This window comes from Sanguibacter biliveldensis (assembly GCF_033798665.1).
GTDB classification, from domain to species: Bacteria; Actinomycetota; Actinomycetes; order Actinomycetales; family Cellulomonadaceae; genus Sanguibacter; species Sanguibacter inulinus.
In genome coordinates this window covers 3501446-3616788 of record NZ_CP138359.1, presented here as the reverse complement: position 1 = coordinate 3616788, position 115343 = coordinate 3501446, and the positions used below count along the sequence as shown (strand labels likewise).

Genomic DNA, 115343 nt, shown 5'->3' with positions numbered 1-115343 from the left:
GAGGTCTCGACGGGCCAGGACGTCGACCCTGCACAGGATGTCGTGGACGAGACGGTCGACGTCACCTCGTCGGCCGCTGCACCGGACGAGGCCGAGGTCCCTCCAGCACACGAGGGCCTCGAGACCGACGAGAGCGCTCCAGCCGCTGGTGATGCACCCGCCGTGGACGAGCGAACCGTCGGCACGACGGGTGAGGAGCCTGCGGCGACCGAGCGTCCTGGCGGGCGTCAGCCGAGTGCCGCCTTCTTCGCCGCGGCGAGCGCCGCGGTCCTCAACGCGAGCCGTGAGCGCGCCCCGCTGAGCTTCGAAGAGCTGCTCAACCCGACTGCTGCCACAGCCCCGTCGGAGGTCGCGGCCTCGGAGCAGGCTCCGGATGCAGCCGCAGATGCAGCCGCGTCCCACCGGGACGAGAGCTCTGCCGGGGAGCCGACCCAGGTGGTGCAGACGGCACCTGCCGACGAGGACGGCCCCCGCGACGACGCAGCCGACGAGGCTGACCAGGAGCACGGCGCTCCGACAGGTGCTGCGGCGGGTCTCGTCTCCGCGGACGAGGGCGATGCAGATGCCGAGACCGCCCACGGCGAGCCTGTTCACCACGAGACCTCGCACGACGAGACCTCGCACGACGAGACTGCGCACGACGAGACTGCGCACGACGAGACTGCGCACGACGAGACTGCGCACGACGAGACTGCGCACGACGAGACTGCGCACGACGAGACTGCGCACGACGAGACTGAGCACGACGAGACTGCGCACCACTCCGCTGGTCTCGACGGATCGTCGCACTCTAGTGCGACGGCTGAGGAGACGGTCGTCGGCTCTGCACCTGGAGACGTCGGCACCCCGCCCTCCGAGACCGGAGACAGCCCGCGGCTCGACGAGACCCAGGTCATGGCCCCGGTCCGCGACGAGCACGTGAGCGCACCGGTCGTCGAGCAGGACGGTGATGGCGACGTCTACGCCCCTGACGACGAGCGCGCCGAGCAGGTCACGTCTCCTGCCTCGGAGGACGACGCACCGTACGTGCCGGAGTTCGCCCTGGCGCCGCTCGCCCCGTTCACCCCGCCGACCGCGGTCGTTCCGACCGAGGCTGAGCAGCAGACGGTGCCCGGGTGGACGCCTGAGCACAGAACTGACGAGACGCAGGCCGATGCGCTCGACACCGACGAGGGCCCGGCCGGAACCGACGACGCCCTGACCGGCGCCGGTGAGGCGTGGTCCGACGATCTCGGCTCAGACCGGACGATAGGCGACGAGCACAGTGCCAGCCGCCCGAGCGTCGACGAGACGGCAGTCCTCGAGCCTGTCGTGCCGGACGCGCTCGCCCCGGAGACGGCGGTCGTCGACACCTCCACGTCCTCCCTCGTCGGCGACCCTGCTGCGCACACCGAGGTCAGCGAGCACGGCGAGCACCTCGACCGCACCGAGGACGCCGGAGACGAGGACAGCGCAGACGGCGAGGACGGTCACCTCGCCGCTGACGACTCTTCCCCGGCGGAGGCGTCCGAGCCCGAGCCCGAGCCCGAGCCCGAGCCCGAGCAGACCGGGAGCGGTCCTGTGCCCGAGGCTCCCGCCGTCGACCACGAGTCAGCCGTAGACCAGCTGACGACGCCGACGGCGCCGGTCCCCGTCGTCACGGCGACCTCGGGCGAGGGCCTGCCGACGGACGAGACCGGTGCTGCGACCTCCGTACCGACAGGTGTCCCGAGCCTCGGTCTCGGTACCCAGACCGTCGCCGGTCCCTTCGGCGACCTGTCCGAGCCCGAGGACGCGCACCAGATGCCGCTCCAGCTCGACCGCATGGACGCGCGGCCGGACGAGCCTGTCGACGCCGTGCTCGCGCTCGGCGCCAACCTGGGCGACGCCCAGGGCACGCTGCGTCGCGCGGTCGCCGAGCTCGGGACCCTCACCGGGGTCGACGTGGTCGAGGTCGGACCGCTCGCCCGCACCGCCGCCGTCGGCGGGCCCGAGCAGCCTGACTTCCTCAACACCGTCGTGATCGTCCGCACCACCCTCTCGCCGCGCGAGCTGCTGCTCGGCTGCCAGTCGGTCGAGGCCGGCAACGGACGGGTCCGTGACGTCCGTTGGGGCCCGCGCACCCTCGACATCGACATCGTCGTGTACGGCGACGTCATCGGGTCTGCCCCGGACCTCGAGCTCCCGCACCCTCGCGCCAACGAGCGCGCCTTCGTGCTGGCGCCCTGGGCGCACCTGTCGCCCGACGCGCACCTGCCTGGCCTGGGTGGTGGACCTGTCGCTGCCCTCGCTGCCACGGCCCACGACCGCGAAGGGATCCGCTGGCTGGCCCTCGACTGGTTGCACGACGCCGAGGTCCCCACGGCGGCCCAGGTGCGGCGTCCCGCGACGGTCGCCCCGGCGCTGACCGCCGTCCAGGTCGTCTCGGTCCCTCAGCCCGAGACCGACCAGGACGTCGACCAGGAGCCCGCCGGCGAGGACGCCGGGCAGACGGGGTACCTGCCCGAGCCCGCAGAGCCCGCCGGTGCCGCCGAGACCGATCCCGCCAGCGCCGACCACGAGCACACCACGGACGGTCTCCCCGCCTCTTCTGACGAGGACGTCGCGCCCTCTGACGAGGGCTTCGGCTGGCCCGGGGGCCCGCCCGTGATCGAGCACCCCGAGCTGCAGGACGACGACAGCCCGGCCTCGCCGGACCGCCCGGTCTGATGGGGCGCACCCGGTCGTCGACCCTCGCCCTGGTCGCCGCGGCCACGGGTGCTGTGACCTGGGGCGTGCTCAGCCTCCTCGACTCACGCGGCACCCATCTGGCCCCTGTGCTCTGGGTGGTGGCCCCTGTCCTCGTGGTGGTGGCCGCGCTCGTGCTGTGGGCGGCGAGCGCGGTCCGCTCGTACCTGCGTGGGCGACGTCCCGCGCTCGACCCGATCCGGGCGGCACGGACCGCCGCGCTCGCCAAGGCGTCGTCGCTGACCGGGGCGCTGCTGGCCGGCTGGTACGCGGGCCAGGCCCTGCTGACCCTCCCGCACCTCCAGGTCGAGGCTCAGCAGGGTCGAGCCTGGAGCGCTGGCGCAGCTGCGGTCGGTGCCGTCGTCCTCGCGGTCGCGGGGCTCGTCGCCGAGCGGTTCTGCGAGCTCCCGCCGCCCGGAGACGGCGAGCCGACGCAGATGCGAGAAGATGGTGCCCATGACTGACCAGACAGGACCTCGGGGCGTCTCGCCCTTCGACCCCGACGGCATCGAGTGGCAGCGTGTGTCGAGCAGGCTCGCGACGGCGCGTTTCGTGCTGCTCGGGATCTTCCTCGGCCTGCCGCTGGTCGCCCTCGTGGTGCTCGCGGTCCTGCTGCCCCAGGCGGGCCCGTGGCTGTGGGCCTCGGCGGCGGTCGTCGCCGTGGTCGTCGCATGGTCGGCCGCCGTCGTCTCGCGCCAGGTCCGTGCGATCGGCTACGCCGAGCGCGACGACGACCTCCTCATCCGCAAGGGCGTGATGTTCCGCAGCCTCGTCGTGGTGCCCTACGGGCGCATGCAGTTCGTCGACGTGACAGCCGGTCCGCTCGCCCGTCGTCTCGACATCTCCTCAGTCCAGCTGCACACAGCGTCCCCGGGCACCGACGCGACGATCGACGGCCTCCAGCCTGCCGACGCGGCCCGCCTGCGCGACCGCCTGGCGTCGCGCGGCGAGGCCCGGCTGGCGGGGCTGTGACGAGCGTCGGACCGAGCGCCGACGACCGCCCGGACGCACCAGAGACCGAGCCTGCGGTCGAGACCGGCGCTGACGCCGTCCCGCCGGCCGAGCTCGAGTGGCGGCGCCTGCACCCTGTCACCCCGCTCGTGCGCGGCTGGGCCGTGCTCGCTGTCATCTTGTTCATGGTCGGGCGGCAGTCGATCGAGAGCATGCCCGAGGGCGACATGAGCCTGGCGACCGACCACTGGGGCTTCGTCGTCCTCGGCATCCTCGGGGTCGGGCTCGTCGGCGGGGTCTGGGCCTGGTTGTCCTGGCGCATGACTCGCTACGCCTACGACCGTGACGCCGTCTACGTGCACTCCGGCATCCTCTTCAGGCAGCAGCGCAAGGTCCGCCTCGACAGGCTCCAGGCCGTCGACATCGTCAAGCCTCTGCTCGCACGCTTCTTCGGCCTGGCCGAGCTCAAGCTGAGCGTCGCCGGGGGCGGCGACTCGGGCGCTCGTCTCGGGTTCTTGCGGGACGCCGACGCGAACCAGCTCCGCAACCTGCTGCTCGCCCGTGCGGCCGGGGTCGAGACCGCCGACGGCACGGACCCCGTCGAGGAGGCTCCGGAGAACGCCGTGCTCGAGGTCCCCGTGGGCCGGCTCGTCGGGTCTGTGCTGCTCAACGCCGCGACGATCGTCCTGCTCGTGGGGGTCGTGGCCGCCGTGACGACAGCGATCGTCATCCGTCAGGTGGCCCCGCTGTTCACGGTCCTGCCGATCGTCTTCGGTCTCGGGGCCTACGTGTTCTCGCGCTTCTCCGGCGGCTTCGGCTTCACAGGGGCGATCTCGCCCGACGGGATCCGGCTCCGGCACGGGCTGCTCGAGACGAGGTCGCAGACCATCCCTCCGGGGCGGGTCCAGGCGATCCGCATCCAGCAGGGGCTGCTGTGGCGCGCGGCCGGCTGGTGGCGCGTCGAGGTCAACGTGGCCGGCTACGCGGAGTCGACCGACGGAGAGCAGGCCGGTGCCGTCCTCCTGCCCGTCGGCAGCCGCGACGACGCGCTGCGTGCCCTGTGGCTGGTGCTCCCCGACCTCGGCGTCGACGACCCGACGGCCGTCCTCGACGCGCTGCTGAGCGGGTCCGGGGACGATCTCGGCTTCGTCACGAGCCCACGACAGGCGCGCTGGCTCGACCCCCTCGCGTGGCGTCGCAACGGCTATGCGGTGACAGGTCGCGCGCTCCTGATCCGACGTGGGCGCCTCGTGCGCACTGCGGAGGTCGTCCCGCACGAGCGCACGCAGTCCCTCGGCCTCGACCAGGGGCCGCTGCAGCGTCGCCTCGGCCTGACCAGCTTCGTGCTGCACTCGACCCCCGGGCCCATCGGTCCGCGCGTCGTCCACCTCGGCGACGACGAGGCCTCGCGCCTGCTCGCCGACCAGGCCTCGCGCGCCCGTGCCGCCCGCACGTCGGCCGGACCGGAGCGATGGATGCAGGCCCTCGGATGAGCGAGACCACAGGGGCCCGGCGCCCCGGACGGCTCGGTGTCGGGATCGTCGGCGCAGGCCGGGTGGGAGCCGTGCTGGGCAACGCGCTCCGCTCGGTCGGCCACGCCGTCGTCGGAGTCTCGGCGATCTCCGAGGCGTCCCGCGAGCGAGCCGGGGCCATGCTGCCCGGTGTCCCGGTCCTCGACGTCCGTGACGTCGTCGAGCGCTCCGAGCTCGTGCTGCTCACGGTCCCGGACGACGCTCTCGCGCCGCTCGTGTCGGGTCTGGCCGACCTCGGGGTCTGGCAGCCCGGCCAGATCGTCGTGCACACCTCAGGCCGCTACGGCACCGACGTGCTCGCGCCGGCCCGGGCCCAGGGCGCGATCCCCGTGGCGATCCACCCCGCGATGACCTTCACAGGGACGTCCCTCGACCTCGGCAGGCTCGAGGGGACGACCTTCGCGGTGACGGCGCCGGGACCTGTCCAGCCGATCGGCCTCGCGCTCGTCGTGGAGATCGGCGGTGAGCCTGTGGTCATCGCCGAAGAAGACCGTGGGCTCTACCACGCAGCCCTCGCGCACGGCGCGAACCACCTCGTGGTGCTCGTCGCGCAGGCGGCGCAGGCGCTCCAGGTCGCCGGGATCGACGACCCGGGCCGTGCGCTCGCGCCGCTGCTGCACGCCGCGCTCGACGGCGCGCTGCGCGCGGCGGACGGTGTGGGAGACCCCGTGCAGACCCTCACCGGGCCCGTCGTGCGCGGCGACGCCGGCACCGTCGAGACGCACCTCAACGAGCTCGCGTCCCTGGCCGCGCACCGCGACGCGACCGACACCGTCGACAGCTATCGCGCCCTCAGCAGGGCAGCCACCGTGCGTGCGCTCGCCGCAGGCCGGATCAAGGACGGGCAGGCGCAGTCCCTGCTCGACGTCCTGAACGCCCCCCAGAAGGAGAACTGATGCTCAGCGGCCACCCCAGGCCAGTCGTGACCACCACCCGCGCGGACCTCGCGCAGGTGCTCGCCCGTCCGTCCGACGCCCCGCAGCGCCGCCGCGCCGTCGTCATGACGATGGGTGCTCTGCACGCGGGGCACCTCGAGCTCGTCCGCGAGGCCCGGCGCCTCGCCGACGAGGTGGTCGTGACGATCTTCGTCAACCCTCTGCAGTTCGGCCCGGGGGAGGACCTCGACAGCTATCCTCGGACCCTCGACGCAGACGTCGCGCTGCTCGCCTCCGTCGGCGTCGACGTCGTCTTCGCACCGGCCCTCGACGAGATGTACCCCGACGGTCGCCCGATCGTCAGCGTCACCGCCGGCCGCATCGGCACGGTCCTCGAGGGCGCGTCCCGGCCCGGCCACTTCGACGGGGTGCTGACCGTCGTCCTCAAGCTGCTGCACCTCACCGCGCCCGACGTCGCGGTCTTCGGCGAGAAGGACGCGCAGCAGCTGCTCGCCGTCCGCAGGCTCGTGCACGACCTCGACGTGCCCGTGACCATCCACGGCGTGCCGATCGTCCGCGACGACGACGGCCTCGCGCTGTCCTCGCGCAACGCCTACCTCTCGGCCGAGGAGCGGGCCCGCGCGCTCGCGCTGTCCTCGTCGCTCGCCGCAGGACGGGACGCTGCGCTCCGTGGCGCACCGGCCGACGAGGTCCGTGAGACGGCCCGGGGAATGCTCGGGGCTGCCGAGGGCGTTGACGTCGACTACCTGGTGCTCGTCGACCCCGCTACCGTGGACGACGTGCCCCCGGACCACACAGGTCCCGCCCTGCTGCTCGTCGCGGCTCGCGTGGGCACCACGAGGCTGATCGACACCATGGCGGTCGAGGTCGGCGGCGCGGTCTCCGACGGCGCCGGCACCGGCCGCACCGGGGCCGGCCGAACCGGCGCCGACGGCACTGACACCACAGCCGGCACCACCACCCAGCACCGCACCACCGGAGGAACCCCGTGACGTCTCTGCAGCGTCCGATGATGATCGGCAAGATCCACCGCGCGACGGTGACCCAGGCCGACCTGCACTACGTCGGCTCGATCACGATCGACAACCTCCTGCTCGAGGCGGCCGACCTCTACCCGGGCCAGCAGGTCGACGTCGTCGACGTCACCAACGGCTCACGCCTGACCACCTACGTCATCCCCGGCGAGCCGGGCTCCGGCCAGGTCTGCATCAACGGCGCCGCGGCCCACCACGTGCACCCCGGCGACACCGTCATCATCATCGCGTACGGCATGCTCGCCGACGCCGAGGCCCGGCACTACCTCCCGCACGTCGTGTTCGTCGACGAGGACAACCGGGTCGTCGAGGTCTCCGACGAGCCCGGTCTGGTCCCGGCAGGCTTCGACCTCGAGCCGAGCGGGCTCGCGATCGCGCCCTTCCAGCAGCCGCACGGCGCGCAGGGGTGACCACCCTCCTCACCACGCTCGCCGCCCCCGACCCCGGGTGGACCACCGAGGCGGACGTCGTCGTGGTCGGCTCGGGCATCGCCGGTCTGACAGCAGCGCTCGAGCTGAGGACCCGCGTCCCCCGCGTCCTGCTCGTCACCAAGGACGCGCTGTCGTCAGGCTCGACGGTCTGGGCCCAGGGTGGCATCGCTGCGGCCCTCGCCCCCGGAGACTCGCCCGCTGCCCACCTCGAGGACACCCTGGTGGCCGGCGCGGGCGTCTGCGACCCCGCAGCCGTCGAGGTGCTCGTCACCGAGGGGCCGGCGCGCGTGCGCGAGCTCGTGGCGCTCGGCGCGCTCTTCGACACCGACGGCGGCGGCGAGATGTCCCTGACCCGCGAGGGCGGCCACCACGCCGACCGCATCGCGCACGCGGGCGGAGACGCGACGGGTGCGGAGATCTCCCGCGCTCTCGTGGCCCAGCTCGAGGCCGTGCGCAACGACCCGGGCATCGAGGTGATCGAGCACGCCCTCGTCATCGATCTCCTGACGAGCGCCGGTCCTGTCACCCCGACGAGCCCCGACGGGCTGCGGCGCTCCGTCTGCGGCGTCACCCTGCACGTCAAGGGTGCGGGCAGCCGAGACGGCGTCGGCGCCGTCCGCAGCCGTGCCGTAGTGCTCGCGACAGGGGGGATCGGGCAGTCCTTCATGGCCTCGACGAACCCGCCTCAGGCCACGGGCGACGGCACCGCAGCGGCCCTGCGCGCCGGCGCGACGCTGGGCGACATGGAGTTCGTGCAGTTCCACCCGACGGTGCTCTGGCTGGGCTCCGGCGCCAAGGGGCAGCTGACGCTCGTGTCCGAGGCCGTGCGCGGCGAGGGTGCGTACCTGGTCGACGTCTTCGGTCACAGGTTCATGCCCGCGGTCCACCCCATGGCCGAGCTCGCGCCGCGTGACGTCGTCGCCCACGCCATCGTCCGGCAGATGGCCGCGACAGGCTCCGACCACGTGCTGCTCGACGCCCGCCACCTCGGTGCGGACTTCTTGCGGCGCCGGTTCCCGACGATCACCGAGCGTCTGCTCGAGCAGGGCTTCGACATCACCGAAGAGCCCGTCCCTGTCGCGCCTGCCCAGCACTACCACTCGGGGGGTGTGGTCACGAACCTCGACGGTCGCTCGGCGGTGCGCGGCCTCTACGCCGTCGGCGAGGTCGCCTGCACAGGCGTGCACGGCGCCAACAGGCTCGCGTCCAACTCCCTGCTCGAGGGCCTGGTCTTCGCGCACCGCGCCGCCGAGGACATCGCGAGCAGGATGGCGGCCGGTGAGCTGCCGCTGCTCGAGCCGGTCCCGCGCCCAGGGCCCACGGGCCTCGTCATGGCCGCGAGCCGGACCCGGATCCAGCGTGTCACCTCGACGGGCAGCGGCGTGATCCGCTCGGCGGAGAGCCTCGCCGTGGCCGCCGAGAAGCTGGCCTCGGTCCGCACCGACGCGAACCTCCCCGAGGCCGTGGCCGGGGACCTCAGCGCGCAGCCGCAGACCGCCGAGTGGGAGACGAGCAACGTGCACCAGGTGTCGACGGTCCTCACCGCGACGGCAGCACGCCGCGAGGAGAGTCGCGGCGGGCACTTCCGCTCCGACTTCCCCGAGCGCGACGCGGCCTGGGAGCGGCGCGTCGTCGCCTCGCTCGCCGAGGACGGGACGCTGCTGGTCGACTGACGCTGGTGCGCTGACCAGCGTCGGCTACCGTGGGCGCGTGACTTCAGCAGCCCCCGAGAACCAGCCCACCGTCGGCGCCGAGAGCGCCACCGTGCCCACCTCCGCAGCTGCTGTGCAGCCTGCGGTGGTCCCCGGCCTCGACCACGCGTGGGTCGTCGACGTCGTCCGACGGACCCTCAGCGAAGATCTCGGGGGAGACCCCGGCCGCGACGTGACGAGCCAGGCGACCATCGCGGTCTCCTCGGGTGCTGTCGCCCACCTCGTCGCCCGACAGGCCGGTGTGGTCGCCGGGCTGGTCGTCGTGCAGGAGGTCGTCGACCAGGTCTCAGCACGCTTCGGCCTGGGTCAGGTGACCGTCGACCTCGACGTCCAGGACGGAACGCGGGTCGAGGCAGGGCGGCGGCTTGCCGTGCTGACAGGTCCGGTCCAGGTCCTGCTGATGGCCGAGCGATCGCTGCTCAACCTCGCGAGCCGCGCGTCGGGTGTCGCGACCGCGACCCGGGCGTGGGCCGACAGGCTCGACGGGACCGGTGCGACGGTCCTCGACACCCGCAAGACGACACCGGGCCTGCGCGCGCTCGAGAAGTACGCGGTCCGGGCCGGTGGTGGGACCAACAAGCGCATGGGGCTGTACGACGTCGCGATGGTCAAGGACAACCACGTCGTCGCCGCAGGATCGGTGACCGCGGCGGTCGCGGCGGTCCGCGCGGCCTTCCCCGACGTCCTCGTCCAGGTCGAGGCAGACACCCTCGACCAGGCCCTCGAGGCTGTCGCCGCGGGCGTGACCTTCTTGCTGCTCGACAACATGCCCACCGACGTCCTCGCGTCGACTGTCGCAGCGGTCCGGGCGGGTGAGGCGACGACAGGTCGGATCGAGCTCGAGGCCACGGGCAACCTGACGCTCGACCGTGCCGCCGAGGTCGCCCGCACGGGTGTCGACTACATGTCTGTCGGCGGGCTCACGCACTCGGCGCCGATCCTCGACCTCGCGCTCGACCTCGTCGCACGCTGACCATCCCGTCGAGAACCGCCGGGTGACCAGGGTCTCGACCGTGCCCGCTCCTGGAGCCCTCCGCGGCGGTCTGCGGGTCGCGCGGCTCCACTAGGATGGCGGGGTGACTTCTGAGCAGACTCCCGCGCCCGCAGACCCGACCGTGACGACCGGGGAGTCTGACCTCCCCGAGCAGCTGCGGGTGCGTCGCGAGAAGCGCGACAGGCTGCTCGAGCGGGGCGTCGAGGCCTACCCCGTCGAGGTGCCCCGCACCCACACGATCGCGCAGGTCCGCTCTGCGTACGCGCACCTGGAGACCGGGGAGGAGACCGACGACGTCGTCGGTGTCGCCGGGCGTGTCGTGTTCCTGCGCAACTCCGGCAAGCTCTGCTTCGTCTCGCTGCAGGACGGCGAGGGCAACCGCCTCCAGATCATGCTGAGCCTGGCAGCCGTCGGCGAAGAGTCCCTCGCCGCCTTCAAGTCGGACGTCGACCTCGGCGACCACCTGTTCGCGCACGGCCGGGTCGGCAGCTCGCGCCGCGGTGAGCTGAGCATCTTCGCCGACTCCTGGCAGATCGCCGCCAAGGCGCTCCGCCCGCTCCCGGTCCTGCACAAGGACCTCTCCGAGGAGGCCCGCGTCCGCCAGCGCTACGTCGACCTCATCGCGCGCCCGGCTGCCCGTGACGCAGCGCGCCTGCGATCCGGCGTGGTCCGCTCGCTGCGCGAGAACTTCCACGAGCGCGGATTCATGGAGATCGAGACCCCGATGCTCCAGACGATCCACGGTGGCGCGGCTGCGCGCCCGTTCACGACCCACATGAATGCGTTCGACATCGACCTGTTCTTGCGGATCGCGCCCGAGCTGTTCCTCAAGCGGGCCGTCGTGGGCGGTATCGAGCGCGTCTTCGAGATCAACCGGAACTTCCGCAACGAGGGGGCCGACTCGACCCACTCACCCGAGTTCGCGATGCTCGAGGCGTACGAGGCCTACGGCGACTACAACACGATGGCCGTGCTCACCAAGAATCTCGTGCAGAAGGCGGCTCTCGACATGTTCGGGACCACTCTCGTGACACTCGCCTCGGGTGAAGAGTACGAGCTCGGCGGTGACTGGACCGAGCTCACGATGTACGGCTCTCTGTCCGAGGCTGTCGGTGAGGAGATCACCCCGGAGACCTCCGTCGAGAGGCTGACCGCACTTGCTGACGCAGCAGAGATCTCGCTCGACCCCAAGCGCGTGAGCCACGGAAAGCTCGTCGAAGAGCTCTGGGAGCACCACGTGGGTGATTCTCTCTACGCGCCGACCTTCGTCCGTGACTTCCCTGTCGAGACCTCGCCCCTCACCCGCGACCACAGGACGGTTCCCGGCCAGGTCGAGAAGTGGGACCTCTACGTCCGCGGATTCGAGCTCGCGACGGCCTATTCCGAGCTTGTCGACCCGGTGATCCAGCGCGAGCGCTTCGAGGCTCAGGCTATCTTGGCGGCTGCCGGTGACGACGAGGCGATGGTCCTCGACGAGGACTTCCTCACCGCGATGGAGTACGCGATGCCCCCGAGCGGTGGCATGGGGATGGGTGTCGACCGTCTGCTCATGGCGCTCACCGGGCTCGGGATCCGCGAGACGATCCTGTTCCCGCTGGTCAAGCCGCAGCGCTGACGAGGGTGACCGGAACCGTGCAGCACCGTCGTAGGCTGGTCCTGTGAGCACCTTCTGGACTTCTGTCGCCGCCCTCGTCCCCTCGATCGGGGTGGGCGTCCTGTTCTACTTCGCGATGCGATTCATCATTCGCGCCGACAGGAACGAGCGGGCGAATCTTGCACGGCTCGACGCCGAAGAAGATGCGCGCGAGGCCGCTGCCACGGCGTCCAAAGAGCCTGGCGTCGCCCCGTAAATCCTCCGGATATCTGTTCTCCAGTTGACGTGCAATCAGAAATGATGCGAGCATGAAGTCCCCTGCAGTGAAACAGAAGCGTGAGGTATCTCAGATGGCACAGAAGGTCCAGGTAATTCTGGTCGACGACCTCGACGGCGGAACAGCCGACGAGACGGTGACGTTCTCCCTCGACGGCGTCTCCTACGAGATCGACCTCTCGACCGACAACGCGTCGGCATTCCGTGACTCGCTGGCGAGCTGGGTCGGTCACGCACGCAAGGTCGGGCGTTCCGCTGCTCGTCCGGCAAAGCGTTCTACCCGTTCTTCCTCGGGTGGCACGTCCGCGAACGACATCCGCGAGTGGGCTCGTGCCAACGGGCACACCGTGAACGAGCGAGGCCGTATCTCGGCCGAGATCAAGGCTGCCTACGAAGCAGCTCACTGACGTTCTTCGGCGTATGCCGCTGACGCCTCACGGCGCGGTCGGCCAGCGTCGCCCGGCGGTGCGAGGCTCGATCTCGCAGCACCGGTCAGAAGGGCGGTGGACCTCAGGGTCCACCGCCCTTCTGGCGCCTCCGGGAGCGGTGCGGCATCGCTAGGCTGAGGGCGTGACCACGGACACCGCACCCCAGCAGCGACTTCTCGTCGGAACATACCCAGCCTCGGGAGAGCCAGGGTCGGGTGAAGGGATCTGGTCCCTCGAGCTCGACCTCGGTTCCGGGGAGCTCTCAGGAGCCCGGCAGCTGGTCGAGGCCGTGTCACCGTCGTTCCTCGCCCTGAGCCCGGGCCGCGACGTCGTCGTCGCGGTGTCCGAGACCGCCCAGGGGCGCGTACGGACCTTCGCCGTCGACGGAGACGAGCTGGTCGCCACCTCCGACGCCTCGACGGGCGGAGAAGACCCCTGTCATCTCGTCGTGGGTCGAGGTGACGTCCTCGTCGCGAACTACAGCACGGGGAGCCTCGCGGTCCTGCCCACCTCCGCCGACGGGCGGCTCGGTGGATCGGTGGCGACCTTCGCGCACACCGGTTCCGGGCCGGTCCGTGACCGGCAGAGGTCACCCCACGCGCACTTCGTCCTGGAGGTCTCGGAGCGGTTCGTGTGGGTGAGCGACCTCGGCACCGACGAGATCCGCCGCTACCGCAGGACGTCGACACCGGGGGTCCTGGTCGCCGACGGGGTGGCTGTGACCTTCCCGCCCGGCACCGGCCCCCGTCACATTGCGCTGGGGGCCGACGGTACCGCCTTCGTCGTCGGTGAGCTGGACTCCCAGGTGCACGTGGTGCGCACGGCAGCTGACGGGAGCGGCACCCTGGTCGCCAGCCTCCCGGCGTGCTCGACCCCCGCGACCGAGAAGGGCAGCTTCCCCTCGCACATCGCTCTCTCGCAGGACGGCACCCGGCTCTACGTGGCGGTCCGCGGTCCTGACGTCCTGGCAGCCTTCGCGGTCGAGGCTGGCGACGGTGAGGTCCCTGTCGTGCGGCACCTGGCGGACTCACCCTCCGGTGTGGTCTGGCCGCGGCACCACGCCGTCATCAGCTCGTCCGCCGCTCGGGCCGAGGGCGAGGAGCCGGACCGTGGCCCTGTCTGCGACCTCGTCGTGGTCGCCGGGCAGACCTCGGGGGACGTGACAGCGCTCAGGGTCGACCGGGAGACGGGGATCGCCGACCTCGTGTCGTCTGTGCCGCTGCCAGCACCGGCCTGCATCGTGGCGGTCTGACGGTCGCCTGCTCGTCTGCAGGCCTCTCGCCTGCGCGTGACTGAGCCCGTCCCGTACACCACTGGTCCGGTGGCCTGGTGCTCCACAGGCCCCGAGCCCTGGCCTGCCGCGCCCCGCATCGTCCGCCCCGCGTGCTCGGTCACGCTGCTCAGGTGAGGATGACCGCGACGCCGTGCGCACGCAGGGCGCTGACGAGGCTGTCCGGCGCGTCTGCGTCGGTGACGAGGGTGTCGACCTGCGCCAGGCCGGCGAAGCTGACGGTCGCGTCTCGGCCGAGCTTGGTCGAGTCGGCGAGCACCACCACGTGCCTCGCGGCGCGGACCAGAGCGGCCTTGACCGCTGCCTCGTCGGCGTCAGGGGTCGAGAAGCCGTGGTCGACGCTGATGCCGTTCGCGCCGAGGAACGCGACGTCGACCCTGAGCCGTCCGATCGATCGCACGGTCTCGGCGCCGACCGCAGCCTGGGTAGGGGTCCGCACCCTCCCGGGCAGGAGGTGGAGCTGCACGTGCGGCAGGACCGCGACCCGCGACGCGACGGGTACCCCGTGGGTGAACACGGTGAGTCGCGCGTCGCGGGTCAGGAGGGCCGCGAGCCTGCTGGTGGTGCTGCCCGCATCGAGGACGACGCTCCCGCCGGAGTCCGGGAGAAGGTGCGTCGCCGCTCGGGCGATGCGTTCCTTCTCGCCCGCACGTGTCAGGTCTCGCTCGTCCAGCCCGCTCTCGACGACCGTCGGGACGGGCGTGAGGACCGCACCTCCGTGGACACGACGCACGACCCGAGCCGCAGCAAGAGCACTGAGGTCGCGCCGGACCGTCTCTGTCGTGACGGCGAACTCGAGGGCGAGCTCGGCGACGGAGGCCCGTCCAGACGACCTCACGAGATCGGCGATAGCCTGCTGGCGTTCTTCTGCGTACACAGGCCCTCCTCGGTGAGTCTTCTCGTCTGCCTGGCGGGCGATGCCGTCGACCGGACTCAGGGGTTGACGGTCACCTTGATCGCCGTGCCGCTGCGCACCAGGTCGAGGGCGCTGAGTGCGTCCTCGAGGGGGATGCGGTGGGTGATGAGATCGGCGACAGGTACCTGCCCTGTCGAGATGTACTCGAGCGCCCGCTTGTTGTGCTCGGGCGCAGAACCGTTCGCCCCGTGGATGTGCAGCTGGCGGTAGTGGACGACGTTCGAGTCGCAGCCGATCACAGGGTCGGTCTTCGGGAGCCCTCCGAAGAAGGAGATGCGACCGTTGCGTGCAGCCATCGCGATGGCCTGCTCCTGTGCGACCTTCGCTGCCGTCGCGGTGATGACGACATCGGCTCCGCGGCCGCCGGTCAGCTCCATGACGCGGGCGACGACGTCGACCTCGGAGCCGTCGATGACCTCGTCCGGGCGTGCGACGGCCGCAGACATGGTGAGGCGGTCGGCGTTGACGTCGACGAGGTACACGGGCCCGCAGCCGTGGACGCCGCGCGCGACGCGGATGTGCATGCACCCGATCGGGCCGGCGCCGAAGACGACCACGACGTCACCCTTCTCGATGCCGAGCTGCTCCTGGGCGTTGATCGCGCAGGCGAGCGGCTCCGCGGCCGAGGCCTCGTCGAGGGTGATGCCGTCGGGCACGCGGTTGAGGCCGTCGACCTTGAGGACCTGACGGGGGACGACCATGTACTCGGCGAACCCGCCCTCGTACTGGTAGCCCATCGAGGTCTGGTTCTCGCAGACCGCCATCCATCCCCTGCGGCACTCGTAGCAGTCCCCGCACGGCACGGCGGCGATGACCTGGACACGGTCACCGATCTCCCAGTGCTGGTCGAAGGTCGTCGCGACCGCTGAACCCACCTCGACGACCTCGCCGGCGATCTCGTGGCCGATCGTTCGCGGAGGGGTGAGGTTCTGGTGGCCGTTGTGGAAGATCTTGACGTCCGTGCCGCAGGTCGAGCAGCTGCGGACCCGGATCTTGACCTCGTCCGGTCCGCACTCGGGCTCGGGCCGCTCCTCCAGGCGTACATCTTCGGGCGCATAGAAACGTAGAGCCTTCATCGGTCCTCCTCGTGGCGGGTGGGCGCCGACCTCCGAAGGTCGACTTCTGCATCATAACCACAAGATCGGACATGTACGACCTCCGAGGTAGTTGGCATCAGTACCGTTTGTCGGCTTTACTGTGGGGAGTCGTGCTCGACCGCCGTCACTGCCCAGGCAGCCTCGTGCGGCGGCCACCCGTCTCAAGGAGGAGATATGCCCGAAGACCTCGACCTGCGCCCTGCCAGGGGAGGAGTGAGGGTCACCGTGCAGAAGCTCGGGACCGCGCTCTCGACGATGGTGCTGCCCAACATCGGTGCCTTCATCGCCTGGGGGCTCATCACCGCGCTCTTCATCGAGACCGGGTGGGTGACGCTCGTCGGAGACGCCCTCGGCTACGACGGCGGCTACGGCCTCGTCGAGCACTTCGGCGGGTGGGGAGCCGGGGCGGAGGGCACGGGGATCGTCGGACCGATGATCAGCTATCTGCTGCCGATCCTCATCGGCTACGCGGGTGGCCGGATGGTCTACGACGACACGGTCCGCGGCGGCGTCGTCGGAGCCATCGCGACGATCGGTGCGGTCACCGGCGCCGACGTGCCGATGTTCCTCGGCGCGATGGTCATGGGGCCGCTCGGCGGCTGGTCGATGAAGCGCCTCGACCTGCTCTGGCAGGACAAGATCCGACCCGGCTTCGAGATGCTCGTCAACAACTTCGCCGCAGGCATCTGGGGCATGGTGCTCGCCATCGTCGGCTACGTGGTCGCAGGACCGTTCGTCGAGGCCTTCTCCACGGCCGCCGAGAAGGTCGTCGACTTCCTGGTCGATAACAGCCTCCTGCCGCTCACCTCGGTCTTCGTCGAGCCGGCCAAGGTGCTGTTCCTCAACAACGCGATCAACCACGGGGTCTTCACCCCGCTCGGCACGGCTGAGGCGACCCGTGACGGCGAGTCGATCTTGTTCCTCATCGAGGCGAACCCGGGTCCGGGCCTGGGGCTGCTCCTCGCCTTCGCGGTCTTCGGCTCAGGTGTCGCGCGCGCCTCCGCGCCCGGCGCCGCGATCATCTCCTTCGTCGGGGGGATCCACGAGATCTACTTCCCGTACGTCCTGATGAAGCCGAAGCTCATCCTGGCTGTCGTCGCCGGCGGCATGGCAGGCGTCGCCACCAACCTGGTCTTCGGGTCAGGATTGCGTGCCCCGGCTGCTCCAGGCTCGATCATCGCGGTGCTCATCCAGTCACCCGTGGGCAGCCTGGTCGGGGTCATCGCCTCTGTGGTCGCCGCCACGGGTGTGACCTTCGCCGTGGCCGCGGTGCTGCTCAGGCTCGACAGGTCAGGTTCTGACGACCTCGCCGCAGCCACCGCAGACATGGAGTCGAGGAAGGGCCGGTCGTCAGTCGCCTCTGCTGTGCTCGGACGCACCCCGGCTGCACCGACAGGCACCGGTCAGATCCGGAGCATCGTCTTCGCCTGCGACGCCGGGATGGGGTCTTCGGCGATGGGCGCCTCCGTGCTGCGCAAGAAGGTCCGGGAGGCGGGCTTCGACTCGGTCACGGTCGTCAACAAGGCGATCTCCAGCCTCACCGACACCGTCGACCTGGTCGTCACGCACCAAGACCTCACCGAGCGCGCGATGCAACGCACCCCGAGCGCGATCCACGTGTCCGTCGACAGCTTCATGGCGAGCCCGCGGTACGACGACGTGGTGGAGATGCTCCGGCAGGGGGCGGCCGGTGCAGGCTCGCCGGCGCCGGCACCCTCGACGGGGATCACCGACGAGGCTGGGCCGACCACCGGACGTGACGGGTCACGGCACACCGACGACACGTCCAGGGTCTCCGCCCCGGCCGTGCTCGCTCTCGACTCGATCGTCCTGGAGGGCCGGGCGGCCACCCGAGACGCGGCGATCGAGGAAGCAGGACAGCTGCTGGTCGCCGAAGGTGCTGTGCCAGACGCCTACGTGCTCGCGATGCACGACCGGGAGCGCTCTGTCTCGACCTACATGGGCAACGGCCTGGCAATCCCGCACGGGACAGACGAGGCGAAGAGGCTCGTGCTGCGCACGGCGATCTCCTACGTGAGGTACCCCGCGAGCGTGACGTGGGACGGCGAGCGGCGTGCCGAGTTCGTCGTCGCTGTCGCCGGGACGGGGGACGACCATCTCCGCGTGCTGTCCAGGCTCGCGAAGATCTTCGTGGACCCCGAGCAGGTGGAACAGCTGCGCCTGGCCCAGACCCCGGAGCAGGTGCACGCGCTGCTCGACGGTGTGAGGCCCGGCTAGACCAGCAGAAGACCAGGTGCCCCGCGCTCGCTGAGCCGCGTGTCACCTGGTCTTCTGGTCGGCACCGGCACCGGCACCGGCACCGGCACCGGCACCGGCACCGGCAGCCGCACCGGCACCGACAGCCGCGCCGGCACCCGAGGTCGTGGGGGCCGGCGCTCGTTCCGATGCGCAGAGCTGCGTGCGCGCCGTCGCTCGAGCAGGCAGAGACCCGCAGAGAAGGACTCAGCAGCCGCCGCGAAGGTTCAGCAGCCGCCGCGAAGGTTCAGCAGCCGCCGCGGCGGGCGAGGGCGACCTCGACGAGGCCGGCCACCGTGGGCAGGCACGAGCCGCAACCTCCGCCGGCACGGGTGAGGACCTGGACGTCGTCGAGGCTGGAGCAGGCACCGCCGCAGACGACACCACGGATCTCACCAGCGCTGACGTTGTTGCACGAGCACACGAGGGTGTCGTCGGTGATCGCGTCGCAGGCCTCCGCGTCGAGCGGGACCACGGGGACGGCGTCTGCCGGGGTCTCGTCGAGCATGAGACGCAAGGCCGCCAACGGGTCCAGGGTGCCCGAGGTGACAGGTGCGCCAGAGACGACAGGGGTGTCAGCAGCGGGGTGGGTCGGTGCCTGGTTCTCCATGCCTCCATCGTCCCGGACAGGCTGTCAGATCAGGTGGGACCTTAGGCCTCGCGCGCTCGCGTGAGCGGCGCGGCGGAGCGGCCCGCGCGATGGCAGACTGGTGGGATGGCAGAACGCAGGTGCACATGAGCAGCGACACCCTCCGGGTGGCGATGCTCTCCGTGCACACCTCCCCGCTCGAGCAGCCCGGCACGGGCGACGCCGGTGGCATGAACGTCTACGTCACCGAGCTGTCCCGTGCGCTCGCCGCGAGCGGTGCGGAGGTCGAGATCTTCACGCGGCGCACCTCGTCCGCGCAGCCTGCCGTCGTCGAGGTGGGTGAGGGGATCCTCGTCAGGCACATCACGGCCGGGCCCTTCGAAGGGCTCGACAAGAACGACCTCCCCGGGCAGCTCTGCTACTTCTCCGCGGGTGTCCTGCGGACCGAGGCGGCGCGGACCGAGGGCTGGTACGACGTCGTCCACTCGCACTACTGGTTGTCCGGCCAGGCAGGGATGCTCGCGGCCGACCGCTGGAACGTCCCTCTCGTGCACTCGATGCACACGATGGCCCTCGTGAAGAACGGGGCCCTCGCCCCGGGTGACCAGCCCGAGCCCTCGGGCCGCGTGATCGGCGAGGAGCAGGTCGTCGAGGTCGCCGACGCCCTCGTCGCCAACACGGCGGCCGAGGCCGAAGACCTCGTGTCGCACTACGCGGCCGACCCGACCCGGGTGCACGTGGTCAGCCCGGGGGTCGACCTCGAGACCTTCAGCCCGCACGGCCCTGCGGGGAGCGACGGAGCGCGGCCCTCACCCGCCGCTGAGCGTGCCGCGCTCGGTCTCCCTCTCGACCGCAAGGTCGTGGTCTTCGCAGGTCGGGTCCAGCTGCTCAAGGCGCCCGACGTCCTCGTCAGGGCCCTCGGTGTCATGGCCGACCACGGCGAAGACCTGCCCCTGCTCGTCGTCCTCGGGGGAGCGAGCGGCCGGCCGACGGCGCTGCGCGAGCTCGAGGCGCTCGCCTACCAGGTGGGCGTGAGCGAGGACGTGCTGTTCCACCCTGCCGTCTCCAGGGCTGAGCTGGCCCGCTGGTTCCGGTGCGCCGACCTCGTCGCCGTGCCCTCGCGCAGCGAGTCCTTCGGGCTGGTCGCCGTGGAGGCCCAGGCCTGCGGGACCCCTGTCGTGGCCGCCGACGTGGGCGGGCTGCGGACTGCTGTCCAGGACGGACGGTCCGGTGTGCTGGTGCCCGACCACGACCCGCACCTGTGGGCGGCGGTCCTGCGCGACCTCCTGCGGGACCCGGAGCGGCTCGCTGCGCTGTCGCGCGGAGCGGTCGAGGTGGCGGCAGGCTTCAGCTGGGAGACGACCGCCGAGCAGACCATCAAGGTCTACGAGCAGTCGCGCAGGGCCTGACGTCCACGGGCCGAAGGGCCCGAGCACCTGTCGCCGAGATGCGGCAGGATGGACTCATGACATACACCCTTGTGCTGCTCCGCCACGGCGAGAGCGAGTGGAACGCGAAGAACCTGTTCACCGGCTGGGTGGACGTGAACCTGTCCGAGAAGGGCGTCGCCGAGGCCAAGCGCGGCGGCAAGATGCTCACCGACGCCGGGATCCTCCCCGACGTCGTGCACACCTCCCTGCTGCGCCGCGCGATCACGACCGCGAACCTTGCGCTCGACGCCGCCGACCGTCACTGGATCCCGGTCAAGCGCAGCTGGCGCCTCAACGAGCGCCACTACGGTGCGCTCCAGGGCAAGGACAAGAAGCAGACGCTCGCCGAGTTCGGCGAAGAGCAGTTCATGCTGTGGCGCCGCTCCTTCGACGTCCCGCCGCCCGCGATCGAGCTCGGCTCTGAGTTCTCGCAGGACACCGACCCCCGCTACGCCGACGCCCCCGTCGTCGCGACCGAGTGCCTCAAGGACGTCCTCGAGCGCGCCCTCCCGTACTGGGACGGCGAGGTCGTGAGCGACCTCCGCGCCGGCAAGACCGTCCTGGTCGCCGCGCACGGCAACTCGCTCCGCGCGATCGTCAAGCACCTCGACGGCATCTCGGACGAGGACATCGCCGGCCTCAACATCCCGACCGGCATCCCGCTCGTCTACGAGCTGGACGAGAACTTCGTGCCGACCGTCAAGGGCGGCACGTACCTCGACCCCGACGCCGCAGCCGCTGCTGTCGCCGCGGTCGCCAACCAGGGTCGCTGACCCTCGAGCAGGCCAGGGTCGCTGACCTTCCAGCAGGCCAGGGCCGCTGACCCTCGAGCACGCCCTCCGGGGCCGGTCCACGGACCGGCCCCGGACGCACAGACAGGTGTGGGCGCCTTCCCCGCGGGGAAGGCGCCCACACCTGTCTGTGTCGACGGCCGCGCCTGAGCGTGTCCGTCAGCGCGCAGGACGATCAGCGCAGCTCGGTCGGCTCAGCGCAGGACGATCAGCGCAGCTCGACCCAGCCCGCGGGTCAGGACGCTGTCGCCGGGCGTCCGCGTTCCTCGGCGAAGTCACCGGTGACGAGGTACACCACGCGGCGCGCGACAGAGACACCGTGGTCGCCGAAGCGCTCGTAGTAGCGGCCGACGAGCGTGACGTCGACGGTCTCCTGCGTGGTGCCGTCCCACGAGTCGGAGAACAGCGACTGGAACGTGTCCTGGTGCAGCTGGTCGAGCAGGTCGTCGTCACGCTGGATGTTGCTCGCGACCTCGAGGTCGCGCGTGGTGAGCAGCGTCGTGGTGCGGCGGGCGACGCGGGTCGCGGCGTCCTGCATCGCTGCGAAGGTGCCCTCGACCAGCGGCGACATCGCGTGCTGCGGGAAGCGTCCGCGGGCCACCTGCGCGATGTGCCGTGCGAGGTCGCCCATCCGCTCGAGCGACGCGCTCATGCGCAGCGCGGACACGACGACCCGCAGGTCGGTCGCGACGGGCTGCTGCTGGGCAAGGAGCAGCACGCAGCGCTCGTCCAGGTCTCGCTCGAGCTGGTCGATCCGGCGGTCGTCGGCGATGACCGACTGCGCCAGCTGCAGGTCGGCAGTGAGGAGCGCGACCCCAGCCCTGCTGATCGCTGACTCGACCAGCCGGCTCATGTCGGCCAGGTCGTCACCGATCTGCTGGAGCTCGGCTTCGAAGATCTCACGCATGTCGTCCCTCTCGTGGTGTGATGGACCACGGTCCCAAGCCCAGGTGTGGCCGCGGGGTCCGACGGGTGAACGCGCCGGAGCCGCAAGATGAACACTGCGTGACGCGCCGGCTCGCGAACCGCAGGATCTAGCCCTCCGTGCCGACGCGGCGCACCGAGAACCCCGCGACCTGACCGTACCCTGAGCACGTGGATGGGTACGAGGTCGTCGTCGTAGGGCTGCTCGGTCTGCTGACCGGGCTGATCGCTGCGCTCGCGTTCCGCTTCAGCGAGCACCAGCAGCGCACCGTGCCGGAGCAAGAGCCGGGTGAGCTGGATGCCGGGGTGGTCCGGGTGCTCGCCGTGCTGCGCTCTGCCGCGATCGTGCTCGGCCCCGACGACAGGGTCGTCCGGGCGAGCGCCCCGGCCTACGCGCTCGGGGTCGTCCGGGACGACGCGATCGTGCACGCCGCGATCCGCGACATGATCGCCTCGGTCCGTCGGGACGGGGTGATCGCCGACGACGAGCTCGAGCTGCCGCGCGGCCCGATCGGCCGAGGACGCGTCATGCTCCAGGTCCGGGTCGCCAACCTCGACAGCAACCACGTCGTCGTCCTCGCGGAGGACCGCACCGAGGCGCGCCGCATCGAGGCGATCCGCCGTGACTTCACGGTCAACGTCTCGCACGAGCTCAAGACCCCTGTCGGTGCGATCGCGCTCCTCGCCGAGACCATGCAGGACGCCGCAGACGACCCCGACGCCGTCAGGCACTTCGCCGGGCGCATGCAGAAGGAGTCCATGCGCCTCGGTGCGCTCGTCCACGAGATCATCGAGCTGTCCAGGCTGCAGGTCGCCGGTGCGCTCCAGGAGGTCGGGGTGATCTGCGTCGACGACGTCGTGCGCGAGTCGGCCGACAGGTCCCGGGTCGTCGCGCAGGCGAAGGAGGTCACCCTCACCGTCGGCGAGGACACCGGCCTGACCGTCTACGGGGACCACGCGCTGCTCGTCACCGCAGTCCGCAACCTCCTCGACAACGCCGTGGCCTACTCGGACGCCGGGACGCGCGTCGGCATCGGGGTGTCCTCCCACGACGGGCTCGTCGAGATCGCCGTCGTCGACCAGGGGATCGGCATCTCCGAGGCTGAGCAGAGCCGGGTCTTCGAGCGCTTCTACAGGGTCGACCCCGCACGCTCCCGCGACACCGGCGGCACAGGCCTCGGCCTGAGCATCGTCAAGCACGTCGCCGCCGACCACGGCGGAGACGTGAGCATCTGGTCCGAACCGGGCCGGGGCTCGACCTTCACGCTGCGGATCCCCGCGGCACACGTCCCGGCGACTGCCGAGACGTCGACGGCCGGCGACGCCGGCACCCCGGACAAGGAGGTGGATGCGTGACCCGCATCCTGGTGGTCGAGGACGAAGAGTCCTACCGCGAGCCGCTCACGTACCAGCTGACCCGCGAGGGCTACGACGTCGTGGCGGTCGCCGACGGCACGGCGGCCCTCGCCGCCTACGACGACGGCGGCGCGGACCTCGTGCTGCTCGACCTCATGCTGCCCGGGCTCTCGGGCACCGAGGTGTGCCGCGAGCTCCGTCAGCGCGGCGACGTCCCGGTGATCATGCTGACCGCCAAGGACGGTGAGATCGACAAGGTCGTGGGACTCGAGCTCGGGGCCGACGACTACGTGACCAAGCCGTACTCCTTCCGCGAGCTCCTCGCCCGGGTGCGCGCGGTCCTGCGCCGCAGGCAGCCTGCCTCGACCGTCGAGGACGAGGACTCCCCGGAGCTCTTCGGTGCTGGTCCGGTCCAGATGGACGTCGACCGCCACGTCGTCACCGTGCGCGGCGAGCTCGTCTCCCTCCCGCTCAAGGAGTTCGACCTCCTCGAGTTCTTGCTGCGCAACGCGGGGCGGGTGCTCACCCGGGGTCAGCTCATCGACAGGGTCTGGGGCTCGGACTACGTGGGGGACACCAAGACCCTCGACGTGCACGTCAAGCGTCTGCGCGCCAAGATCGAGGTCGACCCGGCCTCGCCCGAGCTCCTCCAGACCGTCCGGGGCCTGGGCTACAAGCTCGTCGACGACTGACCGCTACGACGCGTCGCAGACGGGGCGAGTGTGGTCGCACTGTTCACCTCCCGTTCACCCGGGCACCCTCCTCGCGTCATCCTCGGTCCTTAGCGTCTGTCTCGTCAGCAGAACAGACTGCAGACCACAGACTTTGAGGATGGGTAAGACAGTGAAGCGTGTGAACAACCGCAACCTCGCCGCCGTCGTGCTGGCCGGGGCGCTCGCCGCGACCCTCGCCGCCTGCGGCGCCGACGCCACGACGCCCGCCGCGACCGGCTCCGCCGGTGACGGTGCCTCCTCCGACGCCGCGACGGACCTCTCCGGCAACCTCGCCGGAGCGGGCGCGAGCTCGCAGGAGAAGGCCATGGGTGGCTGGATGGCCACCTTCACGCAGACCGCACCGGACGTGGCTGTCAGCTACGACGCCGTCGGCTCGGGCGGTGGCCGCGAGCAGTTCCTCTCCGGCGGCGTGCTCTTCGCCGGCTCGGACGCCGCTCTCAAGCCCGAAGAGGTCACCTCCGCGCAGGAGCGCTGCTTCGGCGGCGAGGCCATCGAGCTCCCGCTGTACATCAGCCCCATCGCGGTCGTCTACAACCTCCCGGGCGTCGACACCGACAACATCCAGATGTCCGCCAAGACCATCGCGAACATCTTCAACGGCACCATCACCTCGTGGAACGACCCCGCGATCGCGGCCGAGAACGAGGGCGTCGAGCTCCCGGACACGGCGATCATCCCGGTCAACCGCAACGACGAGTCGGGCACCACCGAGAACTTCACCGAGTACCTCTCGGCGGCGTCTGAGGGTGCCTGGACCTACGAGCCGAGCGGCGACTGGCCCATCTCGGGCACGCAGTCCGGCTCCAAGACCTCGGGCCTCATCGACACCGTCACCGGTGCCGAGGGTGCGATCGGCTACGCCGACGCCTCGCAGGCCGGAGACCTCGGGACCGTCGCCCTCAAGGTCGGCGAAGAGTACGTGCCGTTCTCGCCCGAGGCTGCGGCCAAGGTCGTCGACGCCTCGCCGCGTGCCGAGGACGCGACCGACAACCGTCTGGTCGTCGAGCTCGACCGCACCACCACCGAGGCCGGCGCCTACCCGCTCGTCCTCATCTCGTACTCGGTCGCCTGCTCGCAGTACGACAACGAGTCGGACGCCGCGAACGTGCGTGCCTTCTTCAACTACATCGCGAGCGAAGAGGGTCAGGCTGTCGCCGCTGACCCGAGCGTCGCGGGCTCGGCCCCGATCTCGGACACCCTCCGCGAAGAGGTCCTGGCAGCAGTCGACACGATCACCGTCGCCGGCTGACCAGCGCTGACCCACAGGCCGCGTCCGGTGCGAACCGGACGCGGCCACGGTGCGCTCAGGAGGTCTGAGCGCACAGGGCCCCTGACGGGGCTGGCATGAGACAGCGACACCCTGCACCGACCACCGGGGCCCACGGCCCCACCAGCTGACGGAGATCCCGTGGCCGTTCTGAGCCCCGCACCGACCAAGAAGTCCCCTGAGGAAGAGCCCGCCGTGAAGCAGAACAGGGGTGGGTTCGCAGGTCGGCTGTTCCAGTTCCTGTCGACAGCGGCAGGCGTCACCATCTTGGTGACCCTCGCGGCCGTCGCCGCGTTCCTGGTGATCCGCGCCTGGCCCGCACTCACCGCGTCGCCCGAAGAGCTCCAGAAGATCTCGTGGTTCAACTCCGACTCGATCCTCGGGTACACGGGGCCGCTGATCTTCGGCACGCTCCTCGCCTCGGTGCTCGCCCTCGGTATCGCCGTCCCGCTCGCCCTCGGCATCGCGCTGTTCATCTCGCACTACGCCCCTCGCCGCCTGGCGCAGGGGCTCGGCTACGTGATCGACCTGCTCGCCGCGATCCCCTCGGTCGTCTACGGCCTGTGGGGCGCGCTGTGGCTCGCGCCCGTGCTCGACCCGGTGTTCCGGTGGATGACGGACTTCCTCGGCTTCATCCCGCTCTTCGCCGGCTACCAGCCGCCCGCCAAGAACATCCTCACGGCGTCGGTGGTGCTGGCAGTCATGATCTTGCCGATCATCACCGCGGTCGCCCGCGAGGTCTTCCTCCAGACGCCCCGCCTGCACGAGGAGGCCGCCCTGGCGCTCGGCGCGACCCGCTGGGAGATGGTCCGCATGGCCGTCCTGCCCTTCGGCCGCTCCGGCCTCATCAGCGCCTCGATGCTCGGTCTGGGCCGCGCGCTCGGCGAGACGATGGCCGTGCTGATGATCCTGTCGCCCGGTTTCCTGTACTCCTTCCACCTGCTCAAGCCGGGTCAGCACCAGTCGATCGCCGCGAACATCGCCTCGAAGTTCCCGGAGGCCTCGGGCCTGTCGGTCAACGCACTCATCGCGACGGGTCTGGCGCTGTTCGTCATCACCCTCGCGGTCAACATGCTCGCCCGCTGGATCATCTCTCGCCGCAGCGAGTTCTCAGGAGCCAACTGATGACCACCGCCCCCCTGATCTCGACCCCCGCCCCGCTGCCCGAGGGTCCGCGGCCCGGAGCCCTCGACGCCGGACGTCGACGATCCCGCCTCGCGTCCTGGGTCCCGTGGGCCGTCGCCGGCGGCTCGGTCGTCGTGTCCTTCCTCGTGGTGCTCGTCCTGGGGACCCCGACGGTCGCCTCGGTCGTCGCGCTCGCCGCGGTGCTCTACGCGGTGTCGATCAGCATGGTCTCCCGCATCGTCGAGGGCCCGCGCTGGGCCGCCGACCGTGTCGCGACCACCCTGGTGACCTTCGCCTTCGGCGTCGCGCTCATCCCGCTGGTGTCGCTGCTGTGGACCGTGCTGCAGAAGGGCTCGACGCTCTTCTCCTTCACCTTCCTCAACACGAACATGCTCGGCGTCTTCGGAGACATGACCGAGGGCGGTGTCTACCACGCGATCGTGGGCACCGTGCTCATCACGACGGCGGCCGCGGTGATCTCCGTCCCGGTCGGCATCCTCACGGCCGTCTACCTCGTCGAGTACGGGCGCGGGCCGCTCGCCAAGGGCATCACCTTCCTCGTCGACGTCATGACGGGCATCCCGTCGATCGTCGCAGGGCTCTTCGCCTTCGCGCTGTTCACGCAGGTCTTCGGCCCGGCCTACCGCGCCGGGATCATGGGTGCTGCGGCGCTCTCGCTGCTCATGACCCCCGTGGTCATCCGCTCGGTCGAGGAGATGCTGCGCCTGGTCCCGAACGAGCTGCGCGAGGCGTCGTACGCGCTCGGTGTGCCCAAGTGGCTGACCATCGTCAAGGTCGTGCTCCGCACGGCTATCGCCGGGATCGTCACGGGTGTCATGCTGGCTGTGGCACGCGTCATCGGTGAGACGGCGCCCCTGCTGCTCACTGTCGGCATCATCACCCAGGTGAACTGGGACCTGTTCGACGGTCGCATGACCACGCTTCCCGTCTTCGCGTACAACCAGTACTCGCAGGGCGGTGTCGGGGTCGACCGCGCCTGGGCCGCAGCGCTCACCCTGATCCTCATCGTCATGCTGCTCAACGTGCTCGCACGCCTGATCAGCCGCTTCTTCTCCCCGAAGGCTTCTCGCTGAGACTGCCCTCTCGGGAGTCCGCACAGAAAGGCACCACATGTCCAAGCGCATCGAGGTCAACGACCTCAACGTCTACTACGGGGACTTCCTCGCGGTCGAGGACGTGTCGATGACGATCGAGGCCAGGTCGGTCACGGCGCTCATCGGCCCCTCAGGCTGTGGCAAGTCGACCTTCCTGCGGACGCTCAACCGCATGCACGAGGTGATCCCGGGGGCGCGCGTCAAGGGCAAGGCCGTCATGGACGGGCAGAACCTCTACGCCGCCGACGTCGACCCCGTCGAGGTCCGACGCCAGGTGGGCATGGTCTTCCAGCGCCCGAACCCCTTCCCGACGATGTCGATCGCCGAGAACGTGCTGGCCGGCGTCAAGCTCAACAACAAGCGGATCTCGAAGTCCGACGCCGAGGACCTCGTCGAGCAGTCGTTGAGCAAGGCGAACCTCTGGAAAGAGGTCAAGGACCGTCTCGCCCGTCCGGGCTCCTCGCTCTCCGGTGGTCAGCAGCAGCGTCTCTGCATCGCCCGGGCGATCGCGGTCAAGCCTGACGTCCTGCTCATGGACGAGCCCTGCTCGGCCCTCGACCCGATCTCGACGCTCGCCATCGAAGACCTCATGGCCGAGCTCAAGGACGACTACACGATCGTCGTGGTCACCCACAACATGCAGCAGGCCGCGCGCGTGAGCGACCGGACGGCGTTCTTCAACATCGCCGGTACGGGCAAGCCCGGCAAGCTCATCGAGATGGACGACACCTCGACGATGTTCTCCTCGCCGACGCAGCAGGCCACCGAGGACTACATCTCGGGCCGCTTCGGGTGATCGTCGCTCCTGGTCCCGCTGCCAGGCGCTCTTCGGGGGGAGAGCGCAGGGCGGCGGGACCAGGCTCTGGCCCCGCGTGAGCTGCACGGGACCAGGGCGTGGTCCGTGCCTCGTGCAGGGCGGGCAGCGTGCAGCACGCAGAAGGGCGCCGACCACGTGGTCGGTGCCCTTCTGCGTGCTGCGAGCCGCTCCTCTGAGCCGTCGCGCTGCTGTCTGCTGCTGGTGGTCGGGAGACCTCAGGGCATCTGGGGGGAGGGGATCGAGGAGATCACGTCGCGGTACTCCGGCAGCGTGCCGTCGAGGACGGGGACGGCGACCGAGGTCATGACACCGCTCGGGTCGGTGATCGTCATGGGCAGGTTCGAGCCCGGGGCGACGGGGACGGCCTCGAAGAAGGTCGCGGTGCCGTCAGCGAAGAAGTTCACGGTGTCGCGGCCGTCGATCGGCACGCCGAGCGACGCCGTACCGTCGGCGGTCGCGAGGAGCAGCTCTCCCGGCTCGGCGCTCGAGTTCGTGGCGCCGCCCAGCAGCCGGCCCGGCTCGCCCTCGCCCTCGGTCACGAGCATGAGGTTCTCGACAGTCATGGTCCCGGCGACGGCCCGGACGCCGTCCGAGGCGGCGTACGGCTTGTCCGTGGTCACGGGGGAGCACGCGGACAGCACGAGCCCGAGGCCGACGACGCCGGCGGCCAGTGCTGCGCGGGACTTCTTGGTCTGACGGATCACTCGTACTCCTGTGTCGGTGTGCGGACAGCGCGCCTGGCGCGCGAGCACGCCGGCAGTCTGCCGCAAGCCTAGTTCGTCTGCCGATCCCCAGGAAGTCAAGGGCCTATGGTCCGTGCCACAGATCTGACGTCTCGCGCTGCGACGTCGTCTCGCGGGGTCGACGGGTGCCTCCTGGCGCGCGGCCGGTGGCGTGCGCCGACCGCGCGGCGACCACGCGGCGACCACGCGGCGACCGGGCTGCGCGGGGTGCTCGTGCGGACCGCTGCCCAGGTCGAGGACCGGCTCCGCGTTCAGGGGACCTCGCGACGGGCGCGGAATTTCAACGTTCTGCCGTGGTAAGATGGATATCCGCGAAAGGGGACTGCCACAGATGACGTTCACAGTTGGGGAGACCGTTGTCTACCCGCACCACGGTGCCGCTCTGATTGAAGAGATCAAGACTCGCACCATCCGCGGCGAGGACAAGCTCTACCTGAAGCTCAAGGTAGCGCAGGGGGACCTGACCATCGAGGTCCCCGCTGAGAACGTCGACCTCGTCGGCGTCCGTGACGTGGTGGGCCAGGAAGGTCTCGACCGCGTGTTCGAGGTCCTCCGTGCCCCGTACACCGAAGAGCCCACGAACTGGTCTCGCCGGTACAAGGCCAACGTCGAGAAGATCGCCTCGGGCGACGTCATCAAGGTGGCCGAGGTCGTCCGCGACCTCTCCCGTCGTGACGCCGACCGTGGCCTCTCCGCAGGCGAGAAGCGCATGCTGGCCCGGGCCCGCCAGATCCTCGTGTCTGAGCTCGCTCTCGCCGAGCACACCGAAGAGGAGAAGGCCGAGGCCATCCTCGACGAGGTCCTCGCGTCCTGACGGACCGCGTCGACCACCCTGGAACCCGTCCCATGACACCGTCGGCCGTCGCGGTCCTCACCGCGGCCGGCTCCGGCGCCCGTCTCGGTCTCGGGTGCCCCAAGGCACTGGCAGAGCTGGCGGCGTGCACCCTCGTGGGGCACGCCGCCAGTCGTCTGTCCGCCTCAGGTCAGATCACCCAGATCGTCGTGACAGCGCCTGCGGCGCACCACGCCGCGGTGAGCGAGGCGCTCTCCGCCACCCCGGGCATCACCGTCCCGTGGCGGGTGGTCGAGGGCGGACCGAGCAGGCAGGCCTCGGTCGCCGCCGGCCTCGCCGAGCTCGCCCGCACCATGGACCCCGCGGCCCCCTACGACGTGGTGCTCGTGCACGACGCAGCGCGACCGCTCGCCTCGGCGGCGCTCGTCTCACGAGTTGTCGCGGCTGTCCGTGAGGGCGCGGGTGCTGTGGTGCCTGGACTGCCCGTGACCGACACGATCAAGTCGGTCGCGGTGTCGGCCGACGGGCCTGAACGCGTCACCGGGACCGTGGACAGGTCGGTGCTCCGGGCCGTCCAGACCCCCCAGGGCTTCGCGTGGGAATTGTTGCTGCGGGCCCACGCGGCCGGCGCTGACCGCGCGCAGGACGAGTCGACGGCTGCGACCGACGACTCCTCGCTCGTCGAGGCTCTCGGCGAGGCCGTCCACGTGGTGCCGGGTGAGGCCGAAGCGCTGAAGATCACGACCACCTACGACCTCGCCGTCGCCGGGCTGCTGCTCGCGGAGACTGTCGCCGGCGCAGACGCGGCTGACACCGGGAGCCCGGTCACGAGCCAGCCCACGACCGCCGTGCCGACGACCGGCGCGTGACCACCCCGTCCGACGACCGGAGCAGCAGACCGATGACCAGCGACCAGCCCGTCCCCCTCCCACGCATCGGCACGGGCACCGACGTGCACGCCTTCGCCGACCCCGCCGACGGGCGCGAGCTGTGGGTCGCCGGTCTGCACTGGCCGGGGGAGAACGGGCTCGCCGGGCACTCCGACGCGGACGTGGTCGCCCACGCGGCGGCCGACGCGATCTTCTCCGCGACAGGCCTCGGCGACCTCGGGTCCAACTTCGGCACGAGCGCCCCCGAGTGGGCCGGGGCGAGCGGCGCAGCCCTCCTCGCGGAGGCCGCAGGGCGTGCTCGTGCCGCAGGGTTCCGGATCGGGAACGTCGCGGTCCAGCTCGTCGGGAACCGGCCCCGCCTCGGTGCCCGCCGTGCGGAGGCAGAGCGGGTGCTCAGCGAGGCCGCCGGAGCGACCGTGACGGTCACCGCCACGACGACCGACGGTCTCGGGCTCACCGGACGCGGAGAGGGCGTCGCGGCGCTCGCGACAGCCCTCGTCGTCCACGAGGGCTGACCGCCCCGGGGTCTGTCCTGCGCGCAGCGCCAGGTCTACGCTGGGTGGCACCCGCCCGACGACGCGCACCAGGAGCCAGCCGTGCAGAAGATCTTCCCGTGCCTGTGGTTCGGCGACCAGGCAGAGCAGGCCGCCGAGTTCTACGTCTCCGTGTTCGAGCGCTCCAGCATCCTCGAGGTGTCGCGCTACGGGCCCGGAGCGCCCCTGCCCGAGGGCACAGCGCTCGTCGTCACCGTCGAGATCGACGGCTCGGTGGTCCGCGCCCTCAACGGCGGTCAGGACATCCCCTTCTCCGACGCCACGTCCCTGGTCGTGCAGGCCGAGACCCAGGACGAGGTCGACAGGCTCTGGGAGGCGCTCACCGCAGACGGCGGCGCCCCGGGCCGCTGCGGCTGGCTCAAGGACAAGTTCGGCTTCTCGTGGCAGATCGTGCCCGAGCGGCTCGGCGAGGTCATGCAGCAGGCCGACCCAGCCGCCGCGACGAGAGTCATGGAGGCGCTCATGGCGATGGACAAGATCTCGCTGCCGGACCTCGAGGCTGCCGCGCGCGGCTGAGGTCAGACGGACGGGTGGCTGAGGCCAGCCGGACGCTCGATACCGCCGCGAGCCGTCGCGCCCAGCCGCGAGCCGCCCCCAGCCGTCGCGCACAGCCGCGAGCCGCTACGCACCGCTGCGAGCTCAGCCGAAGAGACGTGTCGTGTAGGCGTTGGCGAAGAGCCGACCGGGGTCGTAGGCGTCGCGCACCGCGCAGAAGTCCTCGAGGCGCGGGTAGAGCCCGACGAGGTCGTCCCTGCGCAGGGAGTGCAGCTTGCCCCAGTGCGGGCGCCCTCCTGCGGCGCGGAAGATCTGCTCGACGCCCTCGAAGTACCTGTCGCGCGGCATCCGGGCGTACTGGTGCACAGCGACGTAGGCCGACTCGCGACCGTAGGCCGTCGACAGCCAGACGTCGTCGGCCGCGGTGAACCTCACCTCCACGGGGAACGGCACGTGCACGCCCGAGACCGTGATCCACCTGTCGACCTCCCGGAGCACCTCGACCACGTCGGCCCTCGGGAGCGCGTACTCCATCTCCGCGAAGCGCACCCGACGCCGTGACACGAAGACCTCGTGCGACGCCGCCGCGTAGGTGCGGGGGGCGAGAGCTCGTGAGGCGACCGCGTTGATCTGCGGCGTGAGCCGGGGCGCGGCCGTGGCGATCTCGTTCGTCAGCCAGAACACCCCGTTGGAGAGCAGCTCGTCGTCGACCCACCGTCGACCCGAGGCCCACGTGTCTCGGGCTAGCCGGGCGATCTGCCCGGTCACGCCGTGAGCTGACGACGACGACGGCGCACTGACGCCCGAGCCGCCGTCCCACAGGAGATCGGCGCCAGCCCCTGCGGGCCCGCCCAGCCTGTCGTTGCGCTTGGTCAGGGCCCTGCGGGTGTGCGGGAACCAGTACATCTCCATGTGGTCGTGCGCGTCGACGAGGTTCCCGGGGCCGTCGAGGCGCTCGAGCACCTCGTCGAGGGGGCAGGGCTCCTCGCGGGCGACCAGCCAGAAGGCCGGGACGGCCAGGATCGTCACGGCCAGCACCACCCCGACCGCGCCGAGGCCTAGGCGTGCGGCCTCGAAGAGGTCTGGGGAGGACTCAGGGCTCGCCTCGAGGACCTCACCTGCCGCCGTCATGACGCGCACACCCTGGACCCGTGCCGCCAGGCCGGTGAACCTGACGCCTGTCCCGTGCGTCCCAGTCCCGAGGGCGCCCGCGACAGTCTGCCGGTCGATGTCCCCGAGGTTCTCGAGGGCCAGGCCCCGCCGGGCGAGGGCCAGGTTGAGCGCGCCCAGCCGCATGCCGGCGCGCACGGTGACGAGCGCTCGACCGTTCCCGAGCGGGAGCACACGCTCGACCTGCTCGTGGTCGTGCCCGTCGGCCGCCCGGACCGACCGTCGGTCGAGCCGGGCGAGGTCGACCATCGTCCCCGACGTGGTCGCGGCGCCCGTGAAGGAGTGGCCGCTGCCCACGACCCGCAACCCCTCGCCGCGCTCGGCGGCGCCGGCGAGGGCCTCGCGGAGCTCGTCGGTCGAGCGTGGCACGACGACGGCCCGCGGCCGGCACTGCGCAGTGCCGCCCCACGTCGTCCAGAGAGCGGGACGCCTGCCAGGCGGGATCCTCATGCTGAGCACTATGGAGCCCGTGCAGACCATGGTCAAGCATCCAGATGGTGCACCATGATGGTCTGACGTCTCACGGCGAGCGCGCCGAGGACGACGCACGACGGACCAGCAGAAGAGGAGCGCGGCGCGATGGGTTGGTCACTCGAGGAACGGCGCGGGCGCATCGTCGACGCCGCCGTCCAGCTCGCCACCGACCGTGGGATCGAGCACCTCACCCTGCGCGCCGCGGCGGACGTCGCCGGGATGTCGTGGGACACCGCCCGCGAGAGCTTCGACGACCACGCCGACCTGCTGCGTGCCGTGAGCACAGCGGTGACCCGGCTCAACGTCCCCGTCGACGACGTCGACCTCACGGCAGTCCCCGCGGGCAAGAGCTTCGAGGACCGGGCCCTCGCGGTCGCCCACGGGTTCTGGGACCGGCTGACCTCCGACCGCGAGCTCCAGCTGGTGAGCTTCGAGATCTTGGTCCTCGCGCTGCGGCGCACGGCACTGCGTCCGCTCGCCGCCGGCCAGCAGGAGGACCAGCGGGACCTCGCCGCGCAGGTCCTCACCGAGTTCGCCGAGAGGGACGGCGTCACGTGGGACCGTCCGGTCGCCGAGGTCGCGCGCTTCGTGGCGACCTTCCTCGACGGCCTCACGACCTCGTGGATGATCGACGGCGACGACGACGCGGCCGCAGCCCAGCTCGAGCTGCTCGTGCGGTCCCTGGCACTCTTCGTCGAGGACCCGTCCTGACCGGCGGGCAGCTCGTCGCGCGGCTCGACGCCGCGACCGCCGGGCTGCCCGCTCCTCTCGCCGTCGTCGACCTCGACATCTTCGACCGCAACGCCGCCGCGCTGGTCGCCAGGGCGCCCGGGACCCCGGTGCGCCTGGCCACCAAGTCCGTCCGTGCCCGTGCCCTGGTCGAGCGCGCGCTCGCGGTCCCGGGCTTCGCAGGGCTCATGGCCTACTCGCTCCGCGAGGCGCTGTGGCTCGTCGAGACCATGCCCGCCGCGGCGACCGACGTGCTCGTCGCCTACCCCTGCGTCGACCCGGTCGCCCTCACCGAGCTCTGCAGGTCACCCGAGGCGCTCGCGCGCATCACGCTCGTGGTCGACGACCCGGCGCACCTCGACCGCGTCGGCGCGGCCTGGCGCGCCGCAGGGGGCCCGGACACCCCGGTCCGGCTGTGCCTCGACGTCGACGCCTCGTTGAGGGTCGGACCCAGGCGCTGGGCGCAGGTCCACCTCGGGGTCCGGCGCTCGCCCGTGCACACCCCCGAGGAGGCCGCGGCCTTCGCCGCGCGGGTCGCGGCGACGTCAGGCCTCCGGCTGGTCGGGCTGATGTTCTACGAGGCGCAGGTCGCCGGTCTGCCGGACACGAGCCCAGCCGTCCGGCTGGTGAAGCGGCTCTCTGTGCGGGACCTCGACAGGCGCCGGCCTGCCGTCCTCGCGGCAGTCGAGCGGCACGTCGGGACGCTCGAGCTGGTGAACTCCGGGGGTACGGGATCGATCGAGACCTCCGCGGCGGACCCTGTCGTCACCGAGGTGGCCGCCGGCTCGGGGCTCTACGCGCCAGGTCTGTTCGACGGGTACAGGGCGCTCGGCGTCGAGCCCTCCGCCTTCTTCGGTCTCGACGTCGTGCGACACCCCTCGCCGCGTGTCGTGACGGCCTTCGGCGGCGGGTACGTCGCCTCCGGGCCGCCGTCGGTCGTCCGCCAGCCGCGACCGGTCGGTCGCGGGCTGAGGCTCACCGCGCGAGAGGGGGCGGGCGAGGTGCAGACACCTCTCGAGGTCGCCCGCGGGGTCCGGGTCCCCGCGATCGGCGACCGCGTGTGGTTGCGGCACGCCAAGGCCGGGGAGGCTCTCGAACGCTTCGACCAGGTGCACCTCGTCCGCGGGGACGCCGTCGTCGAGACCGTGCCGACGTACCGCGGCGAGGGCCGGAACCACGGCTGAGCCCGCCGACGACCGCCCCGAGCCGGCGTCTTGGAGGGTGGACACCGCCGTCCAGGTGCGGCGATGCCACGCTAGCGTTCCCGCCCCGGTAGCCTGGGGCCTGTGAGCCTCCGCCTGTATGACACCGCTACGCGTGACGTGCGCGACTTCGTCCCCCTCGTCGAGGGTGAGGTCGGCGTGTACGTCTGCGGGGCGACGGTCCAGGGGATGCCGCACATCGGGCACATGCGCTCGGCCGTCGCCTTCGACGTGCTCGCCCGCTGGCTCGGACGCACGGGCCACCGGGTGACCCTGGTCCGCAACGTCACCGACATCGACGACAAGATCCTCGCCAAGTCCGCCGCAGCCGGCGAGCCCTGGTGGGCGTGGGCCGCGACGCACGAGCGCGCCTTCACGCACGCCTATGACGCTCTCGGCAACCTCCCGCCGACCTACGAGCCGCGGGCCACCGGCCACGTGACCGACATGGTCGCGCTCATGGAGCGACTCGTCGCCGCCGGGCACGCCTACCAGGCGGGCGAGGGCGACGTGTACTTCGACGTCCGCTCCTGGGAGCCCTACGGCTCCCTGACCAACCAGCGCCTCGAAGACCTCACCCCGGCGACCGAAGAGGTCGACGCGGGGGTGAAGAAGGACCCGCGCGACTTCGCGCTGTGGAAGGCTGCCAAGCCCGGTGAGCCCACGACGGCGTCGTGGCCCACGCCCTTCGGCCGTGGGCGCCCCGGCTGGCACCTCGAGTGCTCGGCCATGGCGCAGCGCTACCTGGGTGACACCTTCGACATCCACGGGGGCGGGCTCGACCTGCGCTTCCCGCACCACGAGAACGAGCAGGCCCAGTCGCGCGCGGCCGGGTACGACTTCGCACGGCTGTGGATGCACTCGGCCTGGGTCACCCAGGGCGGGGCGAAGATGAGCAAGTCGCTCGGCAACGGGCTGCTCGTCACCGAGGTGCTCGGCCGGACCCGTGCGGCCGTGCTGCGTTTCGCGCTCGCGGGCGTGCACTACAGGTCGATGCTCGAGTGGACGGCGGAGACCGTCGCCGACGCGGACACCACGTGGGACCGCTTCGTGGGATTTGTCGACAGGGCGTCCGAGCGGGTCGGTACGGTGACCGTCGACGAGGTCGTGGCAGCCGATCTGCCGTCGGCCTTCGTCACGGCGATGGACGACGACCTCAACGTCTCGGCGGCCCTCGCGGTCGTGCACGAGCACCTCAAGGCCGGCAACACAGCGCTGGCCGGGGGCGACGACACGGCAGCCCGCACCGAGCTGGTGCTCGTGCGCTCGATGCTCGACGTGCTCGGCCTCGACCCGGACGCATGGTCGACCTCGTCGACCACGAACAGCTCAGCGACGGCGCTCGACGCGCTCGTCACCTGCGAGCTCGAGGCACGTGCGCAGGCGCGCGCGGCCAAGGACTTCGCCACCTCGGACGCCATCCGGGACCGCCTCGCGCGGGCCGGGATCGTCGTCGAGGACTCGACTCTCGGCGCGCGATGGACACTCGCGGCCACGACTACGGAGGACCAGGACTGATGGCAGGCAACTCACAGCGCCGCGGAGCGGTGCGCAAGCCCGGTTCGAAGAAGGGCGCGAAGACAGGTTCGGGCGGATGGGGACGGCAGGCCCTCGAGGGCCGCGGCCCGACCCCCAAGGCCGAAGAGCGTCCGTACCACGTGGCGGCGAAGCGCAAGGCTGGTGCCGAGCGCGCTGGCGCGACGGGCACGGCTCCGCGCTCGAACGGCCGCCCGAGCGGCGGCAGCCGTCCGACCGGACGTGGCAAGGGCCCGAAGAAGTCGGGTTCGGCTACCCACGAGATGGTCTCGGGGCGCAACGCCGTCCTCGAGGCGCTCCGTGCCCGCATCCCCGTCACGACGGTGTACATCGGCACGCGCCTCGAGGCTGACGACCGCACCCGCGAGATCCTGCAGATCGCCTCAGGCCGCGGTTACAACCTCCTCGAGGTGACCAAGCCCGAGCTCGACAGGCTGACCGACGACTCCGTGCACCAGGGTGTCGCCATCCAGGTCCCGCCCTACGAGTACCGCGACCCCGAGGACCTCCTCGACGCCGCCGCCGAGCTCGACCAGCCTGCGCTGATCGTCGCCCTCGACGGTGTCACGGACCCCCGTAACCTCGGCGCGGTCCTGCGCTCGGCGGGTGCCTTCGGCGCCCACGGCGTGCTGGTGCCCGAGCGTCGCTCCGCAGGTGTCACAGCCTCGGCGTGGAAGGTCTCGGCCGGTGCCGCGGCCCGCGTGCCCGTGGCCCGTGCCACGAACCTCACGCGCACGCTGCTCGAGTACAAGTCGGCGGGCTGCTTCATCGTCGGTCTCGACGGGGGCGGGGAGGTGTCGGTCGGAGACCTCGCCTTCTCGGTCGACCCGATCGTCCTGGTCGTCGGCTCCGAGGGCAAGGGCCTCTCGCGCCTGGTCCGCGAGACCTGCGACGCGATCGCGTCGATCCCGATCGCCTCGGCTGTCGAGTCCCTCAACGCCGGCGTCGCGGCGGGCATCGCCCTCTACGAGGTCGCGAAGGTCCGCGCCGAGGCCTGACGACCACAGACAGCACGAGAGAGGCCGACCCCAGGACCGCGCGGTCCCGGGGTCGGCCTCTCTCGTGCTGGGCTCGCTGAGGGGCCCTGCTACTCCTGCTGGTCTGCGGACTCTGGGGGGAGGCCGAGGATCGCCATCTCGTCGGGGCGGTCGCGCAGGACGTTGTCCACGTAGCTGGCGACGGCCTCGGAGAGCGGGACGTCCCGGCCCTGCTTCTCGGAGATGAACCAGCGGTGGTCGAGGACCTCGTGGAACAGCTGGGCGGGCTCGAGCTTGCGGCGCTGGTCGCGCGGTACGGCGCGGACGGTCGGCTCGAAGACCCCTGACAGCCAGTCGTGCGCGACGAACTCTTCTTCGTCGTTCTGGCGGTCGGTCGCGGCCCTGTAGGAGTCGAGGTCGTTGAGCAGGCGCCGGGCCTGGTTCTCCTGGACGTCGAGCCCTGTCAGGCGCAGCAGACGGCGTGAGTGGTGACCGGCGTCGACCACCTTCGGCTGGATCTGCACGCTCGTGCCGTCGATGTCTGTCGTGATCTCGAGCTCGCCGACGTCGAAGCCCAGGTGGTTGAGGCGCTCGATCCGGGCAGCCACGCGCCAGCGGTCCTCGGAGTCGAAGGACTCCTCGTCGGTGAGCGCGCTCCACAGCTCGTTGTAGCGGTCGACCAGGGCGTCGCCGATCGCGATGGTGTCGACGTCCTCGTCGAGGAAGTCGCCGGCGGCGAGGTCCATGAGCTCGCCGATGATGTTCGTCCGTGCGAGGTCGACGTCGTAGTTGCGCTGGCCGTCGGTCAGCTGGGGGTGCAGGTCGCCGGTCTCGGCGTCCACGAGGTACGCGGCGAAGGTCTCGGCGTCGCGGCGGAACAGCGTGTTGGACAGCGACACGTCGCCCCAGTAGAAGCCGATGAGGTGCAGACGCACGAGGAGCACGGCGAGGGCGTCGATGAGACGCGTCGCGGTGTCGGGGCGCAGGGTCTGGCTGAAGAGCGAGCGGTAGGGCAGCGAGAACTGCAGGTGCTTGGTGATGAGCACGGCCTCGAGCCGTTCACCGTTCGCGTCCTGGCGACCGGTGATGACCCCGACGGGCTCGACGCTCGGCACGCTGATGCGGCTCAGCTGCCGCAGCAGCTCGTACTCGCGGTAGGCGACGGACTCGCCGATCTCCTTGACGGCGATCACGCCGCCGGACATCTTGACGAAGCGCACGATGTGCCGCGAGATACCGCGGGGGAGCGCCGCGAGGACCGACGAGGGCCACTGCTCGAGCGGGACGTCCCACGGGAGGTCGAGCAGCGCCGGGTCGGGCGAGGCAGCGGTGATCTGGAGGTTGTGCGCCACGGGTGCGGTCCTTTCCGTGGTGGGAGCCGCACGCGGGCGCTCCGACCGTGGGGTCGCGGTGCGCCGTCGACCGGCGCGCAAGAGTGTCAGCAGTCAGTGGACCACATGCGTGGCCCGGCACGGAAAGCGACGGGACGAGACGAGGAGCACAGCAAAGGGCGGGTACCGACCAGCTGGTCCGTACCCGCCCTCGCTGTCACGTCACTGGCTGGAGAGACGCAGACCCGTGCTGGGCGAGAAGACGTGCTCCTGGCCCTGGCGGATCGAGACGTAGATGCGCTCGCCCTTGGCGGGTGCGGTCCGCGGGTTGATGCGGACGATGACCTCGTGGTCGCCGGCACCGGCCGACGAGAGGTCGGCGCCGCCGAGGTCACCCTTGAGGGTGCCGTAGACGAACGCGTCGGAGCCGAGCTCCTCGACGATGTTGACCTGGACCTCGAGGGCAGCCGGGTCGGTCTCGCTGACGATGTCGAGGGCCTCGGGACGGAAGCCGAGGGTGACCTTGCCCTTGTCCTCGGCCGTGAGACCAGCAGCAGCCTCGCGGGACAGCGGGATGCGAGCCTTGCCGATCTCCGCGACGCCGTTCGTGACCGTGAAGGTGCCGAGGTTCATGGCCGGGGAGCCGATGAAGCCTGCGACGAACACGTTCTTGGGGGAGTCGTACATCTCGCGCGGCGTGCCGACCTGCTGGAGGAGACCGTCCTTGAGGACCGCGATGCGGTCGCCCATGGTCAGCGCCTCGGTCTGGTCGTGCGTGACGTAGACGGTCGTGACGCCGAGACGGCGCTGGAGCGACGCGATCTGCGTACGGGTCTGGACACGGAGCTTGGCGTCGAGGTTCGACAGCGGCTCGTCCATGAGGAACACCTGCGGCTGACGCACGATGGCACGGCCCATGGCAACACGCTGACGCTGACCACCCGAGAGGGCCTTCGGCTTGCGGTCGAGGTACTCGGTGAGGTCGAGGATCTTCGCGGCCTCTTCGACACGGCTGCGGATCTCGGCCTTCGGCTTGCCGGCGATCTTGAGCGCGAAGCCCATGTTGTCGGCGACCGACATGTGGGGGTACAGCGCGTAGTTCTGGAACACCATCGCGATGTCGCGGTCCTTGGGCTGCACGTCGGTGACGTCACGGTCACCGATGAGGATGCGGCCCGCGTTGACGTCCTCGAGGCCTGCGAGCATGCGCAGCGAGGTGGACTTTCCACAACCCGAGGGGCCGACGAGGACGAGGAACTCGCCGTCTTCGACGTGGAGGTTGAGCTGGTCCACCGCAGGACGCTCGGTCCCGGGGTAGATGCGGCTTGCGTGGTCGTACGTGACCGTAGCCATGGCGATACATCCCTTCACCGGCAGGTACGTGCCGGACGATCCGTTGTGAAAGGTGTCAGAAGCGTCTTCGCTGACACACCCACACCTGCGACGGTGTGAGCCAGGACTCATCCTGCCACAGAATCTGGGGGGTGGTGTCTCGGACGGGTCTCGGTCTCACGAGGCGCTCGTGCGCGTGGGCCCGGGACCCGTCCGGAGGTGTCAGGAGAGCAGGTCCGCCACTGTCGCGAGGACCTGCGCGGCCTCGTCGACCGAGGCCACCCGGAACCGCGCAGCGGTCTCGCCCGCGCCGACCTTGACGGTGACGTCGGTCGGTGCGAGCACCTCGAAGGCCCGTTCGTCGGTCACGTCGTCCCCCATGTAGAGGACGGCTGCCGCGCCGAGCTCGTCGCGCAGCCGGGTGAGCGCGAGCCCCTTGGAGGTGTCGAGCACGGCGATCTCGACGACGTCCTTGCCGGTCATCGTGTGAGCGCCGTAGCGGGCGCCGACGGCGCGGGCGGCGTCCCCGGCGCGCTCGGCCGCTCCGGGCTCCGTCCGGCGGGTGTGCAGCACGGCGGCCGAGGGCTTGTCCTCGACCCAGGCACCCTCGGCCTCGGCGGCGACGGCCTCGAGCCCGGCGCGCACGCCGTCGAGGGTCGCGCGCTCGTCGGTCGTGAGGGCGAAGGGGTGCCGCTCGACCGACGACGTGCCGGCAGCACCGGGGGTCTCGGTGCCGGCGTCGGCTGACGCGGCGACCACGTGGCCCTGCTCGGCCCCGTGGCTGCCGACGAGCGACGTGCCCACCGGGGCACCCGACAGCTGCGCCAGCGTCGCGAGGTCGCGCCCCGAGACGAGTGCCAGGCGGACGTCTGCCTGGGGGAGAGCGGCGAGCCTCTCGAGCGCCGCAGCAGCGGCAGCCGTGGGCGCGGACGCAGACGGGTCGTCGAGCAGCGGTGCGAGCACCCCGTCGAAGTCGCTCGCGACCAGGACGGGGTGACCGGCGGAACGCGCCGCGACGAAGGTCGCGAGCGCTGAGGTGAGGTCCTGCTCGAGCGTCATCGTCATCCTCGGTCGTGGGACGCGAGGTCCCGTCGGTGCGCCGCTGCGGTCGCGTCGCCTCGGGCGTCGTCAGAGTGGGTCTGGTCGCCGTCCTGCGGGATCGCGAGGGTGTCGAGGAACCGGCTCGACCACTTCGCGACGTCGTCGGTGAGGACCCTGCGGCGCAGCCGGCGCATGCGCTTGCGCTGCTCCTTGGGGTCCATCGTGGCGGCGCGCAGGATCGCGTCCTTCATGCCGTCGATGTCGTGCGGGTTCACCAGGACGGACCCGGCGAGCTCGTCGGCGGCCCCGGTGAACTCGGACAGCACGAGCACGCCCGCGTCGTCCGAGCGCGCGGCGACGTACTCCTTGGCGACGAGGTTCATGCCGTCGCGCAGGGAGGTGACGAGCATGACGTCGGCCGCGAGGTACAGGGCCGCCATCTCCTCCGGAGGGTAGGAGTGGTGCAGGTAGTGGATCGCGCTGTGGCCGATCTCGCCGTACTCGCCGTTGATGCGCCCGACGAGGACCTCCACGTGCTCGCGGAGCTCCTGGTACGCGCCGACGTTCTCGCGGCTCGGGCTCGCGACCTGCACGAGGGTGCAGTCGGCCGGGTCGAGGCTGCCGTCCTGCAGGAGCTCGCCGTAGGCCTTGATGCGGTGGCGGATTCCCTTGGTGTAGTCGAGACGGTCGACACCGAGCATGACGATCTTCGGGTCGCCGAGGTCGTGCCGGATCTCACGGGCGCGGGCCTGCACCTCGGGGGAGCGGGCGAGCTCGTCGAAGCGGCGCGAGTCGATCGAGATCGGGAAGGGCGCAGCGCGCACCGTCCGGGCCGGGGCCCCGTCGGTCGCGGGGACCTGGATCATCTGGCCGCGCGTGGTGAGGTCGGTCAGGCGGCGCACGGCGCGCGAGAAGTTCGCGGCGTCGCCGGCGCGCTGGAAGCCGATGAGGTCGGCGCCGAGCAGCCCCTCGACGACCTGGCGGCGCCAGGGGAGCTGCTGGAAGATCTCGAGCGGGGGGAAGGGGATGTGGTCGAAGAACCCGATCCGCAGGTCCGGGCGGATCTTGCGGAGCATGCCCGGGACGAGCTGCAGCTGGTAGTCCTGCACCCACACCATGGCACCGTCGGCAGCCTGCGCGGCCGCGGCCTCGGCGAAGCGCTGGTTCACCTTGCGGTAGGTGTCCCACCACTGCCTGTGGAAGGCAGGGGGTGCGATCACGTCGTGGTAGAGCGGCCAGAGGGTGTCGTTGGAGAACCCCTCGTAGTAGCGCTCGACCTCGCCCGCGCTCAGGGTCACCGGGACCAGGCGCATGTCGTCGGCGTCGAAGGGGTCTGCCTCGAGGCCTGGTGAGCCGGCCCAGCCGACCCAGGCACCGTCGGCGCTCTGCATCACGGGCTCGAGCGCCGTGACCAGGCCTCCTGGAGATCTCTGCCAGCTGACGGTCCCGTCGTCGTCGACAGACATGTCGACCGGGAGGCGGTTCGCCACCACAACAAGGTTGAAGCCATCTTTACCCACGCGTGATCAACTCCTTGGATGTGGTCCAAGGGTATAGACACTGTGCGCACGGTGCTCAATGAGCCCGTGTGAGGCTGCTCTCCAGCGTACGGTAGCCCGATGGAGCGGATCGGACTAGAGCCCGGGACCGAGGTCGGCGGGTACAGGATCGTCTCGCCCCTCGGGGCGGGCGCGATGGGGGCTGTGTACCGCGCTGTCGACGGCGGCGGGAACGTCGTCGCCTTCAAGGTCCTCCACGCGCACGTCGCAGCAGACGCCGACATGCGGGCCAGGCTCGGTCGCGAGATCGCTGCGCTGCGCCGCGTCGACCACCCGGCCGTGGCCCACCTGCTCGACGCTGAGCCTGACGCCTCCGACATGTTCATCGTCACCGAGCTCGTCGACGGCCCGACCCTCGAGGCGGAGATCGCCGACGGCGGACCCCTCGGGCCGACAGACCTCTACGAGCTGGCCGACCAGCTGGCCGACGCCCTCGTCGCCGTGCACGCCGCCGGGGTGATCCACCGCGACCTCAAGCCCAGCAACGTGCTCATCAGCCCGGAAGGGCCCGTGCTCATCGACTTCGGGATCGCCCACGGCCTCGAAGACGCCCGCATGACCTCTGTCGGCTTCGTCATGGGCACCCCCGGGTACCTCGCGCCCGAGCTGATCGACCGCGGCGACCCCTCGCCCGCGAGCGACTGGTGGGGCTGGGCCGCGATGCTCGTCTACGCGGCGACAGGCCGTGCGCCCTTCGGTGTGCGACCCCTCGACGCCGTCATCGCCCGGGCCCACTCTGGCGATCCCGACACCGCAGGGCTCGGGCCCGTCACGACAGCCGCGCTGCGCGGCGCCCTCGACGCGAACCCGGCCCGCCGGTGGTCGGCCGACCGTGTCGTCGAGGCGCTCCGGGTGGCCGCCGACCGCGGCGACACCCCGGGCACCACGTGGTCTGGGCTCGGCGGCTACGGCTCTCTCGCCCCGGGTGCGGCAGCAGCCGCCGGTGCCACCCAGGTGCAGGGACCGCCGCCCGCCGGGACCGAGGTGCTCGGCGCACCCGTCGGCGCACCGGCCGCTGGGGCCGAGCGCTACGGCTCCTGGTCCGACGACGGCACCCAGGTCGCGTCGGTGGCGGCGCGCGAGGGGACGGGCACAGCGATCATGCCCGTCACCTTCGACAAGGAGCCCTACCCGTCCCAGCCGATGCCACCGTCGTACGGCCCGGGCGGTGACGGTCAGTCCCGCTCCGCGGGCCAGCCCGGTCCTGCCCAGGGCCAGCCCGGTCAGCCGCAGGGCTTCGACCCTGTCCTCCCCGGCTACCAGGGCGGACCGGAGCGCGGATACGTCCCGCCGCCCGTGCCGCACCGGCCGCTGGCCGTGTTCGCGCTCGCGGTGCCCTTCGTCCTCGCCGCCGCGACCTTCCCCGGGCGGGCGCTCGTCGCGCTCCTCGCCGTCGTCCTGGTGTGCCGCGTCGTGGGGATCAGCCACTCGAGCCTGCACGGGCGGCGCGAGCAGCGTGGGGTGCGGGCCTCTGACACCGCTCAGGCTGTCCTGCGGGCCCCGTGGCACGTGGTGCGCGCAGTCCTCGCGACGATCCCGTCCGTGCTCGTCGCGGCGAGCGCCGTCGTCGTGCTCTGCGGCCCGGTGTGGTGGTTGCTCACCACGGACAGGCTCGTCATCGGGTCGAACGGCTCGGGCGGAGGCACAGCCCCGGACGGGGGCAACGAGCCCTGGGTGTACGCGACGCTCCTCGGGGCCGCTGCGCTCCTCGCTGCCGTCCTGCTGTGGTTCGGACCCGTGACTTCGCTCGCCCGGCACGGGGCCAGGGTGGTCCTGCGCACCGTGGCACCGGGCTGGATCGGGACCCTCGTGATCGTGCTCCTCGCGGCGCTCGTGAGCTGGTTGTTCCTCGGTGCTGTCCTCGACGGGAGGGCTGTCGAGTGGGCGCCCCTCCAGGAGCCGCCCAGGTTCGATCGGTAGTGTCGGGGGCTGACACAGACCCCGGCGCACCCCCATCCCCCACGCTTCGCCCCGAGAGTCCTTCATGCTCAGCACCCACCCCCAGAGGTCCACGGCGGACCGCCGCGCCCAGGCGCAGGCGAACGCCGACCAGGCCGCGCGCGACCAGGCGCGGCGAGACCGTCGTACCCGCGTCGTCCTCGGGGCAGCCGCAGCGCTCGCCGTCCTCACCGTCGCGCTCGTCGTGTGGTTCGTGCTCGGACGCGGTGGCCCTCAGGTCGAGGGGATCAGCGAGCTGCCTGAGGGCGTCGACGCGCCCTCGGTCTCCGACGCCCACGGTGGCATCTCCTTCGGGGCCAGCGGCGAGGCCGGGTCGACCTCGGGCGAGGACGCCGTGCGCGTCGACGTCTACGTCGACTTCCTCTGCCCGGCGTGCGCCCAGCTCGAGGACGTCAACGGCGCCGACCTCGAGAGCCTGCGGTCCGAGGGGTCGGCGACGGTGGTGCTCCACGCCATCAGCTTCCTCGACGCCAAGTCCGACGGCGGCAGCTATTCGACCCGCGCCGCGGCAGCCTTCGCCTACGTCGCCGACGAGGCCCCCGCCCAGGCCTACGACTTCCAGGCGGCGCTCTTCGACAGCCAGCCGACCGAGGGGTCTGCGGCGCTCAGCGACGAGCAGATCGAGGGCATCGCGGTCCGGGTGGGCGTGCCTGCAGACGTCGCCGAGGGCATCGACGGGGAGCGCTACAGGGACTTCGTCGGTGCGCTCACCCAGGTGGCCTTCGGCGACCCGGACCTCCTCGACGACCAGGGCCGGTTCACGACGCCGACGATCCTCGTCGACGGCACGGTGTTCGAGGGCGACTGGAGCAGACCGGGTGAGCTGCGGGCTGCTGTCGAGGCCGCGGCCGCAGACTGACACGGGCCCTGACCGGCCCTGACCGGCCCTGACCGGCCCTGACCGGCCCTGACCGGCCCTGACCGGCCCTGACCGGCACAGACCGACCTCGGTTTCCCTCCACGGGCCGAGCAGGTAGAGTGGCGCACCGCACGGGCCCACCCGTGCATGCCGCCTTAGCTCAGCTGGTAGAGCATCCGCCTTGTAAGCGGAAGGTCGTCGGTTCGAACCCGACAGGCGGCTCCGTCGCTCGCTGCGACCCCGACCCGTCTCTCGCCTCGCACGACGCGACCCGACCCACCCCTCCAGACGTCTCCTGACGGCAGCGCCGTTCCGGTAGCGTCTGTCCGAGCAGGCTGCGCGTCCAGCGTCCGTCCAGGATCGCGCCGTACTCTCCTCACGCCGACCCTCATCCGACGAATGGTTCCGAACTCATGGTCACCAAGCCCCCGCAGTCGCCCAAGGCAGACCGCCGTGAAGCTGCGCGCGCCCAGGCTCTCAAGCTCCAGCAGGAGCAGCTGCGCCGCGAGAAGCGCACGCGCATCACGATCTTGTCGTCGATCGTGGCAGGGCTCGTCGTCGTCGGGCTCATCGTCTGGCTGATCCTGCGCAGCGCCGGCCCGGACTTCACAGGCGCGAGCGAGATCCCTGCAGACGTCGCCCGCCCTGCGACGGCGACCGAGAACGGCGGCGTGACCTTCGGGGTCGACGGCGTGGCCGGGACCGACTCGGGCGCGGACGCCGTGAACGTGGACGTGTACCTCGACTACATGTGCCCCATCTGCGGTCAGTTCGAGGACACCAACTCCGAGGCCCTCGACCAGCTCCGTGAGGCAGGAGACATCACGCTGACCATCCACGCGATCTCGATCCTCGACCGCGTGTCGCAGGGGTCCGCGTACTCGACCCGCTCCGCGCAGGCCTTCGCCTTCATCGCGGACCAGGCACCGGAGCAGGCCCTCGACTTCAGCGAGGCGCTGTTCGCCCAGCAGCCCGCCGAGAACACCGCGGGTCTCTCGGACGAGCAGCTCGTCTCGATCGCGGAGAGCGTGGGTGTCCCGGCCGACATCGCGGCGAAGATCCCGGACCTCACCTTCAAGGAGTTCGTCGACGCGAAGACGCAGGTCGCCCTCGGCGACCCCGCGCTGAAGAACGACCAGGGCAGCTTCGGCACGCCGACCATCCTCATCAACGGCGAGCAGGTCACCTCGAACTGGACGGTCCCGGGCAACCTCACGACCGAGATCCAGGCCGCCAAGGGCTGATCGCCCCCTCGCACGCAGCACAGCAACGAGGACCCCGACCGTCACGGTCGGGGTCCTCGTTCGTGTGATCAGGCGAAGGGTGTGAGCTCGGGGTACTTCGCCGTGCGGCTGTCCCCTGACGAGCGCCGGCGCAGGCGCCGTGAGGCCCAGGGGCCGACGTGCTCGCGGAGCCAGTGCGCGTTCTCCCGGACCCACTCGATGCGCGGGACCGGTGGCAGCGGCGTGAGCGGGTCGTCCCACGCGGCGTCGTCGGGTGCCTGCCCGAGCCCGACGAGGGCAGCCTCGGCCACGCGGCGGTGGCCGTCGGTCGTGAGGTGGATGCGGTCGTCGGCCCACATGCGCCAGTCGTGCAGCGACCGCATGCCCCACAGGTCGAGGACGTGCGCCCCGTGGCGCTGGGCGATCGACCAGAGATGGGCGTTGAGGATGCCCGTGCGGCCACGGGTCATGCCCACGAGCGGGCTGTCCGAGGCGTCGAAGCCGGTGCCGAGCAGCACGTCGGCCCCGGTCTCGCGGATGCGGACCACGGCGTCCTCGATGCTGCGGGCGACCTGGTCGACGTCGACCGAGGGCCGCAAGATGTCGTTGCCACCGCCGATGAGGCTGACCAGGTCGGGCTTCATCTCGAGGGCGACGGGCAGCTGGTCGCCCAGGATCGACCGGATCTGCTTGCCGCGGATCGCGAGGTTCGCGTAGAGCAACGGGTCCTGGCCGGAGTCGATCCGCCTGTGCGAGAGCGACCTCGCCAGGAGGTCGGCCCAGCCGCGGCACTGCGCGGGATCGGCGGGCTCGGCGTCCCAGAGGCCCTCGGTGAAGGAGTCCCCGACGGCGACATAGCGCGCCCAGGGACCCGGCGCAGGCAGGTGCACGGTCCCTTCGGAGGGGTCGGTCGGTGCATCGGTCGCTGGGGCGGTGTCGTCGTGGTCCACCTGTCCATTCTGTACCTGGCCCCGGACAGGTGGATCCGCCAGGTCCCGGTCGTACCTCTAGAAGAGTGCGTCCTCCGACGACGGCAGCGACCAGTCGACGGGCTGCGCCCCCTGGGCCACCAGCAGCTCGTTGACGCGGGAGAAGGGCTTCGACCCGAAGAACCCGCGCCGGGCCGACAACGGGCTCGGGTGGGCGGACTCGACCACCGGGACGTCGCGCAGGGCCGGTCGCAGCGTCGCGGCGTCCCGTCCCCACAGGACGGCGACGAGCGGACCACCGCGCTCGACGAGGGCCTCGATGGCGCGGTCTGTCACCTGCTCCCACCCGGCGCGTCGGTGCGACCCCGCCTCGCCTGCGGCGACGGTGAGCACCCTGTTGCAGAGCATGACGCCCTGCGCCGACCACGCCGAGAGGTCGCCGTTGGCGGGGGCGGGGACCCCCACGTCGTCCCGGAGCTCCGTGACGATGTTGGCGAGCGAGCGGGGGAGCGGGCGCACGTGGGGCTGGACCGAGAAGGACAGACCCATCGGGTGCCCGGGGGTCGGGTACGGGTCTTGTCCGACGACGAGGACCTTGACGGCGGCGAGCGGGTCTCGGAAGACGCGCAGCACGTCGTCGCGCGCCGGGAGAACGGAGCCGGGGGCTGCGTCGGCGAGGAGCTCGGCGTCGAGACGGTCGATGGTCTCGGCGACGGGTGCGAGCGCCTCGGCCCAGTCCGGAGCGACGTCGTCGAGCAGGTGGCGGCGGTCGGCCGAGGGGTGGGAGCGGGGTGCGTCTGCCATCTGGAGAGCCTCGCAGACAGGCCCGGGTCGGCGCACGCCGGAGCAGCCGGAGCCCTGCGCAGGACGAATGACACGGGTGTCATTCGCGCGTACGATCGGACGCGGTGAAGCCCTCGTCGCGTGGGGACGCCGTGCTGCGAGCCCCGGCCCGCACCGCGTCGGTGATCCACGACGTGGGCCCGGGCGCGACAGCAGGTACCGCCGAGACCAGACCGAGGAGCAGACGATGATCGAAGCAGTCCCGAGCATCGACGAGGACACCCCGACGTCCTCCGCCGACGCCTCGCCGGAGCCCGCCCTCTCAGAGCGGGACGCCGCGATCCTCGACTTCGAGAAGCAGTGGTGGAAGTACGCCGGGGCCAAGGAGCAGGCGGTCCGAGAGCTGTTCGACCTCTCGGCGACGCAGTACTACCAGGTGCTCAACACGCTCATCGACTCGCCCGCCGCGCTCGAGGCAGAACCCATGCTCGTCAAGCGTCTGCGCCGCATGCGGGCCACGCGTCAGCGGGAGCGCACGCAGCGTCGCAGCCAGGTCTGACCAGGACCTGCACACCCGCCTGCCCGCCCCTGGGCCGCAGACCCGTTAGCCTTGCCCGGTGAGCAAGTACCCCGAAGACGAGTTCGACCGGACCGACGGGCTCGGCCTCCCCGCCGGCGTCCACAGGACCCCGCGGTCGGCCTGGAGCAAGACCGCCCCCTTCCTCGTCGTCGTCGTGCTCTGCGCGGCGCTCGCCGTCGCAGCGGTCTACGTGCTGTCCCGCACCCCCGGGTCACCGCTCGACCAGAGCAGCGCGAGCCCGAGCGCGAGCGCGCCGGTGGAGGACCCCGCTGCTGAAGACCCGGCTGCGCAGGACCCCGCGGCCGAGGACCCGGTTGCTGAAGACCCGGCTGCCGAAGACCCTGCCGCTGAAGACCCCGCGGCGGACCCGGAGACCCCCGCCGAGCCTGAGGCGCCCGTCGCTGACACGTCCGTCGCCGTCCGGGTGCTCAACGCGACGGGCCGCTCGGGCGCTGCTGCCGGTGCCGCCGACACGCTGTCCGGGGCCGGCTGGTCCGACGTCTCGGCAGACAACTACACAGGCGACCGGCTCAACGCGTCTGTCGTCTGGTACCAGAGCGAAGACCTCGCCGACGAGGCGCAGGCTGTCGCAGACCTCCTGGGCATCCCGGCCAGCCAGGTCACCCTCGTCCCCGAGCTGCGCGGACCGCTGTCCGTGATCCTCGCCGGGTAGCACCGTGGACGCGTACAACGTCGTCGTGGTGGGGTCGGGGCCGAACGGCCTCGCCGCCGCGGTCACGCTCGCCCGGGCCGGCCTCGGCGTCCTCGTCCTCGAGGCGGAGACCGAGGCCGGGGGTGGCGCTCGCACGCAGGCGCTGCCCGGGTCGGACACAGGGCTGCTGCACGACACGTGCTCGGCTGTGCACCCGATGGCGCTCGCGTCGCCGTTCTTCCGCGAGTTCGACCTCGCTGCACGCGGGGTCGAGCTCGTCGAGCCCGAGGTGCAGTTCGCGCACCCGCTGGACCACGGCGAGGCCGGACTGGCCTACCGTGACGCCGCCCGGACCGCTGCTGGCCTCGGGGTCGACAGCGACGCGTGGCTCGGTCTCGTCGGCCGGCTCTCCGAGCACCCCGACGCGGTGGTCTCGGCCGGTCTCGGTGACCGCCGGAGCATCCCGGGCGAGATGCTCTCGAGCGTCGCAGGCTTCGTCGCGACGGCGCGCTTCGGGCTCGGTGTCCTCGAGCAGGGCACACCGCTGTGGGGTCGTCGGTTCCGGGGTGAGGTCGCCCCGGCGCTGCTCACGGGTGTCGCTGCGCACGCGATCGCGCCGCTGCCCACGCTGTCTGCCGCCGGGACGGCCCTCATGCTCGCGACCCTCGCGCACTCGCACGGCTGGCCGCTCCCTCGAGGCGGTTCGGGCGCGATCACCGCTGCGCTCGTCGCAGACCTCCTGGCACACGGCGGTGAGCTGCGGACCGGCGTCCGTGTCGCCTCGACGGCCGACCTGCCGTCCGCACGGGCCTACGTCTTCGACACGACCCCACGGGCCGCCGCCGACATCCTCGGCGCGCGGCTGCCGGGGACGGCCGAGCGCGCGCTGCGCAGGTTCAGGTACGGCAACGCGGCCGCCAAGGTCGACTTCGTGCTGAGCGGTCCCGTGCCGTGGGCCAACGACGGTGTGTCTCGGGCGGGGACAGTGCACCTCGGGGGTTCACGACCTCAGCTGGTCGAGGCTGAGCGGGCTGTCGCCGCAGGGCGGCACGCAGAGCATCCGGTGACGCTCGTGAGCGATCCTGCTCTGCTCGACCCCGGCCGGGAGATCGGTGGGCTGCGGCCCCTGTGGACCTACGCGCACGTGCCCGCAGGATCGACCGTCGACCCCACCGAGGCCGTCACCACGCAGATCGAGCGCTTCGCACCAGGGTTCCGTGACGTGGTCGTCTCTGCCCACCCCACCACCGCGTCGCGCATGTCCGAGCACGACGCCAACTACGTCGGCGGGGACATCGCGGCCGGGTCTGTGACCATGTGGCAGATGTTCGCCCGGCCGACCCCCTACCCCGACCCGTGGGCGACAGGGGCGCCCGGTGCCTACCTGTGCTCCGCGTCGACCCCGCCGGGGCCCGGGGTGCACGGGCTGGGTGGGTACTTCGCCGCGCGGCAGGTGCTGCAGCGGGAGTTCGGGACCAGGACCATGCCGAGCCTCGCGCCCGAGCGGGGCTGAACCTCTCGGTGGTGCGGGCCGGCGCCTGAGCGCGTGCGGGCCCCGTGGGCCTGGTCGAGCGGGACCCTACCGTCTCCGGGTCCGCGGTCTGTGGGGTCGTCGTCGCCGCGCTGCATCGGGCTGTCCGACGACTCTGCTGGTCGTGTCAGCCGCGACCGGCCTCGGCCTCGTCGAGCAGCACGAGCGTGAGCAGCACGTTCGCGCTGCTCCACGCGAGGGGCGCGAGCTGGGCCGGGGAGCCGTCGAAGAGCACCTTCTCGGGGATCGAGCCGAGCGTCGTGCGGTGGTCGTCGAGCCACCTCAGCCAGCGCACGGCCCCGGTCTCGTCGCCCAGGCCTGCTGAGGCGAGGGCGAAGACGCTCGTCGTGGGTGTCCACGAGATCCCGTCGCGCTTCCAGCTCGTGCCGGGCGCGAGCCCGCCGGCAGGACGGGCCATCCGGGTGGGGGCGGCGTCCCAGGCGCTCAGGACAGCGCGGGGGACCTCGTCTGCGGTCACGGGCAAGAAGGGCGGCAGCAGGAACGCGACGGCCGTGTCGACGCTCGACCCTCCGAGATAACGGCCGTAGCCGGGCGCGAAAGCGTCGTGCACGACCGCGTCGAAGGACTCGGCGACAGTCGCGACCTCCCGTGCCGCTCGCGCGTCCCCGAGGGCGTCGAGGGCCGGCGGCGACGCAGCGAGGGCCATGAGCAGCGGCGCGCTGGTCCCGAGGGTCTGCTTGGACGTCTCGACCTCCCAGTAGTCGGGAGACGGTGGGGGGAGCGTGGTGCCGTCGTCGGTCAGGTCCCGGATGTGCGCGAGGCTGCGCTCGAGCAACGGCTCGAGGTCGCGAGCCGCACGGGCGCGGTCCTGGGGCGACTCGATCTCCGCGATCACCGTCGCCGCGGCCCACAGTGCCCACCCTGTCGCGTCGGTCTGGATGCCACGGTCGTCGGGCGGGCCGGAGCCGTCGGGCAGGTAGCGGGCCTCGAAGGAGCCGTCGGCCTCTTGCACCTGCTGGAGGAACATGACGACAGTGAGCGCGTCCTCGACGTGCCCCGTGCGGGCGAGCGCGACAGCCACGAAGGCGTTGTCGCGGGGCCAGGCGTAGCGCCAGTTCGGCGACCACCCGGCCACGACGGCGCCGTCGTCGAGGGTCAGCGCCCTGACGTCGAGGAGCGCGTCGACGGCCATGTCCTCGAAGTCCGTCCCGGCGCCCGGGACGGTGCCGGCGGCGAGCCAGTCGCGGGACTCCTGAGCCGCGTCCAGCTGGGGCTGCGTGGCTGCTCCGGGGCTCGCCACGGCGACGCGGCTGCCGGGCAGGAACTGCACGTCCGAGCCCGGGGGGATCGGGGTGCGGGTGCCGTCGGGGGCCACCGAGATGCCGGCTGAGGAGAGCGCGACCGTCGCGTTCCGCGGGGAGAAGGGCCAGACCTCGAGGGCCCGTCCTGTGCCGGTGACCATGACCGCTGCGACGAGCAGGAGCGCGAGCAGCGCGGCGCGCGGCCGGCGACGGACGTGCGCCGGGCTCGCGGAGGCGTCGTCGTCGGTCGCTGGCATCGGGTCCACTCTACGAGGACGTCTGGGCATGCTCGGGTGCCGACGCGGTGGTGCCGGCTGCGGGTTCCGCCGTCGGCGTACCGACCTGGGCACCGCGGCGCGCCGCCGCCCTTGCACTCTCGGGTCGAGAGTGCCAATAATTGCGTTAGCACTCTCGCTAGGAGAGTGACAGAAGCATCGGTCGCTCGATGAGGCCCCGAGGCTACGGCGTGACATGAACGCCGCGGTCCGAGGTCGTCCGTCGCGGGCATCGTCCGACCACCACACGCCACCAGCGGAGGATCACACCCCAATGGCAAAGATCATTGCCTTCAACGAGGAGGCCCGTCGCGGCATGGAGCGTGGACTCAACGTCCTCGCCGACACCGTGAAGGTCACGCTCGGCCCCAAGGGTCGCAACGTCGTCCTCGACAAGAAGTGGGGCGCGCCCACCATCACGAACGATGGTGTGAGCATCGCCAAGGAGATCGACCTCGAGGACCCGTTCGAGCGCATCGGTGCTGAGCTCGTCAAGGAGGTCGCCAAGAAGACCGACGACGTCGCCGGCGACGGAACCACCACCGCCACCGTGCTCGCCCAGGCTCTCGTGCGCGAGGGCCTGCGCAACGTGGCTGCCGGCTCGAACCCGATCGCTCTCAAGCGCGGCATCGAGAAGGCCGTCGAGGCTGTCATCGCGCAGCTGCTCGTCGACGCCAAGGACATCGAGACCAAGGAAGAGATCGCGGCCACCGCTGCCATCTCGGCCGGCGACCCCGCGATCGGCGAGCTCATCGCCGAGGCGCTCGACAAGGTCGGCAAGGAAGGTGTCATCACCGTCGAGGAGTCGAACACCTTCGGGCTCGAGCTCGAGCTCACCGAGGGCATGCGCTTCGACAAGGGCTTCCTCGCCCGCTACTTCGAGACTGACGCAGAGCGCCAGGAAGCCGTCCTCGAAGACCCGTACGTCCTCATCGTCGAGTCGAAGATCTCGAACGTCAAGGACCTGCTGCCGCTGCTCGACCAGGTCATGAAGGCCGGTCGCTCGCTGCTCATCATCGCCGAGGACGTCGAGGGCGAGGCTCTTGCGACCCTCGTGCTCAACAAGATCCGTGGCACCTTCAAGTCCGTCGCCGTCAAGGCTCCGGGCTTCGGCGACCGCCGCAAGGCCATCCTCCAGGACATCGCGATCCTCACCGGTGGTCAGGTCATCTCCGAGACTGTCGGCCTCAAGCTCGAGACCGCCACGCTCGACCTGCTCGGCCAGGCCCGCAAGGTCGTCGTCACGAAGGACGAGACGACCATCGTCGAGGGCTCCGGCGACGTCGACCAGATCGCCGGTCGCGTCAAGCAGATCCGTTCCGAGATCGAGAAGTCGGACTCCGACTACGACCGCGAGAAGCTCCAGGAGCGCCTCGCGAAGCTCGCCGGAGGTGTCGCGGTCATCAAGGCCGGTGCCGCCACGGAGGTCGAGCTCAAGGAGCGCAAGCACCGCATCGAGGACGCCGTCCGCAACGCGAAGGCAGCCGTCGAAGAGGGCATCGTCGCCGGTGGTGGCGTCGCTCTCATCCAGGCTGGCAAGGTCGCCTTCGAGACCGCTGGTCTCCTCGCCCTCGAGGGTGACGAGGCGACGGGTGCGAACATCGTCCGCGCCTCGATCGACGCTCCGCTCAAGCAGATCGCGATCAACGCAGGCCTCGAGGGTGGGGTCGTGGCCGAGAAGGTCCGCAACCTCCCCTCCGGCCAGGGCCTCAACGCCGCGACAGGCGTGTACGAGGACCTGCTCGCGGCTGGTGTGAACGACCCGGTCAAGGTGACCCGCTCTGCTCTGCAGAACGCCGCCTCGATCGCTGCGCTGTTCCTCACCACCGAGGCAGTCGTCGCGGACAAGCCCGAGAAGGCTCCGGCCATGCCGGGCGGCGACGGCGGCATGGGCGGCATGGACTTCTGATCCAGCCCGCCCGGGCCTAGCCCGAGCACTGCACCGCCGACGGGCGGGCTCCACCGGGACACGTCCCGGAGGGGTCCGCCCGTCGGCGTACCCGCCCCGTGCACGGGGCTGTCAGGTGCCGAGCACGCCGAAGCTGCTCTGGATGGCGACGGCTGCGGCGCCACGGGCCCAGGGCACGAAGCCGCTGTCGTCGACGACGAGGTCGACCGGGCTGCCCTCGGGGTCGCGGTCCGCGGCGATGGCGGCGTCGAGCTCCGCGCCGAGGCTCTCGACGAGCCCGACCCCTTCGCCCGCGAGCACCACCGTGCTGACCAGCGCGATGTTGGTGATGGCGGCCAGCAGCCGGCCGAGCGACCGCACGGCGGACTCGGTCACGGCCCGCGCGACGGGGTGGTGCGCGGCGGCCATCTCGAGCACCTCGTCGTAGGTGATGGCGCGTCCGAGGGCCACAGAGACCTGCGCACAGATGCTCCCCGTGGTGAGCATGGCTGTCGAGCAGCCGCGGTGGCCGTCCATGCAGAGGGGCCCCGACGGGTCGAGGGGGAAGTGCCCCAGCAGGCCGAAGCCGACGTCGGCTGTGCGCACCACGTGGTCGTTGACGACGAGCCCGTAGCCGACCCCGGCGCCGATGGTGAGCACCGCGAAGTCTGTCGAGCCTCGTCCTGCTCCGAACCAGTGCTCGGCGGCGGTCAGGGCGACGACGTCGTTCTCGATGGTCGACGGGATCCCCAGGCGCTCGGAGACCGCGCTGCGGAGGTCGACCCCTCGCCAGCCGAGGAACGGCGCGCGGTCGACCACGCCGTCGGAGACGTTGCCGCCGAGGCTGATCCCGATGCCGTCGAAGGCCGCCGGTCCGCCGAGTGCCTGGACGACTGTCTCGACGGCGTCGAGGACGTCGTCGAGCGAGGTCGAGGCGAGGCGCGACGAGGCGGACCCGGTCTGGGTCGCGCGAAGGTCTGTGCTCACGCCGAGGGCGTCCTCGCCTGTCAGCTTGATCCCGACGAAGCGGCGGGCGTCGGCCTTCACGTCGAGCGGCTTGACCGGCCGGCCGACAGCACCGTCGGACACCTCGGGGCCTTCGACGAGGATCCCGCTGTCGAGGAAGGTCTTGGAGAGCCGGGTCAGGCTCGCGGGGGACAGCCCGAGCCTGCGGGAGAGCTCGGTCCGGCTGATGGGCCCGTGGACGAGCACCTCGCGGGCGAGGTCGCGCCCGGAGTCGGTGATGGGGGTGGGCATCGGTTCTGCCTCGCTCATCTGGGCTCCTCCTCGTCGTCGTGGCGGTCTTCGGGGTCGATCGAGACGGCGTGCGCAGCCGTGGACCTGCGCCGGCCGAGCTGCCTCGGCCTGATCGGCGCCGTCAGCCTGAGCGCCGTCCGACCGGGGCTCCGACCGTGCACGGTGCGACCGGGCCCTGCGTGAAGACATGCTGCTCCGCAGTCCGACCGTCAACCTACCTGTCGTGTCACGGGGATCGCGATCCGCCGACGAATAAGTTCCATCATCATACCAACCCGGCGAGGCTTGCTGGTGGGATCTCAGAGGTAAGCCGGAGATGTAGCGGATCTGCGGGAGCCGAGCCGGCTCTTGACAGGCCAATTGCTTTCATCTAGAAAGTAACCCATGCAGCGACGCATCCTCCATCTCCGCCACGGCGGCACCAGCCTCGTCCTCGACCCGACCACCCCGGGCCTCCCGACGATCGTCCACTGGGGGGACGACCTCGGAGACCTCGACCAGCCCGATCTCGACGGGCTCGCCCTCGCGGCTGTCCCGCAGCGCGTCTCGGGCGGCCTCGACGTCCCAGCACGCCTGACCCTCCTCCCGCTCGACGCTGACGGGTGGCTCGGCACGCCCGGCCTCGAGGGGCACCGCGACGGCAGGGTCTTCTCACCGTCCTTCGGGCTCGTCGGGATCGACGCCGACCAGACGACCGCGACGATCACCGCCGAGGACGGCTACGGCGGGCTGCGGCTCGTGGTCGAGCTCCAGGTCACCGAGGCCGGCCTCGTCCGGCAGCGTCTCTCGCTCACCAACACCGGTGACGACGACTACTCGGTGCTGTCCCTGGCCGCGACCTTCCCCGTCCCTGCGCAGGCCACCGAGATCCTGGACACCACCGGACGCCACCTCCGCGAGCGCACACCGCAGCGTCGAGCCTTCACCGTCGGCACGCACCTGCGGGAGAGCCGCAAGGGACGTCCGGGCGCAGACGCCTCGCTCCTGCTCGCCGCGGGGACGAGCGGCTTCGGCTTCGAGCGCGGTCGGGTGCACGCCGTGCACGTGGCGTGGAGCGGCAACCACAGGCTGGCAGCCGAACGGACGATCACCGCCGAGGCGTCGCTCCAGGGGAGCGAGCTCCTCGCGCCTGGGGAGATCGACCTCGCCCCGGGTGCGACCTACAGCACGCCGTGGGTCCTCGGGTCGTGGGGGGACGGTCTCGACGACCTGGCCGCGCGCTTCCACACCGAGCTGCGGGCACGGGCCTCGCACCCTGCGCGGCCTCGCCCTGTCACGCTCAACACGTGGGAGGCGGTCTACTTCGACCACGACCTCCCGACGCTCCTGGCGCTGGCCGAGCGCGCCGCCGCTGTCGGCGTCGAGCGCTTCGTGCTGGACGACGGCTGGTTCCTCGGACGCCGGGACGACACCGCGGGGCTCGGCGACTGGACTGTCGACCCGGTGGTCTGGCCGCAGGGGCTCGCGCCTCTCGTGGACGCCGTCCGTGGTCTCGGCATGGAGTTCGGTCTGTGGGTCGAGCCGGAGATGGTCAACCTCGACTCGGACCTCGCGCGCGCCCACCCGGAGTGGGTCCTCCAGCCCGGGGGGCGTCTGCCCGCCGAGGGCCGTCAGCAGCACGTGCTCAACCTCGCGGACCCCGGGGCCTACGCCCACGTCCTCGAGAGCCTCGACGCGCTGCTCGTCGAGCACCCGATCAGCTATCTCAAGTGGGACCACAACCGTGAGCTGTCGAGCGCAGGAGATGCGCGGACCGGGCACGCAGCGGTCCACGAGCACACCCTCGCGCTGTACAGGCTGCTCGACGAGCTGCGGAGACGGCACCCGGGCCTGGAGATCGAGTCCTGCGCCTCGGGCGGCGCGCGGGTCGACCTCGGGATCCTCGAGCGGACGGACAGGATCTGGACGAGCGACTGCATCGACCCGCTCGAGCGCCTGGTCAACCAGCGGTACACGGGCCTGCTGGTCCCGCCCGAGCTGCTGGGCGCGCACGTCGGCGGCCCGCGGTCGCACTCCACCCACCGCAGCCACGAGCTCGACCTGCGAGCCGGGGTCGCGTTCTTCGGCCACCTCGGGATCGAGTGGGACCTCACGACTGTCGACGACGAGCAGCTCGTGGTCCTCGCCCGCTGGGTCGAGGCCCACAAGCAGGCACGCCAGCTGCTGCACTCCGGCCGGGTCGTCAACGCCGACCTGCCCGACGAGACTGCGGACCTGCGAGGCGTCGTCGCCCAGGACAGGTCACGGGCGCTCTACGCCTACACCCAGACCGCGACGAGCTCGACCTACCCGGCCGGACGGATCCACCTGCCCGGCCTCGACCCCGACGCCAGCTACAGGGTGCGGCTCGCCGCCCCGACCACCTCGCTCGGCGGAGCAGGGCAGTCACCGCTGCTCTGGGCGCTCGACGGGACCCGGACGACAGGTCGCGCGCTCGCCACGACCGGGATCCAGGCCCCGGTGCTCTTCCCCGAGGAGCTCGTGCTCCTCGAGGCGATCCTCATCGGCTGAGGTCAGCCCCCTCTCATCAGCCGCACGCGCAAGGAGGCGCAGCATGACGCACGACGACGTGACACCGCACAGCACCCGGGACGAGTCCCGCAGGGTGGCGAGGGCCCGGCGCGGTCGCTCGCCCGGACCCGGGCACGAGGACCCGCTCGACCCCGGACCCGGGTCCGGACCAGAGCAGCGCTCTGGTCCGGGCACCGCCGTGAACCAGCCCCGGCCCGCCCGGTCCGGGCGACCGCTCCCCGCCACCAGGCCAGGACGGGCGACCCGGACCGCCGCGAGCCTCGTCGCCGTGGCGCTCGCGGTCGGGACCCTCGCGGCCTGCGGCCCGGACGACGACGGGACCGTGACGCTCAACTTCTTCCAGTTCAAGCCTGAGGCCGTCGCGCAGTTCGACGAGATCATCGAGGGCTTCGAGGCGGAGAACCCGGGCATCGAGGTGGTGCAGAACCACGTGCCGAACGCGGACACGGCGCTGCGCACCCTGCTGGTCAAGGACAAGATCCCCGACGTCATGACCCTCAACGCGGGTGCGACCTTCGGTGAGCTCGCGCGCGCCGGGGTCTTCGCGGACGTCACGGACCTGCCGGTCATGAGCACTGTCGCGGACGCCCCGGTGAAGATCGTCACCGACCTCGGCCAGCACGACGACGAGATCAGCGGTGTGCCTTTCGCGCTCGCGGCCTCGAGCATCATCTACAACAAGACGATCTTCGCCGAGCACGACGTCGAGGTGCCGCAGACCTGGGACGAGCTCCTCGCCGCCGCGGACACCTTCCAGTCCGCGGGCGTCACACCCTTCTACGGCACGCTCAAGGACCAGTGGACTGTGCTGCCGTCCTTCAACAACCTCGCCGGCGCGCTCCAGCCCGACGGGTTCTTCGACGACCTGCGGGCGCTCGGCACCGACGCGGGACCGGGCTCGGAGCCCTCTTTCTCGACGGACTACAGGGAGGCGACGGAGAAGCTCGTCACGCTCTTCTCCTACAACCAGCCGAACCGGGACAGCCGCGACTACAACGCCGGGAACAAGGCCTTCGCCGACGGCGAGTCCGCGATGTACCTCCAGGGTACGTACGCGATCGCGCCGATCCTCGAGAACAACCCCGACCTCGACCTCGGCACCTTCCCGTACCCGGTGACCGACGACCCCGAGGACACCGTGCTCGTCACGGGCGTCGACGTGGTCCTCGCGATCGGCCGAGACACCCCGCACCGGGCGGAGGTCGAGAAGTTCGTCGAGTACATGATGCGACCCGAGAACGTCGACGCCTACGGCGCAGCCCAGTCGACCTTCTCCCCGCTCGTCGACGCGGCCCCGTCGACCAACCCGTACCTCGCGGGGCTGGACGACTACGTCGAGCAGGGCCGGATCATCGGCTACGTCGACCACCAGATCCCGGCGGCAGTCCCGCTCCAGCCGATGCTCCAGCAGCTGATCATCGACGGAGACGTCGACACCTTCCTCACCCACCTCGACAGCGAGTGGCGCAAGGTCGCAGCCCGCTCCAACCAGCGATGAGGCACCGACCATGACCACGTCCTCGACAGCCCCGGCGCGTGCACCGCGCGCCACGACCTCCCGGGCCGCGGCGCGCCGCCGACCCGGCACGACCCGGATCTCCCGGACCTTCTACTGGATGGTGCTCCCGGCCGTCCTGCTGTTCTTCGTGCTGCACACGATCCCCGTGCTCAACGGGGTGTTCTTCTCGATGACCAGCTATGCCGGCTACGGCGAGTGGGACTTCACGTGGTTCACCAACTACGTGAACCTGTTCAGGGACGACCAGGTCCTCAACGCCTACGCCTTCACCTTCGGCTTCGCGCTCGTCTCGACGGTCCTGGTCAACGTCATCGCCCTCGCGATCGCCATCGGCCTCAACTCCCGCATCAAGTTCCGGACTGGCCTGCGCGGCATCTTCTTCATCCCGAACATCTTGTCGATCCTCGTCATCGGCTACGTGTTCAACTACCTGTTCTCGAACTCGCTCCCCGAGATCGCCTCGAGGCTGGGCATCGACGCTCTGTCGACCTCGATCCTGGCGAACCCCGACCTCGCGTGGGTGGGCATCGTGATCCTCGCGGTGTGGCAGGCCGCGGCCTTCAACATCATCATCTACCTCGCCGGGCTCCAGACGATCCCGGGCGAGCTCTACGAGGCGGCGTCCCTCGACGGCGCGAGCACGTGGCGGAAGTTCACGTCGATCACCTTCCCGCTCATCGGGCCGTTCTTCACCATCAACATGGTGCTCTCGCTGAAGAACTTCCTCCAGGTCTTCGACCACATCATGGCCCTCACGGCCGGCGGACCGGGAACGTCGACGCAGTCGGTGTCCCTGCTCATCTACAGGGGCGGGTTCCAGGGCGGCGAGTACGCCTACCAGACCGCCAACGCGGTGATCTTCCTCGTCGTGATCGTCCTCATCTCCGTGTTCCAGCTGCGTGTGCTCCAGCGTCGGGAGGCGTCGTTCTGATGACTGCACCAACCCTTTCCCCAGCATCGTCCACAGTCCCGGCGACCCCCTCCCGGCGACGTCGCCGCGGCCGCGACGAGGAGGGGCGCCAGGTCAACTGGTGGCTCACCGCGCTGCTCGCGGTGTGCGCCCTCACCGTCCTCGTCCCGCTCTACTTCACGGTGGTGACAGCGCTCAAGACGCCCGACCAGCTCGGTGGCTCCGGTTTTGAGCTGCCTACCTCGGTCCATCTGCAGAACTTCGCGGACGCGTGGAACCTCACGAACTTCCCGCGGGCGCTCATGAACACCGCGCTCATCACCGTCGGAGCGGTGCTGCTCACCCTCGCGACCAACGCGATGGTCGCCTACGCCATCGCACGGAACATGCACAGGAAACTCTTCAAGGGGATCTACTTCTACCTGGTGTCGGCGATCTTCGTGCCGTTCCCCATCATCATGCTGCCCGTCGTCAAGCAGACGTCGCTGCTCGGGCTCGACAACCAGGGCGGGCTCATCCTGCTCTACACGGTCTTCGGGCTCTCGACGAACACCCTGTTCTTCACGGCCTTCATCCGGTCCATCCCGGTCGAGCTCGAAGAGGCGGCCCTGCTCGACGGTGCGTCGACGTGGACGGTGTTCACCAAGATCGTCTTCCCGTTGCTCTCCCCGATGCTCGCGACTGTCGGGATCCTCACCTGCGTGTGGGCCTGGAACGACTTCCTGCTCCCGCTCGTCGTGCTCTCCGACCCTGCGGCGCAGACGTTGCCGCTGGCCAACTACGTGTTCCAGGGGCAGTTCAACACGAACTACACAGCGGCGTTCGCGTCGTACCTCATGGCGATGGCACCGTTGCTGCTCGTCTATCTCTTCGCCCAGCGATGGGTGATCTCCGGCGTGATGAGAGGGTCGATCAAATGACAGTCCACGAGTCAGCACCCGTCCGGTCCACGACAGCGCGGAGCACGACAGGTCCAGACGACGAGAAGCGTGCTCCGGGCACGCCCGCCTGGTGGACCCGGGCGGTCGTCTACCAGGTCTACCCGCGGAGCTTCGCGGACTCCGACGGTGACGGGATCGGCGACCTCCGGGGGATCCTCTCGCGCCTCGACCACCTGGCCGACCTCGGCGTCGACGTCCTCTGGCTCTCGCCGGTCTACCCCTCGCCCCAGCACGACAACGGCTACGACATCTCCGACTACGAGGGCATCGACCCGATCTTCGGGACGCTCGACGACTTCGACGCGCTGCTCGAGGCCGTGCACGCACGCGGGATGAAGCTCGTCATGGACCTCGTGGTCAACCACACGAGCGACGAGCACCCGTGGTTCCAGGAGTCCCGCTCGTCGCTCACCAACGCCAAGCGCGACTGGTACTGGTGGCGCGACCCGCGGGCCGTCGCCGCGTCGGACCTGCCGGTCGAGCCCGCGGAGGGAGCGTCGCCGCAGGCACCGACAGCTGCGGAGCTGCCCGTCGCACCCGTCGAGCCGAACGACTGGCGGTCCGCCTTCAGCGGACCCGCGTGGACCTTCGACGAGACGACCGGGCAGTTCTACCTGCACCTCTTCGCCCCGCAGCAGCCCGACCTCAACTGGGAGAACGCCGAGGTCCGCGCGGCGGTCTACGCGATGATGAACCGCTGGCTCGACCGCGGGGTCGACGGCTTCCGCATGGACGTCATCAACCTCATCTCGAAGAACATCGAGCAGGTGGACGGGGGAGCGCAGGCCTCAGGGATCGGGTTCCAGATGGGACCCCGTCTGCACGAGTTCCTCCAGGAGATGCACGAGGCTGTCTTCGCGGGGCGCGAGGCAGACCTCATCACCGTCGGCGAGATGCCGGGCGTGACCGTCGACGACGCACGCCTGTTCACCGACCCGTCGCGCCGCGAGCTCGACATGGTCTTCCAGTTCGAGCACGTCTCGCTCGACCAGGGCACCGACAAGTTCGACCCGCGCCCGCTCGACCTCGTCGCGCTCAAGCGCTCGATGGGGCGGTGGCAGGAGGGGCTCGCCGACGTCGGGTGGAACAGCCTGTACCTCGGCAACCACGACCAGCCGCGGCACGTCTCGAGGTTCGGCGACGACGGCACCTACCGCTACGAGTCCGCGACGCTCTGGGCGGCGATCCTGCACCTGCACCGGGGGACGCCGTACGTCTACCAGGGCGAAGAGATCGGCATGACCAACGTGCCCTTCGCCGGGCCCGAGGACTTCCGTGACATCGAGTCGGTGAACTACTACCGGGAGGCTGTCGTCGAGGGCGGACGACCGGCCGACGAGGTGCTCGCCGGTCTGCGGGCGATGAGCCGGGACAACGCCCGGACACCCGTGCAGTGGGACGCCACGCCCACGGCCGGCTTCACGACAGGGACCCCGTGGATCCCGGTGAGCCCGCACGCTGTCGAGGTCAACGTCGAGGCAGACAGGGCGTCGGAGCGCTCGGTCTTCGCGTTCTACAAGCGGCTGATCGAGCTGCGGCACACCGACAGCACCGTCGCCCTCGGGCGCTTCACGATGCTCGAGCTCGACCACGAGCGGCTCTACGCCTTCACCCGCGACGGGGACGACGACCAGCTGCTCGTCGTGGGCAACGTCTCCGGTGACGATCTCGAGGTGCCGCTGCTGGGCGGGTGGGCGGAGGCCGAGGTGGTCGTCGCCAACCACCCTGAGCGCGCTGCCGCCGCGGGGCAGGTCCTCGCACCCTGGGAGGTCAGGGTGCTCCGGGTGCGACGGGCCTAGACAGCCTCGGCGTCTGACGGGACGGGCTCGGCCGGGAGCTTCGAGATCTCCTTCTCGACCCGGGCGAGCTCGCCCGCCAGGTTCTGGCGTGCGGCATCCTCCCAGGACGCGGCCACCGGGCTCGAGAACAGCGACTTGCGGTTGACGAGCTTGGTGAGGATGCGGTGCCGCGCGGCCAGGTAGTCGCGGACCGGGATGTGCTCGTACTCCTTGCGGATGTCACGGACGTAGCAGGTGTAGCGCTGCGGCTCGGCCGCGAGGATCGCCATGTCGGCGTCGCAGAGCACCGCGCAGTCGAAGTCGCCGGGGGCCGGCTTGTGGCGGGCGAGCGCCGTGACGAGCTGCGACACCCTCTCGGCCGACTGCTCGCGGATGCCCATGCCGACCAGCTCGGTGCGGGCGAGGGCCGCGCTCGCGACCTCGTCCTCTCCACCCTGCGTGGCGTAGGCGACCCGGGTCTCGGCGTTGAAGATCGCCCCGTGGTACCAGGCGGCGAGCCTGACGAGGTCGGGCTCGTGGGTCTCCTCGGCGAGCTCGTCGACGCGGGAGAGCACGTCGGCGAGGTGCTTGACCGTGTGGTAGAACCGCGTCGGCTCGCTCCAGCGGTCGAGCAGGGCCTGGCCTGTCGCTCGGAGGTCTGCCTCGGGGACGGACGCCCCGGCGGCCTGACAGCTGCGGATCCAGGACGACATGAGCCACTGCGGTGCATCGACGCTTCCAGGAAGCATGAACCAAACCTTCGACGAGTATCGGTCTTCACGGGTGTCCCAGACGTTGATGTCGGGACGACCGGCAATGCTAGCCCTGTTCTGGCGCGGCGGCGCACCGGCGCAGGTCAGGGGCGCTGCGGGGCGCGCCGGGACCGACCGGTGCTGGCCTGACGGCCCGGCTGGCACCTGCCCTCAGGCGGTCGCTGCGCCAGGCTCTTGCAGGTCGTCGGCGCGGCTCTGGGCCGGCAGCACGGCACGGACGGTGAGCCCGCCGCCGGCGGTCTCGTGGACCGAGACGGTCCCGCGGTGCGCGGCGACGATCGCCGCGACGATCGCCATGCCGAGCCCGGAGCCGCCCGAGGAGCGGTTGCGCGAGGAGTCGGCCCTGTAGAAGCGTTCGAAGACCCGGCCGGCCTGGTCCGCCGGGATGCCCAGGCCGTGGTCGCGGACCTCGAGGACCACCTGCTCCGGGTCCTCGCCCGGGCCGACGGCGATCTCGGCTGCTGTGCCCGCCGGGGTGTGCTGGGCGACGTTGCCGATGAGGTTGGTGAGCACCTGCCGCAGCCGGTCTTCGTCGCCGGTCACCGTGACCGGGGCTGGCGGTGAGACGCCGTCGAGCGCTGTGAGGCGCACGGTCCGGCTCGGGTCGAGGGCGTGCAGGTCGTCGACGGAGTCGCGGGCCAGCGTCACGAGGTCCACGGGGTCCGACCGGATCGGTCGGCCCTCGTCGAGGCGGGCGAGCGCGAGCAGGTCGTTGACCAGCGTGCCCATGCGGGTGGCCGAGTCCTCGATCCGCCGCATGGTGTCGTCCATCGCGTCAGGGGTGGTCAGCGCGCCCATCCTGTACAGCTCGCCGTAGCCGCGGACCGTCGCGAGCGGGGTGCGCAGCTCGTGGCTCGCGTCCGAGACGAAGCGGCGCATGCGGGCCTCGGAGGCCTCCTGGGCGTCGAAGGACTGCTCGATCTGCGCGAGCATCGTGTTGAGCGACCGCGCGAGGCTGCCGACCTCCGTCGTGACAGGGGCCTGCGGGACACGTTGGCTGAGGTCGCCGTCGGCGATGCGCGCTGCTGTGCGCTCGATGGTGTGCAGCGGGCGCAGGGACCTGCGGATCGCGACGTAGCCGATGGTGGCGCCGAGCACCGTGAGCGCGAGCGTCGTGACGACGAGGATGCGCTGGATCTGCGCGACGGTCTGCTGGACGGGGGCGAGGGGGAGGGCGACATAGCCGGTGATCTGGCTGCCGTCCTGGAAGGAGAACGAGAAGGACTGGGCGCGCCACTCGCTCGTCCCGCCGCTGCCGTCCTGGACGCCGTCCACGGTGAAGACGCCCGAGGGCATGCTGCCCTGGGCGAAGGTGTACGCGGTGATCGCCGGGATCCCGTACTTCTCCGTCGTGGTCCCGCTGACGAGCGGACGGCTGCCGAGCTCGGGGAAGAAGGCGAGGATGTAGTAGTCGTTCGGCAGGTAGGCCTGGCCCGTCTCGCGGTAGGCGTAGACCGCCTGGGGGACCACCTGGCTCGCCGTCACCTGGAGCTGCGTGTCGAGCTGGTCGGTGAGGTAACGGGACAGCACTGTCGAGGTGAGGGCCACGGAGATGCCGAGACCGGCGAGCAGCATCGCGGTGACGATCGCGATCAGCCGGGCGCGCAGCGGGGTGCGGGCCCAGAAGGCCGTGACAGGTCCGACGTACTCGCCCTCGCCCTGCAGGCCCGCAGGCGCTGCGGGGGTCTCGTCGGCCGGGGCACCGGAGCCGCGCGCGGGGTCGACGGCAGCGCCGCCACCCGCCTGCTGGTCGGCAGGCGGGGGCGGCGGGACCGGCGGCTCGTGGTGCTGCGCCACGCGCTACCTCTTGGGTGGCTGGCGGAGCAGGTAGCCGACGCCGCGCTTGGTCGCGATGAGCGGCTCCGGCATCGAGCCGTCCGGCAGCGGGGCGTTGTCGATCTTGCGCCGCAGGTACGAGATGTACGACTCGACGATGTTCGCGTCGCCGCCCCAGTCGTACTGCCACACGTGGTCCAAGATCTGCGCCTTGGACAGCACCCGGCCCGGGTTGAGCATGAGGTAGCGCAGCAGCTTGAACTCTGTCGGCGAGAGGTCGATCACGCGGCCGCCGCGGCGCACCTCGTGCGAGTCGTCGTCGAGCTCGAGGTCTGCGAAGCGCAGCACGGCGTCGTCGACGGGGGTCGCATGGGTGCGTCGCAGCACGGCACGGATGCGCGCCACGACCTCTTCGAGGCTGAAGGGCTTGGTGACGTAGTCGTCGCCGCCGACCGTCAGCCCGGTGATCTTGTCCTGGGTGTCGTCGCGCGCGGTGAGGAACAGCACGGGCATGTGCTGGCCCTTCTCGCGCATGCGACGCGTGACTGTGAAGCCGTCCATGTCGGGCAGCATCACGTCGAGCACGACGAGGTCGGGCTCGGTGTCGCGGACGAGCTTGAGCGCGCTCATGCCGTCCTCGGCCGCGAAGACCTCGAAGCCTGCGAAGCGCAGCGAGGTCGCGAGCAGCTCTCTGATGTTCGGCTCGTCGTCGACCACGACGAGACGTGCTTCGGGTTCGGTCATGCCACCAGTGTGCGACTGTTCGCTGAGAGGTGCCTGAGAGGCACCTGGGTCAGATGTAGCGGAGCGGGTCGAACTCCTCGATCGGGATGATGCGCACGCGCGGCAGCGGGGTCGTGAAGGCGCCGACGGTCTCTTCGAGGTCGAAGAACTGCAGCCCGCGGGCGCTCAGCTCGTTGAGGCGGCCGTTGACGAACTCGCGGAAGCACATGAGCCCGACGCGGCGCTCGCCGTCGAGGAGGGCCTCGACCTGCGGCAGGAAGTCACCGTCGTGGCTGGCGAGCAGGACGTCGCCGTCGACGTCCTTGATGGCCTCGAGGGTGCGCTGGATACCCATGTCCACGACCTTCTCGTGGCTCGCGCCGGCCAGCGGGATCGGGCGGTAGCCCATCGCGAGCAGCGCCTGCACGAAGGGCATCGGCATCTGGCCGGAGGAGGCGTTGAGGAAGAACAGGGGGGTGACCGGCTGGCCCCAGAGGGACAGTGCGAACTCCGAGATGCGGTCCCAGCGCGGGCGCTCCTCGGGGGCGGGGCGGTGCCCCAGGACGTTCATGCCGAGGGTGGCGTCGATGTTCTCGCCGTCGACGAGCAGGTACGTGGGACGCGCGCTGCGCGTTTCGATGCCGGACATGAGACGACTATAGGTCGCAGAGCTGCTCCGAGCGGCATCGTCCACAGGTGCGGACGGCGTCAGGACGCGGGTCGGGCAGGTCCGCGAGCCCGCGTGCGCATGTCCCGCCGACCCCGCGTCGGGACCGTCCGAGCCCGGTCGAACGTCCTGTCGCAGACCTTCCGGGTGCGGGATCGGCTGCGAGATGGTAACGATCTGACCTCGGCGTTTGGGAGGGCGCCGCGGGCAGCCGTACCGTGGGCAGATACTCGCCCCCCAGCGAGTGCGGTCACCAGCGCTGCTGACCGTCGTCTCTTCCTGCCACCGCCCCGGTGGTGCACCAGCCCTGAGGATGATTCTGATGACTGCAGCACACGTGACCGTGATCGAGAACGCCCCCGACGCCCCGCTCGGCTCCTTCGAGCAGCACCTGACCGCGGCGGGACTCACCGTGAGGACGGTCCGCCCGCACGCGGGCGAGGCCCTCCCGGCCCTCGCCGACCTCGGCGCCGGACTCGTGGTGCTCGGCGGCGACGGCACGGCCTACGACGACGAGCAGACCCCGTGGCTGCCGGGTCTGCGCACGCTCCTGCTCGACGCCGCGACCTCGGGCGTCCCGACGCTCGCCGTCTGCCTGGGCGCCCAGCTGCTCGCCGTCGCCGGCGGCGGCCAGGTGACCGTCGCAGCCCCTCCCGGGCGCGAGTCCGGAGCGGTCAGGATCTTCTGGCGTCCCGAGGCGCGCACCGATGCTGTCGTCGGCGCGACGGCCCGTGCCGCGGCCGAGGTGGGTGGCCGTGCGAGCGTCTACCCGACCGACCATGCCGACGCCGTGAGCGAGCTGCCGCGCGACGCCGTCTGGCTCGCCTCGTCGAACATGTACCCCTTCCAGGCCTTCAGGCTCGGTTCGGCCCTCGCGGTCCAGTTCCACCCGGAGGCCGACGCGGCGATGCTCGAGCAGTGGCTCGCCGACGCCGAGCCGGCCGAGCGTGCCGAGGCCCTCGAGAGCCTCGCCCAGGCAGCCGAGCGGGCCGAGACGAACGGCGCGGAGCTCGCTCGGGCCTTCGTCGATCAGGTCCTCACGACCAGCACGGAGTCCGTGCTCGTCTGAACCGACAGCACGACAGCACGACAGCACGACGGCCCGCTGCTCGCGCACCTGTGCGGTGAGCAGCGGGCCGTGCGTGCCGGCCCTCGGACGTGGCTGTCAGCCCGCGGCCGGTGTCAGCCCTCGATCGAGGGGGTGACCGGTGTGCTGCTGATCTGCGGGGCGCCGGCGGTGCTGCCCGACTTGAGGGCGGCGAGCCGTGCCTCGATCTCGATCTGCGCGCCCGAGGCCTCGAGCTCTTCGAACTGCGCGTCGAGCGAGGACGCCGCGACCTCGGCCTGACCGATGGCCTTCGCCTCCTCGCGGCGGACCTTCTCCTCGAAGCGCGAGATCTCGCTCGTGGGGTCGAGCACGTTGATCGAGCTGAGCGCTCCCTGCACGGTCTGCTGGGCCTCGGCCGTCTTCTGACGGGCGACGAGCGAGTCCCGACGGGACTTGAGGTCGGCCAGCTTGGACTTCATCTGCGTGAGGCCGGTCTTGAGCTTCTCGACGGTCTCGCGCTGCGCGGTGATCGACGGCTCGGCCTGACGGACCTCGGTCTCGGAGGAGATCTGCTTCTGCAGGGCGATCTTGGCGAGGTTGTCGAACTTGTCCGCGTCGGCGGTGTTGCCCGCCGCACGGTACTGGTCGGCGCGCTGCGACGCTGCGACGGCCTTGCTGCCCCACTCCTGGACGGCGGCGACGTCCTCGTTGTAGTCCTGCTCGGCGAGCCGCAGGTTGCCGATGGTCAGGGCGACGGCCTGCTCGGCCTCCGCGATGTTGTTCGTGTAGTCGCGGACCAGCTGGTCCAGCATCTTCTGGGGGTCCTCCGCGCCGTCGAGGAGGGCGTTGATGTTGGCCTTCGCCAGCTGCGCGACCCGTCCGAAGATGCTCTGCTTCTGTGCCATGTGCGTGCCTTCTCTCTCGTGCGTGCCTTGTGAGGTGCGTGCTCTGTGAGGTGCGTGCCCGGTGGTGGGCTGCACCGCCCGGACGTGTGGTGCGCACGGCGCGTGCCGTGCTCTGCTCGTGGTCTGACGTGCTCTCGTCTGCGGCGGACCTGCGCCGCTGCGGGCGTCTAGAAGCGACCGCCCCTGCTGCGACCGCCGCCTCCGCGGCTGCCTCCGCTCCGGCCGCCTCCGCCTCCGAAGCCACCGCCACGGCTGCGTCCGCCGCCCCCGAAGCCACCACCGAAGCCGCCGCCTCCGAAGCCACCTCCGCCGCCATAGCCTCCGCGGCCGCCGGAGCCGCCACGCAAGATCGAGTCGATGAGGATGCCGCCGAGGATCATGCCCCCGACGTTCGACCCGCCGCTGCCCGGCCCCTGACGGTTCTCCCAGGACTGCACGTCGGCCTGCGCCAGCTGCTGCGCCGACTGCACGAGCTGCTCGCAGCGACGGACGGTGTCGAGCGCCGTCACGGGGTCGGAGGGTGCCAGGGCCCGGGCCTCGTCGAAGAGCCGGGTGGCCTCGGAGAGCCGGGTGCGGGCCTCCGGGCCGACGGCGCCCTTGCGGGTGGTGATGAAGTCGGAGACCGCGGTGATCTGCGACCCGACCCGACCGAGGGTCTCCGCGAGCAGAGCCGCAGCCCTGGCCCGCTGCTCGTCGGCCTCGCGTCGGGGTGCGAGCGCCGTGTCGAGCGCGGCCTCGGCCTCGGTGACGTCGCGGATCGCTGCGAGCGGGTCGCCGCCGGACCGCGCGGTCTGGGCCTGGGCGACGATGCTGCGGGCGCGGTCGGCCGCTGCCGAGACGGCTGGGTCACCCGCACCCAGCCTGTCGGCGTCGGCGAGGTCGGAGGCGATCGACGTGAGGGCTGCGTCGAGACGCGGACCGGCGCTGGCCAGGTCCGCGCCTGCTGAGTCCACGGCGCCGAGGAGCACGAGGGCCTGACCGACGGCCTGCGACGCCGCGCGGGAGTGGCCGACAGCCGTCGCCCTGTCGCCGCCCGTCACGGCGGTCTCGCCTGCGGTCACCGAGTCGGCTGCGGCGTCGAGGAGGCGGACCGCCTGGTCAGGGTTGGCGGACACCGAGGCGAGGGCTGAGGCGGGATAGGTGACGGCCAGGGAGGCGAGGGCCCCGCGGGCCGGTTCGACCCGCGCGCGAGCCGTCGCGATCCGCTCGCGCGTCTCGGCGAGCACCTCGGGGACCGTCGCCTGCAGGTTGCGCAGCTCGGTCAGCTGAGCGCCCTCGGCGTCGAGGGACTCGGTGACCTGGTCGCACAGCCCGATGATTTCGGCGAGCATGACCCGCTTCTGGGGCTCGGTCTCGGGGGTCGAGTCGTCGAGCTGCTGACGCAGGGTGAAGGCGCGGGTGACGGCGCCCTTCGCGGCGGCCAGCGCAGACTCGTACGAGGCTGTCGCCTCGGGGCCGAACTGGGCCTGGGCGAAGCCGAGCTCTTGCTCGGCGGTCTTGAGGTCGTCGTCGACGGCGACGAGGGCGGTGCTCGCGCGCCGCTCGAGCTCGTCGGTCGGCAGGGTCGAGAGGCCACCCTCGGCGGGGTTGCCCGCGCTGCGGCGACGACGCGCGGCGGCCCAGGCCACGAGGGCGATCAGGGCGATGACCACGAGACCGCCGACCAGCAGGACCGTGAGCGCGCCCGGACCTGACCCCCCGGTGAGCTCGGAGCGCAGGGTGTCGGCGGCGGCGACGGCCCCGCCTGTCCAGTCGTCCTGCGCGAGACGGTCTTCGACGGCGACCTCGACGGCGTCGAGCTGGTCGTCGGTGAGCGGGTTGCCCGGACCGACGTAGAGCGCGTACCGGCGGTCGTCCACGGCGACGGCGAGGAGCACGTCGTTCGTCCCCATGCCCGACAGCGCGAAGGTCTCCTCGGCCCACGCCGGGCCGTCGGCCCCGTCGAAGGTGGGGACGTAGGCGACGAAGAGCTGCTGGTCGGTGTCGTCGCGGAGCACGTCGAGGGCCGAGCTGACGGCACCCTCGTCGAGGACGCCGGCGGTGTCGGTGACGTCGGTCGGCAGGTTCAGCGGCTCGTCCGCGCGGGCAGACGGCGCGAGGAGCACGAGGGTCAGGACCGCGAGCAGCGCTGCGAGGGCGGCACGGATCTCGAGCGCCGGTCTGGCGAGGTGGGTCATGGGCGCAGCAGGGTGCCGGACAGTCGGGTACGCACGCGCAAGGTCCACCCTGCGATCCTGCGCTACCTGCGAGAAGACCGCAACGGGGCCGTCGACGGGACGACCCCGTCGACGGCCCCGGCGGTGCTGGGGCCGATCAGCCAGCCAGCCTGCGGTCCTGCCAGGTCAGGCGCGCTCGTCCGTGACCTGCTCGATGTCGTCGGCGTCCACGATCCTGTAGGCGTAGCCCTGCTCGGCCAGGAACCGCTGCCGGTGCGCCGCGAACTCCTGGTCGACGGTGTCGCGGGCGACCACCGCGTAGAAGTGCGCGGTACGTCCGTCGGCCTTCGGGCGCATGACCCGGCCGAGGCGCTGGGCCTCCTCCTGGCGGGAGCCGAAGGACCCCGACACCTGGATGGCGACCGAGGCCTCGGGCAGGTCGATCGAGAAGTTCGCGACCTTGCTCACCACGAGCTTGGTGATCTCGCCGGTCCTGAAGGCGTCGAAGAGCCGCTGACGCTCCTTGACCGACGTCGCCCCCGTGATGACGGGTGCGTCGAGGTGCTCGCCGAGCTCTTCGAGCTGGTCGATGTACTGGCCGATGACGAGCGTCGGGTCGCCCTCGTGGAGCTTGACGAGCCTCTCCACGATCGCGTTCTTCCCCGGTGCGCACGCCGCGAGCCTGTACTTGTCCTCGGGCTCGGCCGTCGCGTAGAGCATCCTGTCGCGCTCGGGGAGCGTGAGCCGCACCTCGACGCAGTCGGCCGGGGCGATGTAGCCCTGAGCCTCGATGTCCTTCCACGGGGCGTCGTAGCGCTTGGGCCCGATGAGCGAGAAGACCTCGTCCTCGCGGCCGTCCTCGCGGACGAGCGTCGCCGTCAGACCGAGCCGACGGCGGGCCTGGAGGTCGGCTGTCATGCGGAAGATCGGCGCCGGCAGCAGGTGCACCTCGTCGTAGACCACAAGACCCCAGTCGCGGGCGTCGAGCAGCTCGAGGTGCGTGTACACACCCTTCCGCTTGGTCGTCAGCACCTGGTACGTCGCGATGGTGACGGGGCGGATCTCCTTGCGGGCACCGGAGTACTCGCCGATCTCGTCCTCGGTGAGCGTCGTACGACGCACGAGCTCGTCGCGCCACTGCCGAGCCGAGACGGTGTTCGTCACGAGGATGAGCGTCGTCGTGCCGGACCTGGCCATCGCTCCGGCACCGACGATCGTCTTGCCCGCGCCGCAGGGCAGCACCACGACACCGCTGCCGCCGTGCCAGAACCCGTCGACGGCCTGCTGCTGGTAGGGGCGCATCTCCCACGGCTTGTCGTCGTGCCCGGGATCGGTCGGGCTGAGCTCGATCGGGTGCTTCTCGCCGTCGACGTACCCCGCGAGGTCCTCGGCGGGCCAGCCGAGCTTGAGCAGCACCTGCTTGAGGTGGCCGCGCTCCGAGGCGTGGACCGACACGGTGTCGTCGTCGATGCGGTCGCCGAACAGCCCGGCGGTCCGCTTCGACTTCATCACCTCGGCGAGCACGGCGCGGTCCGTCGTCTCGAGCACCAGCCCGTGGACCGGGTGCTTGGACAGCGTGAGCCGCCCGTACCGCGACATCGTCTCGGCGACGTCGACCAGCAGCGCGTGCGGGACTGCGTACCGGCTGAAGGCCAGCAGGACGTTGACGACCTGCTCGGCGTCGTGACCCGCGGCGCGCGCGTTCCACAGCCCGAGCGGCGTCAGGCGGTAGGTGTGCACGTGCTCCGGGGCGCGCTCGAGCTCGGCGAAGGGCGCGATCGCGCGGCGCGCCGCGTCGGACTGCGGGTGGTCGACCTCGAGCAGCAGGGACTTGTCGCTCTGGACGATGAGTGGGCCGTCAGGCATGCAGCGTTCTCCCTGGGGTGGGTGGTCTGTCGAGCGAGGTGCGTGCCCGCGCCGGTCGCCCGGAGGCGAGGTGCGGGGGAGTCGGAGGGTCAGGAACGGCTCATGGTGCGCCGGGGATGGGCTCGACGTTCGCGATGCGGTGCACGGCGACGGTGAGCTCGGACTCGCGAGCGACGTCGACAGCCCGCAGGCGACCGGCGTCCAGACGCGTCGGGCGGAGCCGACGACGGGTCAGGTCCCCAGAAGGGCCGACGATGTCGACGAGCACCTCACGACCGTCGGCCGCCGCCTCACGCAGCAGTGCCAACGCGACGACAGGTTCTGTTGTTCCCTCACCGGGCTGGCCCGCGGGGGCCGAGGAGGGGTCGGTGCTCGCGCTCGCGGAGGACGGCGGCGCCGAGCGGTCCGTGCTGCGACCGCGACCTGCGGAGACGCCACCGCCAGCGGTCCGGCCAGGGCTCGCGGTCCGGCCGGGAGCCGAGGTGGTCGCCGCGCGTCCTCCCGACGCCGCGCCTGGTGCTGTCGGGTTCGGCTGGGTGGTCCCTGCGGCCTGTGCCGCGCGAGCCTGCTCCTCGCCGCGGCGCAGCACGGCGACGAGAGCCTGCAGGCGGTCCGGACGGTCCGGTGCCACGGCGCGTGCCGAGCCGTCGACGCCGGGTGCCCGGCGTCGACCACGCCGACCGGCGAGACGGACACGAGGGGTGCGGCGGTCGGCGTGCACCACCTGGCCGTCGGGGCCTTCCATCGCCGGGGCGAGACCGCGCTCCCGGAGCGCCGCGAGCAGCTGGGACGGTGCGGCCGACGAGGCGAGGACCGTCGGCGCGATGCGGAACAGCCCGAGGCCGCGCAGGCGGGGGTCCTCGACCAGCCCGGCGAGGAGCACGGGGTCTTCGACCCTGACGTAGGCCGACGCAGCCCCGAGCCGGAGCTGGCCGTGCCGCCGGGCGGCGTCCCGCACGAGGTACTCGAGAGGCTGGGGAACACCCGAGCGGGAGTGCACGGCGAGCTCGGCGAGCAGCTCTTCGCCCGTGCGGCCCGCGTCGAGGGCCCGGGTGACCGACTCGGGGGTGAAGCGCACGGTGATCGCGGACCCGCGCGACTCCACCACGGCAGAGTCGGCGAGCAGCGCCTCGAGGGCGGGTGACGGGCGACCGGGGACGATACCCGTCTGGTCGCCCTGGAGCAGCAGGTCGTCGACGGCCTCGGGCAGCGCCGCGCCCATCGCCGAGGCGAGTGCGGTGCGGGCCGCGTCGTCGGCGACGGTCAGGACAGGGACGCCGGCGAGGACGGCACCCGCTGCGGAGAGCGCCCCGGCACCTGTCACGCCGAGCAGCGCAGACTCGACGAGGAGCGCGTCGACGGCCTCGTGGGGTGGCACGGCGCGTGGGGCACGCCACCGCAGGACGGCGGTGATCTGGTCGGCGGTCACCGGCGCGCCCGGGGCCGCGTGCAGCACGCCGAGCACCTCGCTGCGCAGCCTGGGGACCCAGGCCCTGTGGAGCTCGGGCTCGAGCGCGCTGCGCAGCGCGCCCCGCTCGTCGCGGCTGCCGACGAGCCAGGGGGTGCGGGCCGAGGAGTGCCAGGCCGTCACGAGGGTGGTCCAGCGGCGGGGGAGGTCGTCGGCGAGCCAGTCGTCGGCGTCGAGGGTCGGGGCGTAGGAGGCGGGGTCGTCGCCGTCGTCGACCACGAGCCCGGCCATGGCGGCGAGCTCGACCACGAAGGCCGCCGTGCGCTCGTCGACCTCGAGACGCAGCCCGAGACGGCGCAGGTCGCGGACTCCGAGACCCCCCGAGCGCAGCGTTGCTGCGGGGGTCTCCTGCCAGAGGGCGACGAGGTCGGCGACGAGGCGCGTGATCTCCTGCGCCGCGCGGGCCGACTCGGCCTCGACGGTCGCGGGGTCGAGGGTCGCCGGTGGCAGCTGGGGAGGTGTGCTCAGACCGCGGTGAGTGCGTCCCTCGCGCAGGGCGAGGGCGACCTCGCGCGGCAGCAGGACATGGTGCGCGTCGGCCTTGCGGACGAAGCCGTGCTCGAGCAGCCAGCGGGTCGGGGCGGCGGTCGGGCCGTCGGCCGTGCTCGGCATCCGGCCCACGGGCGGGCCCCAGGTGAGGGCCGCGAGGATCGAGCGCGCACCGGCGGGCGCCGAGGCGAGGGCCTCGTGCATCTCCGGGGTGACGGCGAGGGACCAGTCGGTCTGCGGTGCGGGGCCCGGGCTGGAGGTGGCGCTGGTGCTCGCGCCGGCGGCTGCGGTGGTGCTGCGGCCGGAGGTGGTGCTGGTGCCTGAGCTGCTGCCGGAGGCTGTCAGGGCACCGGCTGCCGACGGTCCGAGCCCCGCGGGGAAGGTGTCCTGCACCTCGTCGACGCCCGGGGCCGTGCGGTACGTCGTCGGGGTCGGGCGCCAGAGCAGCGCCGACTCGTCGAGGTCGGCGAGGATCTGGGCGAGGCGATCCGCGTCGTCCGGCTCGGGCGAGCTGCCGAGGACTGCTGAGAGGATGCGCTCGTCGGTCGCCTCGTCACCGATCGTCTCGAGCACGTAGACAGCCTCGAGGACCTCGAGGTGCGCGACGTCCAGGCTCACCACGGCGCGGTGGACGCTCGCGCGGCTCATCGCACGGGCGGCGAGGGAGAGCAGCGTCGAGGGGGAGGGGGACGCGAGGTCGGGCCGCCGAGACAGCAGCGCGACGAGCCGGGCGTCGTCTCTCGCCCGCACCGAGTCGCTGAAGGTGACCATCCGCACGACTTTACGCGCCAGCCCTGCACGCTGTCCGCACAGCCCACCCCTCCGGCCGCCCCCGCCCCTCTCACCAGCCCTGCCTTCCGCCAGCCTCGTCCTCCTCCCGTCCTCCTCTAGTCCTCCTCCAGCGAGTTCGTGACTTCGGAGCGAGATCGTGACGGCGAAGGATCGATCTCGCTCCGAAGTCACGATCTCGACGGATGCCCGCGGGCGTTGGAGACCTCTGCGCGCGAGGGAAGGGGCGGGAAGGGGAGCGGTGGAAGGGTCGAGAGGCGGGAAGGAGAGGGAAGAGGGGCGGAGGGGACAGGGCGGGAAGGGGCGAGACGCGGTGCGTGAAGAGAGGGGAATCAGAGCCCGCTGTGGTGGAGGTCTGTCAGGAGGTGGGGACGGGGGCGGCTGGAGCGGAAGGCGGCTTCGGGCAGGAGTCTTCGGAGGCGCTGGACCAGGAGCAACGACTGTCCGAGGTCTGCGGCGGTGGCGCGGACGACCCGCCACCCTTCATCCTCTACAGCGTGCTGTCGGCGCTTCTCCGCCATCAGGGCGGAGGTCGCCGCACGGTCGTCCCCGGAGTACTTCGTCGCTCCGTCGAACTCGACGAGGAACCGCCACTGCCTCCAGCCCAGGTCGGCGTAGAAGCGACCGAGGTACGTGTCGACCCGCACCTGTGTCTCCGGTGCCGGGAGGCCGACCGCCTGCAGGACCACACGGCAGACGCTCTCCCAGGGAGACTGCGCCCCGGCGTCCGCCAGGTCGAGGAGCTCGCGACCACGAGAGGCCCCACGCCGACCGCTGACGCTGGTCAGGAGGCGTTCGATCTCCCCGCGGTCTGCCCCTCGTGCCAGCGCAGCGTCGGTGATGACCAGAGCGTCGAGCGGAGGTGCTGTACTGAAGCAGTCGACGACAGTCTGCTCGAGCATCGTGACGCAGAGTCCCGAGAGCTGCAGCGTCGGGCGTCCACCTGACCCGGCCTCGTGCCAGGTGATGTCCCTCGCGCTCCGGCTCGACCTCCGGACCGGGTGGACGAGATGGACTGTCGTCGGCAGGTGCCAGGTCGGGAGTCCCCAGACGAGCGCCGCTGACTGGTTGCTGACGACGCCAGCGGCTCTGGTCTGGGCGACGACCGCGGCGATCCGGGCGAGCTCCAGGCGTCGACGACCATCGGGAGTCTCTGTCGGAGACACCTCGTCGCGAGACACGTAGGCGCCGCGACGAACCCTGACGAGTCGCCCGTCTCTCACCTCGGCATCGAGCGTCCCGCGCGGCAGGTCGCGAGCCAGGACGACGTCCGGGATCACCACTCTCGGGACGACGAGCGGCGTGGGGCGGTCGTGCTGGCCCTGGTCGGGGTGCGGTCGAGCGGCGAGGAGGTCGAGTCTCATGCACAGATCCCACGATCTCCGAGCAGAAGTCGCACACGGTGACAGAGCATCTGTGCACCCGCCGTCGCCACGGCATCCTGTGGACGCCGACCCTCCGTGCGGCGCCGACGGACGGTCCGCCGTCCGCGATCTGTCAGCAGCCCCCGCAGGGCGTAGATGCTGGAGACCGTACCCCGTGGGCTGCCGCACCTCCGTCGGAGGCTCGGCGAGATCGTGACTCTGGAGCGAGATCGTGACCTTGAAGGGTCGATCTCGCTCCGAAGTCACGATCTCGACCGATTCCCGCGGGGCGAGGGGTGGCTGGGGAGGAGCAGGAGTGGAGCGGGGAGATATGGAGCAGGAAGATGAGGGGTGGGATCTCAGTGGACGGAGAAGCCGCCGTCCACGGCGATCGACTGGCCGGTCACGTAGGCCGACGCCGGGCTGGCGAGGAAGACTGCCGCCCCGGCGAAGTCGTCCGGGTGGCCGTTGCGGCCCACGAGGGTCCGCGCGGCGAGCGCCGCGACGGCCGCCGGGTAGGAGCTCAGCCGACGGTTGAGCGGGGTCGGGACGAACCCGGGGACCAGGACGTTCGCGGTGACTCCGTGGGGTGACCAGGCCTCGGCCTGCGACCGGGCCAGGGCCTCGACCGCCGCCTTGGACACCCCGTACGCGCCGCTCGTCGCGAAGGCACGGTGCGCCTGCTGCGAGCTGATGTGGATCAGCCGGCCGTAGCCACGCTCGGCCATCGCCGGGGCGAGGCGCTGACCGAGGAGGAACGGGGCCTCGAGGTTGACGGCCATCGTCGCGTCCCAGACCGACTCGTCGAGCTCGGCCATCGGCGGACGCAGGTTGATGCCCGCGGAGCTGACGAGCACGTCGACCGTCCGCGCGGCGTCCGTCGCCGCGTCGGCGAGGGCGTGCGCCCCGGCGCGGGTCGAGAGGTCGGCGACGATGCCGTCTGCCGAGCCGCCCGCGGCCCGCACGGCGGCGACGGTCTCGTCGATCGCGGACGCCGTGCGCGCGGCGACCAGGACGTGTGCGCCGGCGCCGGCCAGCGCGAGCGTGATCGCCCGGCCGATCCCGGAGCTGCCGCCCGTGACGAGGGCCGTGCGTCCGTCGAGGCCGAACAGGTGCTGGAGGTACATCGCGTCAGTGTAGGCAAGGCGCAGCCGCGGCTGGGAGTCTGAGGGCCGGGGCGGGACGGAGAACGTACCCGGACGCGCGTACGCGACCGGGTGAAGACCAGGGGGATCTCGTGGCGGTTAGGCAGGAGAGGGGTTGTGCGCGGATAATGATCGGGACTCACCGTCGGGCGCCTGCCCGGTATCCTGTGAGGTCATGTCCCGACGAGCACCTCGAGGTTTCACGTGCCCACCGGCAAGGTCAAGTTCTTCGACACCGAACGCGGTTTCGGCTTCATCGCCAGCGACGACGGCGAGCAGGTCTTCCTGCACGCCTCCGCACTCCCCGAGGGAGTCACCGCCCCGAAGCCCGGTGCCAAGGTCGAGTTCGGCGTGGCCGACGGCCGCAAGGGCCCGCAGGCGCTCTCGGTGAAGTTCCTCGACCCTGTCCCCTCTGTCGCGAAGGCGCAGCGCAAGCCCGCCCACGACATGGCCGTCATCGTGGAAGACCTCATCACGCTGCTCGACACCGTCGGCAGCTCCCTGCGTCGCGGACGATACCCAGAGAAGTCGACGGCGACGAAGGTCGCCACGGTGCTGCGCGCCGTCGCCGACGACATCGAGGCTTAGGAACACATGCCAGCTGCAACACTGCCCACCCCGGCGAAGCGGCCCCGCGCCGCTCGCCCGAAGGTCGACGCGGTGCTCGTCGACGCTGTCGACGTCGCGCTCTCAGCCGCGCGCGAGGCCGCCGAGCACCCCGGCGACGTCGGCGAGCACCTCGCCGCCACGATGGACGCCGACCGCCTGGCGTCTCACACCTTCGCGTGCACGATGCGCGGCTACCGCGGGTGGCACTGGACCGTCACTGTCGCCCGTGCCCCCCGCTCGAAGACCGTCACGGTCTGCGAGGTCGAGCTGCTGCCCGGCGCCGAGGCGATCCTCGCCCCCGAGTGGCTCCCGTGGTCCGAGCGCCTGCGCCCGGGCGACATCGGCCCCGGTGACGTCCTGCCCTTCCGCGCCGACGACCCGCGCCTGGTGCCCGGCTACACGCCGACCGGCGACGAGGAAGAAGACCGCGTCGCGATCGAAGAGCTCGCCCTCGCACGCGCCCGGGTGCTCTCGCCCGAGGGTCGCGACGAGGCCGCGCAGCGCTGGTACGCAGGTTCTCGCGGGCCGACCACGCCGGGCTCGGTCCAGGCGGCCTCGGACTGCGGGTCCTGCGGCTTCTTGGTGCTGCTGCAGGGGTCTCTCGGCCAGGTGTTCGGCGTCTGCGCCAACGAGTGGTCCGAGGACGACGGCCGCGTGGTCTCCCTCGACCACGGCTGCGGTGCGCACTCCGAGACCGACGTCGAGCCGCACCCGACCGACTGGCCGGACGACGCTCCCGTGATCGACGAGATGACCGTGGAGATCGTCGACCTCGGCGCGCAGCCTGCGGCTGCAGCCGACGCGACCGCCTCGGCGGCCGCGTCTCAGACTGAGCCGGTCTTGGAGACAGAGTCTCAGGCCGAGCCGGCTGTGGAGACCGCGTCTCAGACCGAGCCGGTTGTGGAGACCAAGTCTCAGGCTGAGTCAGCCGACGACCACGACGGCGTCACCGGCCAGGCCGAGATGACGCTCGACGACTCGGTCCAGGAGACGACCTCGGTCGAGACGGCTGCGGCCGGGACGACCGACGACGACGCGCCAGAGGACGACACGTCCGAGGGTGGCTCGACTGTGACCGGTCCGACCGGCACGACCGGCACCGACGAGGGCCAGGACAGCGCGAGCCAGGGGTCGGTCGCCGACGCGTGAACCCGCGTGAGGACCACGCCGTGAGCAGCGATCCCTTCGGGACGGCTGCCCTGCGGTCGGCGGTCCTCGACGCGTGGGCCCGCAACCCCACGCGGCTGCGTGAAGACGCGAACACCGAAGAAGACCACGCGACGGGCTACTACCGAGACCGGGTGGTCGTCGAGCTCGCGCAGAACGCTGCCGACGCAGCGGTCCGGTCCGGGGCGCCTGGGACGCTCCTGCTGCGTCTCGTCGAGCACCCGGGCGGTGCGACGCTCGTGGCCGCCAACACCGGCGACGCCCTCGACAGGCACGGTGTCGTCTCCCTCGCCTCGATGCGCGCCTCGTCCAAGTCGGGCAGCGGGTCGACGACCGTCGGGCGCTTCGGCGTCGGCTTCGCCGCGGTGCGCGCGGTCGCCGACGACATCGTCCTGCGGACCGCGGCCGGAGGCGTGTGCTTCTCCGTCGCCCAGACGCGTGACGCGCTCGCGGCTGTGGCCACGCTCGCGGACGGTGCGGGCGACCTCGCGGAGACCGTCGCAGCACGCGGCGGGTCTCTGCCTGCGCTGCGGCTGCCCTTCGCCGCCGGAGCACTGTCGGCTGTCCTCGCGGAGGGTGACGACCCCCTCGGGCAGGTGCCGTCCACCGCTGCCGGTGCCGATTCCTCGCGGGACGCCTACACGACGGTCGTCGAGCTCACCCTGCGTGACGAGACGGCCGTCGACGAGGTGCGCCGCCAGCTGGTCCAGGTGGACGACACCCTGCTGCTCGCGCTGCCCGGGCTGGCGACCGTCGAGATCCAGCACGTGCGCCGTGCCGGGGCTGCCGGGGCTCCCACGGGAGAGCGCGTAGCCGACAGGGTGCTCACAGACGTCCGGGCGCGGTGGTGGGTGGCCGAGGAGTCTGGGGTGGTCCCCGCGCACCTCGTCGCCGACCGTCCTGTCGAAGAGCGTGACCGTTCCACGTGGACCATCGTCTGGGCGGTCCCGCGCGAGACTAGCGGGACTGGCGGGACTGCATCTGCCGAGGACAGTGCGTCTGAGTCTCTCGCTGGTCGACCAGGCCTCGGCGGGCCTCACGCCGCCGCCGACGTGGTGAGGGCCCCGACCCCGACCGAGGAGCCGCTGACGGTCCCCGCGGTGCTCGTCGCGACCTTCCCGCTCGACCCGTCACGTCGGCACGTGGCCGACGGGCCGCTCGCGACCTACGTCGCCGAGCAGGCAGGGGCTGTCCTGGCCGACCTCGCCGGCCAGGTCGACGACCCGCTCTCCCTCGTGCCGACCGGTCTGCCGGCAGGTCGGCTCGACGCTCTCGTCCGCGAGTCGGTGACGGCCGCGCTGCGGGAGGCGCCGCTGTTCGGGGGACGCCGGGCACGCGACGTCGTCGCCCTCGGGCCTGGGGCGAGCGGAGCGCTGCTCGAGGCCTTGGCGCCGACGGGCCTCGGGGCTGTCGACGTGGCACCTGGGCGACGCGCGGCGGCTCGCGCCCTCGACATGCCGGTCCTCTCGGTGGTCGACGTGGTCGATGCGCTGCCCTCAGGCCTCACCCCCGCTCAGTGGCGCACGCTCTACGACGCGCTCGCGTCGTCGGTCGACACGGACCGGGCCGTGCGCGAGGCGCTCGACGGGATCTTCGTGCCGCTGGCCGACGGCACCACGGCCCGCGGGCCTCGCGGGCTGGTGCTGCCGGGTGCGGAGGAGGTCGACGGTCTGCTGACCCTCCCAGGTCTCAGGCTCGTGCACCCCGACGCGGTCCACCCCCTGCTGCGCAGGCTCGGCGCCGTCGACGCAGACGACCCGTCGGTCTTGACCCTCGCGTCGGTCGAGGCAGCCGTGCGCGACGCCTCCGAGCTGCTGCTCGACCGAGACGTCGACGCGCCAGACGATGCTCGGAACCGCAGCCGCTCGGACCTCTCGGGCGGCGACGACCTCGGTCCGCTCCCGGGTCTGCTCGCTCTGCTCGCCGGTGTCTCGGCCGCGCACGGCGTCGAGCCCGCTGACGTCCCCGCGTGGTGGGGCGACCTGCCGCTGCCAGGCTCCGGCGGTGTGTGGAGTGCGGCGCGGGACCTGGCTTGGCCCGGCTCGTGGGCGGCGTCGCACCTGGACCTCGACGTCGTCGACACGCAGGCGCTCGACCGACAGGCGGCCCTCGTGTGCGGGGTGCGCTCCACGCTCACGGTCCGCACGGTCGACCTCGACACCGGCGACGCAGAGGACGGTCTCGAGCCCGGCGGCTCGGGCGCCCCCGACGTGCCTGGCTGGGCCGACTACGACGCGTACCTCTGCGCAGTGCTCGGGGCAGGGACGCACCTCGACGAGGTCTCCGTGCTCCTCGATCTCGACGTGGTCCACGACGACGCGTGGGGAGAGGTTCTCAGGCTCGCCCGGCAAGACCCCGAGGTGCGCCGCGCGGTCGTGACCCGGGTGGGTGGCTCCGGAGGGTCTGGGCCGTCGGCGCTGTCCTACGCGGCCTGGTACCTGCGAGACGTGCTCGCTGCGCCCTTCGTCGTGCCAGACGAGGACGGTGCGAGCGACCCCGACCTCCTGGCGCTGCTCCCTGGTGCGCCGGCCGACCTGGACGGCCTGAGGGGAGCCGGAGACCGACGCAGGGCGGACGGTCGCGGCAGTCCCGATGGTCCCGGCGGTCTGGACGGTCGAGACGGTATCGACGCCGCGCTGCTCGCGGCGCTCGGCGGGGTCGTGTCCGTGGGAGACCTCGCGCAGCTGCTCTCGCACCCTGACCCCATGACGTGGGACGGATTCTTCGCCGCGCTCGACCGGCCAGAGGTCGCGGACGGGGTCTCGGTCGCCGTGCCGGTCGCGCGTGCCGTGTGGGCGGGGCTCGGTGCTGCTGCGGCCGCAGGCCTAGAGGTCGACGACCTCCCGGACGTCGTCGTCGCCGTGCGCGGCGGGGTGTGCCGGACCGTCGACGCGCAGGAGGTCCTCGTCGCAGTCGAGCCGATGTGGTCGCAGGTGCGCTGGGTCGTCCCGGCCAGGGACGTCGAGACCGCCGAGGCGGTCGCCGACCTGCTCGACGTCCCCGTGGCTGACGCGACGGCAGCGTCGGTCCAGGCCTCCGACGACCCTGCAGAGCGCGTGGTCCCCGCTCCGCTGCTCGCGCTGCTCCCTGGTCTGCCGGGAGGCTGGCTCGAGCACACGGACGTGGTGGTCGACGGTCAGGACGTCGACTGGTGGGTGACCGCCGACGGGACCGTGCACGTGCGCACCGGGACGACGCTCGCCACGACCGCGCAGGGACTGGCCCAGTCGGCCGGCTGCTGGACGGACCGGCACCTCGTCGAGATCCTGCTCGCCGACCCGTCGCGCGCTCGAGACGTCGACCTCGCCCGCTCCTGGGACCCCTGAACCGGGCACGGAGCGGTATGCCAGACGGCGGCCGACCCGTGGGTCGGCCGCCGTCTGGCGTGCTGGTCCGTCGGCGCCAGGGGCGGCGCGTCGCGGGTGGTGCGTCTGTCCTCAGGTGAGGTTGAGGTGGCGGACCGTCTCGAGGGCCCAGGGGAGGGCGACCAGGTACGCGTGCGCGACCTGCTCGGGCCGCCAGGCGGTGGCCTCGACGGCTGCGGTGTCGCCGTGCTCGTGGGCGACGACGGCGGCGAGCGTCGAGCCGAGGTGACCCTCGTAGGAGTCGAGGGCGCGGGCGACCTCGTCCGAGACGAGCGACTTCTCGACGAGCACCGAGACCGGGATCCCGGTCTCCTCGGCGAAGGCCGACAGCAGACCGACGGTGTAGCCGGTGTCGTCGCCCGAGAGCTCCCGGCACGCAGCGGCGCGGGCGAGCAGGAACCAGAGCGCGTCCATCTGCTGGATCCGCGAGCTGATGAGCGAGGCCATGACCAGCGTCGTCAGCCGCGACGGGCCGAGCATGATGATCGCCCTGTGCAGCGAGTCCACGCGCTGGGGCAGACCCATCGCGACGGAGTTGACCAGGTGCAACACCCGGACTGTCATCTCGGGGTCGCTCGAGAGGACCTCGGCGATGCGCGTGGTGTCGACGTCGGGTGCTGAGAGCAGCCTGACGACCTCGAGGCACTGGATCTCACCGGGGTCGAGGCTGCGCACGACGGTGGGCTTCTCGTGGTGGTAGATCGAGCCCATGAGGTAGTCGACGCCGAGGCCCCAGGCCTTCGCCGGGCCGAGGGTGCCCTGGACGTTCTCGGCGATCACCGTGACGCCGGCGTTGTGCGCGACGGTCACGAGCTCGGCGTGGGGGAGCGTGGTGTCGGAGACGTCGACCATCACGTGCGTGACGAAGGGCAGCAGGGCACGCTGGCCCGGCTCGTCAGCGAACTTGACGAGGATCGTCGGGGTGCCCCGCTCGGAGAGCGCGATGATCTGCTCCGCGCCGTCGGCGCGTCGGGTCGCCGAGGGGTGCACGAGCAGCCCGACGCCGCCGTGGCTCGGCGGGACAGACTCCTGGCCGGCGAGCATCGCGGGGGTCGACCAGATGAACGCGGGCCTGTCGGCCACGTACTTCTCGAGGTCGACTGTCCTGTACACGTGGTGCAGTGTCGCGGCGGCCGCAGCGTCGGCGACGTCACCGTCGAGGGCGCTGAGCACCGGGAGCGCGTAGGCGAGGACCTGGCGCTGGCGGTCGACGATCGCCAGACGGCCGAAGGTCGGCGTCACGTCGGAGAGGCCTTCACCGGGGAACGCCGGGACGGCGAACTTCACGGGTGCGGCCTCAGCCGCCGGTGACGGGCTGGGGTGGTCCATCGGACTCCTCTGTCTGTGCTGCGAGGGGACGCTCGGGGAAAGACGGGTGTCGCGGTCAGGCGGCGACGAGGGGAGCCCGCACGGGCCAGGACGCACCCTCGAGGATCACCTGCAGGGCGTCGCCCGTCTCGGTGTTGACGACGAGCGGGGCGAGCAGGTTGGCTGTCGCGGGGGTGTCCGGCTGGCTCGGGGTGACGATGACGAGCACGGCCTGGCGGTCGTCGTCGGCTCCGTCGAGGGCGAGGGCGGACAGCACGTCGGAGCCGAAGGTCGGCTCGTACTCCGAGAAGTACGGGCCAGGCTGGATCGCGAAGAGCCGGGTGGAGTCCTGCGCGCCGCGCAGGCTGAACAGCAGCCCGGCGTCGTCGAGGGACGTGAGGTCGAAGTCTGTGACCGGCGACAGACCCGGCAGGGACTCGAGGAAGTGGATGCTGGAGATCACTTGAGGTAGTCCAGGAGGCTCGGCTGGAGCACGCGGGCGGTGGCGCCGAGGGCCGCCTGGTAGGCGACCTCCTGCATCTGCAGCTCGATGAGGGTGGCCGGGAGGTCGATGTCCTCGACGGCCGAGAGGTCGCCCTTGAGCGACATGGTCTTGTGCCCCAGGATCTCCTTGGCGCTCTCGAGCTGGTTGGTCCGGGCACCCACGCCTGTCACCTCGCTGAGCATCTTGTCCTTGCGGGAGTCGATCTTCGTGATGTCGGACTGGATGTCCTCGCCGGCGCGCAGCTTGGCCGCGATGTCGGTGAGGAGTGCGTACACCGACGCGTCGGGCGCGTCGGGGTCGTTGCTGGTGCCGAACACTGCTGCTCCGTCCGCATCCACGCGGACCGTCGTGCCAGCACCGGTCCGGCGCTCGACGATCCCCGGGGAGCCGTTGTAGGTGTAGTCACCGGTGACTGTGTCCTGAGTGTAGGCCGGTCCGTCGGCGGTCCCGGCGAACACCGAGCGGCCGAGGTACGTGGTGTTCGCCTGCGCGGCGAGGGACTCGCGGAGCCCTTCGAGCTCGACCGCGAGGGCCTCGCGGGCCTCGGCGTTGGTCGCGCCGGAGTTCGCACCGCGGACCACGAGGTCGCGGGCCCTGTTGAGGTACGACACCGAGGTGTTGATCGCGGTGTCGATCGACGTCAACCAGCTGACGCCGTCCTGGATGTTGCGCGAGTACTGCGCGGAGGCCTGCTGCTCCTTGCGGAGCGCCATGGCGTCGGCTGCCTTGGCCGGGTCGTCCGAGGCCTTGGTGATCATCTTGCCGCTCGACGCGCGCTCCTGCAGCTGAGCCAGCCGGCTCTGCGTGGCCTGGAGGTTGGTGACCGCAGCGCGCTGCGTGGACTGGTGGGTGACTCGGGTGATCATCGTCCGACGACTCCTGTCCGGTTGATGAGCTGGTCGAGCATCTCGTCGACAGCTGTCATGACGCGGGCTGCGCCCTGGTAGGCACGCTGGAAGGACAGCATGTTGACGCTCTCCTCGTCCTGGTCCACGCTCGTCTGGGCGAGCTGGAGGCCTTCTGCGGTGACCCGCGCGGACTCGGCGACAGTCGCGCTCTGCAGCGCGGACTTGGCCTTGACGCCCGTCGAGACGACGAAGGTCGACCAGACGCTGTCCGGGCCGTCCTTCGAGGCGCCGAGCTGACCGATCGCATCGGCGACCGAGGTGTCGTTGGCCCCGTTGGCGGGGTTGCGCACGGCGATCTTGTCCGGCGACGTGATCGCGACGCGCAGTCCGAGGGCTGCGGGCGATCCGTCGGTCGGCAGGGAGTAGAAGTCGACCCCTGTCGTGCCGGCACGGTCGGCGCCCGCGGAGTGCAGCGCGTTGACCGAGGTCGCGAGCTTCGTGGCGAGCGCGTTGTAGGACTCGGCGGACTCGGCGAGCAGGCCACCCGCGCCGCCGTCGGCCGGGGCGAGGACGCTCAGCACACCGGCGAGCTGACCACCCTCGAGCGGGGCGGGGGTGCCGGCCGGGACGCGGTCCCACTCGACGCGGACCTCGTTGCCGGACGCGCCGACCATCTCCTGGCTGCCGACGAGCTTGATCTTGTTGGCCGTGCTGCCGGTGACGAGCGGGTTGCCGCCGATGTTGACGTCGGCGGTGCCGTTCGGCTGGAGACGCACCGTCGCACCGGCCAGCGAGGAGAGCGCCGTGGTGAGCACGTTGCGCTGGTCGATCAGCTCGTTGGCGTTGCCGCCCGAGACGGTGATCTGCTGGATCTGGTCGTTGAGGAGCGCGACCGACGCGGCTGCGGAGTTCACGTCGGAGACGAGAGACTGCGCCTTGGTGCGCGTCTGGTCCCACTGCGTGACGACGGCCGAGTACCCGGTCGCGATCGACCGCTGGACACCCGACGCGTTCTCGAGGAGCACTGCGCCGACGGCGTCGCTCGTGGGGGAGTTGACGACGTCGCTCCAGCTGGCCCACAGCTTGTCGAGGTCGGCCGAGACGCCGTTCGACCCGGGCTCGGCGATCGTCGACTCGAGGCGCTTGTAGGCGTCGGTGCGGGCGGCGAGGTACGCGGCCGACGACGACGTCGTGCGGACGCGGGCGTCCATGAAGATGTCACCGAGGCGGGCGACGCTGACGCCCTGGACGCCGTTGCCGATCCCGTTGCCCTGGGAGAACATCGTCGCGCCCTGGCCCGCGCTGACCGACTGCATCTCGAGCCGCTGGCGCGTGTAGCCGGGGGTGTTGATGTTGGCGAGGTTCTGGCCGCTGATCTCGAGCGCCTGGCGCTGCGCGATGAGCGAGGACAGGGCTGTGGACAGTCCGGAGAAGGTGCTCATGGTTCCTCAGAATTCCTGGTCGAGCATGCGGGCTGTGGACTCACCGTGCGCGGTCGATCCGGTCGCGTCGTAGGTGTGCGAGTCCTGCGTGAGGTTCGCGAGAGCCTCCTGCGTCGCCCTGTGCGATGCCGAGAGCAGCTCTCGGTTCCCGGCGGCGAGGGACTCGATCTGGTGCGTGATGTCGAGGAAGGCCTGACGGTGCGTGCGCAGCAGGTCGTCCCACGGCGGGGGGACGGCCTCGGCCAGCTCGTGCAGGCTGCGGCCGGGCTCGAGCCCGTGCAGACGTGCGACGGCGTCGGACTCGACCGACCGGCCGAGCTCGACCTCGCGGATCTGCTCGAGGACGTTCTCGACCTCGCGGGTGGCGTGGCCGAGCCAGCGGGTCTTGCCGCTGGTGAGCAGCAGCTGCTCTTCCTCGAGCTTGAACAGGAGCAGCTCGAGGAGCTGGCGCTCGCGCCACAGGACGCTGCTCAGCGCTTGCAGACTCATCGCGCTCGTACTCCTTCGTCGATCCGATGAACGGTGGGTGTCTCCGGCCGGTGGCGGGCACCTGATCGGCGGCCGAGACCGTGGGTGTGGTCCGGCTCTGGAGGTCACATCGGACGCTCGCACCGCACCATGAGGTTTTCGTCGTGAGCAGCAGGGTGAGTCATTTCACCCTCCGGCATCCTCTCAGCCTAGGGGTACCCATGGGCTCCTGGCGAGGATGAGACCGCGTCTGTGCAGGTCAGAGAGCGATCCACGACCCGGCCGACCCCGCAAGGCGGGGTGGTGGGGACCCCCATGGGTAGTTCTCCCCATTGCTGTTGTGGAGGTCACGTGGTTGTTACTGGGTGAAAACGTTTGTCAAAGCCTTGAAGAAACCTGAGTGCGCACCGCATGGTTGTGCCATGCCGCACCCCATGGACGCCGACCAGGCACGTCTGGTCACCGAGAATCTCCCGCTGGTCGGGTACCACGTGAGCGAGATGCTCATGCGTGTCCCCAGCCACGTGTCGCGAGACGACCTGGCGTCCGCCGGAGCACTCGCTCTGGTCCAGGCCGCACGAGCGTACGACGCGACGACCGGGGTGCCCTTCAACCGCTACGCCGCGATCCGCATCAAGGGCGCGATGGTCGACGAGCTCCGCTCGATGGACTGGGTCAGCCGCGGAGCCCGCCAGCGCGCCCGCAAGCTCACGACAGTCGCCGACGAGCTCACCGCAGACCTCGGCCGCGCGCCGACCCGCGACGAGATCGCCCTCGCGCTCGGTGTCGACGTCTCCGAGGTGGACACCGCCCGCGAGGCGGCCGCCACCCGCGTCCTCAGCCTCGAGGGCTACGACGGTGCACTCGCCGAGGTCCTCCCGGCCCGCGAGGTCGGACCCGAGGAGTCGGTCATCCTCGACGAGCGCCTCACCTACCTCCACGCCGCTGTCGCCACACTCCCCGAGCGTCTGCGCACTGTCGTCGAGCAGGTCTTCTTCCACGACCGCACGGTCACGGACATCGCCAAGGACATGGGTGTGACCCAGTCCCGTGTCAGCCAGCTCCGCGCCGAGGCCATGGTGCTGCTGCGCGACGGGCTCAACACGCACCTCGACCCCGCGCAGGTCCCCGCCGCTGCTGCCCCCGACGGTGTGGCACAGCGTCGCCGCGAGAGCTACTTCGCTGCGATCGCCGAGCGCGCCAGCCTGCACGCCTCGACCGCCGTCGCGGCCGGCGTCAGCGCTGTCGGCACCGCCACGGGCGAGACGCCCCGCGTGCCCCAGGGAGCGGCTGGGTTCACCACCCCGCACCTCCCGCTCGTCGCCGTCGGCTGAGCCGGGCGGGACCGGGCCGGTCGGAGGACCGGGCTGGTCGGGCGACAGGACTGGTCGGGCGACAGGCTCGGGCGGGCTCGGCGCGGCCGGGAGCCCGCGAGGTCGCACATCTCGCGACGAGGTCGTACATCTCTCGACGAGGTCGCACGACTGGCGTCGAGGTCGTACAGACACGCCAGGACGAGGCCGGATCCGGCTTCGTCCTGGCGTGTCTGTACGACCAGGGTCCGCCGGGTGCGACTTCGGTCTGGTCGGTGCGACCTCGTGGCAGGGCGTGCGACCTCGCGAGATGTGGGCGCCGGGCGGGGCGCGGACGCAGGTGCCCGGCCATCCGGCTCTCCAGCCCAGCGAGCCCTCGGCTGCACAGACGGACGAGTGCCCAGGTGCCCGGGTACAGAGGTGCAGCTGCGCCCCCCCTCAGGAGGGGCTCGAGGAACCTCGGAAAAAACTTCTCGGGAAAAACCTCATGCCCCTGGCCCCCCTCCCGATAGGACGTGTGGCAGCCCACGGATGGGCGCCGCATCTCGGCCCCACTCACGGAAGAAGTTCATCATGGGTCTCTCGATCAACCAGAACATCGCGGCAGTCAACTCCTACCGCAACCTCTCGAACACGCAGAACGACCTCAGCAAGTCGCTCGAGAAGCTGTCCTCCGGCTTCCGCATCAACCGCGCTGCTGACGACGCTGCCGGTCTGGCGATCTCCGAGGGCCTGCGCTCGCAGGTCGGTGGCCTCAAGGTCGCTGCTCGTAACGCTCAGGACGGCATCTCCGTCGTGCAGACCGCTGAAGGCGCACTGACCGAGGTCCACTCGATCCTCCAGCGAGTGCGTGACCTCGCCGTCCAGGGTGCTAACGACTCCAACAACGACAAGGCTCGCGCCAACATCAAGACGGAGTCCGACAGCCTCGTCTCCGAGCTGGACCGCATCGCGAAGTCGACCAACTTCAACGGCACCAACCTGCTCCAGGGCAACGGCGCCAACGGCAACCTGAAGTTCCAGGTCGGCGCCTCGGGCGACGCCAACTCGACCATCGAGGTCGACCTCTCGGGTGCGAACGTCTCGGCCATCGCCGACTCGCTCGGCGCGACGGTCTCGGGCTCCACCTTCGACGTCCTCACCCCGACCGACGTCACCGGCGCCCAGGTCTTCACCATCAGCACCCCGGGTGTCGACAAGACGGTCACCACCGCCTCGGTCGGCGCGGCTGGCTCCATCAAGACGACGCAGCAGCTCGCTGACAAGCTCAACGCTGACGCGACGTTCTCGGCTGACCTCACCGCCTCGGTGGACAAGGACAACAAGCTCGTCGTCCAGGCCAAGAACGGCGGCGACGTCGTCGGTGGCGCCGCTGCTGGCACCCCCGCGTCCTCGGGTACCGGTGTGGGCACGTCCGCTGCGGCGACCGCCACCACGGGGCTCGACTTCAGCACCAACGCGCTGTCGCAGCAGTCCATCAAGAACATCGACACCCAGATCGAGAAGGTCTCGACCGCTCGTGCCGGCCTCGGTGCTCTGCAGAACCGCTTCGAGCACACCATCAAGAACGTCAACGTCGCCGTGGAGAACCTCTCGGCTTCCGAGAGCCGTATCCGCGACACCGACATGGCGTCCGAGATGGTCAGCTTCACCCGCGCCCAGATCCTCTCGCAGGCTGGCACGGCGATGCTCGCTCAGGCCAACCAGATCCCCCAGGGCGTCCTCTCGCTCCTGCGCTGATCTCGTTGACCAGCGGTGAGAACCGCTGAGCACGCGTCACAGCAGCACCCGTAGCACCAGCACCACCGCAGGACCGCAGGACTGACGGCGGTGGGGGACACCGTCCCTCACCGCCGTCTCCCTTTCTCTCCCGGGCTCTGGCCCGGACCTGGGCACAGGCCCAGGCACCTGGGCCGCACGAGGCCCTTCATCTCGAGGCCGCGCCACGCGTGGTCCTCGGCACAGACACGAGGAGCACGCCTGATGGTCAGCCTGGGTATCGACGGAATGATCAGCGGTCTCAAGACGTCCGACCTCATCAACCAGCTCATGCAGGTCGAGGCCATGCCTCAGACGATGCTCAAGTCGAAGGTCGCGACGACGCAGGCCTTCGTCTCCGCGCTCCAGGGCCTCAACACCCGGGTCGCCTCCCTCGCGGACGTGGCCAAGAACGTGGCCAAGCCCGAGTCGTGGCAGGCCGCGACGGGCGTGTCGTCCGTCGGCTCGATCAAGGTGACCACGAGCGCCGGAGCCCAGCCGTCGAGCCTGAGCTTCACGGTCGACCAGCTCGCGACGGCCCAGACCTCGGTCAGCGGCAACGTGCCCGACCTCGCCTCGTTCTTCGGCGGGACCGTCCCCTCGCACGTGACGATCGCGAGCGGGTCCGGTGCAGACCAGAAGGCCGTGGTCGTCGACCTCGCGGGCGTGACCGACCTCTCCGAGCTGGCCGCCAAGCTCAACGCCCCCGAGACGGGTGTCACGGCGAGCGTCGTGAAGATCTCCGCGACAGAGTCGCGCCTGCAGATCACCGGCAAGGCGACCGGGGAGAAGTCGTCCTTCGACGTGTACGCGGGCAAGCACACCAAGGAAGAGCTCGTCGCCGGGGTCGGCGCCCCGCCCGTCGTCAACAAGATCGATGCGCTCGTCGGTGCCGTCGACGCGAAGATCACCGTGTGGGGCGAGCAGCAGATCACCTCCGCGAGCAACACCTTCTCCGACGTCCTCGCCGGCGTGAGCTTCACCGTCTCCCAGAAGACCACCGAGCCCGCGACCATCACGGTCTCGCGCGACGACGCCGCGCTGACCAAGCTCGCCAAGGACCTCGTCGGCGCGATGGGCGTGGTGCTCTCCGAGATCAAGTCGCGCACCTCGCCCACGACGACCACCTCCGAGGACGGCCGGACCGTCATCACCGGGGGTGTGCTCTCGGCCGACAGCGCGACCCGCGGGATCCAGCAGTCGGTCACCACGGCCATGTCCTACCCCGTCGACGGGATCTCGCCCTCGGCCGTCGGGATCACGGTGACCAAGGAGGGCACCTTCACCCTCGACGAGGCGAAGTTCGCCGAGGCCCTCGCGAAGGACCCCGCGATGGTCGAGAAGGTCGTCACCGGGATCGCCAAGAGGGTCTCCGAGACGGCGACGGGGATCTCGGACTCGATCGACGGCAGCCTCACCTCGAAGATCAAGAACCAGGAGTCCTTCAGCAAGGGGCTCAGCGAGCAGGTGAGCGACTGGGACCGTCGTCTGGCGAACCGCCGCTCGGGCCTCGAGCGCACCTACGCCTCGCTCGAGGTGACGCTCAGCGGTCTGCAGTCGCAGTCGTCGTGGCTCGCCGGGCAGCTGGCCGGCCTCTCGTCGAACAGCTGACGCACGCACCACCCAGCCGGACCGTCTGCGCGGCCCCTCCCTCTCCCGAGGGTCGGGGCCGCGTCGTCGTCTGCGGTCGTCGACCGTCCTCGCCGTCCTCGCCCGTCTGCGGTCGCCAGCTGCCCGACGTCGTCCGTCCCGGTCTGGCACCGGCTGAGATCGTCTGCGGTCGGGCGGTGCAGACTTCTCACACCCTCACCCGGTCTGCCGATGAGGACCGCATGAGCAACATGACGAGCTCCGAAGCACAGCGCGCGCGGTTCCTCAACGACACCGTCCTCAGCGCGAGCCCCGCCCGCCTGCTGACGATGCTGTACGACAGGCTGGTGCTCGACCTGGACCGCGGTGCGAAGGCGCAGACCGCGGGCGACATCCAAGAGGCGAACCGGCAGCTGACCCACGCGCAGGACATCGTCGCCGAGCTCCTCGTGACGCTCGACGCCGACGCCTGGCCCGGCGGTGCTGGCCTCAAGGCCCTGTACTCCCACCTCATCAGCGAGCTCGTGCAGGCCAACGTCACGCACGACGCCGCACGCACCCAGCGCTGCCGCGAGGTCGTCGAGCCGTTGCGCAACGCCTGGCACGAGGCAGCCGCCGAGCTCGGCGGGGCGTCCTCCGCCCGCGCCGAGCTCGCGACCGCCGGCGCGCCGGTGAGCGGCGGTGTGCTCGGTGTCGGCTGACCTGAGCACGCTCCCGGCCGCCTCGCGGCTCGGCGCCGAGCCCTTCCCGTCGCACGCGACCGCGTCGGCACGGTCCGTCGACGAGGCGGCCTGGGAGGACGAGTCGGCCCAGCCTGAGACAGCCGCCGCAGCCGAGCAGCCCGAGGCCGCACTCCCAGAGCAGACCCCGTGGGAGGCCGCGCTCACCCAGATCGAGGACGCCCTCGACGAGGCCGAGGCTCTCGTAGCCCCCGGCTTCCTCTTCGACGAGGTGCAGGTCCCGCGCATCGGGCTCTGGGTCCCGCCGGCAGACCTCGGTCCGCTCCCGGCCGCCCTGGCCGCGCGGGTGACCGAGATCCTCGACCGGCAGAGGGCTCTCGCCCCGCGTGTCGAAGAGGCCGCACGGGCCGCTCGCGCGCACCTCAAGGCCGTCGGTTCCATGCAGACGAACGACACGAGCGCCTCGGTGTACGTCGACGCCGTGGGGTGAAAGAAAAGTCCTCTCACCCGGGGGTGAGAAAACCCTCATGGGTTGCGAGGACCTGACGATAGTGCTTTACGAGCCAGGAAGGCTCGCGCAGGAGGCCATGGATCGGCCGATCAGTCACCATCACGTGGGGATAGTCGTGTTCGATTCAGTGACCTTCGTCGCGCTCAACAGCGCTCTGGACGGCCTTGCCCTGCGCCAGCGGGTGATCGCGAACAACGTCGCGAACATCAACACCCCGAACTACCTCGCGGGCCGTGTCTCCTTCGAGAGCGAGCTCGCCTCCGCGGTACGCCGCGGCACCGGTGCGGCCAAGCCCACCGAGGCCCGCTCCCTCGAGCCCACGCGTCTTGACGGCAACAACGTCAACCTCGACGCGGAGACGTTGCTCAACGTCGACACCAACCTGCGCTACCAGCTGGCCACCCAAGCGGTGGACGGCACCTTCTCGTCCCTCCGAACAGCCATGAGGACCAGCTGATGACAACCTTCGGAGCGATCGGCATCGCCAGCACAGGCATGACCGTCAACCGCAAGTGGCTCGACGCGGTGAGCGACAACCTCGCCAACATCAACACCGTCCGCCCCTCCGACGAGGCGGCCTTCCAGGCCCGCTACGTCGTGGCGAGCGCGGTCGGCTACCCCGAGAACGGCCAGGGCGTCCAGGTCGCCGGCATCGAGCTCGGCAGCGCCGAGGGCCGGATGGTCTACGAGCCCGACCACCCGCTCGCCGACGGCGAGGGCTACGTCAAGTACCCCGAGGTCGACATGGCCGGGCAGATGTCCCAGATGATCATGGCCCAGCGCGGCTACCAGGCGAACGCGTCGGTCGTCGACCGTGCGAAGGCCACCTACGAAGCAGCACTGCAGATCGGACGAGGCTGATGAGCATCCCCGCGATCGAGGGAATCTCCCTCTCCGGCGCCGGTGGCGTCTCGCCGACCGGCTACCTGTCGGGCCCCGACGTCATCGGGGTGCCCAGCACCTCGGGCACCGCCGAGACCTCCAACGCCTTCGGGAACGTCCTCACGGGTGCGGTCTCGAACCTGCAGTCGCTCCAGGACACGTCGAACGCCCTCGCGGTCAAGGCCGTCACGGGTGACCTCGACGACATCCACGACTACACGATCGCCTCGACCGAGGCGAAGGTGACCCTCGAGCTCACCGCCGCCGTCCGCAACAAGGCCGTCGAGGCCTTCTCCGAGATCATGAGGATGCAGGCCTGATGCCGCAGCAGATCACCTCCGCGCTGGGCCGGGTCACCTCGTCCATCCGTGAGTTCACGGTCGCCCAGCGCACCCTCGCGCTCATCGGCCTCGCGGTCGCCGTCGTCGGCGTCGTCGCCCTGAGCATGTGGTTCAACCGTCCCCAGTTCTCCCCGCTCTACACCGACCTCGCGCCGGCCGACGCCAGCGCGATCGTCGACCAGCTCACCACCCAGGGCGTCAAGTACCAGCTGACCAACGGCGGGTCGACGGTCCTGGTCCCGACCGAGTCGGTCTACGACATGCGCCTCAAGGTCGCGGCGAGCGGCATGTCCCCCTCGGCCGACGGCGGCTACTCGCTGCTCGACGACATGGGCATGACCTCCTCGGAGTTCCAGCAGGACGTCACGTACAAGCGCGCCCTCGAGGGCGAGATGGGCAAGACGGTCTCCTCCATGGAGGGTGTCGAGCTCGCGACGGTCAAGCTCGCGATGCCGGCCGAGTCGGTCTTCGTCGACGAGGCGACCGACCCGACGGCGTCGGTCTTCGTCAAGACCCGCTCCGGCGTCACGCTGACCGACGACCAGGTGCAGTCGATCGTCAACCTCGTCTCCGCGAGCGTCGAGGGCATGAAGGCGACCGACGTCGCCGTCATCGACGCCTCGGGCACGGTGCTCTCCGCCGTCGGGACCGGCCTCGCCGCCGGCGGCGCCAACAAGCAGACCGTCGAGTACGAGCAGCGCGTCGCCGACTCGATCCAGTCGATGCTCGAGCCGATCGTCGGGCAGGGCAAGGCCGTCGTCACGGTCACGGCCGACCTCGACTACGACGCGACCGAGCGGACCCAGGAGTCCTTCTCGAGCGCCGAGGGTGTCCTCCCGCTCACCGAGCGCAGCACGACGGAGAACTTCACAGGGACGGGCAACCCCGCGACGGGCGTGCTCGGTCCGGACAACATCCAGGTCCCCGTCGGCGAGGGCGCCGGTGACGGCAGCTACACCAACGAGACCAACGAGGCCAACAACGCCGTCGACAAGCTCACCGAGCACACTGTCACGGCGCCCGGCACGGTCCGTCGTCAGTCGGTCTCCGTGGCCGTCGACGCCGCCGCAGCAGCAGCGGTCGACATGGCCCAGCTGCAGGCGATGGTCTCCTCCGCAGCAGGCTTCGACGAGGCACGCGGCGACGTCGTGACCGTCTCGCAGATGCCCTTCGACACCTCGAGCGCCGAGTCGGCCCAGGCCGCCCTCGACGCCGCCGCGGCAGCCGACGAGGCCGCCGCCCGCAGCCAGATGATGCGGACCCTGATCATCGCCGGTGTCGCGCTCCTCGCGGTGATCCTGCTCGCGATCTTCCTGGCCCGCCGCAACCGCAACCGAGCCGACCCGCGCGAGTCCCTCGACCTCGGCGACCTGCCGATCATGGACGAGCCGCTGGCCCTCGAGCCCGCCGACCTCGACACCCAGCTCCTCGAGCTGCCCGACGTCCCCGAGCTGCCCTCGGCCGAGCAGATCAGCATCGAGCGCAAGCGCAACGACGTGGCCCTCCTCGTCGACGAGCAGCCCGAGCAGGTCGCCGAGCTGCTCCGCGGCTGGATGGACCAGAGGTCCTCCGTATGAGCACCGCGACCCTGACCGGGACCCAGAAGGCCGCCCTCGTCCTCATGCAGATCGGCCGCGACCGTGCGGCCAAGGTGATGGCCCAGCTCGACGAGACGTCGATCGAAGAGCTCACCGCCGAGATCCTGCGCATGGAGCGGGTCGACCGCGACATGGCCGACGAGGTCATCGCCGAGTTCCACGCGGTGACCCTCGGCGGCGGCTCGAGCATCAGCAACGGCGGCCTCGGCTTCGCCCAGCAGCTGCTCGAGGCCTCGATGGGCGGCGTCAAGGCGCAGGAGCTCCTCGACCGTCTCGCCACGAGCATGGCCGGCCAGCCCTTCGAGTTCCTCCAGCAGGCCGACGCCCGCCAGGTCCTCGCGCTCCTCAACGGCGAGCACCCGCAGACGATGGCCCTCGTGCTCGCGCACCTGCGTCCCGAGCACGCCTCGGCGATCCTCGCCGGGCTGCCCAACGAGACCCAGGGCGAGGTCGCGCACCGCATCGCGCTCATGGAGCGTGCCGCGCCCGACGTCGTCATGGTCGTCGCCGACTCCCTCCACAAGAAGGCCTCGGCCGTCCTCACCCCGCGGGAGACCTCAGCCGTGGGTGGTGTCGGTCCTCTCGTCGAGATCATCAACCGCGCCGACCCGGGCACCGAGAAGCTCATCCTCGAAGGACTCGAGACCCGCGACGTCGAGCTCGCCGAAGAGGTGCGCTCGCGCATGTTCGTCTTCGCCGACATCGTGCTGCTCGAAGACCGCGCGCTCCAGCTGGTGCTGCGCGGCGTCGAGTCCGCGAACCTGGCCCTCGCCCTCAAGGGTGCTGGCCCGGGGGAGCGCGACGCCGTGCTCCGGAACCTGTCCGAGCGCGCGAGCGAGAACCTGCTCGAGGAGATCGAGCTGCTCGGTGCCGTCCGCATGTCGCAGGTCGAGGAGGCACGGGCGGAGATCGTCCAGGTCATCCGACGCCTCGAGGAGAGCGGCCAGATCGTCATCCGCCGCGAGGGCGAGGACGAGTATGTGTCCTGACGCCCCCACCTTCGGCTCCGCCAGGCTCACCGTCGTCGAGGACCACCGTGTCCGCGACACCCAGGAGCGCGCCCGCGTGGCTGGCTACGCCGCCGGCTTCGCGGCCGGCAGCCGGGCCGCAGCCGCGGCGACCGAGACGCTGCACCAGCGTCTGGTCGCCGAGGCACGCGCGGCCGAGGCCGCCCGCACCGCCGAGCACGCCGCAGCCGTCGCAGTCCTCAACCGTGCGGCGCAGGGTGCTGCGGCACGGGTGCTCCCGGTCCTCGACGACGCCCGCGGTCTCCTCTACACAGGTGCCGTCGAGCTGGCCCGCGCGGTCCTGGGCACCGAGCTCGCCGACACCGAGCAGTCGGCCCGTGCGGCGCTCGCCCGCGCCCTGGACGTCCCGCACGACGTCCAGGTGCAGACGGTTCGTCTGCACCCCGCCGACCTCGCCGCCGTCAGGGCTGCCGAGAACGCCCGCGGCACGCAGGACCTCCCGTCCCTCGACGGCGTGGTTCTCGTGGCCGACCCCTTGCTGTCCCGCGGCGACGCCGTGAGCACCTTCGAGGGCGGGTTCTTCGACGCCCGCATCGAGGTGGCCTTCACCCGCGCCGTCGAGGCGCTGCGCACGAGCGTCGAGCTCGTCCCCTCGGACGAGCCCCGATGACCGCCGACCTGGCGACCGCCGAGCGGTCCGCGACGACGGCCCCACACCCGACCCCGTCGGCCGCGGCCGCCTGGTCCGGCGTGCTGGGCGCGGCGCGACCCGAGCGGGTCGGCCAGGTCAGCGCGGCCGTCGGTCTGTCCCTCGACGTGGTCGGTCTCGACTGCGCGCTCGGTGACGTCCTCACCCTCGGCGAGAAGGGCCGCGGCTCCTCGCCCGAGTCAGCCTCGATGCTCGCCGAGGTCGTGGCCGTCACCGGGTCGACAGCCCGCTGCATGCCCCTCGGCGCGATGCGCGGCATCCGCCCGGGTCTCCAGGCCCGCACGACAGGTGGCGCGCTCCAGGTCCCCGTCGGCGCTGGTCTGCTGGGCCGCGTCGTGGACGGCCTCGGTCGCCCGCTCGACGGCAAGGGCCCGCTCGTCGGGACGTCCTCCGTGCCGCTCGACGGCAAGGCGCCGCACCCCCTCGAGCGTCAGCGCGTCGCGCAGCCGCTCACCCTCGGCGTGCGCACCCTCGACACCCTCACGACCGTGGGCCGCGGCCAGCGCATGGGCCTGTTCGCAGGCTCAGGTGTCGGCAAGTCGACCCTGCTGTCGATGGTCGCCCGCGGCACCGACGCGGCGATCAGCGTGATCGCCCTCGTCGGCGAGCGTGGTCGTGAGGTCCGCGAGTTCCTCGAGGACGACCTCGGGCCCGAGGGCCTGGCCCGGTCTGTCGTCGTGGTCGCCACCTCCGACGAGCCCGCGCTCGTCCGCCTGCGAGCAGCCTTCGTCGCGACCCGGATCGCCGAGTCCTTCCGCGAGGCCGGCCAGGACGTCGTGCTGATGATGGACTCGCTCACCCGTGTGGCGATGGCCCAGCGCGAGATCGGTCTGTCGGTCGGCGAGCCCCCCGCGACCCGCGGCTACCCGCCCTCCACCTTCTCGGTCCTCGCCGAGCTCCTCGAGCGTGCCGGCACCTCCGCCTGCGGCTCGGTCACGGGCATCTACACGGTCCTGGTCGACGGCGACGACCACAACGAGCCGATCGCCGACGCGGCCCGCTCGATCCTCGACGGCCACGTCGTGCTCGACAGGCGCCTCGCCGTCGCCGGGCACTTCCCGAGCATCGACGCCCTCGGCTCGATCTCGCGCGTGGCGACCCGCGTCACCAGCCCGCAGCAGCGCGCCGACGCGACGGCCCTGCGCAAGGTGATGTCGGCCCGGCGCGCGGTCCAGGACCTCGTGGACGTCGGCGCCTACGTGCAGGGCAGCAACCCGCTCGTCGACGCCGCCCTCGCCCACCAGGGCCAGATCGACGCGTTCCTCCAGCAGGGTGTCGACGAGCCCGCGACGTCCGAGCAGTCCTGGGCTGCGCTCCGCGGCCTGGTGCAGGGCATGGGGGTGGCCGCATGAGCCGCCCCTTCCGCCTCGCCGGTCTGCTGCGCTTCCGCAAGCTGCAGGAAGACCAGGCCGCCGCGGACCTCGCCGTCGCGCACGCCGCGCGCCGGGTCGCCGCCCAGCGTCAGAGCCGGGCCGACGGGGCCCTCGCCGACCACGGCTTCGACCCCGTCGAAGAGGCCGGCGCCTGGTTGTCCTCGGTCGCGACCCGTGCCGCGCTGCGGAGCCTCGCCTCCGAGGCCGGTGCCGCGACCGAGCTCGCCGGCATCGAGGTGACCCGCCGCGAAGACGCCTGGACCCAGACCCGCCGTCAGCTCGTGCCGCTCGAGAAGCTCTCCGAGAAGCACGCCGAGCGCGAGGCTGTCGAAGACCTCCGCCAGGAGCAGATCGTGCTCGACGAGATCGGCTCTCGCACGAAGGGCCCTGAGTCACCCGCAGCGCCCACCACCGACGGAACCCGAGGAGAGTCATGAGCGCCGTCGAGGCGATGGGCCGGATCAGCCAGATCCAGTCGACCATCCGCAGCCTGACCCAGCCGAGCGCCCAGCAGGCGATGGGCGTCGCCGTCCTCGGCTCGGGGACCGCGTCGACCGCGACGTCTGCGGCCGGTGCCTCCCTCGCGACGACGAGCACGACGTCCGCCGTCCAGGCCCTCACCGGCGCCTCGGCGTCGACCGGGACCTCGCAGGACTTCGCGACCCAGCTCGCCGCGCTCTCGGGTGCGGCCGCGGTCGCCCCGACACCCGCGTCGGCCAGCGGACCGACGGGCGCCGACCTCGTGGCCGAGGCCCGCAAGTACGTGGGCGTCCCCTACGTGTGGGGCGGCGCGACCCCGCAGGGGCTCGACTGCTCAGGCCTCGTCAAGCTCTCGCTCTCGGCCCTCGGCGTCGACATGCCGCGCGTCGCCCGCGAGCAGATGACGCAGGGGACCCCCGTGGCCTCCCTCGACCAGGCGGAGCCGGGCGACCTGCTCGTCTTCGACGGCGGCTCGCACATCGGCATCTACCTCGGTGAGGGTCGCATGATCGACGCGCCCAAGCCCGGGGACAGGGTGCGCGAGCGCGACGTCTACGAGACGCCGACGGCCATCCGCCGCGTCCTGCCGACAGCCTCCGAGGCTGCCGCCGCAGCAGCGGCCGCAGCACCCGCCCTCTCGACCGCGGCCCAGGTCGAGCAGCTGCTCGCCAGCAGCGCCGCCGACCGCTCGTCCATGACCGCACTCCTGGGAGATGCCGCATGACCGCCCCGACCACCCTCTCGACGCTCGGCGTCCGCGGCGCCCAGCCGGCCTCAGCGCCGCGCAGCGCGTCGTCGTCCAGCGGCGACGCCTTCGCGGCTGCGCTCAGCCGCTCGCAGACCGACAGGGCCGCCGACCAGCGACGCCCCGCCCAGCGCCCGGTCGAGCGACCCGAGCCCGTGCAGCCCCGCAGGCTCGAGGCCGTGCAGCCGCGCCGCAGCGAGCTCTCGACGGACCGTGGACCCTCGACGCTCCAGCGCGAGCGCCCGGGGCACGACCTCGGCATGCCGAAGCCTCGGACGCCCGGGGCCGGGACGACGCGGTCGACGGAGTCGTCCGCGGGGACGTCCGCGTCCGGCAGCACGACCGGCGCCACGGCACCGGCCGGCGACGCGACATCGACAGGAGCGACGGCCCCGACCGACGCCGCGCCTACCGCCGATGCCACGAGCGAGACCGTCGCCCCGGTGACGGTCCCGGCCGTGCCGGCTGACGCCGCCACGCTGCTCGCCCAGCAGCTCGCCGCGGCCGGGGCTGTCGTGGTCGCCGACCCGCAGGCGTCGGCCGCAGCGCCGGCTGCGCCGACCGGAGCCGAGACCGACGCGACGACCCAGGTCCCGGCTGTCCAGGCAGCGCCGGTACCCGGTGCTGCTGCGGCCCAGGCCGCTGCTGCTGTCGACCAGCAGGCGCCCTCCGCGCCGGCCGCCGACCAGCAGGTCACGTCGTCCGCCCCGGCTGCCGCCCAGGCTGGAGCCGCGGCGGGAGGTGTCGCCGGAGAGACCACGACGACCGCTCGTCCCGGGACCCCGGCTGCCGCCGGGGCAGACACGGCCGCAGCGCGCGGTGCTGTGGCGGCGACCGCGACCGACGCGTCGTCCGCGCAGGGCGCCGACCTGTCGCAGGGCGGCTCCGGCTCGGCCTCGACCGAGACCGCAGCCGGTGGCGCTGCCGCCGCAGCCCCGGTGGCCGCGAGCCCGACCTCCTCGACGAGCACGTTCTCCCAGACTCTCGCCGGGCTCACGCCGACGGCTCCGGGGGAGCGGGTCGCCGCAGCACCCCAGGTCCCGGTGGCCGCCCAGGCACCGTCCCTCGCCGAGCAGGTCCGTGGACCTCTCGTCGCGCTGCGCCACGCGGCCCCCGGCGAGCACACGCTCACCCTGCAGGTCACGCCCGACAGCCTCGGACCCGTCCAGGTGAAGGCGCACATCGGCGCGGCGGGCGTGCGCATCGAGCTCCTCGGTGCGACGGACGCGGGCCGCGAAGGCCTGCGCGCGCTGCTCACCGACCTGCGCCGCGACCTCGCGGGCACAGGCATGAACGCCTCGCTCACCCTCGCCGGTGACTCCGACAGGTCGCAGGGCGGCCTCGCCGGCGACTGGGGCGCAGGCCAGCAGGGCACCCGCGGCGGGAACGGCAGCGCCGGCACCCGCGCCGAGCACACAGCCGCTCTGGCGGCTGCTCCGCTCCCCGAGACCACCCGACCCACGACCCCGACCACTGGCGCCCTCGGCGTCGACGTCCTGACCTGAGGAGAACGCCGATGCCCATCGACACCACCATGACCACCCCGGTCGACACCACGTCCGTGAAGAACGCGCAGGGTCTGCACGCCGGGGCCAACGGCGCGAGCACGTCGAAGAAGTCCCTCGACAACGAGACCTTCATGACGCTGCTCGTCGCCCAGCTGAAGTACCAGGACCCGAGCTCGCCCATGGACACCACCGAGATGATGGCGCAGACCACGCAGCTGGCCAGCATGGAGAAGCTCACCACCATGACGGACACCATCGCGGAGAGCTTCGCCCTCCAGATGCGTGACACCGCCGCCACCCTCCTCGGCAAGCAGGTGAGCTACACGCAGGCCGACGGGACCGTGAAGTCCGGCGTCGCCGAGTCGGTCTCCTACAAGTACCACGTCCCGATGGTCGTCGTCGACGGGGTCGAGGTCACCCTCGACGCCGTCCAGACGGTCCGCACCGCCGGCAGCACGCCCGTCGTGCCGCCGGCACCCACGACGCCGGCCGACCCCGACGACGACACCGCAGCACCGGGGACGCCGACCGCCCCCGCCACAGCCTCCGCCTAGTCCGTACATCCCGAAGGGAACTTCTCATGCTCCGCTCGCTCTTCTCCGGCATCTCCGGGCTCCGCACCCACCAGACCATGCTCGACGTCACCGGCAACAACATCGCCAACGTCAACACCACGGGCTTCAAGGCCTCGCAGACGCAGTTCAAGGACACCCTGTCCCAGGTGCTCACCAACGCCGGTGGCGCCCAGGGTGGCGTCGGTGGCACCAACCCGGCGCAGGTCGGTCTCGGCGTGCAGCTCGCCGGTGTCACCACGAACTTCCAGCAGGGTGCCGCGCAGGTCACCAACCGCTCGACGGACATGATGATCTCGGGCGACGGGTTCTTCGTGGTGTCCAAGAACGGCGAGAACTTCTACACCCGTTCTGGCGCCTTCGACTTCGACGCCAACGGCAACCTCGTCACCGCCGAGGGTGCGCTCGTCCAGGGCTGGGCGGCCGTCGACGGGGCTGTCGACCCGAACGGTCCGCTCGCGCCGCTGCGCCTGCCCACCTCGGTCCTCAACCCGGCGAGCGCGACCACGAAGGTCGGCTTCGACGGTAACCTGCCCTCCGACGCCGCGCTGGGAACGGTGCTCAACCGCGACGTCGAGGTCTACGACGCCCTCGGCAACGCCCGCACCATCACGCTGTCCTTCACGCAGTCGGCCGGCGCCGCCCCGGCAGCCCCCAACCGCTGGATGCTCACCACCTCCGACGGTGGCGCAGCCCAGCCCGTCGCCTTCAACGCCGACGGCACGCTCGCCTCGCCCGGCACCGTGACGGTCGACGGCGTCGCGGTCTCCCTCGCCGACGTCACGGGCTTCGCCAAGCTCACGAGCATCGAGACGGCCTCCAAGGACGGTCAGCGCGCCGGCAGCCTGCAGTCCTTCACGATCAACGCCGACGGCACGATCATCGGTGCGTTCTCCAACGGCCTGAAGTCGCCCGTCGGCCGCATCGCCCTGGGCACCTTCGCCAACCCTGTCGGTCTCGAGAAGGCCGGTGGCTCGCTCTACACGACCACGGTCAACTCGGGCGAGGCCGCGATCGGCACCGCCGGAGCCGGTGGCCGCGGTTCCCTCGTCGGTGGTGCGCTCGAGATGTCGAACGTCGACCTCTCGCAGGAGTTCACCAACCTCATCATCGCCCAGCGTGGTTTCCAGGCGAACTCGCGTGTCATCACCACCTCGGACGAGCTGCTCCAGGAGCTCGTCAACCTCAAGCGCTGACACCGGCGCAGGCGTCCGCGCCTGCACTGCTCGCCCGCGCCCGCACGCATGCCCGTCCGTCCGCCCACGCGGGCGGGCGGGCGTCGCTGCGGGCTCGCCCAGGATCTCCCAGCAGCACCCCCCGCAAAGCCTCATACCCCGTGGTCACCCGCCGAAGAGATCTGTGACGGGTTCATGGACGGACCTCTAGCAGCACCCCACGGACGGATGAACAAGTGATAGTCGTGACGCGCCTCAACGGGCCGCCCTTCGCGGTCAACCCTGACCTCGTGCAGCGCATCGACAGCGCCCCCGACACGATCCTCACCCTCGTCGACGGCACCAAGTTCATCGTCCAGGAGTCCATGGCCGAGGTCATCGAGCTGGTCAACGACCACCGCTCCCACATGATCGCCCGCGCCCAGCAGATCCAGCAGGCAGAGCTCTCAGAGCCGCCGACGACCCGCCCGGACCTGGCGCTGGTGAAGAAGATCTCAGAGGAGGACTCCTGATGGATCCGGCAACCCTGCTCGGCATCGGTATCGCTCTCGGCTCGATCCTCGCGATGATCATCCTCGAGGGCGCGAGCCCGATGGCCGTCCTCCTCCCGGCCCCGATGATCCTCGTCTTCGGCGGGTCCTTCGCCGTGGCCCTCGCGGGCGGGACCCTGAAGGACACGATCGGTGGCCTCAAGTCCCTGCCCAAGGCGTTCCTCGGCAAGGCCAAGACCTCCGCCGACTCGATCGACACGATCGTCACGCTGGCCGAGAAGGCTCGACGCGAGGGTCTGCTGTCCCTCGAGGAGGCAGCCCGCGACATCGACGACGAGTTCCTCAAGAGCGGCCTGCGCTCCGCGATCGACGGCACCGACCCCGAAGACCTCCGGGCCCTCCTCGAAGACCGGATCCACTCCAAGCGGGTCTCGGACAAGACGTCGTACAAGTTCTTCCACGACATGGGCGGCTACGCGCCGACCATCGGCATCGTCGGCACGGTCATCTCGCTCGTCCACGTGCTCGAGAACCTCTCGAACCCTGACGAGCTCGGCCACATGATCGCCGCGGCCTTCGTCGCGACCCTCTGGGGCATCCTCTCGGCCAACGTCCTGTGGCTGCCGATCGGCAACCGCCTCAAGCGGCTGTCCGAGCTCGAGTGCAGCCAGATGGAGATCGTCCTCGAGGGACTCCTCTCCGTCCAGGCCGGTGCCAACCCGCGCCTGGTGGGTGAGCGCCTGCGGAGCCTGCTGCCGCTGAGCGAGCAGCAGCAGGTCGAGAAGGAAGCCGCGTGAGCAGCGGCGGCGGGAAGAAGCGCGGCAAGAAGGAGCTCGAGGAGGAGCACGAGGACGCCGAGCGGTGGCTCGTGAGCTACGCCGACATGATGACGGTCCTCGTGGCGCTGTTCATCGTGCTGTACGCGATCAGCCAGGTCGACGAGGTCAAGTACGACCAGCTGCGCCAGTCGCTCGCCGCAGGCTTCAACGCCCCGCAGGTGTCGATCCTGTCCGACGGTGCCGGTGTCCTCACCGACAACCCGACCGAGGCCGTGGTCCCGGCGGTCGACAAGATCATCCCGTCGACGGTCGACGAGTCCACCTCCGGTGACGGGGGAGAGGCTGCCGGAGAGGGTGAGGCAGCCTCGGACGCCGACATCGCCGCAGCGCGCGTGGAGTACCAGAGCTTCGAAGAGCTCGCGAAGTCCATCGACACCGCGCTCGCCGCCGGTGGCATGGAGGGCGTGGTGCAGTTCCGGATCGACGAGCGCGGACTGGTCATCGGCATGATCACCGACGAGGTGTTCTTCGCCTCGGAGAGCGCGGTCCTCACACCGACCTCGCAGTCCGTCGTGGACACCATGACGCCGTTCTTGGTGCCGCTGCCCAACGAGATCTCGATCGAGGGCCACGCGGACTCGGTCCCCACAGCCCGTTACGCGTCCAACTGGGAGCTGTCCTCGGACCGCGCGACCCAGGTGCTGCGTCGCATGGTCGAGTCTGACGGCATGCCGGCCCCCCGGGTCTCCGCCGTCGGCTACGGCGACTCTCGCCCGCTCCAGCCCAACGAGACCGCGGAGGGCCTGACCGCCAACCGTCGTGTCGACCTCGTCGTCCTCAGCGACGAGCCCGAGCGCATCCGTGCGCTCCTCCCCATCGTCCCGACCCTTCCCGAAGGCTGAGCCCGCCATGCCCATCGAACAGCGCGTGATGAACGCGCCCCAGCGTCCAGGCGCCGCCGCGTCCGGCGGCGGCATCAAGCCGAAGGCCGAGGCGGCTGCCCCCGAGGAGACCCCGAAGAAGAGCAAGAAGAAGCTCTTCGTCATCGTCGGCATCGCCGTCGTGGTCCTCGCCGCGGCCGCCTACTACTTCCTCGTCATGTCGAAGGGCGGCGAGGCCGCCGAGCCCGCCCCCGAGCCCGGCGAGGTCTTCACAGTCGAGGCGATGAGCATCAACCTCGCCGACGGCCACTACCTGCGTCTCGGCTTCGGCCTCCAGCTGACCCTCGAGGCCCACGAGCTCGACGCCGCGAAGGCTCGAGACGCCGCGATCGCCCTCTACTCCGGCAAGTCCGTGGCAGAGGTCACCGACCCCGCGACCCGCGACACGCTGAAGGACCAGCTCGCGACGTCGCTCGAGACGCTCTACGAGGGCGAGGTGATGGGCGTCTACCTGACGGACTACGTCACCCAGTGAGGTGACCAGTGACCGGCACGGATGCCGGTGAGTCGGGGCGCCATGGAGGGCGCCACACGACCCTCGTGCTTCTCGTGGACGCATCGCGTGCACGACGAGGGGAGGAACGCAGCACCTGCGGGACGGACGCCCACGAGGGGCCCCGGACCGCAACCTGAGAAGTTCTTTTCACCCGGTGCCTGCTTTTCCTCATACCCGCGCTGGACGAGCCGATGGTGCTCTTCGTGACGGTCCAGGACAAGACGCGCCCCGCTGTGCGCCGACAGCGCCCAGCCCAGCCCGAGGCGTACGACTTCAGACGCCCGATGACGCTCGCCCGCGAGCACGGCCGAGCCTTCGAGATGGCCTTCGAGACCTTCGCCCGTCAGTGGGGCACCCAGCTCACCTCGCGCCTGCGCGTGATGGTCGGCGTGGGGCTCGACGGGGTCGAGATGGTCTCCTACGACGAGTACGTCCGCAGGCTCCCCACCCACACCACGATGGTGCTGTGCAGCATCGAGACCACGCGCTCGACAGCAGTGCTCCAGGTGGCCTCGGAGACCTCGATGCTCTGGGTCGACTACGTGCTCGGCGGCCCCGGCCTGATCCGTGAAGAGCTCCCGCGCGAGCTCACCGAGATCGAGACCACGCTCATCACGGACATGCTGTCCGGTGCGCTGGCCGACCTGCGCTACGCCTTCGTGGCAGTGGTCCCGCTCGACGTCCGCGTCAAGGGGATCCAGTACAACCCGCAGTTCGTGCAGGCCGCCCCGACGTCGGAGGCCGTGATCGTCGCGACCTTCACGCTGACCATCGCCGAGCGCCCCACGACCGCGACCCTCATGATCCCCGCCGACGTGCTGCTCGCCCCGCTGCGTGCGGGGGAGGGGGTCGTCCAGCGCAGCAAGGACGAGCTCGCCGAGGCCGCGGACGCGAGCGACCGCCTGCACCGCACCATGAGCACGGTCCCCGTCGACGTGTCCGTGCGGATGCGCCCGGTGACCGTCCACCCGCGCGACGTCGTCAACCTCACGGTCGGCGAGGTCATCCACCTGAACCACCCCGTGTCCCGCCCCCTCGACGTGGTGGTGGACGGCATCGTCCTCGCCCGCGGGGTCGCAGGGAACAACGGACGACAACTCGCCTGCAAGATCGTGGACGCTGAAGGAGAAGACCGATGAACACCGCAGACGCACAGGCTGCCGAGGCCGCAGAGCTGGTCCGGGCCGCCGCCGAGGCGCTCGCGCGCCTCGTCCCCTCCGACGTGCCGCTCGTCGTGACCCCCTGCGAGCCCGGAACGGGCCCCGGGGCCGACGAGGTCGCCGTGACGGCGTCGCTCGTGGGCACCCGCAGCGCCGACCTCGCCGTGATCGCCAAGACCGCGATCGAAGAGGCGCTCTCGGGCGCCGGCGCGGGTGCGCTCGTGTCGGTCGCCGACGCGCTGCGCCCGGCCCTCGAGGCCGCAGCCTCGACCCTCGGCGAGGGTGTCCTCGGCGAGGCGCAGATCCGTGACGCCGGGACGGCCTTCGGTGCCCAGGACGTGCACGTCTTCGCCCTCGAGGCCGCGGGTGTCGTCCGTGGCTGGTTCGGCCTGCGCCTGCGCGCCGACCAGGACGTCGTCCCGGCAGCCCCCGCCGGCGCATCCGGTGCGGGCAAGGGCGCCTCGGTCGGCGACAACCTGCGCCTCCTCTACGACGTCGAGATGACGCTCTCCGCCGAGATCGGCCGCGCCAAGCTGCCCGTCCGCCAGGTGCTCGAGCTCGTCCCGGGTGCTGTCATCGAGCTCGACCGCGTCGCAGGCAGCCCGGCCGACCTCATGGTCAACGGCCGCCTCATCGCCCGCGGCGAGGTCGTCGTCATCGACGAGGACTACGGTCTGCGCATCACCGAGATCGTCGACCTCGCCGAGGCCTCCGCCTGATGGACACCGCCGTCCTCGCGCTGCGCACCGTGCTCGCCCTCGTCGTGGTCGTCGGCCTCGTCGTGGTCCTGGGCCGGGTGCTCGACGACCGCGCCGCCGGGCGCACGCAGGACGGCATCGTGTCCCGTCTCCTCTCGCCCTTCAGGGCGCTGCTGCCCGGCCGGTCCGCCGCGCCGAAGCAGCGCCGTCGGCCCGCCCCCGTGCTCACCGTCGTCGGTCGTCAGGGCCTGGGTCCCAAGGCGAGCGTCGCTGTCGTCGACGTCGGCGACCAGCGTCTGGTCCTCGGCGTGAGCGAGGCCGGCGTCACGCTCCTCACGTCGATGCAGGCCCCGGCCGTCGAGGTCGAGCCTGTCGAGGTCGTCGAGGCTGTCCCGACCGCCGCGACGTCCCTCGTGAAGCGCGGCGCCACGCCCGGCACGGCACCTGTCGTCACGTCTGACACAGCTCCTGTCGTCGCGGCCGGCACGCCCACGCCTTCGTCCAGGCCCACGTCCGTCGAGCCTGCGGCCCCTGTCGCCTTCGACGAGGTCTTCGCCGGGATCGTCGCCCAGCAGCCCGAGGGTGCGCAGGACGCCACGGCAGGTCTCGCACCTGTCGCCTCGGACGCGACAGCGACCGAGCCCGTCGCCGCACAGCTCACCGGCACGCAGCCCACGGGCACGGCTGCGCCGGTCTCGACCAGCCTCGTCGCCGGTTCTGTCCTGTCTCCTGCGACGTGGCGGCAGGCCGTCAGCGCCGTGCAGTCGCGGACCCGGCGGTGACCGCCGCCGCGGGCCGTCGCCCGCTGCGGCTGCTGGTCCTCGCGCTCCTCGCCCTCGTGCTCACGGTGCTCACCGTCGCCGGGGCGACACTCACGGCAGGTCCGGCCTCGGCCGCGACGCCTGTCCAGCGCGCGCAGAGCGTCGCCGTGACCGCGGTGCTGCCCGCCCAGCCGGGCGACCCGCTGGCACCCGGTGACCCGGCGGCCCCGGGCGACCCGATCGCCCCTGTCGACCCCGTCGCCCCGGCACCCGGTGTCGTGACCGTCGACCTCGACGGCACCTCGACGACCCCGAGCAGCTCGATCGTCGTGCTCCTGGGCATCACCCTGCTGTCGGTCGCCCCGTCGCTGCTGCTCATGATGACCAGCTTCACCAAGATCTTCGTGGTGCTCGCGCTGACCCGCAACGCCCTCGGGCTCACCGGCGTCCCGCCGAACCAGGTGCTCGCAGGCCTCGCGCTCTTCCTCTCGCTGTTCATCATGGCGCCGATCATCAGCCAGGTGAACGAGCTCGGCGTGCAGCCCTACGTCAACGGCGGGCTCGACTTCAGCGCCGCCGTCGAGGCCGGCTCTGCCCCGCTGCGCGAGTTCATGCTCGGTCAGACCCGTGAAGAAGACATCGCGCTGATGACCCGGGCGGCCGACCAGCCGAACCCGACCGACGCCGCGTCGGTCCCGATGCTCACGCTCATCCCGTCCTTCATGCTCTCCGAGCTCCGGGCCGCGTTCATCATCGGCTTCGTCATCTTCATCCCGTTCCTGGTGATCGACCTCGTGGTCTCGTCCGCCCTGATGTCCATGGGCATGATGATGCTGCCGCCCGTGATGATCTCGCTGCCGTTCAAGATCCTGCTCTTCGTCCTCATCGACGGCTGGGGCATGATCATCACGGCCCTCGTCGGAAGCTACGGGTAGCGGCCATGGACACCTCAGCAGTCCTCGACATCGGCGTGCAGGGCCTCATCATCGCGGCCAAGCTGTGCGCACCGATCCTCATCACCGCCCTCGTCGTCGGTTTTGCGGTCTCCCTCCTGCAGTCGATCACCCAGATCCAGGAGGTCACGCTCAGCTTCGTGCCCAAGGCCATCGCGGTCTCACTCGCGATGCTGATCTGCGGGCACTGGATGATCTCGGAGATGGTCTCGTTCACCCACGAGCTCTTCGCCCGCATCCCCGGTCTGCTCGGGGGCTGACAGGTGACCCTCAGCCTCCCCCTCGGCGCGCTCGAGTCGCTCATGCTCGTCGGCGTGCGCATCGTCGCCTTCCTCGTCGTCGCACCGCCCTTCTCGCACCGCGGCATCCCCGCGACGGTGAAGGTCATGCTCGCGACCGGGCTCGCCCTCGCCGTCGCGCCCCGCGTCGCGACCACCGTGCCCGCGAGCACCGGCGAGTACGTCGTGCTCCTCGTGGGCGAGGCGATGATCGGGGTCGGCCTCGGGTTCCTCGTCGCTGTCGTCTTCTCGGCCGTGCAGTCCGCGGGGTCGCTCATCGACCTCATGGGCGGCTTCTCGCTCGCCCAGGGCTTCGACCCGATGACCCAGGTCAACGGGGCGCAGTTCGCCCGCCTGTACCAGCTCACGGCCGTCGTGATCCTCTTCGTCTCGGACGGCTACCAGATGGTCATCTCCGGTCTGGTGCGCACCTTCGACGCGCTCCCGCTCGGTGCGAGCCTCGACCTGTCGAAGCTCGGTGACGCCCTGACTACGAGCGTCACCGGGATGTTCCTCGCGACCCTGCAGATCGCCGGTCCGCTCGTGGTCGTGCTGTTCCTCGCCGACGTCGGCCTCGGTCTGCTGACCCGGGTGGCCCCGGCGCTCAACGCCTTCGCCCTCGGCTTCCCGCTGAAGATCTTGCTCACGCTCAGCCTTGCCTCGCTCACGTACCTCGCGCTGCCGCGCATCATCGAGAACCTCACCGGCCGGTCGCTCGACGCGATCATCGGGGTCAGCTCGTGAGCGGGGGTGGGGACTCGGGGGAGAAGACCGAGCAGGCGACACCGAAACGGATGAAGCAGAACCGCAAGGACGGTTCGCTCCAGAAGTCCCAGGACCTCAGCTCGTGGCTGGGGATCGGTGCCGCCGCGGTGATGCTCCCGGTCGTCCTCGGCCGTGGTGCCTCCGCAGCGGTCGACCAGCTGAGCGCGGTCCGTGACGTCGTCGCGAACCCTGACCCCCTCGTCGTGGTCGACCTCCTCGGACGAGGGCTCGACTCGATCCTCGACAGCGTCACGCCGATGCTCATCGTCGTGGTGATCGCCGCGATCGTCGCGAACGTCGCCCAGGGCGGGCTGCACATCGCGACCAAGAAGCTCAAGCCGCGGGTCGACCAGTTCAACCTGCTCAAGGGCGTCAAGAACACCTTCGGCGGTCAGGCGCTCTGGCAGGGGGTCAAGGCGCTCACCAAGACCGTGGTCGTGGGGGCCGTCCTCTACATCGCGATCCAGAACCTCATGCCCGTCCTGCTCACGGCAGGCGGCCTGTCGATCGGCGCGCTGCTGTCGGCCGCCGGCGGCGGCATCACCTCGCTCCTGTGGAGCGCCGTGGTGGCGGGTATCGCGCTCGCCGTGCTCGACCTCGTCGTGGTGATGAAGCGGAACCGCAAGAAGACCCGCATGTCGCGCTACGAGATCAAGCAGGAGAACAAGCAGGCCGAGGGTGACCCCCAGCTCAAGGGGGCCATCCGGTCCAAGCAGATCGCGATGAGCCGCAACCGGATGATCGCCTCGGTGGCCGACGCCGACGTGGTGCTCGTCAACCCGACGCACGTGGCCGTCGCCCTGAAGTACGAGGCGGGGACCGGCGCACCACGGGTCGTCGCCAAGGGGGCCGGGCACGTCGCGGCCCGCATCCGCGAGGTCGCCGCCGAGAAGAAGGTCCCGATGATCTCCGACGTCCCGCTCGCCCGTGCCCTGCACGGCGCGTGCGAGATCGGCGAGGAGATCCCGGCCGACCTCTACGCGGCCGTCGCCCAGGTGCTCGCCTTCGTCATGGCGCTCAAGCGCCGCGGCGCGAGCACCGACGGGGTCCGGAGCATGCCCGGCCCGACGATTCCCGCACCACCTCCCGGCAGCCCACCACCGGCCCGCCGCACCCGGGCGTCGCGCACAGCGCGCCCCGCAGACTCCCCTGACCCGCAGCCCGACACGAACCCCGCACCGGGGACGTCCACCCTCTCGGAGGCCCGAGCATGAAGAACCGTGACCTCGCCAAGCTGGCGGTCCCTGTCGGTGTCGTCGGCATCGTCATGCTGCTCGTCATCCCGCTGCCCGCGATGCTGCTCGACGTGCTCATCGTCGTCAACATCGTCATGTCGCTGGTCATCCTGCTCACCACGATGTACGTGCAGCGGCCCCTCGACTTCTCGGTGTTCCCCTCGCTCATCCTCATCGCGACGCTGTTCAGGCTCGGGCTCAACGTGGCCTCGACCCGTCTCGTGCTCCGCGACGGCTACGCGGGAGAGGTCATCGGTGCCTTCGGGCACTTCGTCGTCGGCGGCTCGCTCATCATCGGCCTCGTCATCTTCCTCATCCTCGTGGTCATCCAGTTCGTGGTCATCACCAACGGTGCCGGCCGTGTGGCCGAGGTCGGTGCCCGCTTCACCCTCGACGCGATGCCCGGCAAGCAGATGGCCATCGACGCCGACCTCAACTCCGGGCTCATCACCGAAGACCAGGCCCGCCAGCGCCGCGCCGACGTCGCGGCCGAGGCCGACTTCTACGGTGCGATGGACGGAGGCTCGAAGTTCGTCAAGGGCGACGCGATCGCCGGCATCATCATCACGATCATCAACCTGGTCGGTGGCATCGCGATCGGCCTCATGCAGCGCGGCATGGAGATCGGCGAGGCCGTCGAGACGTACTCGCTGCTGACCATCGGCGACGGCCTCGTCACCCAGATCCCGGCCCTGCTGCTCTCGGTCTCCACGGGCCTCATCGTCACCCGCGCCACGGCCGACTCCGACCTCGGCAGCTCGGCCTCCAAGCAGCTGTCGCAGTCCCGCAACTCGCTGCTCATCGCGGGCAGCGCCGCGATCGCCCTCGCCCTGCTGCCCGGCATGCCCAAGCTGCCCTTCATGCTCGTCGGCGCGTCTCTGCTCTTCGGTGCGCAGCGCATCAAGGCGCGCGACGCCAAGGCCGAGCAGGACGCCAAGCTCGACGCCGCGATCCGTGAGACCGTCGCGCCTGTCGCCGACACCCCCGAGAAGCTCATCGAGGAGATGCGCGTCTCCGCCCTCGAGATCTTGCTCGCCCCCAACCTCGTCGACCTCGTGAGCTCGGGCTCCGACGACGACCTGCTCGCCCGCATCCGCGGACTGCGCCGCAAGGTCGCCCTCGACCTCGGGATCGTCGTCCCGCCGGTCCGCACCCGCGACTCCGTCGAGCTGCCGCCGTCCACCTACGTGCTGCGCATCTCGGGTGTCGAGGCAGCGCGCGGCGAGGTGCCGCCCGGTCGCGTGCTGGCCCTCGGCGACGACCTCGGCTCGCTGCCCGGCAGCGAGGTGCACGAGCCCGTCTTCGGTCTCGCCGGCAAGTGGGTGCCCTCCGAGATGCGCTTCGCCGCGGAGATGACCGGAGCGACCGTCGTCGACCGGGTGTCGGTGCTCATCACGCACCTGTCCAACGTCATCGCGAGCAACGCCGACAGGCTGCTCAGCCGCGAAGACGTCCGCGTGCTCACCGAGGGCGTCAAGCAGGTCAACCCCGCCGTCGTCGAAGAGCTCGTCCCCGGGCTGCTGACCCTCGGCGAGGTGCAGCGCGTGCTGCAGCGCCTGCTCTCCGAGCAGGTGCCGATCCGAGACCTCGGGCGCATCTACGAGGCGCTCACCCTGCGCGCCAAGATCTCGACCGACGCCGAGGGCCTCGTCGAGGCTGCCCGCCTCCAGCTCGCACCCGCCCTCACCGCCGCGCACACCCACGAGGGCGTGCTGCGCGTCATGACCCTCGAGCCC

At 71.2% G+C, this 115343-nt stretch carries 104 protein-coding genes and 1 tRNA gene (2 of these 105 running past the window's edge); 76 read left to right on the top strand and 29 right to left on the bottom strand.

Annotated elements, in window-relative coordinates; genetic code table 11:
• From folK to SANBI_RS15695, 13 genes are all read left to right on the top strand, one after another.
• Window positions 1-2688 carry the 3' portion of a 2-amino-4-hydroxy-6-hydroxymethyldihydropteridine diphosphokinase gene (gene folK / locus SANBI_RS15755; protein WP_319156688.1) on the top strand. Its footprint begins 1044 nt before the window's first position, so 2688 of the gene's 3732 nt are visible here — the last part of the coding sequence; the start codon falls outside the window, past its left edge; it ends in the stop codon at window positions 2686-2688.
• Window positions 2688-3170 (top strand): DUF3180 domain-containing protein, encoded by a 483-nt coding sequence (locus SANBI_RS15750; RefSeq protein ID WP_319156686.1) that lies wholly within the window; start codon window positions 2688-2690, stop codon window positions 3168-3170. Before folK ends, SANBI_RS15750 begins: the two co-directional genes overlap by 1 nt.
• A complete protein-coding gene (locus SANBI_RS15745) occupies window positions 3154-3678 on the top strand; it encodes a PH domain-containing protein (protein ID WP_319156684.1) in 525 nt (174 codons plus the stop codon). Before SANBI_RS15750 ends, SANBI_RS15745 begins: the two co-directional genes overlap by 17 nt.
• Entirely contained in the window at window positions 3675-5150 is a 1476-nt protein-coding gene (locus tag SANBI_RS15740; protein ID WP_319156682.1) for a PH domain-containing protein, read from the top strand. Before SANBI_RS15745 ends, SANBI_RS15740 begins: the two co-directional genes overlap by 4 nt.
• Window positions 5147-6085, top strand: a complete 939-nt coding sequence (locus tag SANBI_RS15735) for a Rossmann-like and DUF2520 domain-containing protein (protein WP_319156680.1) — start codon at window positions 5147-5149, stop codon at window positions 6083-6085. Before SANBI_RS15740 ends, SANBI_RS15735 begins: the two co-directional genes overlap by 4 nt.
• Window positions 6085-7077: a pantoate--beta-alanine ligase gene (panC, locus tag SANBI_RS15730; RefSeq protein WP_319156677.1), complete on the top strand. Its 993-nt coding sequence runs from the start codon at window positions 6085-6087 to the stop codon at window positions 7075-7077. The genes SANBI_RS15735 and panC overlap by 1 nt, the downstream gene beginning before the upstream one ends.
• On the top strand, window positions 7074-7529 hold the full coding sequence (gene panD / locus SANBI_RS15725) for an aspartate 1-decarboxylase (RefSeq protein WP_319156675.1): 456 nt from the start codon (window positions 7074-7076) through the stop codon (window positions 7527-7529). The genes panC and panD overlap by 4 nt, the downstream gene beginning before the upstream one ends.
• A complete protein-coding gene (locus tag SANBI_RS15720; RefSeq protein ID WP_319156674.1) occupies window positions 7526-9223 on the top strand; it encodes an L-aspartate oxidase in 1698 nt (565 codons plus the stop codon). The genes panD and SANBI_RS15720 overlap by 4 nt, the downstream gene beginning before the upstream one ends.
• A gap of 112 nt (window positions 9224-9335) precedes the next feature.
• Complete coding sequence (nadC, locus tag SANBI_RS15715) at window positions 9336-10235, top strand: carboxylating nicotinate-nucleotide diphosphorylase (RefSeq protein ID WP_408669765.1); 900 nt, start codon at window positions 9336-9338, stop codon at window positions 10233-10235.
• A gap of 103 nt (window positions 10236-10338) precedes the next feature.
• Window positions 10339-11871: a lysine--tRNA ligase gene (lysS, locus tag SANBI_RS15710; protein WP_319156672.1), complete on the top strand. Its 1533-nt coding sequence runs from the start codon at window positions 10339-10341 to the stop codon at window positions 11869-11871.
• 43 nt (window positions 11872-11914) lie between these two features.
• Window positions 11915-12106: a hypothetical protein gene (locus SANBI_RS15705; protein ID WP_319156670.1), complete on the top strand. Its 192-nt coding sequence runs from the start codon at window positions 11915-11917 to the stop codon at window positions 12104-12106.
• 94 nt (window positions 12107-12200) lie between these two features.
• Window positions 12201-12533 carry a histone-like nucleoid-structuring protein Lsr2 gene (locus SANBI_RS15700; RefSeq protein WP_056128054.1) on the top strand — a complete coding sequence of 111 codons (333 nt, stop codon included), beginning with the start codon at window positions 12201-12203 and terminating at the stop codon, window positions 12531-12533.
• A 163-nt stretch (window positions 12534-12696) separates the two neighbouring features.
• Window positions 12697-13806 (top strand): lactonase family protein, encoded by a 1110-nt coding sequence (locus tag SANBI_RS15695; protein WP_319156668.1) that lies wholly within the window; start codon window positions 12697-12699, stop codon window positions 13804-13806.
• 148 nt (window positions 13807-13954) lie between these two features.
• On the opposite strand, the gene SANBI_RS15690 is transcribed toward SANBI_RS15695, so the two are convergent.
• Window positions 13955-14722 carry a DeoR/GlpR family DNA-binding transcription regulator gene (locus SANBI_RS15690; RefSeq protein WP_319156666.1) on the bottom strand — a complete coding sequence of 256 codons (768 nt, stop codon included), beginning with the start codon at window positions 14720-14722 and terminating at the stop codon, window positions 13955-13957.
• 56 nt (window positions 14723-14778) lie between these two features.
• Window positions 14779-15837 (bottom strand): zinc-dependent dehydrogenase, encoded by a 1059-nt coding sequence (locus tag SANBI_RS15685; RefSeq protein WP_319156665.1) that lies wholly within the window; start codon window positions 15835-15837, stop codon window positions 14779-14781.
• A gap of 195 nt (window positions 15838-16032) precedes the next feature.
• Here SANBI_RS15685 and SANBI_RS15680 point away from each other — a divergent pair, with 195 nt between their 5' ends.
• Entirely contained in the window at window positions 16033-18096 is a 2064-nt protein-coding gene (locus SANBI_RS15680; RefSeq protein ID WP_319156663.1) for a PTS mannitol transporter subunit IICBA, read from the top strand.
• 265 nt (window positions 18097-18361) lie between these two features.
• On the opposite strand, the gene SANBI_RS15675 is transcribed toward SANBI_RS15680, so the two are convergent.
• Window positions 18362-18724 carry a (2Fe-2S)-binding protein gene (locus SANBI_RS15675; RefSeq protein WP_319156662.1) on the bottom strand — a complete coding sequence of 121 codons (363 nt, stop codon included), beginning with the start codon at window positions 18722-18724 and terminating at the stop codon, window positions 18362-18364.
• Window positions 18725-18849: 125 nt separating this feature from the next.
• On the opposite strand from SANBI_RS15675, the gene mshA reads away from it, so the two are divergent.
• Window positions 18850-20112, top strand: a complete 1263-nt coding sequence (mshA, locus tag SANBI_RS15670) for a D-inositol-3-phosphate glycosyltransferase (RefSeq protein ID WP_319156660.1) — start codon at window positions 18850-18852, stop codon at window positions 20110-20112.
• Window positions 20113-20168: 56 nt separating this feature from the next.
• Window positions 20169-20906: a phosphoglyceromutase gene (locus SANBI_RS15665; protein WP_056128076.1), complete on the top strand. Its 738-nt coding sequence runs from the start codon at window positions 20169-20171 to the stop codon at window positions 20904-20906.
• 253 nt (window positions 20907-21159) lie between these two features.
• On the opposite strand, the gene phoU is transcribed toward SANBI_RS15665, so the two are convergent.
• Window positions 21160-21831 (bottom strand): phosphate signaling complex protein PhoU, encoded by a 672-nt coding sequence (gene phoU / locus SANBI_RS15660; protein ID WP_056128088.1) that lies wholly within the window; start codon window positions 21829-21831, stop codon window positions 21160-21162.
• A gap of 188 nt (window positions 21832-22019) precedes the next feature.
• Here phoU and SANBI_RS15655 point away from each other — a divergent pair, with 188 nt between their 5' ends.
• The 6 genes from SANBI_RS15655 (at window position 22020) to pstB (ending at window position 28241) form a co-directional block, all read left to right on the top strand.
• On the top strand, window positions 22020-23204 hold the full coding sequence (locus SANBI_RS15655; protein ID WP_056128090.1) for a sensor histidine kinase: 1185 nt from the start codon (window positions 22020-22022) through the stop codon (window positions 23202-23204).
• Complete coding sequence (locus tag SANBI_RS15650; protein WP_056128092.1) at window positions 23201-23896, top strand: response regulator transcription factor; 696 nt, start codon at window positions 23201-23203, stop codon at window positions 23894-23896. Before SANBI_RS15655 ends, SANBI_RS15650 begins: the two co-directional genes overlap by 4 nt.
• Window positions 23897-24035: 139 nt before the next feature.
• Window positions 24036-25187, top strand: coding sequence for a phosphate ABC transporter substrate-binding protein PstS (locus tag SANBI_RS15645; RefSeq protein ID WP_319156654.1), 1152 nt, complete (start codon window positions 24036-24038; stop codon window positions 25185-25187).
• A gap of 159 nt (window positions 25188-25346) precedes the next feature.
• On the top strand, window positions 25347-26330 hold the full coding sequence (pstC, locus tag SANBI_RS15640; RefSeq protein WP_319156652.1) for a phosphate ABC transporter permease subunit PstC: 984 nt from the start codon (window positions 25347-25349) through the stop codon (window positions 26328-26330).
• Window positions 26330-27424 carry a phosphate ABC transporter permease PstA gene (gene pstA, locus SANBI_RS15635; RefSeq protein ID WP_319156647.1) on the top strand — a complete coding sequence of 365 codons (1095 nt, stop codon included), beginning with the start codon at window positions 26330-26332 and terminating at the stop codon, window positions 27422-27424. The genes pstC and pstA overlap by 1 nt, the downstream gene beginning before the upstream one ends.
• A gap of 37 nt (window positions 27425-27461) precedes the next feature.
• On the top strand, window positions 27462-28241 hold the full coding sequence (gene pstB / locus SANBI_RS15630) for a phosphate ABC transporter ATP-binding protein PstB (protein WP_319156645.1): 780 nt from the start codon (window positions 27462-27464) through the stop codon (window positions 28239-28241).
• Between the two features lie 236 nt (window positions 28242-28477).
• Here the strand turns inward: pstB and SANBI_RS15625 are convergent, their stop codons facing one another.
• Entirely contained in the window at window positions 28478-28966 is a 489-nt protein-coding gene (locus tag SANBI_RS15625; protein ID WP_056128105.1) for a hypothetical protein, read from the bottom strand.
• A gap of 370 nt (window positions 28967-29336) precedes the next feature.
• Between SANBI_RS15625 and SANBI_RS15620 the strand changes: the two genes are divergently transcribed.
• The 4 genes from SANBI_RS15620 (at window position 29337) to SANBI_RS15605 (ending at window position 31758) form a co-directional block, all read left to right on the top strand.
• A complete protein-coding gene (locus tag SANBI_RS15620) occupies window positions 29337-29819 on the top strand; it encodes a CarD family transcriptional regulator (RefSeq protein WP_012868146.1) in 483 nt (160 codons plus the stop codon).
• 32 nt (window positions 29820-29851) lie between these two features.
• On the top strand, window positions 29852-30667 hold the full coding sequence (ispD, locus tag SANBI_RS15615) for a 2-C-methyl-D-erythritol 4-phosphate cytidylyltransferase (RefSeq protein WP_319156641.1): 816 nt from the start codon (window positions 29852-29854) through the stop codon (window positions 30665-30667).
• A 32-nt stretch (window positions 30668-30699) separates the two neighbouring features.
• Window positions 30700-31203, top strand: coding sequence for a 2-C-methyl-D-erythritol 2,4-cyclodiphosphate synthase (ispF, locus tag SANBI_RS15610; RefSeq protein WP_319156639.1), 504 nt, complete (start codon window positions 30700-30702; stop codon window positions 31201-31203).
• Window positions 31204-31284: 81 nt separating this feature from the next.
• Window positions 31285-31758: a VOC family protein gene (locus SANBI_RS15605; protein ID WP_319156636.1), complete on the top strand. Its 474-nt coding sequence runs from the start codon at window positions 31285-31287 to the stop codon at window positions 31756-31758.
• Between the two features lie 123 nt (window positions 31759-31881).
• Here the strand turns inward: SANBI_RS15605 and SANBI_RS15600 are convergent, their stop codons facing one another.
• Window positions 31882-33357 (bottom strand): D-arabinono-1,4-lactone oxidase, encoded by a 1476-nt coding sequence (locus tag SANBI_RS15600; protein WP_319156634.1) that lies wholly within the window; start codon window positions 33355-33357, stop codon window positions 31882-31884.
• 129 nt (window positions 33358-33486) lie between these two features.
• Between SANBI_RS15600 and SANBI_RS15595 the strand changes: the two genes are divergently transcribed.
• The 4 genes from SANBI_RS15595 to rlmB all read left to right on the top strand — a co-directional run bounded on the left by SANBI_RS15595 (window position 33487) and on the right by rlmB (window position 37846).
• A complete protein-coding gene (locus SANBI_RS15595) occupies window positions 33487-34092 on the top strand; it encodes a TetR/AcrR family transcriptional regulator (protein ID WP_319156632.1) in 606 nt (201 codons plus the stop codon).
• A complete protein-coding gene (locus SANBI_RS15590) occupies window positions 34089-35294 on the top strand; it encodes an alanine racemase (protein ID WP_319161337.1) in 1206 nt (401 codons plus the stop codon). The genes SANBI_RS15595 and SANBI_RS15590 overlap by 4 nt, the downstream gene beginning before the upstream one ends.
• A 102-nt stretch (window positions 35295-35396) precedes the next feature.
• On the top strand, window positions 35397-36830 hold the full coding sequence (cysS, locus tag SANBI_RS15585) for a cysteine--tRNA ligase (protein WP_319156630.1): 1434 nt from the start codon (window positions 35397-35399) through the stop codon (window positions 36828-36830).
• Window positions 36830-37846, top strand: a complete 1017-nt coding sequence (gene rlmB, locus SANBI_RS15580; protein ID WP_319156628.1) for a 23S rRNA (guanosine(2251)-2'-O)-methyltransferase RlmB — start codon at window positions 36830-36832, stop codon at window positions 37844-37846. Before cysS ends, rlmB begins: the two co-directional genes overlap by 1 nt.
• A gap of 89 nt (window positions 37847-37935) precedes the next feature.
• Here rlmB and SANBI_RS15575 read toward each other — a convergent pair whose 3' ends face one another.
• The 4 genes from SANBI_RS15575 to SANBI_RS15560 form a co-directional block, all read right to left on the bottom strand.
• A complete protein-coding gene (locus tag SANBI_RS15575) occupies window positions 37936-39177 on the bottom strand; it encodes a DUF4032 domain-containing protein (protein ID WP_056128123.1) in 1242 nt (413 codons plus the stop codon).
• Window positions 39178-39378: 201 nt separating this feature from the next.
• Window positions 39379-40509, bottom strand: coding sequence for an ABC transporter ATP-binding protein (locus SANBI_RS15570; protein WP_056128126.1), 1131 nt, complete (start codon window positions 40507-40509; stop codon window positions 39379-39381).
• 201 nt (window positions 40510-40710) lie between these two features.
• A complete protein-coding gene (gene otsB / locus SANBI_RS15565) occupies window positions 40711-41547 on the bottom strand; it encodes a trehalose-phosphatase (RefSeq protein ID WP_319156624.1) in 837 nt (278 codons plus the stop codon).
• 2 nt (window positions 41548-41549) lie between these two features.
• Window positions 41550-42995, bottom strand: a complete 1446-nt coding sequence (locus SANBI_RS15560) for an alpha,alpha-trehalose-phosphate synthase (UDP-forming) (RefSeq protein WP_319161335.1) — start codon at window positions 42993-42995, stop codon at window positions 41550-41552.
• A 153-nt stretch (window positions 42996-43148) separates the two neighbouring features.
• Between SANBI_RS15560 and SANBI_RS15555 the strand changes: the two genes are divergently transcribed.
• The 4 genes from SANBI_RS15555 (at window position 43149) to SANBI_RS15540 (ending at window position 47150) form a co-directional block, all read left to right on the top strand.
• Window positions 43149-45008 (top strand): serine/threonine-protein kinase, encoded by a 1860-nt coding sequence (locus SANBI_RS15555; protein WP_319156621.1) that lies wholly within the window; start codon window positions 43149-43151, stop codon window positions 45006-45008.
• Window positions 45009-45072: 64 nt separating this feature from the next.
• On the top strand, window positions 45073-45906 hold the full coding sequence (locus SANBI_RS15550) for a DsbA family protein (RefSeq protein WP_179913730.1): 834 nt from the start codon (window positions 45073-45075) through the stop codon (window positions 45904-45906).
• 149 nt (window positions 45907-46055) lie between these two features.
• Window positions 46056-46128 (top strand) — tRNA-Thr (locus SANBI_RS15545).
• A gap of 191 nt (window positions 46129-46319) precedes the next feature.
• A complete protein-coding gene (locus SANBI_RS15540; protein WP_319156618.1) occupies window positions 46320-47150 on the top strand; it encodes a DsbA family protein in 831 nt (276 codons plus the stop codon).
• A gap of 68 nt (window positions 47151-47218) precedes the next feature.
• Here SANBI_RS15540 and SANBI_RS15535 read toward each other — a convergent pair whose 3' ends face one another.
• Together SANBI_RS15535 and SANBI_RS15530 are read right to left on the bottom strand one after the other, a co-directional pair.
• Complete coding sequence (locus tag SANBI_RS15535) at window positions 47219-48079, bottom strand: SGNH/GDSL hydrolase family protein (protein WP_408669713.1); 861 nt, start codon at window positions 48077-48079, stop codon at window positions 47219-47221.
• A 57-nt stretch (window positions 48080-48136) separates the two neighbouring features.
• Window positions 48137-48862 carry a uracil-DNA glycosylase gene (locus tag SANBI_RS15530; protein WP_319156616.1) on the bottom strand — a complete coding sequence of 242 codons (726 nt, stop codon included), beginning with the start codon at window positions 48860-48862 and terminating at the stop codon, window positions 48137-48139.
• A 226-nt stretch (window positions 48863-49088) separates the two neighbouring features.
• Between SANBI_RS15530 and SANBI_RS15525 the strand changes: the two genes are divergently transcribed.
• Genes SANBI_RS15525 through SANBI_RS15515 form a run of 3 tightly spaced genes read left to right on the top strand, consistent with a single transcriptional unit; the run spans window position 49089 to window position 51586 of the window.
• Entirely contained in the window at window positions 49089-49400 is a 312-nt protein-coding gene (locus SANBI_RS15525; protein ID WP_319156614.1) for a DUF3263 domain-containing protein, read from the top strand.
• Between the two features lie 58 nt (window positions 49401-49458).
• Window positions 49459-50094, top strand: a complete 636-nt coding sequence (locus SANBI_RS15520) for a LytR C-terminal domain-containing protein (RefSeq protein ID WP_319156612.1) — start codon at window positions 49459-49461, stop codon at window positions 50092-50094.
• A 4-nt stretch (window positions 50095-50098) separates the two neighbouring features.
• Window positions 50099-51586 carry a phytoene desaturase family protein gene (locus SANBI_RS15515; RefSeq protein ID WP_319156610.1) on the top strand — a complete coding sequence of 496 codons (1488 nt, stop codon included), beginning with the start codon at window positions 50099-50101 and terminating at the stop codon, window positions 51584-51586.
• A 145-nt stretch (window positions 51587-51731) separates the two neighbouring features.
• Here the strand turns inward: SANBI_RS15515 and SANBI_RS15510 are convergent, their stop codons facing one another.
• Window positions 51732-53123 (bottom strand): glycoside hydrolase family 15 protein, encoded by a 1392-nt coding sequence (locus SANBI_RS15510; protein WP_319156608.1) that lies wholly within the window; start codon window positions 53121-53123, stop codon window positions 51732-51734.
• 292 nt (window positions 53124-53415) lie between these two features.
• On the opposite strand from SANBI_RS15510, the gene groL reads away from it, so the two are divergent.
• Window positions 53416-55050 carry a chaperonin GroEL gene (gene groL / locus SANBI_RS15505; protein WP_319156607.1) on the top strand — a complete coding sequence of 545 codons (1635 nt, stop codon included), beginning with the start codon at window positions 53416-53418 and terminating at the stop codon, window positions 55048-55050.
• 111 nt (window positions 55051-55161) lie between these two features.
• Here groL and SANBI_RS15500 read toward each other — a convergent pair whose 3' ends face one another.
• Window positions 55162-56304 carry an ROK family transcriptional regulator gene (locus tag SANBI_RS15500; RefSeq protein WP_319156605.1) on the bottom strand — a complete coding sequence of 381 codons (1143 nt, stop codon included), beginning with the start codon at window positions 56302-56304 and terminating at the stop codon, window positions 55162-55164.
• 366 nt (window positions 56305-56670) lie between these two features.
• Here SANBI_RS15500 and SANBI_RS15495 point away from each other — a divergent pair, with 366 nt between their 5' ends.
• From SANBI_RS15495 to SANBI_RS15475, 5 genes are read left to right on the top strand one after another with little or no spacing between them, the layout of a single operon-like run.
• Window positions 56671-58797 (top strand): alpha-galactosidase, encoded by a 2127-nt coding sequence (locus SANBI_RS15495; RefSeq protein ID WP_319156603.1) that lies wholly within the window; start codon window positions 56671-56673, stop codon window positions 58795-58797.
• A gap of 43 nt (window positions 58798-58840) precedes the next feature.
• Complete coding sequence (locus SANBI_RS15490; RefSeq protein WP_319156600.1) at window positions 58841-60316, top strand: ABC transporter substrate-binding protein; 1476 nt, start codon at window positions 58841-58843, stop codon at window positions 60314-60316.
• A 10-nt stretch (window positions 60317-60326) separates the two neighbouring features.
• Window positions 60327-61268 (top strand): carbohydrate ABC transporter permease, encoded by a 942-nt coding sequence (locus SANBI_RS15485; RefSeq protein ID WP_319156598.1) that lies wholly within the window; start codon window positions 60327-60329, stop codon window positions 61266-61268.
• Window positions 61268-62167 carry a carbohydrate ABC transporter permease gene (locus SANBI_RS15480; RefSeq protein ID WP_319156596.1) on the top strand — a complete coding sequence of 300 codons (900 nt, stop codon included), beginning with the start codon at window positions 61268-61270 and terminating at the stop codon, window positions 62165-62167. The genes SANBI_RS15485 and SANBI_RS15480 overlap by 1 nt, the downstream gene beginning before the upstream one ends.
• Entirely contained in the window at window positions 62164-63987 is a 1824-nt protein-coding gene (locus tag SANBI_RS15475; RefSeq protein WP_319156594.1) for an alpha-glucosidase, read from the top strand. The genes SANBI_RS15480 and SANBI_RS15475 overlap by 4 nt, the downstream gene beginning before the upstream one ends.
• On the opposite strand, the gene SANBI_RS15470 is transcribed toward SANBI_RS15475, so the two are convergent.
• From SANBI_RS15470 to SANBI_RS15455, 4 genes are all read right to left on the bottom strand, one after another.
• Window positions 63984-64715 carry an HD domain-containing protein gene (locus SANBI_RS15470; protein WP_056128186.1) on the bottom strand — a complete coding sequence of 244 codons (732 nt, stop codon included), beginning with the start codon at window positions 64713-64715 and terminating at the stop codon, window positions 63984-63986. The genes SANBI_RS15475 and SANBI_RS15470 overlap by 4 nt on opposite strands.
• Window positions 64716-64889: 174 nt before the next feature.
• Window positions 64890-66536 carry a sensor histidine kinase gene (locus SANBI_RS15465; protein ID WP_319156592.1) on the bottom strand — a complete coding sequence of 549 codons (1647 nt, stop codon included), beginning with the start codon at window positions 66534-66536 and terminating at the stop codon, window positions 64890-64892.
• A gap of 3 nt (window positions 66537-66539) precedes the next feature.
• The gene (locus tag SANBI_RS15460) at window positions 66540-67259 is read right to left on the bottom strand and encodes a response regulator transcription factor (protein WP_056128188.1); all 720 of its coding nucleotides are present in this window, start codon (window positions 67257-67259) and stop codon (window positions 66540-66542) included.
• A gap of 49 nt (window positions 67260-67308) precedes the next feature.
• The gene (locus SANBI_RS15455; protein WP_056128190.1) at window positions 67309-67887 is read right to left on the bottom strand and encodes an NYN domain-containing protein; all 579 of its coding nucleotides are present in this window, start codon (window positions 67885-67887) and stop codon (window positions 67309-67311) included.
• Window positions 67888-68227: 340 nt separating this feature from the next.
• On the opposite strand from SANBI_RS15455, the gene SANBI_RS15450 reads away from it, so the two are divergent.
• Window positions 68228-68974 (top strand): type 1 glutamine amidotransferase, encoded by a 747-nt coding sequence (locus SANBI_RS15450; RefSeq protein WP_319156587.1) that lies wholly within the window; start codon window positions 68228-68230, stop codon window positions 68972-68974.
• 113 nt (window positions 68975-69087) lie between these two features.
• Here SANBI_RS15450 and SANBI_RS15445 read toward each other — a convergent pair whose 3' ends face one another.
• The 6 genes from SANBI_RS15445 to SANBI_RS15420 form a co-directional block, all read right to left on the bottom strand.
• Window positions 69088-69858 carry a PspA/IM30 family protein gene (locus SANBI_RS15445; protein WP_056128196.1) on the bottom strand — a complete coding sequence of 257 codons (771 nt, stop codon included), beginning with the start codon at window positions 69856-69858 and terminating at the stop codon, window positions 69088-69090.
• Between the two features lie 167 nt (window positions 69859-70025).
• Window positions 70026-72035, bottom strand: coding sequence for a TPM domain-containing protein (locus SANBI_RS15440; RefSeq protein ID WP_319156585.1), 2010 nt, complete (start codon window positions 72033-72035; stop codon window positions 70026-70028).
• Between the two features lie 165 nt (window positions 72036-72200).
• The gene (locus tag SANBI_RS15435) at window positions 72201-73880 is read right to left on the bottom strand and encodes a DNA repair helicase XPB (RefSeq protein WP_319156582.1); all 1680 of its coding nucleotides are present in this window, start codon (window positions 73878-73880) and stop codon (window positions 72201-72203) included.
• Between the two features lie 100 nt (window positions 73881-73980).
• The gene (locus SANBI_RS15430) at window positions 73981-76608 is read right to left on the bottom strand and encodes a helicase-associated domain-containing protein (protein ID WP_319156580.1); all 2628 of its coding nucleotides are present in this window, start codon (window positions 76606-76608) and stop codon (window positions 73981-73983) included.
• Window positions 76609-76958: 350 nt separating this feature from the next.
• The gene (locus SANBI_RS15425) at window positions 76959-77990 is read right to left on the bottom strand and encodes a hypothetical protein (RefSeq protein ID WP_319156578.1); all 1032 of its coding nucleotides are present in this window, start codon (window positions 77988-77990) and stop codon (window positions 76959-76961) included.
• Window positions 77991-78349: 359 nt separating this feature from the next.
• On the bottom strand, window positions 78350-79117 hold the full coding sequence (locus tag SANBI_RS15420) for an SDR family NAD(P)-dependent oxidoreductase (RefSeq protein WP_319156576.1): 768 nt from the start codon (window positions 79115-79117) through the stop codon (window positions 78350-78352).
• 222 nt (window positions 79118-79339) lie between these two features.
• Between SANBI_RS15420 and SANBI_RS15415 the strand changes: the two genes are divergently transcribed.
• Genes SANBI_RS15415 through SANBI_RS15405 form a run of 3 tightly spaced genes read left to right on the top strand, consistent with a single transcriptional unit; the run spans window position 79340 to window position 84237 of the window.
• The gene (locus SANBI_RS15415; RefSeq protein ID WP_056128215.1) at window positions 79340-79723 is read left to right on the top strand and encodes a cold-shock protein; all 384 of its coding nucleotides are present in this window, start codon (window positions 79340-79342) and stop codon (window positions 79721-79723) included.
• 6 nt (window positions 79724-79729) lie between these two features.
• Window positions 79730-80893, top strand: a complete 1164-nt coding sequence (locus SANBI_RS15410) for a DUF3027 domain-containing protein (RefSeq protein ID WP_319156571.1) — start codon at window positions 79730-79732, stop codon at window positions 80891-80893.
• 20 nt (window positions 80894-80913) lie between these two features.
• Window positions 80914-84237, top strand: coding sequence for a sacsin N-terminal ATP-binding-like domain-containing protein (locus tag SANBI_RS15405; RefSeq protein ID WP_319156569.1), 3324 nt, complete (start codon window positions 80914-80916; stop codon window positions 84235-84237).
• Window positions 84238-84348: 111 nt separating this feature from the next.
• Here the strand turns inward: SANBI_RS15405 and SANBI_RS15400 are convergent, their stop codons facing one another.
• The 5 genes from SANBI_RS15400 to flgN are packed head-to-tail and all read right to left on the bottom strand — an operon-like array spanning window position 84349 to window position 88868.
• Window positions 84349-85605, bottom strand: a complete 1257-nt coding sequence (locus SANBI_RS15400; protein WP_179913985.1) for an EAL and HDOD domain-containing protein — start codon at window positions 85603-85605, stop codon at window positions 84349-84351.
• Between the two features lie 55 nt (window positions 85606-85660).
• Window positions 85661-86047: a flagellar assembly protein FliW gene (locus SANBI_RS15395; RefSeq protein WP_319156567.1), complete on the bottom strand. Its 387-nt coding sequence runs from the start codon at window positions 86045-86047 to the stop codon at window positions 85661-85663.
• Window positions 86044-86955 carry a flagellar hook-associated protein FlgL gene (flgL, locus tag SANBI_RS15390; protein WP_319156565.1) on the bottom strand — a complete coding sequence of 304 codons (912 nt, stop codon included), beginning with the start codon at window positions 86953-86955 and terminating at the stop codon, window positions 86044-86046. Before flgL ends, SANBI_RS15395 begins: the two co-directional genes overlap by 4 nt.
• Entirely contained in the window at window positions 86952-88379 is a 1428-nt protein-coding gene (gene flgK, locus SANBI_RS15385; protein WP_319156563.1) for a flagellar hook-associated protein FlgK, read from the bottom strand. The genes flgL and flgK overlap by 4 nt, the downstream gene beginning before the upstream one ends.
• Before the next feature lie 6 nt (window positions 88380-88385).
• A complete protein-coding gene (gene flgN, locus SANBI_RS15380) occupies window positions 88386-88868 on the bottom strand; it encodes a flagellar export chaperone FlgN (RefSeq protein WP_056128232.1) in 483 nt (160 codons plus the stop codon).
• A 401-nt stretch (window positions 88869-89269) separates the two neighbouring features.
• On the opposite strand from flgN, the gene SANBI_RS15375 reads away from it, so the two are divergent.
• The 29 genes from SANBI_RS15375 to flhA form a co-directional block, all read left to right on the top strand.
• Window positions 89270-90181, top strand: coding sequence for a sigma-70 family RNA polymerase sigma factor (locus SANBI_RS15375; protein WP_319156560.1), 912 nt, complete (start codon window positions 89270-89272; stop codon window positions 90179-90181).
• 552 nt (window positions 90182-90733) lie between these two features.
• Entirely contained in the window at window positions 90734-91900 is a 1167-nt protein-coding gene (locus SANBI_RS15370) for a flagellin N-terminal helical domain-containing protein (RefSeq protein ID WP_319156558.1), read from the top strand.
• 243 nt (window positions 91901-92143) lie between these two features.
• Entirely contained in the window at window positions 92144-93529 is a 1386-nt protein-coding gene (gene fliD, locus SANBI_RS15365; protein ID WP_319156556.1) for a flagellar filament capping protein FliD, read from the top strand.
• 221 nt (window positions 93530-93750) lie between these two features.
• On the top strand, window positions 93751-94209 hold the full coding sequence (gene fliS / locus SANBI_RS15360) for a flagellar export chaperone FliS (protein WP_319156554.1): 459 nt from the start codon (window positions 93751-93753) through the stop codon (window positions 94207-94209).
• On the top strand, window positions 94199-94678 hold the full coding sequence (locus SANBI_RS15355) for a hypothetical protein (protein WP_319156552.1): 480 nt from the start codon (window positions 94199-94201) through the stop codon (window positions 94676-94678). Before fliS ends, SANBI_RS15355 begins: the two co-directional genes overlap by 11 nt.
• A gap of 136 nt (window positions 94679-94814) precedes the next feature.
• A complete protein-coding gene (gene flgB / locus SANBI_RS15350) occupies window positions 94815-95156 on the top strand; it encodes a flagellar basal body rod protein FlgB (RefSeq protein WP_056128252.1) in 342 nt (113 codons plus the stop codon).
• Window positions 95156-95560, top strand: coding sequence for a flagellar basal body rod protein FlgC (gene flgC / locus SANBI_RS15345; RefSeq protein ID WP_056128256.1), 405 nt, complete (start codon window positions 95156-95158; stop codon window positions 95558-95560). The genes flgB and flgC overlap by 1 nt, the downstream gene beginning before the upstream one ends.
• Entirely contained in the window at window positions 95560-95901 is a 342-nt protein-coding gene (fliE, locus tag SANBI_RS15340) for a flagellar hook-basal body complex protein FliE (protein WP_056128260.1), read from the top strand. Before flgC ends, fliE begins: the two co-directional genes overlap by 1 nt.
• Entirely contained in the window at window positions 95901-97499 is a 1599-nt protein-coding gene (fliF, locus tag SANBI_RS15335; protein WP_319156548.1) for a flagellar basal-body MS-ring/collar protein FliF, read from the top strand. The genes fliE and fliF overlap by 1 nt, the downstream gene beginning before the upstream one ends.
• Window positions 97496-98509, top strand: a complete 1014-nt coding sequence (fliG, locus tag SANBI_RS15330) for a flagellar motor switch protein FliG (protein WP_319156545.1) — start codon at window positions 97496-97498, stop codon at window positions 98507-98509. The genes fliF and fliG overlap by 4 nt, the downstream gene beginning before the upstream one ends.
• Window positions 98499-99158: a FliH/SctL family protein gene (locus SANBI_RS15325; protein WP_319156541.1), complete on the top strand. Its 660-nt coding sequence runs from the start codon at window positions 98499-98501 to the stop codon at window positions 99156-99158. Before fliG ends, SANBI_RS15325 begins: the two co-directional genes overlap by 11 nt.
• Window positions 99155-100549 (top strand): FliI/YscN family ATPase, encoded by a 1395-nt coding sequence (locus SANBI_RS15320; RefSeq protein ID WP_319156539.1) that lies wholly within the window; start codon window positions 99155-99157, stop codon window positions 100547-100549. The genes SANBI_RS15325 and SANBI_RS15320 overlap by 4 nt, the downstream gene beginning before the upstream one ends.
• A complete protein-coding gene (locus tag SANBI_RS15315) occupies window positions 100546-101007 on the top strand; it encodes a flagellar FliJ family protein (protein ID WP_319156536.1) in 462 nt (153 codons plus the stop codon). Before SANBI_RS15320 ends, SANBI_RS15315 begins: the two co-directional genes overlap by 4 nt.
• The gene (locus SANBI_RS15310) at window positions 101004-101774 is read left to right on the top strand and encodes a C40 family peptidase (protein ID WP_319156534.1); all 771 of its coding nucleotides are present in this window, start codon (window positions 101004-101006) and stop codon (window positions 101772-101774) included. The genes SANBI_RS15315 and SANBI_RS15310 overlap by 4 nt, the downstream gene beginning before the upstream one ends.
• Complete coding sequence (locus SANBI_RS15305) at window positions 101771-103300, top strand: flagellar hook-length control protein FliK (RefSeq protein WP_319156533.1); 1530 nt, start codon at window positions 101771-101773, stop codon at window positions 103298-103300. The genes SANBI_RS15310 and SANBI_RS15305 overlap by 4 nt, the downstream gene beginning before the upstream one ends.
• 11 nt (window positions 103301-103311) lie before the next feature.
• A complete protein-coding gene (locus tag SANBI_RS15300) occupies window positions 103312-103857 on the top strand; it encodes a flagellar hook assembly protein FlgD (protein WP_319156530.1) in 546 nt (181 codons plus the stop codon).
• Window positions 103858-103883: 26 nt separating this feature from the next.
• Window positions 103884-105071 carry a flagellar hook protein FlgE gene (locus tag SANBI_RS15295; protein ID WP_319156528.1) on the top strand — a complete coding sequence of 396 codons (1188 nt, stop codon included), beginning with the start codon at window positions 103884-103886 and terminating at the stop codon, window positions 105069-105071.
• A gap of 215 nt (window positions 105072-105286) precedes the next feature.
• Complete coding sequence (locus SANBI_RS15290) at window positions 105287-105562, top strand: flagellar FlbD family protein (RefSeq protein ID WP_056128283.1); 276 nt, start codon at window positions 105287-105289, stop codon at window positions 105560-105562.
• Window positions 105562-106338: a motility protein A gene (locus tag SANBI_RS15285; protein ID WP_319156526.1), complete on the top strand. Its 777-nt coding sequence runs from the start codon at window positions 105562-105564 to the stop codon at window positions 106336-106338. Before SANBI_RS15290 ends, SANBI_RS15285 begins: the two co-directional genes overlap by 1 nt.
• The gene (locus SANBI_RS15280; protein WP_319156524.1) at window positions 106335-107222 is read left to right on the top strand and encodes a flagellar motor protein MotB; all 888 of its coding nucleotides are present in this window, start codon (window positions 106335-106337) and stop codon (window positions 107220-107222) included. Before SANBI_RS15285 ends, SANBI_RS15280 begins: the two co-directional genes overlap by 4 nt.
• Window positions 107223-107229: 7 nt before the next feature.
• Complete coding sequence (locus tag SANBI_RS15275; RefSeq protein ID WP_319156522.1) at window positions 107230-107736, top strand: flagellar basal body-associated FliL family protein; 507 nt, start codon at window positions 107230-107232, stop codon at window positions 107734-107736.
• A 212-nt stretch (window positions 107737-107948) separates the two neighbouring features.
• On the top strand, window positions 107949-108896 hold the full coding sequence (locus SANBI_RS15270) for a flagellar motor switch protein FliM (protein WP_319156519.1): 948 nt from the start codon (window positions 107949-107951) through the stop codon (window positions 108894-108896).
• Window positions 108893-109636, top strand: a complete 744-nt coding sequence (gene fliN, locus SANBI_RS15265; protein ID WP_319156517.1) for a flagellar motor switch protein FliN — start codon at window positions 108893-108895, stop codon at window positions 109634-109636. Before SANBI_RS15270 ends, fliN begins: the two co-directional genes overlap by 4 nt.
• On the top strand, window positions 109636-110397 hold the full coding sequence (locus tag SANBI_RS15260; RefSeq protein WP_319156515.1) for a flagellar biosynthetic protein FliO: 762 nt from the start codon (window positions 109636-109638) through the stop codon (window positions 110395-110397). Before fliN ends, SANBI_RS15260 begins: the two co-directional genes overlap by 1 nt.
• Complete coding sequence (fliP, locus tag SANBI_RS15255) at window positions 110394-111311, top strand: flagellar type III secretion system pore protein FliP (protein WP_319156513.1); 918 nt, start codon at window positions 110394-110396, stop codon at window positions 111309-111311. The genes SANBI_RS15260 and fliP overlap by 4 nt, the downstream gene beginning before the upstream one ends.
• A gap of 5 nt (window positions 111312-111316) precedes the next feature.
• Window positions 111317-111589, top strand: coding sequence for a flagellar biosynthesis protein FliQ (fliQ, locus tag SANBI_RS15250; protein WP_319156511.1), 273 nt, complete (start codon window positions 111317-111319; stop codon window positions 111587-111589).
• A 3-nt stretch (window positions 111590-111592) separates the two neighbouring features.
• Window positions 111593-112351 (top strand): flagellar biosynthetic protein FliR, encoded by a 759-nt coding sequence (locus SANBI_RS15245; protein ID WP_319156509.1) that lies wholly within the window; start codon window positions 111593-111595, stop codon window positions 112349-112351.
• Window positions 112348-113586 (top strand): EscU/YscU/HrcU family type III secretion system export apparatus switch protein, encoded by a 1239-nt coding sequence (locus SANBI_RS15240; protein ID WP_319156507.1) that lies wholly within the window; start codon window positions 112348-112350, stop codon window positions 113584-113586. Before SANBI_RS15245 ends, SANBI_RS15240 begins: the two co-directional genes overlap by 4 nt.
• Window positions 113583-115343 carry the 5' portion of a flagellar biosynthesis protein FlhA gene (gene flhA / locus SANBI_RS15235; RefSeq protein WP_319156505.1) on the top strand. Its footprint extends 300 nt past the window's final position, so the window shows 1761 of its 2061 coding nt (coding positions 1-1761); the start codon lies at window positions 113583-113585; the stop codon falls past the right edge of the window. Before SANBI_RS15240 ends, flhA begins: the two co-directional genes overlap by 4 nt.

Bases quoted from the DNA above. Each gene is read 5' to 3' on its own strand.
- SANBI_RS15510 (WP_319156608.1), bottom strand. From the start codon at position 53,123: ATGCCAGCGACCGACGACGACGCCTCCGCGAGCCCGGCGCACGTCCGT.
- SANBI_RS15620 (WP_012868146.1), top strand. From the start codon at position 29,337: ATGACGTTCACAGTTGGGGAGACCGTTGTCTACCCGCACCACGGTGCC.
- SANBI_RS15600 (WP_319156634.1), bottom strand. From the start codon at position 33,357: ATGAGGATCCCGCCTGGCAGGCGTCCCGCTCTCTGGACGACGTGGGGC.
- SANBI_RS15310 (WP_319156534.1), top strand. From the start codon at position 101,004: ATGAGCGCCGTCGAGGCGATGGGCCGGATCAGCCAGATCCAGTCGACC.
- ispD (WP_319156641.1), top strand. From the start codon at position 29,852: ATGACACCGTCGGCCGTCGCGGTCCTCACCGCGGCCGGCTCCGGCGCC.
- SANBI_RS15595 (WP_319156632.1), top strand. From the start codon at position 33,487: ATGGGTTGGTCACTCGAGGAACGGCGCGGGCGCATCGTCGACGCCGCC.
- flgL (WP_319156565.1), bottom strand. From the start codon at position 86,955: ATGATCACCCGAGTCACCCACCAGTCCACGCAGCGCGCTGCGGTCACC.
- flgC (WP_056128256.1), top strand. From the start codon at position 95,156: ATGACAACCTTCGGAGCGATCGGCATCGCCAGCACAGGCATGACCGTC.
- SANBI_RS15480 (WP_319156596.1), top strand. From the start codon at position 61,268: ATGACTGCACCAACCCTTTCCCCAGCATCGTCCACAGTCCCGGCGACC.
- SANBI_RS15540 (WP_319156618.1), top strand. From the start codon at position 46,320: ATGGTCACCAAGCCCCCGCAGTCGCCCAAGGCAGACCGCCGTGAAGCT.
- SANBI_RS15745 (WP_319156684.1), top strand. From the start codon at position 3,154: ATGGTGCCCATGACTGACCAGACAGGACCTCGGGGCGTCTCGCCCTTC.
- SANBI_RS15400 (WP_179913985.1), bottom strand. From the start codon at position 85,605: ATGGACCACCCCAGCCCGTCACCGGCGGCTGAGGCCGCACCCGTGAAG.
- mshA (WP_319156660.1), top strand. From the start codon at position 18,850: ATGAGCAGCGACACCCTCCGGGTGGCGATGCTCTCCGTGCACACCTCC.
- SANBI_RS15470 (WP_056128186.1), bottom strand. From the start codon at position 64,715: ATGCTTCCTGGAAGCGTCGATGCACCGCAGTGGCTCATGTCGTCCTGG.
- fliF (WP_319156548.1), top strand. From the start codon at position 95,901: ATGCCGCAGCAGATCACCTCCGCGCTGGGCCGGGTCACCTCGTCCATC.
- SANBI_RS15260 (WP_319156515.1), top strand. From the start codon at position 109,636: ATGGACACCGCCGTCCTCGCGCTGCGCACCGTGCTCGCCCTCGTCGTG.
- ispF (WP_319156639.1), top strand. From the start codon at position 30,700: ATGACCAGCGACCAGCCCGTCCCCCTCCCACGCATCGGCACGGGCACC.
- SANBI_RS15320 (WP_319156539.1), top strand. From the start codon at position 99,155: ATGACCGCCGACCTGGCGACCGCCGAGCGGTCCGCGACGACGGCCCCA.
- pstA (WP_319156647.1), top strand. From the start codon at position 26,330: ATGACCACCGCCCCCCTGATCTCGACCCCCGCCCCGCTGCCCGAGGGT.
- fliS (WP_319156554.1), top strand. From the start codon at position 93,751: ATGAGCAACATGACGAGCTCCGAAGCACAGCGCGCGCGGTTCCTCAAC.
- SANBI_RS15750 (WP_319156686.1), top strand. From the start codon at position 2,688: ATGGGGCGCACCCGGTCGTCGACCCTCGCCCTGGTCGCCGCGGCCACG.
- pstB (WP_319156645.1), top strand. From the start codon at position 27,462: ATGTCCAAGCGCATCGAGGTCAACGACCTCAACGTCTACTACGGGGAC.
- fliE (WP_056128260.1), top strand. From the start codon at position 95,560: ATGAGCATCCCCGCGATCGAGGGAATCTCCCTCTCCGGCGCCGGTGGC.
- SANBI_RS15490 (WP_319156600.1), top strand. From the start codon at position 58,841: ATGACGCACGACGACGTGACACCGCACAGCACCCGGGACGAGTCCCGC.
- SANBI_RS15560 (WP_319161335.1), bottom strand. From the start codon at position 42,995: ATGTCTGTCGACGACGACGGGACCGTCAGCTGGCAGAGATCTCCAGGA.
- SANBI_RS15685 (WP_319156665.1), bottom strand. From the start codon at position 15,837: ATGAAGGCTCTACGTTTCTATGCGCCCGAAGATGTACGCCTGGAGGAG.
- SANBI_RS15420 (WP_319156576.1), bottom strand. From the start codon at position 79,117: ATGTACCTCCAGCACCTGTTCGGCCTCGACGGACGCACGGCCCTCGTC.
- SANBI_RS15495 (WP_319156603.1), top strand. From the start codon at position 56,671: ATGCAGCGACGCATCCTCCATCTCCGCCACGGCGGCACCAGCCTCGTC.
- fliQ (WP_319156511.1), top strand. From the start codon at position 111,317: ATGGACACCTCAGCAGTCCTCGACATCGGCGTGCAGGGCCTCATCATC.
- SANBI_RS15275 (WP_319156522.1), top strand. From the start codon at position 107,230: ATGCCCATCGAACAGCGCGTGATGAACGCGCCCCAGCGTCCAGGCGCC.
- SANBI_RS15735 (WP_319156680.1), top strand. From the start codon at position 5,147: ATGAGCGAGACCACAGGGGCCCGGCGCCCCGGACGGCTCGGTGTCGGG.
- SANBI_RS15440 (WP_319156585.1), bottom strand. From the start codon at position 72,035: ATGACCCACCTCGCCAGACCGGCGCTCGAGATCCGTGCCGCCCTCGCA.
- SANBI_RS15410 (WP_319156571.1), top strand. From the start codon at position 79,730: ATGCCAGCTGCAACACTGCCCACCCCGGCGAAGCGGCCCCGCGCCGCT.
- SANBI_RS15475 (WP_319156594.1), top strand. From the start codon at position 62,164: ATGACAGTCCACGAGTCAGCACCCGTCCGGTCCACGACAGCGCGGAGC.
- SANBI_RS15460 (WP_056128188.1), bottom strand. From the start codon at position 67,259: ATGACCGAACCCGAAGCACGTCTCGTCGTGGTCGACGACGAGCCGAAC.
- SANBI_RS15485 (WP_319156598.1), top strand. From the start codon at position 60,327: ATGACCACGTCCTCGACAGCCCCGGCGCGTGCACCGCGCGCCACGACC.
- fliD (WP_319156556.1), top strand. From the start codon at position 92,144: ATGGTCAGCCTGGGTATCGACGGAATGATCAGCGGTCTCAAGACGTCC.
- SANBI_RS15450 (WP_319156587.1), top strand. From the start codon at position 68,228: ATGACTGCAGCACACGTGACCGTGATCGAGAACGCCCCCGACGCCCCG.
- SANBI_RS15325 (WP_319156541.1), top strand. From the start codon at position 98,499: ATGTGTCCTGACGCCCCCACCTTCGGCTCCGCCAGGCTCACCGTCGTC.
- groL (WP_319156607.1), top strand. From the start codon at position 53,416: ATGGCAAAGATCATTGCCTTCAACGAGGAGGCCCGTCGCGGCATGGAG.
- SANBI_RS15570 (WP_056128126.1), bottom strand. From the start codon at position 40,509: ATGGCTACGGTCACGTACGACCACGCAAGCCGCATCTACCCCGGGACC.
- SANBI_RS15425 (WP_319156578.1), bottom strand. From the start codon at position 77,990: ATGAGACTCGACCTCCTCGCCGCTCGACCGCACCCCGACCAGGGCCAG.
- SANBI_RS15500 (WP_319156605.1), bottom strand. From the start codon at position 56,304: ATGAGCGAGGCAGAACCGATGCCCACCCCCATCACCGACTCCGGGCGC.
- fliN (WP_319156517.1), top strand. From the start codon at position 108,893: ATGAACACCGCAGACGCACAGGCTGCCGAGGCCGCAGAGCTGGTCCGG.
- SANBI_RS15285 (WP_319156526.1), top strand. From the start codon at position 105,562: ATGGATCCGGCAACCCTGCTCGGCATCGGTATCGCTCTCGGCTCGATC.
- SANBI_RS15300 (WP_319156530.1), top strand. From the start codon at position 103,312: ATGCCCATCGACACCACCATGACCACCCCGGTCGACACCACGTCCGTG.
- SANBI_RS15455 (WP_056128190.1), bottom strand. From the start codon at position 67,887: ATGTCCGGCATCGAAACGCGCAGCGCGCGTCCCACGTACCTGCTCGTC.
- SANBI_RS15295 (WP_319156528.1), top strand. From the start codon at position 103,884: ATGCTCCGCTCGCTCTTCTCCGGCATCTCCGGGCTCCGCACCCACCAG.
- phoU (WP_056128088.1), bottom strand. From the start codon at position 21,831: ATGCGTGAGATCTTCGAAGCCGAGCTCCAGCAGATCGGTGACGACCTG.
- SANBI_RS15680 (WP_319156663.1), top strand. From the start codon at position 16,033: ATGCCCGAAGACCTCGACCTGCGCCCTGCCAGGGGAGGAGTGAGGGTC.
- SANBI_RS15445 (WP_056128196.1), bottom strand. From the start codon at position 69,858: ATGGCACAGAAGCAGAGCATCTTCGGACGGGTCGCGCAGCTGGCGAAG.
- SANBI_RS15525 (WP_319156614.1), top strand. From the start codon at position 49,089: ATGATCGAAGCAGTCCCGAGCATCGACGAGGACACCCCGACGTCCTCC.
- flgK (WP_319156563.1), bottom strand. From the start codon at position 88,379: ATGAGCACCTTCTCCGGACTGTCCACAGCCCTGTCCTCGCTCATCGCG.
- SANBI_RS15430 (WP_319156580.1), bottom strand. From the start codon at position 76,608: ATGGTCACCTTCAGCGACTCGGTGCGGGCGAGAGACGACGCCCGGCTC.
- SANBI_RS15645 (WP_319156654.1), top strand. From the start codon at position 24,036: ATGGGTAAGACAGTGAAGCGTGTGAACAACCGCAACCTCGCCGCCGTC.
- SANBI_RS15435 (WP_319156582.1), bottom strand. From the start codon at position 73,880: ATGCCTGACGGCCCACTCATCGTCCAGAGCGACAAGTCCCTGCTGCTC.
- panC (WP_319156677.1), top strand. From the start codon at position 6,085: ATGCTCAGCGGCCACCCCAGGCCAGTCGTGACCACCACCCGCGCGGAC.
- SANBI_RS15555 (WP_319156621.1), top strand. From the start codon at position 43,149: ATGGAGCGGATCGGACTAGAGCCCGGGACCGAGGTCGGCGGGTACAGG.
- rlmB (WP_319156628.1), top strand. From the start codon at position 36,830: ATGGCAGGCAACTCACAGCGCCGCGGAGCGGTGCGCAAGCCCGGTTCG.
- flgN (WP_056128232.1), bottom strand. From the start codon at position 88,868: ATGAGTCTGCAAGCGCTGAGCAGCGTCCTGTGGCGCGAGCGCCAGCTC.
- SANBI_RS15675 (WP_319156662.1), bottom strand. From the start codon at position 18,724: ATGGAGAACCAGGCACCGACCCACCCCGCTGCTGACACCCCTGTCGTC.
- otsB (WP_319156624.1), bottom strand. From the start codon at position 41,547: ATGACGCTCGAGCAGGACCTCACCTCAGCGCTCGCGACCTTCGTCGCG.
- fliG (WP_319156545.1), top strand. From the start codon at position 97,496: ATGAGCACCGCGACCCTGACCGGGACCCAGAAGGCCGCCCTCGTCCTC.
- SANBI_RS15370 (WP_319156558.1), top strand. From the start codon at position 90,734: ATGGGTCTCTCGATCAACCAGAACATCGCGGCAGTCAACTCCTACCGC.
- SANBI_RS15305 (WP_319156533.1), top strand. From the start codon at position 101,771: ATGACCGCCCCGACCACCCTCTCGACGCTCGGCGTCCGCGGCGCCCAG.
- SANBI_RS15530 (WP_319156616.1), bottom strand. From the start codon at position 48,862: ATGGCAGACGCACCCCGCTCCCACCCCTCGGCCGACCGCCGCCACCTG.
- SANBI_RS15700 (WP_056128054.1), top strand. From the start codon at position 12,201: ATGGCACAGAAGGTCCAGGTAATTCTGGTCGACGACCTCGACGGCGGA.
- SANBI_RS15665 (WP_056128076.1), top strand. From the start codon at position 20,169: ATGACATACACCCTTGTGCTGCTCCGCCACGGCGAGAGCGAGTGGAAC.
- SANBI_RS15270 (WP_319156519.1), top strand. From the start codon at position 107,949: ATGGTGCTCTTCGTGACGGTCCAGGACAAGACGCGCCCCGCTGTGCGC.
- SANBI_RS15315 (WP_319156536.1), top strand. From the start codon at position 100,546: ATGAGCCGCCCCTTCCGCCTCGCCGGTCTGCTGCGCTTCCGCAAGCTG.
- SANBI_RS15550 (WP_179913730.1), top strand. From the start codon at position 45,073: ATGCTCAGCACCCACCCCCAGAGGTCCACGGCGGACCGCCGCGCCCAG.
- SANBI_RS15375 (WP_319156560.1), top strand. From the start codon at position 89,270: ATGCCGCACCCCATGGACGCCGACCAGGCACGTCTGGTCACCGAGAAT.